88 protein-coding genes and 3 tRNA genes (1 of these 91 cut by a window edge) are annotated in these 104,481 nt (G+C 72.3%); 42 read left to right on the forward strand and 49 right to left on the reverse strand.

Annotated features, from left to right (window positions below; translation table 11 throughout):
• Positions 1–191, forward strand: partial view of a GTP cyclohydrolase II gene (locus tag RAN62_RS12305; protein WP_305784703.1) — the final stretch only. It extends 451 nt beyond the left edge of the window; 191 of the gene's 642 nt are visible here — the last part of the coding sequence; its start codon lies beyond the left edge, outside the window; it ends in the stop codon at positions 189–191.
• Positions 192–351: 160 nt separating this feature from the next.
• A complete protein-coding gene (locus RAN62_RS12310) occupies positions 352–2,280 on the forward strand; it encodes a SpoIIE family protein phosphatase (protein WP_305784704.1) in 1,929 nt (642 codons plus the stop codon).
• Between the two features lie 176 nt (positions 2,281–2,456).
• On the opposite strand, the gene RAN62_RS12315 is transcribed toward RAN62_RS12310, so the two are convergent.
• Positions 2,457–3,827: an alpha/beta hydrolase gene (locus RAN62_RS12315; RefSeq protein ID WP_305784705.1), complete on the reverse strand. Its 1,371-nt coding sequence runs from the start codon at positions 3,825–3,827 to the stop codon at positions 2,457–2,459.
• Positions 3,828–3,913: 86 nt separating this feature from the next.
• Between RAN62_RS12315 and RAN62_RS12320 the strand changes: the two genes are divergently transcribed.
• Positions 3,914–4,516, forward strand: coding sequence for a mycothiol-dependent nitroreductase Rv2466c family protein (locus RAN62_RS12320; RefSeq protein WP_305784706.1), 603 nt, complete (start codon positions 3,914–3,916; stop codon positions 4,514–4,516).
• A gap of 69 nt (positions 4,517–4,585) precedes the next feature.
• Positions 4,586–5,209 (forward strand): GNAT family N-acetyltransferase, encoded by a 624-nt coding sequence (locus RAN62_RS12325; protein ID WP_305784707.1) that lies wholly within the window; start codon positions 4,586–4,588, stop codon positions 5,207–5,209.
• Here the strand turns inward: RAN62_RS12325 and RAN62_RS12330 are convergent.
• On the reverse strand, positions 5,194–5,904 hold the full coding sequence (locus RAN62_RS12330; RefSeq protein ID WP_305784708.1) for a hypothetical protein: 711 nt from the start codon (positions 5,902–5,904) through the stop codon (positions 5,194–5,196). The two genes, RAN62_RS12325 and RAN62_RS12330, sit on opposite strands and share 16 nt — an antisense overlap.
• 130 nt (positions 5,905–6,034) lie before the next feature.
• Between RAN62_RS12330 and mptB the strand changes: the two genes are divergently transcribed.
• The 4 genes from mptB to recQ are packed head-to-tail and all read left to right on the forward strand — an operon-like array spanning position 6,035 to position 10,737.
• On the forward strand, positions 6,035–7,330 hold the full coding sequence (mptB, locus tag RAN62_RS12335) for a polyprenol phosphomannose-dependent alpha 1,6 mannosyltransferase MptB (protein ID WP_305784709.1): 1,296 nt from the start codon (positions 6,035–6,037) through the stop codon (positions 7,328–7,330).
• Entirely contained in the window at positions 7,327–8,436 is a 1,110-nt protein-coding gene (locus RAN62_RS12340; RefSeq protein WP_305784710.1) for a glycosyltransferase 87 family protein, read from the forward strand. The genes mptB and RAN62_RS12340 overlap by 4 nt, the downstream gene beginning before the upstream one ends.
• Positions 8,420–8,854 (forward strand): hypothetical protein, encoded by a 435-nt coding sequence (locus RAN62_RS12345; RefSeq protein WP_305784711.1) that lies wholly within the window; start codon positions 8,420–8,422, stop codon positions 8,852–8,854. The genes RAN62_RS12340 and RAN62_RS12345 overlap by 17 nt, the downstream gene beginning before the upstream one ends.
• A gap of 38 nt (positions 8,855–8,892) precedes the next feature.
• The gene (gene recQ / locus RAN62_RS12350) at positions 8,893–10,737 is read left to right on the forward strand and encodes a DNA helicase RecQ (protein WP_305784712.1); all 1,845 of its coding nucleotides are present in this window, start codon (positions 8,893–8,895) and stop codon (positions 10,735–10,737) included.
• A gap of 310 nt (positions 10,738–11,047) precedes the next feature.
• Here recQ and RAN62_RS12355 read toward each other — a convergent pair whose 3' ends face one another.
• From RAN62_RS12355 to RAN62_RS12375, 5 genes are all read right to left on the reverse strand, one after another.
• Positions 11,048–12,718, reverse strand: a complete 1,671-nt coding sequence (locus RAN62_RS12355) for an esterase/lipase family protein (RefSeq protein ID WP_305784713.1) — start codon at positions 12,716–12,718, stop codon at positions 11,048–11,050.
• A gap of 339 nt (positions 12,719–13,057) precedes the next feature.
• Positions 13,058–13,130 (reverse strand) — tRNA-Leu (locus tag RAN62_RS12360).
• A 51-nt stretch (positions 13,131–13,181) separates the two neighbouring features.
• Positions 13,182–13,254, reverse strand: a tRNA-Leu gene (locus RAN62_RS12365).
• A gap of 56 nt (positions 13,255–13,310) precedes the next feature.
• A tRNA-Trp gene (locus RAN62_RS12370) sits at positions 13,311–13,383 on the reverse strand.
• A gap of 439 nt (positions 13,384–13,822) precedes the next feature.
• Entirely contained in the window at positions 13,823–13,999 is a 177-nt protein-coding gene (locus tag RAN62_RS12375; protein WP_305784714.1) for a hypothetical protein, read from the reverse strand.
• A gap of 188 nt (positions 14,000–14,187) precedes the next feature.
• On the opposite strand from RAN62_RS12375, the gene RAN62_RS12380 reads away from it, so the two are divergent.
• The 3 genes from RAN62_RS12380 to RAN62_RS12390 all read left to right on the forward strand — a co-directional run bounded on the left by RAN62_RS12380 (position 14,188) and on the right by RAN62_RS12390 (position 17,192).
• Complete coding sequence (locus RAN62_RS12380; protein ID WP_305784715.1) at positions 14,188–15,780, forward strand: OmpA family protein; 1,593 nt, start codon at positions 14,188–14,190, stop codon at positions 15,778–15,780.
• Between the two features lie 160 nt (positions 15,781–15,940).
• Entirely contained in the window at positions 15,941–16,720 is a 780-nt protein-coding gene (locus RAN62_RS12385; RefSeq protein WP_305784716.1) for a hypothetical protein, read from the forward strand.
• 88 nt (positions 16,721–16,808) lie between these two features.
• Positions 16,809–17,192 carry a hypothetical protein gene (locus RAN62_RS12390; RefSeq protein WP_305784717.1) on the forward strand — a complete coding sequence of 128 codons (384 nt, stop codon included), beginning with the start codon at positions 16,809–16,811 and terminating at the stop codon, positions 17,190–17,192.
• 14 nt (positions 17,193–17,206) lie between these two features.
• Here the strand turns inward: RAN62_RS12390 and RAN62_RS12395 are convergent, their stop codons facing one another.
• Genes RAN62_RS12395 through RAN62_RS12425 form a run of 7 tightly spaced genes read right to left on the reverse strand, consistent with a single transcriptional unit; the run spans position 17,207 to position 24,664 of the window.
• The gene (locus tag RAN62_RS12395; protein ID WP_305784718.1) at positions 17,207–18,205 is read right to left on the reverse strand and encodes a Gfo/Idh/MocA family oxidoreductase; all 999 of its coding nucleotides are present in this window, start codon (positions 18,203–18,205) and stop codon (positions 17,207–17,209) included.
• Between the two features lie 10 nt (positions 18,206–18,215).
• Positions 18,216–18,992 carry an ATP-binding cassette domain-containing protein gene (locus RAN62_RS12400; protein WP_305784719.1) on the reverse strand — a complete coding sequence of 259 codons (777 nt, stop codon included), beginning with the start codon at positions 18,990–18,992 and terminating at the stop codon, positions 18,216–18,218.
• Positions 18,982–20,001 (reverse strand): ABC transporter permease, encoded by a 1,020-nt coding sequence (locus RAN62_RS12405; protein ID WP_305784720.1) that lies wholly within the window; start codon positions 19,999–20,001, stop codon positions 18,982–18,984. Before RAN62_RS12405 ends, RAN62_RS12400 begins: the two co-directional genes overlap by 11 nt.
• Complete coding sequence (locus RAN62_RS12410; RefSeq protein ID WP_305784721.1) at positions 19,998–20,993, reverse strand: substrate-binding domain-containing protein; 996 nt, start codon at positions 20,991–20,993, stop codon at positions 19,998–20,000. The genes RAN62_RS12405 and RAN62_RS12410 overlap by 4 nt, the downstream gene beginning before the upstream one ends.
• 58 nt (positions 20,994–21,051) lie before the next feature.
• A complete protein-coding gene (iolD, locus tag RAN62_RS12415; protein ID WP_305784722.1) occupies positions 21,052–22,890 on the reverse strand; it encodes a 3D-(3,5/4)-trihydroxycyclohexane-1,2-dione acylhydrolase (decyclizing) in 1,839 nt (612 codons plus the stop codon).
• The gene (gene iolB / locus RAN62_RS12420) at positions 22,887–23,777 is read right to left on the reverse strand and encodes a 5-deoxy-glucuronate isomerase (RefSeq protein ID WP_305784723.1); all 891 of its coding nucleotides are present in this window, start codon (positions 23,775–23,777) and stop codon (positions 22,887–22,889) included. Before iolB ends, iolD begins: the two co-directional genes overlap by 4 nt.
• Positions 23,778–23,794: 17 nt before the next feature.
• A complete protein-coding gene (locus tag RAN62_RS12425; RefSeq protein WP_305784724.1) occupies positions 23,795–24,664 on the reverse strand; it encodes a Cgl0159 family (beta/alpha)8-fold protein in 870 nt (289 codons plus the stop codon).
• A 265-nt stretch (positions 24,665–24,929) separates the two neighbouring features.
• On the opposite strand from RAN62_RS12425, the gene RAN62_RS12430 reads away from it, so the two are divergent.
• Positions 24,930–25,820, forward strand: a complete 891-nt coding sequence (locus tag RAN62_RS12430; RefSeq protein WP_305784725.1) for a helix-turn-helix domain-containing protein — start codon at positions 24,930–24,932, stop codon at positions 25,818–25,820.
• A gap of 78 nt (positions 25,821–25,898) precedes the next feature.
• Here RAN62_RS12430 and RAN62_RS12435 read toward each other — a convergent pair whose 3' ends face one another.
• The 3 genes from RAN62_RS12435 to RAN62_RS12445 all read right to left on the reverse strand — a co-directional run bounded on the left by RAN62_RS12435 (position 25,899) and on the right by RAN62_RS12445 (position 29,427).
• On the reverse strand, positions 25,899–26,105 hold the full coding sequence (locus tag RAN62_RS12435) for a DUF397 domain-containing protein (protein WP_305784726.1): 207 nt from the start codon (positions 26,103–26,105) through the stop codon (positions 25,899–25,901).
• A gap of 1,103 nt (positions 26,106–27,208) precedes the next feature.
• Entirely contained in the window at positions 27,209–27,970 is a 762-nt protein-coding gene (locus RAN62_RS12440; RefSeq protein WP_305784800.1) for a dioxygenase family protein, read from the reverse strand.
• A 62-nt stretch (positions 27,971–28,032) separates the two neighbouring features.
• Entirely contained in the window at positions 28,033–29,427 is a 1,395-nt protein-coding gene (locus RAN62_RS12445) for a M20/M25/M40 family metallo-hydrolase (protein ID WP_305784727.1), read from the reverse strand.
• Positions 29,428–29,571: 144 nt separating this feature from the next.
• On the opposite strand from RAN62_RS12445, the gene RAN62_RS12450 reads away from it, so the two are divergent.
• The 4 genes from RAN62_RS12450 to RAN62_RS12465 are packed head-to-tail and all read left to right on the forward strand — an operon-like array spanning position 29,572 to position 32,957.
• On the forward strand, positions 29,572–30,204 hold the full coding sequence (locus tag RAN62_RS12450) for a GOLPH3/VPS74 family protein (protein ID WP_305784728.1): 633 nt from the start codon (positions 29,572–29,574) through the stop codon (positions 30,202–30,204).
• Positions 30,205–30,228: 24 nt separating this feature from the next.
• Positions 30,229–31,818: an APC family permease gene (locus tag RAN62_RS12455; RefSeq protein ID WP_305784729.1), complete on the forward strand. Its 1,590-nt coding sequence runs from the start codon at positions 30,229–30,231 to the stop codon at positions 31,816–31,818.
• Entirely contained in the window at positions 31,815–32,450 is a 636-nt protein-coding gene (locus tag RAN62_RS12460) for a GNAT family N-acetyltransferase (protein WP_305784730.1), read from the forward strand. The genes RAN62_RS12455 and RAN62_RS12460 overlap by 4 nt, the downstream gene beginning before the upstream one ends.
• Before the next feature lie 45 nt (positions 32,451–32,495).
• A complete protein-coding gene (locus tag RAN62_RS12465; RefSeq protein ID WP_305784731.1) occupies positions 32,496–32,957 on the forward strand; it encodes a hypothetical protein in 462 nt (153 codons plus the stop codon).
• Positions 32,958–32,967: 10 nt separating this feature from the next.
• Here the strand turns inward: RAN62_RS12465 and RAN62_RS12470 are convergent, their stop codons facing one another.
• Entirely contained in the window at positions 32,968–34,167 is a 1,200-nt protein-coding gene (locus RAN62_RS12470; protein ID WP_305784732.1) for an MFS transporter, read from the reverse strand.
• Between the two features lie 567 nt (positions 34,168–34,734).
• Entirely contained in the window at positions 34,735–35,325 is a 591-nt protein-coding gene (locus tag RAN62_RS12475) for a hypothetical protein (RefSeq protein ID WP_305784733.1), read from the reverse strand.
• Positions 35,326–36,037: 712 nt separating this feature from the next.
• On the opposite strand from RAN62_RS12475, the gene RAN62_RS12480 reads away from it, so the two are divergent.
• Entirely contained in the window at positions 36,038–36,283 is a 246-nt protein-coding gene (locus tag RAN62_RS12480) for an SDR family oxidoreductase (protein WP_305784734.1), read from the forward strand.
• Positions 36,284–36,349: 66 nt separating this feature from the next.
• On the opposite strand, the gene RAN62_RS12485 is transcribed toward RAN62_RS12480, so the two are convergent.
• From RAN62_RS12485 to RAN62_RS12500, 4 genes are all read right to left on the reverse strand, one after another.
• Positions 36,350–37,357, reverse strand: coding sequence for a TerC family protein (locus RAN62_RS12485; protein ID WP_305784735.1), 1,008 nt, complete (start codon positions 37,355–37,357; stop codon positions 36,350–36,352).
• Between the two features lie 214 nt (positions 37,358–37,571).
• Positions 37,572–37,805 carry a hypothetical protein gene (locus RAN62_RS12490; RefSeq protein WP_305784736.1) on the reverse strand — a complete coding sequence of 78 codons (234 nt, stop codon included), beginning with the start codon at positions 37,803–37,805 and terminating at the stop codon, positions 37,572–37,574.
• A gap of 202 nt (positions 37,806–38,007) precedes the next feature.
• Positions 38,008–40,716, reverse strand: a complete 2,709-nt coding sequence (locus RAN62_RS12495; RefSeq protein WP_305784737.1) for a helix-turn-helix transcriptional regulator — start codon at positions 40,714–40,716, stop codon at positions 38,008–38,010.
• A 270-nt stretch (positions 40,717–40,986) separates the two neighbouring features.
• Positions 40,987–41,784: a hypothetical protein gene (locus RAN62_RS12500; protein WP_305784738.1), complete on the reverse strand. Its 798-nt coding sequence runs from the start codon at positions 41,782–41,784 to the stop codon at positions 40,987–40,989.
• Between the two features lie 342 nt (positions 41,785–42,126).
• Here RAN62_RS12500 and RAN62_RS12505 point away from each other — a divergent pair, with 342 nt between their 5' ends.
• The 3 genes from RAN62_RS12505 (at position 42,127) to RAN62_RS12515 (ending at position 45,167) form a co-directional block, all read left to right on the forward strand.
• A complete protein-coding gene (locus RAN62_RS12505; RefSeq protein WP_305784739.1) occupies positions 42,127–43,527 on the forward strand; it encodes a carbon-nitrogen hydrolase family protein in 1,401 nt (466 codons plus the stop codon).
• 5 nt (positions 43,528–43,532) lie between these two features.
• Positions 43,533–44,276, forward strand: a complete 744-nt coding sequence (locus RAN62_RS12510) for a hypothetical protein (RefSeq protein WP_305784740.1) — start codon at positions 43,533–43,535, stop codon at positions 44,274–44,276.
• 84 nt (positions 44,277–44,360) lie between these two features.
• Positions 44,361–45,167, forward strand: a complete 807-nt coding sequence (locus tag RAN62_RS12515) for a thioesterase family protein (RefSeq protein ID WP_305784741.1) — start codon at positions 44,361–44,363, stop codon at positions 45,165–45,167.
• Here RAN62_RS12515 and RAN62_RS12520 read toward each other — a convergent pair.
• From RAN62_RS12520 to RAN62_RS12550, 7 genes are all read right to left on the reverse strand, one after another.
• Positions 45,164–45,724 carry a DUF5666 domain-containing protein gene (locus RAN62_RS12520; RefSeq protein WP_305784742.1) on the reverse strand — a complete coding sequence of 187 codons (561 nt, stop codon included), beginning with the start codon at positions 45,722–45,724 and terminating at the stop codon, positions 45,164–45,166. The two genes, RAN62_RS12515 and RAN62_RS12520, sit on opposite strands and share 4 nt — an antisense overlap.
• A gap of 8 nt (positions 45,725–45,732) precedes the next feature.
• Positions 45,733–46,920 (reverse strand): ABC transporter permease, encoded by a 1,188-nt coding sequence (locus RAN62_RS12525; RefSeq protein ID WP_305784743.1) that lies wholly within the window; start codon positions 46,918–46,920, stop codon positions 45,733–45,735.
• On the reverse strand, positions 46,917–47,633 hold the full coding sequence (locus tag RAN62_RS12530) for an ABC transporter ATP-binding protein (RefSeq protein ID WP_305784744.1): 717 nt from the start codon (positions 47,631–47,633) through the stop codon (positions 46,917–46,919). The genes RAN62_RS12525 and RAN62_RS12530 overlap by 4 nt, the downstream gene beginning before the upstream one ends.
• A complete protein-coding gene (locus tag RAN62_RS12535) occupies positions 47,630–48,838 on the reverse strand; it encodes an efflux RND transporter periplasmic adaptor subunit (RefSeq protein ID WP_305784745.1) in 1,209 nt (402 codons plus the stop codon). The genes RAN62_RS12530 and RAN62_RS12535 overlap by 4 nt, the downstream gene beginning before the upstream one ends.
• 68 nt (positions 48,839–48,906) lie before the next feature.
• A complete protein-coding gene (locus RAN62_RS12540) occupies positions 48,907–50,364 on the reverse strand; it encodes a sensor histidine kinase (protein WP_438874493.1) in 1,458 nt (485 codons plus the stop codon).
• Positions 50,365–50,458: 94 nt separating this feature from the next.
• Positions 50,459–51,142: a response regulator transcription factor gene (locus RAN62_RS12545; protein ID WP_305784802.1), complete on the reverse strand. Its 684-nt coding sequence runs from the start codon at positions 51,140–51,142 to the stop codon at positions 50,459–50,461.
• Positions 51,143–51,389: 247 nt separating this feature from the next.
• The gene (locus RAN62_RS12550) at positions 51,390–52,871 is read right to left on the reverse strand and encodes an efflux RND transporter periplasmic adaptor subunit (RefSeq protein ID WP_305784746.1); all 1,482 of its coding nucleotides are present in this window, start codon (positions 52,869–52,871) and stop codon (positions 51,390–51,392) included.
• 208 nt (positions 52,872–53,079) lie between these two features.
• Between RAN62_RS12550 and RAN62_RS12555 the strand changes: the two genes are divergently transcribed.
• Positions 53,080–53,736 carry a hypothetical protein gene (locus RAN62_RS12555; RefSeq protein ID WP_305784747.1) on the forward strand — a complete coding sequence of 219 codons (657 nt, stop codon included), beginning with the start codon at positions 53,080–53,082 and terminating at the stop codon, positions 53,734–53,736.
• 130 nt (positions 53,737–53,866) lie between these two features.
• Here the strand turns inward: RAN62_RS12555 and RAN62_RS12560 are convergent, their stop codons facing one another.
• Entirely contained in the window at positions 53,867–54,331 is a 465-nt protein-coding gene (locus tag RAN62_RS12560) for a hypothetical protein (RefSeq protein ID WP_305784748.1), read from the reverse strand.
• A gap of 345 nt (positions 54,332–54,676) precedes the next feature.
• On the opposite strand from RAN62_RS12560, the gene RAN62_RS12565 reads away from it, so the two are divergent.
• The 3 genes from RAN62_RS12565 to RAN62_RS12575 all read left to right on the forward strand — a co-directional run bounded on the left by RAN62_RS12565 (position 54,677) and on the right by RAN62_RS12575 (position 57,686).
• Positions 54,677–55,642, forward strand: a complete 966-nt coding sequence (locus RAN62_RS12565) for a methyltransferase (protein WP_305784749.1) — start codon at positions 54,677–54,679, stop codon at positions 55,640–55,642.
• Positions 55,639–56,808, forward strand: coding sequence for a carboxylate-amine ligase (locus tag RAN62_RS12570; protein ID WP_305784750.1), 1,170 nt, complete (start codon positions 55,639–55,641; stop codon positions 56,806–56,808). Before RAN62_RS12565 ends, RAN62_RS12570 begins: the two co-directional genes overlap by 4 nt.
• 62 nt (positions 56,809–56,870) lie before the next feature.
• Complete coding sequence (locus RAN62_RS12575) at positions 56,871–57,686, forward strand: DUF998 domain-containing protein (RefSeq protein ID WP_305784751.1); 816 nt, start codon at positions 56,871–56,873, stop codon at positions 57,684–57,686.
• A 162-nt stretch (positions 57,687–57,848) separates the two neighbouring features.
• Here the strand turns inward: RAN62_RS12575 and RAN62_RS12580 are convergent, their stop codons facing one another.
• Positions 57,849–59,090: an MFS transporter gene (locus RAN62_RS12580; RefSeq protein WP_305784752.1), complete on the reverse strand. Its 1,242-nt coding sequence runs from the start codon at positions 59,088–59,090 to the stop codon at positions 57,849–57,851.
• A gap of 46 nt (positions 59,091–59,136) precedes the next feature.
• On the opposite strand from RAN62_RS12580, the gene RAN62_RS12585 reads away from it, so the two are divergent.
• Positions 59,137–60,231, forward strand: coding sequence for an ROK family transcriptional regulator (locus RAN62_RS12585; protein WP_305784753.1), 1,095 nt, complete (start codon positions 59,137–59,139; stop codon positions 60,229–60,231).
• Between the two features lie 315 nt (positions 60,232–60,546).
• On the opposite strand, the gene RAN62_RS12590 is transcribed toward RAN62_RS12585, so the two are convergent.
• Positions 60,547–61,113 carry a histidine phosphatase family protein gene (locus RAN62_RS12590; protein ID WP_305784754.1) on the reverse strand — a complete coding sequence of 189 codons (567 nt, stop codon included), beginning with the start codon at positions 61,111–61,113 and terminating at the stop codon, positions 60,547–60,549.
• 75 nt (positions 61,114–61,188) lie between these two features.
• On the reverse strand, positions 61,189–61,800 hold the full coding sequence (locus tag RAN62_RS12595; protein WP_305784755.1) for an FMN reductase: 612 nt from the start codon (positions 61,798–61,800) through the stop codon (positions 61,189–61,191).
• A gap of 89 nt (positions 61,801–61,889) precedes the next feature.
• Between RAN62_RS12595 and RAN62_RS12600 the strand changes: the two genes are divergently transcribed.
• The 5 genes from RAN62_RS12600 (at position 61,890) to RAN62_RS12620 (ending at position 67,439) form a co-directional block, all read left to right on the forward strand.
• Entirely contained in the window at positions 61,890–62,315 is a 426-nt protein-coding gene (locus RAN62_RS12600; RefSeq protein WP_305784756.1) for a DUF6879 family protein, read from the forward strand.
• A 572-nt stretch (positions 62,316–62,887) separates the two neighbouring features.
• The gene (locus tag RAN62_RS12605) at positions 62,888–63,688 is read left to right on the forward strand and encodes an SCO2525 family SAM-dependent methyltransferase (protein ID WP_305784757.1); all 801 of its coding nucleotides are present in this window, start codon (positions 62,888–62,890) and stop codon (positions 63,686–63,688) included.
• Positions 63,689–63,731: 43 nt separating this feature from the next.
• The gene (locus RAN62_RS12610) at positions 63,732–65,576 is read left to right on the forward strand and encodes an SCO2524 family protein (RefSeq protein ID WP_305784758.1); all 1,845 of its coding nucleotides are present in this window, start codon (positions 63,732–63,734) and stop codon (positions 65,574–65,576) included.
• Between the two features lies 1 nt (position 65,577).
• Positions 65,578–66,495, forward strand: a complete 918-nt coding sequence (locus tag RAN62_RS12615; RefSeq protein ID WP_305784759.1) for an SCO2523 family variant P-loop protein — start codon at positions 65,578–65,580, stop codon at positions 66,493–66,495.
• Positions 66,480–67,439, forward strand: a complete 960-nt coding sequence (locus RAN62_RS12620; RefSeq protein WP_305784760.1) for an SCO2522 family protein — start codon at positions 66,480–66,482, stop codon at positions 67,437–67,439. The genes RAN62_RS12615 and RAN62_RS12620 overlap by 16 nt, the downstream gene beginning before the upstream one ends.
• Here the strand turns inward: RAN62_RS12620 and RAN62_RS12625 are convergent.
• Positions 67,424–68,386 (reverse strand): hypothetical protein, encoded by a 963-nt coding sequence (locus RAN62_RS12625; RefSeq protein WP_305784761.1) that lies wholly within the window; start codon positions 68,384–68,386, stop codon positions 67,424–67,426. The genes RAN62_RS12620 and RAN62_RS12625 overlap by 16 nt on opposite strands.
• On the reverse strand, positions 68,383–69,324 hold the full coding sequence (locus RAN62_RS12630) for an SCO2521 family protein (protein WP_305784762.1): 942 nt from the start codon (positions 69,322–69,324) through the stop codon (positions 68,383–68,385). The genes RAN62_RS12625 and RAN62_RS12630 overlap by 4 nt, the downstream gene beginning before the upstream one ends.
• A 291-nt stretch (positions 69,325–69,615) precedes the next feature.
• Here RAN62_RS12630 and RAN62_RS12635 point away from each other — a divergent pair, with 291 nt between their 5' ends.
• Complete coding sequence (locus RAN62_RS12635; RefSeq protein ID WP_305784763.1) at positions 69,616–70,587, forward strand: FAD-dependent oxidoreductase; 972 nt, start codon at positions 69,616–69,618, stop codon at positions 70,585–70,587.
• Here the strand turns inward: RAN62_RS12635 and RAN62_RS12640 are convergent.
• Positions 70,561–71,640 (reverse strand): winged helix DNA-binding domain-containing protein, encoded by a 1,080-nt coding sequence (locus RAN62_RS12640; RefSeq protein ID WP_369077161.1) that lies wholly within the window; start codon positions 71,638–71,640, stop codon positions 70,561–70,563. The genes RAN62_RS12635 and RAN62_RS12640 overlap by 27 nt on opposite strands.
• 33 nt (positions 71,641–71,673) lie before the next feature.
• Entirely contained in the window at positions 71,674–73,308 is a 1,635-nt protein-coding gene (gene pgi, locus RAN62_RS12645) for a glucose-6-phosphate isomerase (protein ID WP_305784764.1), read from the reverse strand.
• 159 nt (positions 73,309–73,467) lie between these two features.
• Here pgi and RAN62_RS12650 point away from each other — a divergent pair, with 159 nt between their 5' ends.
• Positions 73,468–75,537, forward strand: a complete 2,070-nt coding sequence (locus RAN62_RS12650) for a glycosyltransferase family 39 protein (RefSeq protein WP_305784765.1) — start codon at positions 73,468–73,470, stop codon at positions 75,535–75,537.
• A gap of 216 nt (positions 75,538–75,753) precedes the next feature.
• Here the strand turns inward: RAN62_RS12650 and RAN62_RS12655 are convergent, their stop codons facing one another.
• Entirely contained in the window at positions 75,754–76,854 is a 1,101-nt protein-coding gene (locus tag RAN62_RS12655) for a PucR family transcriptional regulator (RefSeq protein ID WP_305784766.1), read from the reverse strand.
• An 82-nt stretch (positions 76,855–76,936) separates the two neighbouring features.
• Between RAN62_RS12655 and RAN62_RS12660 the strand changes: the two genes are divergently transcribed.
• Positions 76,937–78,595: an FAD-binding dehydrogenase gene (locus RAN62_RS12660; protein WP_305784767.1), complete on the forward strand. Its 1,659-nt coding sequence runs from the start codon at positions 76,937–76,939 to the stop codon at positions 78,593–78,595.
• On the opposite strand, the gene RAN62_RS12665 is transcribed toward RAN62_RS12660, so the two are convergent.
• The gene (locus RAN62_RS12665) at positions 78,547–81,315 is read right to left on the reverse strand and encodes a putative bifunctional diguanylate cyclase/phosphodiesterase (RefSeq protein ID WP_305784768.1); all 2,769 of its coding nucleotides are present in this window, start codon (positions 81,313–81,315) and stop codon (positions 78,547–78,549) included. The genes RAN62_RS12660 and RAN62_RS12665 overlap by 49 nt on opposite strands.
• A gap of 78 nt (positions 81,316–81,393) precedes the next feature.
• Complete coding sequence (locus RAN62_RS12670; RefSeq protein WP_305784769.1) at positions 81,394–82,614, reverse strand: dipeptidase; 1,221 nt, start codon at positions 82,612–82,614, stop codon at positions 81,394–81,396.
• A gap of 362 nt (positions 82,615–82,976) precedes the next feature.
• Here RAN62_RS12670 and RAN62_RS12675 point away from each other — a divergent pair, with 362 nt between their 5' ends.
• Together RAN62_RS12675 and RAN62_RS12680 are read left to right on the forward strand one after the other, a co-directional pair.
• Complete coding sequence (locus RAN62_RS12675) at positions 82,977–84,659, forward strand: CBM96 family carbohydrate-binding protein (protein ID WP_305784770.1); 1,683 nt, start codon at positions 82,977–82,979, stop codon at positions 84,657–84,659.
• Between the two features lie 244 nt (positions 84,660–84,903).
• Positions 84,904–85,377 carry an anthrone oxygenase family protein gene (locus RAN62_RS12680; protein WP_305784771.1) on the forward strand — a complete coding sequence of 158 codons (474 nt, stop codon included), beginning with the start codon at positions 84,904–84,906 and terminating at the stop codon, positions 85,375–85,377.
• 206 nt (positions 85,378–85,583) lie between these two features.
• Here the strand turns inward: RAN62_RS12680 and RAN62_RS12685 are convergent, their stop codons facing one another.
• Both RAN62_RS12685 and RAN62_RS12690 read right to left on the reverse strand, forming a co-directional pair.
• Positions 85,584–86,330, reverse strand: coding sequence for a response regulator (locus RAN62_RS12685; RefSeq protein WP_305784772.1), 747 nt, complete (start codon positions 86,328–86,330; stop codon positions 85,584–85,586).
• A 31-nt stretch (positions 86,331–86,361) separates the two neighbouring features.
• On the reverse strand, positions 86,362–87,588 hold the full coding sequence (locus RAN62_RS12690; protein WP_305784773.1) for a histidine kinase: 1,227 nt from the start codon (positions 87,586–87,588) through the stop codon (positions 86,362–86,364).
• 249 nt (positions 87,589–87,837) lie between these two features.
• Between RAN62_RS12690 and RAN62_RS12695 the strand changes: the two genes are divergently transcribed.
• The 4 genes from RAN62_RS12695 (at position 87,838) to RAN62_RS12710 (ending at position 92,030) form a co-directional block, all read left to right on the forward strand.
• Positions 87,838–88,737: an ABC transporter ATP-binding protein gene (locus RAN62_RS12695; RefSeq protein WP_305784774.1), complete on the forward strand. Its 900-nt coding sequence runs from the start codon at positions 87,838–87,840 to the stop codon at positions 88,735–88,737.
• Positions 88,734–89,537 (forward strand): ABC transporter permease, encoded by an 804-nt coding sequence (locus RAN62_RS12700; protein ID WP_305784775.1) that lies wholly within the window; start codon positions 88,734–88,736, stop codon positions 89,535–89,537. The genes RAN62_RS12695 and RAN62_RS12700 overlap by 4 nt, the downstream gene beginning before the upstream one ends.
• An 85-nt stretch (positions 89,538–89,622) precedes the next feature.
• Complete coding sequence (locus RAN62_RS12705; RefSeq protein ID WP_305784776.1) at positions 89,623–89,889, forward strand: hypothetical protein; 267 nt, start codon at positions 89,623–89,625, stop codon at positions 89,887–89,889.
• A 62-nt stretch (positions 89,890–89,951) separates the two neighbouring features.
• On the forward strand, positions 89,952–92,030 hold the full coding sequence (locus tag RAN62_RS12710) for a M6 family metallopeptidase (RefSeq protein WP_305784777.1): 2,079 nt from the start codon (positions 89,952–89,954) through the stop codon (positions 92,028–92,030).
• 309 nt (positions 92,031–92,339) lie between these two features.
• On the opposite strand, the gene RAN62_RS12715 is transcribed toward RAN62_RS12710, so the two are convergent.
• Positions 92,340–93,038: a cyclase family protein gene (locus tag RAN62_RS12715; RefSeq protein WP_305784778.1), complete on the reverse strand. Its 699-nt coding sequence runs from the start codon at positions 93,036–93,038 to the stop codon at positions 92,340–92,342.
• Between the two features lie 2 nt (positions 93,039–93,040).
• Positions 93,041–93,802 carry a dienelactone hydrolase family protein gene (locus RAN62_RS12720; protein ID WP_305784779.1) on the reverse strand — a complete coding sequence of 254 codons (762 nt, stop codon included), beginning with the start codon at positions 93,800–93,802 and terminating at the stop codon, positions 93,041–93,043.
• Positions 93,803–93,878: 76 nt separating this feature from the next.
• Between RAN62_RS12720 and RAN62_RS12725 the strand changes: the two genes are divergently transcribed.
• Positions 93,879–94,505: a MerR family transcriptional regulator gene (locus tag RAN62_RS12725; protein WP_305784780.1), complete on the forward strand. Its 627-nt coding sequence runs from the start codon at positions 93,879–93,881 to the stop codon at positions 94,503–94,505.
• Entirely contained in the window at positions 94,502–97,315 is a 2,814-nt protein-coding gene (locus RAN62_RS12730) for a VIT domain-containing protein (RefSeq protein ID WP_305784781.1), read from the forward strand. The genes RAN62_RS12725 and RAN62_RS12730 overlap by 4 nt, the downstream gene beginning before the upstream one ends.
• Positions 97,316–97,486: 171 nt before the next feature.
• On the opposite strand, the gene RAN62_RS12735 is transcribed toward RAN62_RS12730, so the two are convergent.
• Positions 97,487–98,482 (reverse strand): hypothetical protein, encoded by a 996-nt coding sequence (locus RAN62_RS12735; protein ID WP_305784782.1) that lies wholly within the window; start codon positions 98,480–98,482, stop codon positions 97,487–97,489.
• A gap of 169 nt (positions 98,483–98,651) precedes the next feature.
• On the opposite strand from RAN62_RS12735, the gene RAN62_RS12740 reads away from it, so the two are divergent.
• Positions 98,652–99,596 carry a ricin-type beta-trefoil lectin domain protein gene (locus RAN62_RS12740; RefSeq protein ID WP_305784783.1) on the forward strand — a complete coding sequence of 315 codons (945 nt, stop codon included), beginning with the start codon at positions 98,652–98,654 and terminating at the stop codon, positions 99,594–99,596.
• A gap of 331 nt (positions 99,597–99,927) precedes the next feature.
• On the opposite strand, the gene RAN62_RS12745 is transcribed toward RAN62_RS12740, so the two are convergent.
• From RAN62_RS12745 to RAN62_RS12755, 3 genes are all read right to left on the reverse strand, one after another.
• Positions 99,928–100,683 (reverse strand): SWIM zinc finger family protein, encoded by a 756-nt coding sequence (locus RAN62_RS12745; protein ID WP_305784784.1) that lies wholly within the window; start codon positions 100,681–100,683, stop codon positions 99,928–99,930.
• A 141-nt stretch (positions 100,684–100,824) separates the two neighbouring features.
• Entirely contained in the window at positions 100,825–103,824 is a 3,000-nt protein-coding gene (locus RAN62_RS12750) for a DEAD/DEAH box helicase (protein WP_305784785.1), read from the reverse strand.
• Between the two features lie 402 nt (positions 103,825–104,226).
• Positions 104,227–104,481, reverse strand: a 255-nt coding sequence (locus RAN62_RS12755; protein ID WP_305784786.1) for a DUF5990 family protein, incomplete at its 5' end; no start/stop codon positions are given.

Here is a 104,481-nt window from a genome sequence, read left to right on the forward strand (position 1 = left end):
TGCTGGCGCTCGGCGCGGAGCGGATCCGGCTGCTGAGCAACAACCCGGACAAGGCGGCCCAGCTCCAGGCGTACGGCGTCGAGGTCAAGGAACGCATCCCGACCGGCGTCCACGTGTCGCCGGCCAACCTGCGCTACCTCGCGACGAAGGCGACACACACGTCGCACACGCTCGACATCCCCGGCCTCTGAGCGGGCCCACCCCGCCATCCACGCGCCGGTCGCCGGGGTTTCTTTCCCGGGCCGGCCGCCCCGCTCGCCGGCCTCGCGCGGGTGGACCCGCCCGGTGACAGGTGCGGCGCCCGGCGTCGGGCACGATGATGGCCGGAGACGTCGACGGAAGCCGGGTGTCATGGACGAGGATCAGCCGACCGCCGCGGAGCTGGTGGCCTCGGCCACCGAGCAGGTGCCGTTCATCGTCATCCTGTGCGAGGGTCCGGACCTGCGCCTGGCCTATGTGAACGCCGCCACCCGGGCCATGGTCCCCGGCCGCGAGACTGTGGGCCGGACCCTGGCCGAGGCGTTCGCCGACGTCGCGGGGCAGCAGTGGATCGACATGTACTCGGGCGTCTACCGCACCGGCACACCCGTCACCGGCGCCGAGTGGCGGGCCACGCTGACCGTGCCCGGGGGCATCCACGAGCTCTACGCCAACTTCTCCATCACCCCGTGGCGCGACGGCGACGGGACGATCCGCGGGGTGATCGGCGCCGGTTTCGACGTGACCGCCATCGTCCAGGCGCGGAAGGCGGCCGAGAGCCAGGCCGACCGGATGCGGGAACGCTACGAGCAGACCCGCGACGTGGTGGTCGCCCTGCAGCGGGAGTTGCTGCCGTCGGGCGTACCCGTGCTGCCCGGCGTGCAGGTCGCGGCCAGTTACCTGCTCGCCAACAGCGCCCAGGCCGCCGGCGGGGACTGGTTCGACGTGGTGGCCCGCGCGGACGGGACCGTGGCCCTGGTCGTCGGCGACGTCGTGGGCCACGGGGTCACCGCCGCCGGCGTCATGGGCCAGCTGCGGGCCGTCCTGTGCGACCGGCTCGACAGCGGCGCCGATCCCGCCGAGGCGTTGCGCGCCGCCGACCGCCTGGCCCGCCGGATCGGCCCGGCCCACGCCGCCACGGTGTGCGTCGCCGTGCTGGAGCCGGGCGGCGACGTACGCTACTGCACCGCGGGCCATCCCCCGCCGCTGCTGCTGGCGGCCGGTGGCAGGGCCGATTATCTGGAGCCCACCGGCGCGGGGCCGCTGGGCACCGGCCCGGCGACTGGGGAGTTCGCGCTGCGCCCGGCGCGGCTCGAACCGGGTGACATGCTGCTGCTCTACACGGACGGGATCCTGGAGCGCCCGGGCGTCGGCCTCGACGACAGCCGCGCCGAGCTGGCCCGGGTGGCGGCGACCGCGGCGGCGGGCAAGGCGCTGCACACCCCCGGGGACACTCCCGCCGAGCGGGTGTGCGGCCAGAGCGTCGAGCTTCTCGTACGCGCCACAGGCCACCGTGACGACATCACGCTCCTCGCCGCGCAGCGCTCCGAGCCGATCGCCGACCTGGCCCTGACCCTGCCCGCGGAGCTGACGTCCCTGCGCGCCGCCCGGCTGGCCCTCGCCGACTGGCTGGCCCGGGCCGGCGCCACGGACGACGACGCGTTCACCCTCCAGCACGCCCTGGGCGAGCTGCTCACGAACGCCGTCGAGCACGCCTTCGACGGCGAGCTGGGCCGGGCCGACGTGCACCTGCGGGCCCGGCTCACCCCGGCGGGCGAGATCGACGCCGAGATCACCGATCACGGTACGTGGCGCGAGCCCGCCCGCCGGTCGATCCGCGGGCGGGGCCTGGCCCTCACCTCGCAGCTCGTCGACGACCTCACCATGACACCGGGCCCCGCCGGCACCGTCGCGACCGTCCGCCACGCGCTGTGCCGCCCGGTGCACACGCCGGCGACGGCCGCACCCGCCCCGCCCGCCGTACCCGCGGAGTCCTTGACCGTGACCGAGACGGGCCCGGACAGCCTTGCCGTGGCCGGCGCGATCGACGCCGCCGACGCCGCGCACCTGCGCCAGGAGCTGCTGCGCCGGGGCCGCGGCGGCAACCTGCCCCTGACCGTCGACCTCTCCGCCGTCACCCACCTGGCCAGCGCGGGCGTCTCGGCCCTGCACCACGTGGCCGAGCAGCACCGCAAGCAGGGCACGACCCTCGACCTGGTCGCCGCCGACGGCAGCCCGGCGCAGCAGGTGCTCGCCCTGGTCGCGCTGCCGCACCGCGCCGCCGCGCCTCTCCCCCGCTGAAAGCCGCCTTGCCCCACCGCGCCGCCGCGTCTCTCCCCGTTGATCGTCGCTCTGCCACGCCGCGCCGCCGCGTCTCTCTCCGCTGATCGTCGCTTTGCCACGCCGCGCCGCCGCGTCTCTCCCCCTCCGGGACGCGACGGCACGGCTGGTCTACTCGGCGGGCAGACGGTTCCGCCCTATTCGGCGGGACAGACGGTTCCGCGCGGCGGGAGGGTCAGGTCGAGCAGGTACGCGTCCACGGCGGCCGCGACGCACGCGCGCTTGTACGTGCCGTGACCCGCCCCCGCGTACGCGAGCAGCACGCCGGACCGGCCGAGCTGGCGCGCCACCGACCGGGTCCAGTTCCAGCCGACAGCCGGGTCGTGACGCGCGCCGAGCTGCAGGATCGGGGTGCGCGTGTGCACGTCCAGGCGGTGCTGCGGATTCGCCACGGGCAGGTCCCAGCCCAGGCACGAGCTGATGGCGAACACCCCGCCGGAGTAGCGGAAGTCACGGGTACGGGAGGCGCGCAGCATCCGGTCGTACTCGGCGAAGTCGCGCACCGGCAGCGCCCAGTCCGCGCACATCACCGGCGTCACCATCGGCGGGGCGCCGCGCTTGTCCGCCGCCAGGCCCCGGTCCAGGTTGTCGATGGTGGTGGCCAGGTCCTCGTACGTGGGGCCGTAGAGCCGCACGTGCGCGTTGATCGTCAGGTCCCACACCGACCAGCCCTGCAGCTCACCCCGGTCGGCGCGCGCGTTGAGCCCGGCCCAGACCGCGTGCACGTCCCGTCCGTGCAATGCGCAGACCTCCGCCCCGGCGCACCACGTGGCGAACGCGTCGAACGAGTCCTGCAGCGCCCAGGTCTGCGTACTCAGGAAGCCCTGCGCGTCGTGGATGTGGTCGACCGCGCTCTCCAGCACCATCGCGCGGACCCGGCCCGGGTAGCGCTCGGCGTACTGCTCACCGAGCAGCGTGCCGTACGAGCTCCCGTGGAAGGTCAGCCGCGACTCGCCGAGGGCGGCGCGCAGGGCGTCGAGGTCCCGTACGGTGCCGGCGGTGTCGGCGTGGTCCCACAGCTCGCCGTACGTGTCGCGGCAGTCCGCCCACGCGGCGCGGTTGGCGTCGCGCAGCGCGGTGAACTCGGCCTGGCTGGTCACGACCGGGGAGACGCCGGTGGGGCACGGCATGACCTGGCTGCCGCCGACGCCGCGCGGGTCGAAGCTGACGATGTCGAAACGGCGCAGCAGCTCGGGGCTGAACCGGTCGATGTTCTTCGCGGTCGTCAGCCGGGAGACGCCCGAGTCGCCGGGGCCGCCCGGCCCGAAGACCAGCGTGCCTTCCCGCGCCGCCGGGTCGGCCCGGTGGCGCGCGATCGCGAAGCCGAACGTGGGCCCGTCCGGGTGGTCCCAGTCGACGGGCAGGGTGAGGGTGGCGCACTCGGTGCCGATGTCGGTGCCGGCACAGGGTTTCCACTGCGGTGTGGCCGGGGCGGCCTGCGCCGGGAGCGGCGCCACAACCACGGCAGCCGTCACCGCCGCCGCGAGGGCGGATCGAAGAATAACCATGCCGTGATGCTTCCCTCACACCGCGCGCAAAGAAATCGGGAACACTACGGAGCGCATCCCCTAGGGGTCGGCATAGTGTCGACGGCATGACGACTGTCGACTTCTACTTCGATCCGGCGTGCCCGTACGCCTGGATCACGTCCCGCTGGATCCTCGAGGTCAAGAGCCAGCGCGAGCTGGACCTCCGCTGGCACGTCATGAGCCTCTACGTGCTCAACGAGGGCCGCGACCTCGACGAGCACTACCGCACGTCCATCGACCGCTCGCTCGGCACGGTCCGCATGGTCACCGCCGCCTGGCAGCAGCACGGCGACCAGGTGCTCGAGCCGCTCTACACCGCCCTGGGCACCCGCTACCACAACCAGGGCCGCCGCGACGACCTCGAGGCCGTCCGGGCCGAGGCGCTCGCCGAGGTCGGCCTGCCCGCGTCGCTCGCCGCCGCCGCCGGCTCCGACGAGTACGACGCCGCCCTCCGCAAGAGCCACCACGAGGGCATGGACCCGGTCGGCCCGGACGTCGGCACCCCCACCATCCACATCGACGGCGTCGCCTTCTTCGGCCCGGTCCTGAGCAGCATCCCCCGCGGCGAGCAGGCCCTCCGCGTCTTCGACGGCGCCGTGGCCCTGTCCAGCTATCCGGACTTCTTCGAGCTCAAGCGCACCCGTACGGGCGGCCTGAACTTCGACTGATTTCCCGGCCGGCGGCCGCGGCGCGGAAACTCCGGTGCGCCGGCCGGCCGCCGGTTCTACGGTGACGCGATGGACATCCGTGAGGTGACGCCGTCCGACGAGCCGGCCGTGGAGCAGCTCGTGGCAGCGGCCTTCGGCGAGCCGCTGGACGGGCCCGTCGTCCGGATGATGCGGGCCCTGAAGGCCGGCGGAGCAGCTCGGGCGAGCCTCGTCGCCGTCGCCGGCGACGAGCTGATCGGGCACGTCGGTCTCTCCCGGGGCTGGGTGGACGCCCGGCGGTCGCTGGTCGAGGTGCTGGTGCTCTCCCCGCTGTCCGTACGCCCCGACCGCCAGGGCCACGGCGCCGGCACCGCGTTGCTCGCGGCAGCGCTCGAGACCGCCGACGATCGTCACGCGCCGGCCGTCTTCCTCGAGGGCAGCCCCGGCTACTACGGGCGCCGCGGCTTCGGCGCCGGCTCCGCGCTCGGCTTCGACCGGCCCTCGACGCGCATCCCGGACCCGGCCTTCCAGGTGGCGCTGCTCTCGTCCCACGAGCCGTGGATGACCGGCCGGCTGATCTATCCCGAGGCGTTCTGGGCCACCGACACGGTCGGCCTGCGCGACCCTCTGCTGGAGCAGCTGGAAGCCCATTTCACGGCCGGGCCGGCGGACGGGCGAGCAGCGGAAGGCCAGGACTGTCAGCCGGGGCAGTAGCCCAACCACCACCACCCGCGACCAAGCCCGTGAGCGAACGCGACACCTACGCCGAGGAGGACGCCCTCGGACGCCGGCGCTGACAGAACCGTCGCCCGCGGTGTCCGTGTCACTCTCGCTTCATCAATCTGGCTATGCCGGCGACTACGGCGGAGGTGAGAATCCAGCCGGCGACATGGAACAGCCATGACCAATAGGTCGTCGCTCCTCCGTCCTCCCCAGCAGCAGATGAACCCGTCGATGCGGGCGCCTACCAGCCTGATGCCGCCGTATGCGGAGAAGCCGGAAGGGTCGCCGTAGGAACTGCCGAGAAACAGGGCGAAGCCGATCGAGGCGCTTTGTGCGTCGAGGGCGAAACCGCCCGGACGGCGCAACGTGGCTCCGGTGAAGATCAGAGCGTTGCCGATCGTTGCGCCGATGAGATCGATGGCGCCGTTCGAGGCGAATCCGTTCGAGCAACTGAGGAACTGGCCGACGTTCAGGCCACGCCCGGACAGGGCGACCGCTTCGCCGTTGCCCAGTGCGGCGCCGTCGAAGATCGCTGACCCCGTGATGCTGGCTTGATCAAGTCGGATCCGGTCGGAGGAGAAGCCTCCGGAGGCATCTAGATGATCCGCCCGCATCCGACGAGCGTCGATATTGATCAATGTCTCGCCGCCTTTCCGTCTCGCCGGCCGTACCAGCGATGGCAACACGCCGAGCCCGTGCTGTGTCAGACAGGAACACACTCCCGCGACGCGGGGCGCGCCGAGGAGTCATCGGGCGGGTGGGCGGTGGTCATGCCCGGGACGGGCGGCGGACATGTGGGGCTGAGAGCGTGCGGCCGTGCGGAGCGATCATGCCCTGGCGGCGGCGACCGGGGGTGCGGGGGCGCTGCTTGTCGCGGCCGGCGGACCGCTCGGGCGGCCGGGGCTGGTGTGTGCGTACGCGGGGCTGACCTTGCTCGTGCTCGGCTGGTGGTGGTACGGGCGGTGCGGGCCGGCGCCGGCCCGGCATCGGTGGGCGACGCTCGGGTTGTGGTCGGCGCCGCTCGTGCTGGCGCCGCCGCTGTTCAGCCGGGACGTCTACAGCTACCTCGCGCAGGGGCTGATGGCGGACAGCGGGATCGACGTGTACCGATTCGGGCCGGAGCGGCTCGGCGGGCCGGTGGCGGCGCAGGTGCCGGCGTTGTGGCAGGACACGCCCAGCCCGTACGGGCCGGTGTGGCTCCTGATCTCCCGCACGGTGACCGCGGTCACGGGCACGCACCTGGGCGCCGGGGTCACGGGCATGCGGCTCGTGGCGGCCGGGGGTGTGGCGCTGATCGCACTGGCCGTGCCGGTGCTGGCTCGCGCGGGCGGGGTCGACGGGGCGCGGGCGTGGTGGCTCGTCGTGCTCAATCCGCTCGTGCTGATCCACCTGGTGTCCGGCGCGCACAACGATGCGCTGATGGCCGGGCTGCTCGCCGTCGGGCTGGCCGCGGCCGTCCGGCGCCGGCCGATCCTGGGTGCGGTGGTGGTCTCGCTGGCCGCCCTGGTCAAAGCGCCCGCGGCGGCCGGCCTGGCGGCGGTCGCTCTGATCTGGACGACGAACGCCGCGACGAAAGAGGTGACGGACGGCAAGCCGGTCAGCCGGACGGCGGCGATGGCCGCGGCCGGCGCGGTGGGTGCGGCGGTCACGGTCGTTGTGGGCGAGCTCACCGGCTTCGGGTACGCCTGGATCACCGCCCTCGGCACACCGGTGTCGCCCGGCAACTGGTCCCTCACGGGCGTCCTGGAACGGATGACGGGACAGCACGGCTGGCGCTGGGCCGGAGTGCTGATCGTGGTCGTCGTGGCGATCGCCGCGTACCGGATGAAGCCTGTCGCCGCCCTCGGCGTCCTCCTGCTCGCTGTGGTCGTTTTCGGTCCCGCGCTGCGGCCGTGGTACCTGCTCTGGGCGCTCCTGCCGCTCGCCGTGTCCCGGCCCGGGGCCCACCGGTGGCTCGTCCCGGCGAGCGCGGCGCTGACGCTGGTCGTGCTGCCCGACGGTTACGCGGCCGACCAGGACGAGTTGCGCCTGGCCACCCTGGGCGTGGTGCTGGGGATCGCCACCCTCGCCCTGGCCGTGACCCGCGCCCCCGAGCGCCGGCCGGCCCTGTGAGGAAGATCCTGCTCGTCGCCGCGGCGGCCGCGGCGACCGGGACGTTCCTCGTGACCGTCCCGCTGTTCCGGCACTTCTTCGACCTGGACGTCTATCGGGGCGCGATCCGCTGGTGGCTGCTCGACGGCGGCCGGCTCTACGACTTCCGGTTCGACGGCACGGTGTACGGGTTCACCTACCCGCCGTTCGCCGCGCTGGTTCTGAGCCCGCTCGCCCTCCCGCCCCGCCCGGTGGCCGTGACCCTGTCCCTGCTCGCCAACGCCGCCGCCGTGGTGGTGCTGCTGCGCTGGTGGCTCGGGGCCCGGCCGTGGTGGATCACCGCGCTGATCGGCTGCGCGGTGCTGCTCCTCGAGCCGGTGCGCGACACGTTCAGTTTCGGTCAAGTGAACTTGCTCCTCGTCCTCCTGGTGGGCCTGGACACGCGGGCGATGAAAAGAGGACGGCGCTGGGCGGGAGCCGGCATCGGGCTGGCGGCCGCGATCAAGCTCACGCCCGCCGTCTTCGTCCTGTGGCTGCTGGTGACCCGCCGATTCCGGGCGGTGGCCGTCGCGGCGGGGACGGCGGCCGGGGCCACGATCCTGACGGCGGTCGCCGCGCCCGAGGCGTCCCGGGTGTTCTGGACCTCGGCGCTGTGGGACACGAGCCGGGTGGGCCGGACCGCGTACGTGTCGAACCAGTCCCTGCGCGGCGTGGTCGCCCGCCTCGATCTCGATCCGCGCTGGTGGGTGCTGCTGGTCGTGGCGGCGCTGGTCTGCTGGTACGTGCGGGTGCGCGGCACCGACGCGGTCACCGGCTGCGCGCTGACCGGGGTGCTGGCGTGCCTGATCAGCCCGGTGACGTGGGTGCATCACCTCGTGTGGCTGCTGCCGGCACTGTTCCTGGTACGCCGGTTCGCCGTGCTCGCGACACTGTGGTTCGTACTCTGCAGCAGCGTGGTCTGGATCTGGTGGGCCGGTGGGTCGGGGCCGCTCGCGGCGGTGGGCGCGAACGCGTACGTCGTGGTGGCTGTGATCCTGCTGATGTTGATTTCGCCCGGCGTTCGTGCGGTGGACAAATGGCGGTCGCCCGTCGCCCCTGGCGTCGCGCGGCATGGGCGTGATTCCTGAGTGGGCCGATCCGGCCGTACCCGTGTCGGCATCGGACCCGCAGGGGGTGAACCGGCGCACCTTGCTGCGCCGCGCGGGGTTGTTCGGCGCGGGGTTCGCCGCCGCCGGGCCGGGGGAGACGCCGGCCGTGATCCGCGGCACGGTGCGCGGGCCGGCGCGGGACCGCGACTCGTGGCGCGCGCCGGACACCCGGGTCGTCAAGACCTTCGAGGCTCCTTCTCGCACGCTGCGATGGTGGTTCTCCGTCACGGAGCCGAGCTGTCTCCGGCTGCGGGGCTCGGACGGGAAGCGGCACGGCGCCGGGCTGTTCGGCGCCAAGATCGACCCGCACGGTCCGATCGCGCACACGCCGGGTGACGGGGATCCGTGGCTCGACACCTGGCTCTCCACGAACCCGATGTTCGTGGACGTCCGCTGAGTGCGCTTCTTGTCGGGGGGAGTCTCTAAACTCGCGGGGTGACTTCCGCCCTGACCGTCGCCGACCGTGCTCAGACCGTGCTGCAGCGCGTCTTCGGCTACGCCGCGTTCCGTGGCGAGCAGCAGCAGATCATCGAGCACGTCGCCGGCGGTGGCGACGCGCTCGTGCTCATGCCCACCGGCGGCGGCAAGTCGCTGTGCTACCAGATCCCGGCGCTGGTGCGGCCGGGCACCGGCGTCGTGATCTCGCCGCTCATCGCGCTGATGCAGGACCAGGTCGACGCGCTGCGCACGCTCGGCGTCCGGGCCGGCTTCCTCAACTCGACGCAGGAGCCGGCCGAGCGGCGGCGCACCGAGCAGATGTTCACGGCGGGCGAGCTCGACCTGCTCTATGTGGCGCCCGAGGGGCTCGGCACCTATGGCGTGCAGCAGCTGCTGCACCGGGGCAAGGTCGCCCTCTTCGCCATCGACGAGGCGCACTGCGTGTCGCAGTGGGGCCACGACTTCCGCCCCGACTATCTCAACCTGTCGATCCTGCATGAGCAGTGGCCCGACGTGCCCCGCATCGCGCTCACCGCGACGGCCACCAGCGCCACCCGCGAGGAGATCGCGACCCGGCTCGAGCTGACCGGCGCCCGGCACTTCACGGCCAGCTTCGACCGCCCCAACATCCAATACCGGATCGTGGGCAAGCAGGAGCCGCGCCGCCAGCTGCTCGACTTCCTGAAGAGCGAGCACGCCGGCGACGCGGGCATCGTCTACTGCCTGTCCCGCGCCTCGGTCGAGAAGATCGCCGACTTCCTGGTGCAAAATGGCATTCCCGCCCTGCCCTATCACGCGGGGCTCGACGCCGGCACGCGCGCCACCAACCAGAGCCGCTTCCTGCGCGAGGACGGGCTGGTCATGGTGGCCACGATCGCCTTCGGGATGGGGATCGACAAGCCGGACGTACGCTTCGTCGCGCACCTCGACCTGCCCAAGTCGGTCGAGGGCTACTACCAGGAGACCGGCCGCGCCGGCCGCGACGGGCAGCCCTCGACGGCGTGGCTGGCCTACGGGCTCCAGGACGTCGTCCAGCAGCGCAAGATGATCGAGAGCTCGGAGGGTGACTTCGCCCACCGCCGCAACCTCGCCGCCCACCTCGACGCGATGCTGGCCCTCTGCGAGACCGTCCAGTGCCGGCGGGCGCAGCTGCTCGCCTATTTCGGGCAGCCCTCCGAGGGCGCGTGCGGCAACTGCGACACGTGCCTCACCCCGCCGGAGTCCTGGGACGGCACGGTCGCCGCCCAGAAGCTGCTGTCGACCGTGCTGCGGTTGCAACGCGAGCGCGGCCAGAAGTTCGGCGCCGGGCAGTCCATCGACATCCTGCTCGGCAAGACCACCGAGAAGGTCACCCAGTTCCGCCACGACGAGCTGTCCGTCTTCGGCATCGGCGCCGACCTGCGCGAGCAGGAGTGGCGCGGCGTCGTCCGGCAGCTGCTGGCCCAGGGCCTCCTCGCCGTCGAGGGCGAGTACGGCGTCCTGACCCTCACCGACGCCAGCGCCTCGGTCCTGCGCCGCGAACGCGAGGTCATGATGCGCCGCGAGCCCGAGAAGGCCGCCCGCGCCCCGCGCTCCCGCCGCTCCTCCTCGTCGTCCGCCGCGCCCGCCGCCGAGCTGGAGCCGGAGGCCGCCAAGATCTTCGAGCGCCTGCGCGAGTGGCGGGCCGCCGTGGCCAAGGAAGCGGGCCTCCCGGCCTACGTCATCTTCCACGACGCGACCCTGCGCCAGATCGCGGTCGCCCGGCCGGGATCCCTCGCCGAGCTGTCGACCGTCAACGGCGTCGGGGAGAACAAGCTCGCCAAGTACGGCCAGCAGGTCCTCGACACGCTCGCCGCGGCCTGACCCCGGCGGCGCTGGTCAGCCCGTCGACGAGCGCCGCCGGGGTCAGGCCTTCCGAACCGGCGCGCGGCCGGCTCATCAACCGCCGCCGTTCCGGGGCTTCGGTAGTCGAAGGCAACGCCTGCGAAGGGCCCGATGATTCACGCACCTGCGGCCTCGGCGACCCGCCCCGCAGACAGCCTCGGCCGGCAGATACGGCGCCACGGTGTATCAGGCTCCCGCATCTCGCCCGATCGGCCGGCCGCCGAATCGGATGAACACAGGCGGCATCCGAAGGGCCCTGCCGAGCCGGCGCAGTGCCCGGATGGGGTTGTCAACGAAAGGATGCGGGGTGGGCGGCCTCCTCGGCGTAGATGTCGCTTTCGCTGTCGGGGTCGAAGGCGACGCGCAGAGTGGCGGTGAAGTTGGTGCCGCCGACGTCGAATTCCCAGCCTCCGTCGGTGGCCGGGCGCATGCGCTGGACGCGGGCCAGGGCGCCGTGGCTAGACTCGGAGCGGGCGAGGTCGTCGAGTTCGTCGACGGTGCGATGGTTGCGCTCGCCGAGGTACTCGTCGCCCGTATGGACGTACAGGCGCATGTCGTCGCCCGGGAAGGCCTGGACGTAGTACTGCTTCTCGAAGATGACGTTGTCGGAGAAGCTGACGCCGAAGCTGTCGCGCTCGCCCACATAGATGTTGAGGCGGAAGACGAGGTCGGGCAAAGTCTGGTCGCGCTTGGCGCGGGCGTCGATCCAGCCCTCCCAGACCAGCCGGTCGGGGCCGGCCCAGCCCAGCGTGTCGTCGCCGGTGTCGGCCAGCGGCTTGGCGAGCTCGTCGGCCAGCTCGGGCACCGGGTCGTCGAGGCCACGCCGGGCGAACGGGCCGTAGCAGTTCTCGGCCTGACGGCTCTGATGGAACAGGTCGAAGTCGACGTAGCGCGCCTTCACGGCCACCCCGAAGAAGAACTCACTGCGTCCGAGCCAGTCACCGCCCCGGCGTACGTCCGCCTGGCTGAGCCAGAGTCGCACGTGATGCGAGGCATGGAAGAACCGCATGGCTATTTCGTACGCCTCCCGCGACGTGACCAGTGAGTCCGGTCCGCCGTGGCACTTGTGGACATAGGTGCGCGGAGCCCCCGGCAACTGGGCGGACGCCTGCTTCACCAGTCCGTCACTGCGATTGGTCGCGAACGAGCCGTCGTCCACGATGCTCGAGAGCCTGTTCATGAGCGAGGCGGCCCCGTTGCCGTACGACTGGTAATCGGTGCCCACCACCGTGAGCAGCCGGCGGATCGGGAACCAGGCGGCCACCTCCCGGAAATCGGTCCTCGTCGGGTCGAACGCGCGCAGCTCGTCCCGCGCGTCGCGCACCGGGTGCACAAGATTGAGCAGCCAGCCGGGGACCCGCTGGAAGGCGATCCCGCGGTGCGGCGTGCCGAGCGTCACGATGCGGTGGATGAGGCGGCCCGCCGAGTGCTTCTCGGTCTGGTGCAGCTGCTCCAGCGCCTCGCGGACGACGAGGCCGCCCATGCTGTGCGCGACGATGTCGACGCCGGCGACCTCTTCGTCGCGGCGCTTCGCGGCCCGGTTGATCAGCTCGATGAGGCGTACGAGGCCCTCGCCGTAGGTGTGCAGCGCCCGCGGCGTGAGCTCGTAGTAGCGGTAGACCCAGATCGTGCCGGCCACCCCGCGGTCGAGCGCCCGGCGGGCCACCGAGGGCGCGATGACCACGGACCCGGACACCGAGTCGTCCTCCCACCCGTCCGAGTCCGGCGGCGCCTTCACCGCCCGGGAGTAGTAGCCGATGACATTCGTCGCATCGGTGTACGGGTACCGCTCCGACTTGAGCGCCCGCAGCAGGAAGCCCTCGTAGATGTAGTCCTCGCCACGCTTGCCGGGATAGGCCGTGCCGTCGTTGAACCCCTGGTACGGGCTGCGCTGCTCGTCGGTCACATCCGGGCCGCCGAAGCCCCGGACCAGAATGAGGGGGCGAATGGGTTCCGTCATCCGGGCAGCCTCACAGGACCGGGCCCGCCCGGCTGTAGGACAACCGACCCGCGCGGTGTCGGATAACGCTCACTTGCGGGTCGCGGTGACGACGAGGCCGCCCGCCTGGCCACAGTGGTGAACACCGCCTTGACCTGACGGGCCTGGTGCGCGTCCCTGGTGCCGACCCAGGTCTGCCCGAAGGCGGCGGCTTTACAGGCCGCTGGACGTGCCGCCGTCCACGACGCGCTTGCTGTGTGCGCTCCTCGCTCGGGGCGCTCTGTGCGCTCCTCGCTCGGGGCGCTCTGTGCGCTCCTCGCTGGGGGCGCTCTGTCGCGCATCACCGTGGGAGATGCGCCGTACCCGGAGCGCGATTCGAACGCGCACTGGCGCCGTCCTGAGCGGCGTGCCTCTGCCGTTGGGCTACCCGGGCGGGATGCTGGATCAGGTTCCGACCGGCCACGGGGGCCGGGACGGTGGTGCGTGCCCTCGGCGCGATTCGAACGCGCACTGGCGACGTCCTCAACGTCGGGCCTCTGCCGTTGGGCTACGAGGGCGGGTATTTCATCCACTATGGATTTGTGTGCGTTCGCCGTTGCGGGGCGAACGGTCGCACGGGCAGCAGGAGTTGAACCCGCGTCTTCCGGATTTGGAGTCCGGTGCTCTGCCGGTTGAGCTACACCCGTAGGAGTGAGGGACGCCGGAGCGCGTTGGGTAAGCGGCTGTCCCAAGACGCCGCGAGGATGGCTGGCTCCCCGGCAAGCGAGGGCTGACCGTTGCGAGGGCTGACCGTTCCCACCCCCGCGAGCGAAGGCTGGCCGTTTACGCCACCGCGAGGCAGGACTGGCCGTTGCGAGGGCTGACCGTTCCCACCCCCCGCGAGCGAAGACTGGGCGTTCCCGCCACCGTGAGCAAATACTGGCCGTTCCCACTACCGCGAGCGACGGTCGGCCCGTTCACCACGCGAGCGAAGGCCGGCTGTTTCCGCACGGCGGGGGCCTCTTCCTGCCGTCTGGAGTGACCTTCGCGTCGGCGACTCGGGGCCAGAAGCTCGTGCGGCTGCCCTCGGGACAAGAGCGCCGCCCGGTCCCGGAGCGGGAGGGCGGCGGATGCGCTGGCCGAAGCCTAGCCGCGCCACCGCTGCCGACAGCCGTTGCCCCATCGCCGGCCCGGGAGAAGGTCGCCGTCGAGCGGACAGCCGTTGCCCCGTCGCAGGGCCGGCAGGAGATCGCCCCCGAGCAGATAGCCGCCGCCTGAGGGCAGGAGCTGCTGCGCTGCGGTGCTGCGGAACTGGCGCGACATCTGACTCTCCTCACGGGCTCGGGCCGGTGCCTCCCCCGGCTGCGGGCTCGGCTGCTGAGATCCAAGGTAGAGATCCGCCCACCCCACGACAACGCATTTATCCGACAGTCGCGACACGCGATACCCGGGCGGAAAGGCACACGGCCACGCGGCGGTTCGGGGGTTAGGGGCGAGTACCGTTCGGGAGCGTGACAGCACGCCGTGGACTCCGCTCGACGATCGCCTGCCTGGTGGCGACCGTGCTGCTGGCTGCGTGCTCAGGGGGCGGCGGCAGCGACGGGGGCGGCGGCAGCGACGGGGGCGGCGGCAGCGACGGGGGCAACGGATCGGCCCGGGAGCAGGTGCAGAGCCGGCCGCCGTCCGGGCCGAGCAGCGCGGGCGCGCCGAGCGGGGCGGCGCCCGTCGTCGTGCAGGAGCGGGTGGTCGACGCCGCGGGCGACCGGTTGTGGCTGGGCGTGGAGCCGCTGGTGCGGCAGGGCGAGACCGTGGTGCTGACCGTGCGGATGCGCGCGGAGTCGGGCTCCTCCGACGCCGTCCGGCACTTTTCGAGCGGCACGGTCAATGTCTTCGACGGCGGGCGCCTGGTCGACACCGCGGGCCGGCGCGTGTGGCCGGTGGCGGAGACCGCGGGCGGCGACTGCGTGTGCACCGGGTCGATGCGCCTGGACCAGGGCGAGACGCAGCCTGTGCAGGCGGCGTTCGCCGGGGTGCCGGCCGGGGTGGGGACAGCGTCGGTCATGTTGCCTTATGCCGGGGTGTTCGCCGACGTGCCCGTCGTGGCGGGAGAGGTGCCGGCCCCGCCGTCCGGCTCGGACTTCCTGGGGCGCGACCACGAGCCGCTCGACGTGGCGGGTGCGGTGGCCCGATCGGCGGCGCTGGACGCGTACACGGAGAGGTTGGATGTGGGTCTGCGCACCCGGCGCACGCCCGCCCGGACCGACCTCGATCTCTCCTCCGACGTGCTCTTCCGCCTCGACAGCGCGCAGCTCACCGGGCAGGCCCGCCGCACGCTGGACGCCGCGGTGACCGACCTGCGCGCCGCCGGCGCCGGGCCGCTGACGATCACCGGGCACACCGACGACTCCGGCACGGCCGCGCACAACATGACGCTCTCCCGCGAGCGTGCCGACGCGGTCGCCAGAGCCTTGCGCGCGGCGCTGCCCGACGACAAGTGGCCCAAGACCGTCGCGGCCAAGGGCGAGACGGCGCCGGCCGTCCCCAACGACTCGGCCGATCACCGCGCCCGCAACCGGCGGGTGACGATCAGCGCCCCGAAGAGTACGGCCGCGGCGCCCCCACCGGTCCCGGACGTGCCCCTCCCCAAGACCACCGGCAGGGTCGCCGCCGCGGCCGAGGGCGCCGACATCCAGCTGCCGCTGAGCCGGGGCACGGTCAGCTTCACCGCGCGCGAGGCCCGGCTGCTCGGTCCCTTCGCCCAGGTCGACCTCGTCGCCACCAACATCGGCGACGACGACGCCACCGTCCTCGACCTCCTCGGCCAGGGCGTCTTCACGGTCCGCGACGAGTTCGACCCGTTCGCCCCCTACGGCGCGGCGGGCGTCCGGATGATCGCGGGCGGCACCGTCGCCTACGGCCTCGACTACGAGCTCGACCCGGGCCGCCACCGCTGCCTCTGCGACCGTCTCCTCAACCGAGCCATCCCGCCGGACAGCAGTCAGACCATCGCCCTGTGGTTCCCCGCCCCGCCCGCCGGCACCACTACCGTCACCCTCGACGTCCCCGACACCCTCCGCCTGACCGGCATCCCCGTCCGCAGCTGAGAGCCGCACCGAGGCACAACACCGGAACCCGAACGGCACGACAGCAGCGCTTCACCGACAGCGTCAATGGATGTGCCGCTCAAGCACGGCGCTGTACACCCTCCCGGCGCGCCGTTCGCCATCGCTTCTCCGCTCCCCCTTTCTGAGACACCATCAAGTGATGCTTGAAGCGATCTGGAATCTCGCGCATCTTCTCGAGCCGAGCCTCTCGCGGACGATTGCGCTCGAGGATTTGGCCGCCGTGGCCGCTCCACCCCGTGAATGGCCTCCTCACGGCTGGGATCTCGGCTCGGAGAGGGCGGTCAGGACTGCTCTGCGACGGCTCACTCGAAATCCCCCGAGAGATCTGGAGACGGACCTTTCACGGCTCCGCGACGGGCGACGGCTGCGCTCGGATCCGGAGTCGCTGGCTCCCTGGCTGGAGCGATTCCCGGAGGGACCTTGGATCGAGCTGTTTCAAGTGAATGAGCTGCTCACCGAGGTACGCGTTACAGAGTTCGTGACCGTTCAGTTGTGGAACAGCAGAGTCCTGACTACCGGCCCGTATACGTCAGACCTCCTCTATGCGTTCACGGCTGTCGCCGAGACGCACATCCGTAACGCGTCCGGCGGCGGATGGCATCTGCACCCTGTGGAGAAGGGCCGGCATCTCGGCTATCGATTGTTCTTCGACGCAAGACGAACCCAACAAGATCTGAGCTGGGAACGACACGGCGCCCAGGGCGGTCTCAACAAGTGCCCGTGGGGCGACCCGGCCTCGGACGCGCTCGGCAGTAAGCGCTCAGGTGACCTGCACACAGCCTGCCTGGCCGCGGTCCGCCGCACTCACATCACCGGACGGGGAATCACGTTCCGCACATGGGCCGGAAGATTTGGCACGCCCTCACAAGGGAAGGCTTTTGTCGCTCACCCGCCCGTCACGGCGCCAACCGCGTGGTAGCACGCTGGAACATCGATCCGGCGTGTCGTGCCACCGACACGCGGACGCCGGTTCATGGTGGCGGCGGTGTATGGGGCACGATACGCGGGTGCATGGTTCTCAGGGCCTCGGCCGGGTTGCCGGGCTGGCGGAGGTTCCGGACGCTCCTGACGGCATGCGCTGTTGGACCGGCCACGTCACTGACAATCCTGCCATCCGCGTCACCGTGCTGCTCGAGGCTCGTGAGGAGCTCCTTGCGGAGTTCGTCGATCACGTCTGCGGCGAGCGGGACCGGCTGCTCGCGAAGGCGGCGGAGGCGGCCGGGCTCGACGGCGCCTGGGAGCGGTGGGATCCGGAGTTGACGTTCCGGGGTGGGCGGGCCTGGGAGGTGCGGTTCACCGAGGCGCCCGGGCCGACGGGGCTCGGGCTGCTCGTGGTTCTCGACGGGGAGCGGGTCGTGGAGGTCGACGACCTGAGCGAGTGGGACTACTGAGCGGGCGGACGTCCTCAGGCGTAAAGGGCGGGCCGCGGCATCAGGTTGATCTCGACGCGGGAGCCGGTGCGGAGGGCCTGGACGCTGGCGTCGGAGACCACGGCGGCGGCGTAGCCGTCCCAGGCGGTGGGCCCGGTGGGGACTCCGCGGGCGACGGCGTCGGCCCAGTCCTGGAGTTCGAGGTCGTAGGCGCGGGCGAAGCGCTCCCGCCAGTCGGCGCCGATCGGGGTGGACGCGGCGCCGTCGTGGCGGATGACGACGGGGGTCGGGGAGGCGAGGGACGCGGTGCCGTTCTCGCCGACGACCTCGCCGCGGATGTCGTAGCCGTAGCGGATGTTGACCGAGACCTCGACGTCGACCAGGGCGCCGCCGGCGAGTTCGAGGATGAGGAAGATCGGGTCGGCGAGGTCGCCGCCGTTGCGGTTGCCGCGGGGCAGGAGGACGCGGGTGGCGACGATCTCCTCGGCGAAGAGCCAGCGGGCCATGTCGATCTCGTGGACCGCGCTGTCGGTGATGGTGTTCTCCTTCTCGTAGAAGGCGGGCACCCCGGCGTTGCGGTGGGCGCAGTGCATCATGAGCGGCGCGCCGATGCGGCCGCTGTCGACGACGGCCTTGAGATCCCGGTACGCCGGGTCGTAGCGGCGCATGTAGCCGACCTGCACGAGACGGCGCCCCGCCGCCACTTCCGCCTCGATGATGCGCTCGCAGGCGGCGGCCGTCGTGGCGAGGGGCTTCTCGCAGAAGACGGGCTTGCCCGCGGCGACGGCGGCGAGGACGTACTCCTCGTGGGTCGGGCCCCAGGAGCAGACCAGCACGGCGTCCACCGCGGGGTCGGCGATGACGTCGAGCCCGGTGGGCAGGGCGCGGGCGCCGACGGACGCGGCGACCCGGGCGGCCACCGCGGCGTCGACGTCGGTCACGGCCGTCACCGCGACGCCGGCCAGGAGCGTGGACATCCGGCGGATGTGGTCCTGCCCGATCATGCCCGTACCGATGACGCCCACGTTGATCATGGCGAGGAGCTTACCGGCCCAGCTCGTGCGACAGCTCGGCCAGCTCGTCGCCCCCGGCCATCCGCGTGGTCAGCTCCTCCAGCGTGACGTCGGAGCGGCCCTTGTCGAGCACCGCCTCGCCGCGCTGGAGGATGACGAAGTGGTCGCCGACCAGGTACGCGTGGTGCGGGTTGTGCGTGATGAAGACGACGCCCAGCCCGGCGTCGCGGGCCCGCGCGATGTACTTGAGGACGACACCGGACTGCTTGACGCCGAGCGCGGCCGTGGGCTCGTCGAGGATCAGGACCCGGGCGCCGAAGTACACGGCCCGGGCGATCGCCACGCACTGCCGCTGGCCGCCGGAGAGCGTACCGATGGGCTGGTTGATGTCGGCGACGACGATGCCCATCTTGCGCAGCTCCTCGTCGGCGATCCGCTTCATGTCCTTGATCTTCAAGGGAGCGAGCGGGAACGACGACGACGCGAGCTCGGAGCCGAGGAAGAAGTTGCGCCAGACCTCCATGAGCGGCACCACGGCCAGGTCCTGGTAGACCGTGGCGATGCCCAGGTCGAGCGCCGCGCGCGGGGAGCCGAGCGCCACGGGCTTGCCGTCGACGCGCACCTCGCCCTCGGTGTGCGGGTGCAGCCCCGACATGATCTTGATCAGGGTCGACTTGCCGGCGCCGTTGTCGCCCAGGACACACGTCACCTCGCCTGCCGGCACGGACAGCGAAATGTCGCGGAGGGCCCGGATCGCGCCGTACGTCTTGCCGACCCCGGCCAGGGAGATCAGAGGGTCAGAGGTCATCGGAGCTCCTCCGGGAAGTCGCCACCCGCTTGACGTACAGGTTGACCAGGACGGCGAGCAGCAGCATCACGCCCAGGAACGCCTTGAACCAGTTCGGGTCCCAGCCCGCGTACACGATGCCCAGGCTGGTCATGCCGAAGATGAACGCGCCGATCGCCACGCCCGCCGCGTTGCCGAAGCCGCCGGTCAGCAGCGTCCCGCCGACCACCGCGGCGATGATGTAGAGGAACTCGTTGCCGACGCCGTTGCCGGCCTGCAGCGTGTTGAAGCGGAACAGCGTGTGCATGCCCGCGAACCACGCCAGGAACGACACGGCCATGAACAGACCGATCTTGGTACGCACCACGGGCACACCGACCGCCCGGGCGCTGTCGGGCGCGCCGCCGACGGCGTAGACCCAGTTGCCCGTACGCGTGCGGGTCAGGATCCACGCGGCCAGCGCGACGAACAGCACCCACCAGAACACCGTGATCCAGATCGTGCTGTCCCCGGCCCGGAAGCTGGACGAGAACACCGCGCCCAGCGAGTCCCACCCGGCGATCTGGCTGATGTCGGGGCTGGTGACCGAGCCGGTGACCAGCTTGGTGACGCCCAGGTTGGCCCCCTGGAGCACGAAGAAGGTGCCCAGCGTGATCAGGAAGCTGGGGATGCCGGTCCGCATCACCAGCCACCCGTTGAGGAAGCCGACGCCGAGGCAGAAGGCCAGCGACAGCAGCGCCCCGATCCACAGGTTGACGCCGAACCACCAGCAGAACTGCGAGGCGACCAGGCCGGCCGTGGTGACCATCACGCCGGCGGAGAGGTCGAACTCCCCGCCGATCATGAGCAGGCCGACGCCGACCGCGACGATGCCGATCGTCGACGCCTGGTAGAGCACCGTGAACAGCGACTGCGGCGTCCGGAAGGCCGGCGCCACGATCAGGAAGAAGAGGAAGATGACGACGGCCGCCACCAGCGCGCCCACCTCGGGGCGCGCCAGGAAGCGGGTGCTGAGAGCCCGGGAGCTCACCGGGTGTTGTTCTTCACGAACGGCAGGATCGTGGCGATGTTCGCCTTGTCGACGAACGACGGCCCGGTCAGCACGGCCCGGCCGCCGCCGATGTCGTTGCCGTTCTTCAGGTAGAGGTAGAGCGAGCTGACGGCCAGGTAGCCCTGGGCGTACGGCTGCTGGTCGATGCTGAACTCGATCTTGCCGTCCTGGACCTGCTGCGCGACCTGCGCGTCGAGGTCGAAGGTCGCCACCTTGGCGGTGCTGGACGCCTGCTCCTGGGCCTTGATCGTGTCGAGCGCCACCTGCGAGTTGAGCGTGATGACGTAGTCGATGGTCTTGTCCTGGGCCAGCTTGGCCTGGATCGTCGACGTGACGGCCGCGTCGTCGGCCCCGTTGACCTGGATGTTCTCCGTGCCGGGGACCTTGCCCTTGACGCCGGCGCAGCGGGCCTCGAGGGAGACCGAGCCCTGCTGGTGGATCACGCAGAGCGGGTGCTTCGCCCCGGCCGCGGCGATCCGCTCGCCGGCGCTCTCGCCCGCGACGGTGTCGTCGGAGCCGAAGTACATGAGCGCGCCGAGCTGCTTGTACTGCTCGATGCCGGCGTTGAGGCCCACCACCGGAATCTTGGCCGCGGTGGCCGCCTTGACCGAGCCCGCGAGGGCGTCCGGGGTCACCAGCGTGGTGGCGATGCCGCTGACCTTCGAGTCCACCGCGCTCTGGATGAGCTGCGCCTGCTTGCCGGCGTCCGGGTCGTTGGAGTACTTGAGGATGACGCCCTCGTCCTTGGCCGCCTGCTCGGCGCCGGCCTTGACCTTGTCCCAGAAGGCGTCGCCGGGCGTCTCGTGGGTGACGAAGGCGATCGTGTAGCCCGAGGCGCCCGGGGCGTTGCCGCCCCCGGAGTCGCTCTCGTCGGTTTTCTCTCTGCCGCCTCCGCTGCACGCGGTGACCCCGAGGGCCACGACCGTGGCCAGGGCAAGCAGCCGGACACCGCGGGTGCGGGTCGCGTTCATGGGGACCTCCGGGGAAGTTCAGGACGGGATGACCTTGGGGAGTGTAGATGCCCGGCGGTCAGAGGTATGCGCGCTGGTCACGCTTGGCCCGCTCGTACGCCTCCCGCGCCGCTGTGGTGCTCTCCAGCGCCGCCACGGCGGCCACCGGCACGTCCCACCACGACTCGGAGGACGGCACCGGCGACCGCGGGTCGGTCTCGATGTGCACGACCGTGAGCCGGTCGTTGGCGCGGGCCCGTTTCAGGCCCTCGACCAGGTCGGCGATCGTCCGGCAGCGGATGACCGCGGCGCCGAGGCTCTCCGCGTTGGCCGCCAGGTCCACGGGCAGGTAGCCGCCGTCGTAGTCCTCCTCGAGCCCCCGGTAGCGGTAGCTCGTCCCGAACCGCTGCGACCCCACCGACTCGCTCAGCGCCCCGATCGACGCGAAGCCGTGGTTCTGCACGAGCACGATGACGAGCTTCACACCCTCGGCGACGGCGGTGACGATCTCCTGCGCCATCATCAGGTACGACCCGTCGCCCACCAGCGCGAACACCTCGCGGCCGGGGTCGGCGAGCTTGATCCCGAGCGCCCCGGCGACCTCGAAGCCCATGCACGAGTAGCCGTACTCGACGTGATATTGCTTCGGGTCCCGCGCGCGCCACAGGAGTTGCAGATCACCGGGCATGCTGCCGGCCGCCTGCACGACGACGTTCCGCTCACCGCACGCCTCGTTGACCGCGCCGAGCACCTCGCTCTGCGCGGGCAGGGGTCCGTGCCCGAGACGAAAAGCCTTGTCGACGGTACGCGTCCAGCCCGCGACCGCCTCCGCCCACGTGTTCTCGACCGTGAAGCCGCCGAGCGCTGACAGCCCCTCGCGGGCGTCCGCGATCAGGGCCGTCGCGCCGAGCTTGTGCGCGTCGAAGGAGGCCACGTTGAGATTGACAAACCGGGCGTCCGCCGCGAAAGCGGTCGACGACGCGGTCGTGAAGTCGCTGTACCGGGTTCCGACGCCCAGGATCACGTCGGCCTCCCGGGCCAGCCGGTTGGCGACCGGGGTGCCCGTGGCGCCCACTCCCCCGACGGCACTCGGGTGGTCCCACGGGATCGCGCCCTTGCCGGCCTGCGTGTCGGCGACCGGGATGCCGGTGCGGCCGGCGAAGTCGATCAACGCCTCGGAGGCGCCCGAGTAGATCACTCCGCCGCCGGCGATGAGCAGCGGGCGGCGAGCGGTTGCGAGCACCGCCGAGGCGCGCGCCAGGGCCGCCGGCTCGGGCACCGGGCGGGCCACATGCCACACGCGCTTGGCGAACAACGCGGGCGGGAAGTCGTACGCCTCGGTCTGCACGTCCTGGGGCAGGCAGAGGGTGACCGCCCCCGTCTCGGCCGGGTCGAACAGGACCCGCACAGCGCGCAGCAGGGCGGACGGGAGCTGTTCGGGGCGCCAGACGCGGTCGAAGAACTTCGACAGCGGGCGGAACGCGTCGTTGACCGACGTGTCGCCCGAGCCCGGCTGCTCCAGCTCCTGCAGCACCGGCGGCGCCACGCGCGTCGCGAAGACGTCGCTGGGCAGCAGCAGGACCGGCAACCGGTTGACAGTCGCCAGCGCGGCCCCGGTCAGCATGTTGGTCGAGCCGGGCCCGATCGAGGCCGTGCACGCGTACGCGGAAAGCCGGTCCCGCATCTTGGCGAAACCGGCCGCGATGTGGACCATGGCCTGCTCGTTGCGGGCCAGGTGATAGGGCAGATCCGCCTCGCCCGTGCGCTGGGCCTGGAGCAGCGCCTGGCCGATCCCGGCGACGTTGCCGTGCCCGAAGATGCCCCACACACCGGGGATCGCCCGCTGCTCGATGCCGTCGCGCTCGGTCCACTGGTTCGCCAGGAACCGCACCACGGCCTGCGCGACGGTCAGCCTCACGGTCGTCTCCTCTCCCGGGCCGACGTCAGCGGCAGCCGCTCGTCGACCTCCTGCCGGCTCCACGAGCTCCGCACCCACGCGTGCGCCGGGTCGTCGGAGAACAGCCAGCGGCGCTCGCCGGCCCCCGCCATCACGTTCAGGTAGTACAGGTCGTAGCCGGGCGCGGCCATCGACGGGCCGTGCCAGCCGTGCGGGATCAGCACCGTGTCGCCGCTGCGGACCTCGGCGCAGACGTCGATCGGGCGGCCCGGGTGGCCGTACACCCGCTGGAAGCCGGACCCGGCCGTGCCCGCCGGCGAGCCGCCCACCTCGAAGTAGTAGATCTCCTCGAGCGCGTTCTCGCCCTCGCCCTCCTCGTCGTGCTTGTGCGGCGGCCACGACGACCAGTTGCCGCCGGGCGTCAGCACCTCGACCGCGATGAGCCGGTCCGCCTCGAACGACTCCGGCGTGCAGAAGTTGTTGACCTGCCGGCTGGCCTGCCCGGCGCCGCGCAGCTCGACCGGGACCTGCTCGGCGGGCCCGTAGCGGAACGGCAGGCCCGGCCGCGCCCGCGCACTGGGCAGCGCGAACCGCCCGCCGTTGCCGGCCCGCACGGTCACCGAGGTGCCCGGCGGCACATAGGCGAAATCGGTCACCCGGGTGAACACCGAGCGCCGGCCGGTCAGCGTGAGCCGCTCGTCGTCGCAGGTCACGTCGCAGCCGCCGGAGAGCGGCAGCACGATCATCTCGTCGTCGCCGGTCGGGAAGCTGACCCGCTGGCCGATGCCGAGCTCGAGCACGCGCAGCCCGCTGTAGCCCCAGCCGGCGCTCTCCGGGGTCACCGCCGGATCGAACGGCCCGGCCACCCCGTCGCCGCGGCGCAGGACATTGCTCCGGCTCTTGTTCACCGCTGGCTCACTTTGGTTCACAGCAGACTCACCGCCCGGTCGACCGCCGCCGCGACGTCGCCGCCGGGCGGGAACAGCAGGCTGCGCCCGACCACGAGCCCCTGAACGCCCCTGTTCGCGAGCCCCTTGGCCCACCCCGCGTAGACGGCGTCGGCGTCCGCACCGACCTCCCCACCCAGGAGCAGGACCGGCAGGGTGGTCGCGGCCAGCACGCGGTCCAGGTCCGGGACAACGGGCAGCTTCAGCCAGGTGTACGCCGACGTGGTCCCGAGCCCGGCGGCCACCGACACGGCCCGGACCATCGCGTCCGCCGTCAGCTCCGTGCGCAGCCGGCCCTCGTCCCGGTACGCGAGGAAGGGCTCGACCATCGCCATCAGCCGCTGCTCCGCCAGGGCGCTCACGGCCGCCGCGCAGCTCTGCAACGTGTCCGCGGTCGCCGCGTCCGAGTAGTCCAGCCGCAGCAGCATCTTCCCGCCCTCGAACCCGGCCGCGGCGAGACTGCGGGCGTCGTACCCGGTGAAGCGGTCGTCCACCTCGAAGGCCGCCCCGGCGAGCCCGCCCCGGTTCATCGAACCGAGCACGACCTTGTCGTCGAGCGCCCCGAGCAGCAGCAGGTCCTCGAGAATGTCAGGACTGCCCAGCACGCCGTTGACCCCGGGCCGGCCCAGCGCGATCCGCAGCCGATGGAGTAGGTCCGCCCGATTCCCCATGGCGAACCGATCCGGACCGGCCGCCAGCGCCCCCCGAGCCGGATGATCCGCCGCAATGATCATCAACCGCCCGTGCCCGCCCCGCCAGGACACCGGCCGCCGCCGCTCCCGCGCCGCGGCGGCAACCGCATCCGGCCGATCAGCCCGCACCGCGGCGATCTCATGCACCTCGAGCATCGTTCCCCCTGGTTGGTGAGCCATGGGAATTCGCCTCGATGTAATAACGGCAATGCGACGAGGTCAATACACCGGGCGATCGGCAGCCGCTGCGGATGATCCTTCCAGCATCCTCGGACGGCGACCGGACAGCACGAAGGCAGACCGCGGATATGTGCCGAACGGGCGCGGTCGTCCGAACTTCCCTGTCCACTATGCTGCACTTACCGACGGACCAGGAATCGGTCCCGCAGCACGGGCGCCCGCACGCAGGACAGAGGTACCTATGGCAAGCAGTCTCGACCCGATGGTGCAGCGTCGGCGCCTGCGCGTGGAGCTGCGGAAGGCCCGCGAGGCCGCCAGGTTGTCCCAGAAGGACGTAGCCCCTGAGATGGACTGGTCGCTGTCCAAGCTGATCAGGATCGAAACGGGTGCGGTAGCTATTTCGATCAACGACCTTCGAGTGTTGCTGCAGCTGTACGGAATCACCGATCAAGCCAGGATCGACACCTTGGTCGGCATGGCTCGGGCAGCGCGGGAACCCGCTTGGTGGTTCCCCTATCGCGACAGACTCTCCACGGAGTTCGCCACCATGCTGAGTTACGAGTCGGCAGCGTCGATCATCCGAAACTTCCAACCTCTCCTGATGCCAGGCCTGCTCCAGACGGAAGAGTATGCCCGGGCCACCCTGGCGGAGATGGTGCCGCCGCTGGCGCCCGATCCCACGCTCCTCGGCCAGCTGGACAACCTTGTCGAACTCCGGCTCGAGCGCCAGGAGCGGCTCAGCTCGCGGACCGACCCGCCGAAATTGTTCTTCGCCTTGGACGAGGCAGTGCTCTACCGCTGGGTCGGCGGGCCCGACGTGATGCGGCGGCAGCTGGAGCGCCTCAAGGACGCCCTCACTGAGACCAGGACAACGCTGTGGATCGTTCCCTTCAGCGAGGGTCTCTATCAGCGGATGCGCGGGGCCTACATGCTGTTGGAGCTTCCCACGACCGAGGAGAACGAGGACGTCCTCTACATCGAGGACTTCCGCGGTGAGTTCCTGATCAAGGATGACCTTCAGGAGACCGCCGTCTACCTGGAGGCGTTCTGGAGGATTGAGCAGATCGCCTGGAAAAACGAGAAGGCCGTGACCTTGGTCGACCGAGCTCTCGCCACTCTTGATCAAGCCTGATGCCTCTTCCACCGAAGATCACCGACGGCACCCAGCAACCTCCCGGGTGCCGTCGGGACACATCGGTGCCGGACGCCGTTACGCCGGCAGGTTGAACTCCCCGTCGTGCACGCCGCCCACGAAAGCAGCCCATTCGTTGCGGGTAAAGGTGAGCACCGGGCCCTCGCCGGCGGCTTTCGTGTCACGGACCAGAACGGCCGCCTGCTCGGCCTGATACGAGACCTCGACACAATCGCCCTGTGCGCTGCGCATACTCTTGCGCCACTCGGCGCCGAGTGGATTCATTGCTGATCACCCATACATTAGTAGTGTGAAAAATACCGTGTAGACGACAATACGCGCAACGGGCGAGCCCTGTAACGCAATTGACCGGAGAAACGTAGCAGCACGGGCTACCGAAGTCCATTAACTACAGTCGCAAGTCGAAAATTAACCACAGCCGTCGGCTGCGGAGACGGAACAGTACGACTGCCAGATACCAGGATGACATGTAGCAGGTTGCCCTCGGCAGATCGCGCATGCCAGTCCGATCACCGCACTTCGCGCACCTACAAGTCGCTGACCTCATCTTGCCCGCAGCAGCAGGCCACCTACCTGCCCACCATCCGCGCCGCGACGGCTCGCGGTCGGTTCGGAAGCAAGCCGACGGAGTCACCCTGCCGCACGTCAAATGGTTCCTCCCGGGCGGCCGGAAGTCAGACCGCTACACAGCAGGCAGATACTTGGCAATTAAGCATGGCATCTCGCATACTGGTTCCGGATCCACTGTCTGATGCGATCACGACAGTGCCTCAAGGGCCGGGGCGGCTACCCCGGACCGGGCCGGATTGTCTGTTTCAACGACGGACAATCCGGCTTTTTGTCTCACTGCGGCGGTCGGCGCTAGGCAACCATCCAGCTCATGGGGCAGACTAATCGCAAGAACGCAATTCAATCCGGATCACGAACAAATGATCCTGCCGAGTGAAGGGAGGTGAAAAAGATGAAAGCGGATATGGCCGACGTCGTGCGCGAGGCAATTCGATCATGGCCGGCGACATTCAGGCTGTGCTTGATCATCGTGGTAGCCGCCACGGTCGCGCTGTACTTCTATCTGATGGGCGTGCCAGTCCTGCCTGGTCTCATGAGGTAGTGGATCCAGGACGCCCTCGAGCCGCTCAGCTCGGGGGCGCTCCCCGTCTTCACCCTGATTCCACCGGCTTGGAGCCGGGTAACCCCCCTGCCGGAGCCGCACCTCCACACGGACGGGGGCGATGCCGGCCGGATCACCGCCGGAGGGCTTCCCGGCGCTGCTGACCGCGGTTTCGGTCTTGCCGTTGTCCCCAACACTGATGTGGCGGCCGGGCGGGCAATACCCCGAAGCGGAAATGAATCGACATCGGCGGCGGTCAGGCGACGACGAAGGAGCGCTTGGAGAGGCCCATCCAGAAGCCGTCGATCGGCTGGTCGGCGGGCTGCTCAGGGTTGCTCGACGCGCCCAGGGTCAGGAACATCGGGGCGAAGTGCTCGATCGTCGGGTGGGCGTAGGGCATGCCCGGGGCCCGGCGGCGGAAGTCGGCCAGTTCGTCGACCGCGCCGCGGGACAGGGTGTCGGCGGCCCAGGCGTCGAAGTCGCGCGACCAGCCCGGGGCGGCGGCGTCCGGGCGCCAGTCGCGCAGGAAGGGCAGCCCGTGCGTCGTGAAGCCGGAGCCGACGATCAGGACGCCCTCCTCGCGCAGCGGCGCCAGCCGGCGGCCCAGGTCGAGCAAGCGGTCCGGTTCCAAGGTGGGCAGGGACATCTGGAGGACGGGGATGTCGGCGTCCGGGTACATGACCGTCAGCGGCACGTAGGCGCCGTGGTCGAGCCCGCGGTTCGTCCGGGCCACGTGCTCGTTGTCGGGCATGAGCTTCTGGATCCGGTCGGCGAGCGCCGGTGCGCCGGGCGCCCGGTATTCCACCTCGTAGTACTTGCGCGCGAAGCCGCCGAAGTCGTACACCAGCGGCACCGGCTCCGTCGCGCCGAGCATCAGGGGTGCGGACTCCCAGTGGGCCGAGGCCATGAGGATCGCCCGGGGCCGCGGCAGGCCGGCCGTCAGCTCCCGCAGCTGGGCGACCCAGGCCGGGCTGTCGACGAGCGGCGGGGCGCCGTGGCTGAGGAAGAGCGCGGGCATGGTGCTCAAGACGGCCTCCGGGCGAGGGTTGAAACTTCAACCAAACAACCCCACCGTACGCCTCATTTAGTTGATTCGTCAAGCAAAGCGAGGCGCGGCCACAGCTCGGCCAAGGTCGCGGCGCCGGCCAGCAGCACGTCGATCGACACGCTCTCGTCGCCGTCGTGCCAGTTGTCCTCGGGCAGTCCCGTGCCGAAGAAGATCACCGGCGCGCCCGTCTTGCGGGCCAGCAGCTCGGCCGGCCCGCCTCCGGCGTTGCCCATGCGCCCCACGGGACGGCCGAAGCCGGCCTCCATCGCCTCGGCCAGGGCGGCCACGGCGGGATGGTCGCGCGGCGTCCGGTACGGCTCCTGGTCGGTCGGGCTGCCCACGGTCAACTGGTGGTCCACCCGGTCGTCGAGCGCGTCGGCGACCCAGCGGCGCACCTGCTCGGCCACCTTCTCCGCGCGCTGCCCGGCGGCCGTACGGATGCTGATCGTGGCCGTGGCGACGGCCGGGATCGCGCCGCGCGACGGGCCGGTGTCGGTGCCCGACTCCAGCGAGATGACCTCGGCGGCCGGCCGGGCCCAGAGCCGTTCGAGCACGGTGAAGCCCTCCTCGCCGCCGATGCTGCGGGTGTGCGAGCGCTCGAGCCAGTCCTCGTCGCTGTAGGGCAGGGCCGCCAGCTCCGCCCGGGTCTGCTCGGTGGGCTCCGTCACGTCGTCGTAGAAGCCGGGCAGCGTGATGCGCCCCTTGTCGTCGTGCAGCCGGGCCAGCAGTCCGGCCAGCGCGACGGCCGAGTTGGGCGCCGGGCCGGAGACGGCACCGCTGTGGATGTCGGTCCGGGGTCCGTACACCTCGATCTGGGCCAGGACCAGGCCGCGCAGGCCGAGGCAGACCGCGGGGTGCTCGGCGTGCCACAGCAGCGTGTCGGAGAAGACGACGAGATCGGCGGTCACACCGTGCTCGTCCAGCAGATCCGACAGCGACGCCGATCCGGTCTCCTCCTCGCCCTCCACGAGCACCTTGACGGTGACGGCGGGGGCGGCGCGGCCGGTGACGGCCAGGTGGGTGCGCAGGCCCCAGAGGTGGGCGAGCACCTGCCCCTTGGCGTCCGAGGCGCCCCGGCCGTACAGGCGGCCCTCGCGCAGGACCGGCTCGAAGGCCGCGGTCTGCTCCCAGGTCCCGTCCTTGGCCGCGCGGACGTCGTGGTGGCTGTAGACGAGCACCGTCGGGGCGCCGGGCGCGGCGCACCACTCGGCGTGGACGGCGTTCGCGGACCACATCTCGACTGTCGGAAATCCGATCTCGGAAAGGGTGCCACGCAACCAGTTCACAGATCGAAGAACATCTATTTCATGCTCCGGCGCGCCGGCCACGGACGGCACGCGCAGCCACTCGGCCAGCTCGCGTACCAGCTCAGCGCGGTTCGCGGACAGATGACGGGCGGCGGCGGACGGTGCGGATCTCGGGCTCACCCGGCGGCGCATACCCCGGCCGGAAGGGGCCACACCATAGTCGACAGACCACTGAGCGGTAAGTATCTTGTCTCCTGATTGCCTAGCTGAGCGCGCCACCGATCAGCTCCGCGGAACCGTCCCGCCAGCTCGAAAGGGAAAACCGTGCAGCCCCTCGCCGACGACCTGTTCCTGACCGCCCACGACTCCGTGCACGGCCGCTGTCTGCTCAGTCCCGCCATCCTCGGCCTCGGCCTGGGCGGCGCGGTGCTCGCCGAACTGGTGCTCGGGCGCCGGCTCGACATCCGCGGCGACCACCTCGCCCTGCTCGACGACCGGGCCACCGGCGACATCGCGAGCGCCGCGGTGCTCGGCCACATCGCCCGGGACCACAACCGGGGCGTGCGCGACTGGATCGCGTACCTGGGCAGCGGCATCGCGCCCGACCTGGTCGGGCGCCGCCTGGCCACGACCGGGCAGGTCCGCCGCCGCGCCCGCCGCTCGTTCTTCGGCACCCGGCTGGTGACCGAGCCGGTCGACTCGGTCGCGTCCGGGCGGCCGGGCACCCGGGTCCGCGTCGCCGCCGAGCGGCGCGAACGGCTGCCGCAGGAAGACCTCACGCTGGCCGGGCTGATCTTCGCCACCGGCCTCGACCAGTACACCCTCGCCACGCTCGGCCGGGCCGACCGGGCGCACCTCCTCGACCAGCTGCGCCGGCGCCTGCCGGAGCCGCTGCAGCGCCTCCTCGGCCACGCCGAGGCCGCCGTCGGCGAAGCCGTCCTGGCCCGCCGGGCCTGAAATTCCCCCTCGAAGGAGAACCCCTTGCCCTCCAGCCATGCCCTCACCGCACCCGTACGGGTGTCGGCCGCGCTCGCCCGGGACCGCCTGGGCGTCGCCGCCGTCGTGTTCTTCGTGATGTCGGCCGCCGCGCCGCTCACCGTCGTCGCCGGCGTCGTCCCGACCGGTCTCGCCGTCACCGGGCTCACCGCCATGCCGATCGCGTTCCTCGTCGTCGCGCTCGTGCTCGCGGTGTTCTCGGTCGGCTACGTCGCCATGGCGCGGCACATCGCCAACGCGGGCGCCTTCTACGCGTACATAGCCCGCGGCCTGGGCCGTCCCCTCGGCGTGGGTGCCGCGTGGGTCGCGCTGGCTGCCTACAACAGCTTCCAGGTCGCCGCGTACGGAGGATTCGGGGCGATCGCCGCGCCCCTGGTCGGCGACTGGACGGGCGCCGACCTCCCGTGGTGGCTCATCGCGCTCGCGGCCTGGGCGCTGACGGCCGTCCTCGGTGTCCGCGACGTCGCCGTGAACGGCCGCGTCCTGGCCACCCTGCTCGTCGCGGAGGTCGTGCTCGTCGTGGTGTTCAGCGTCACCGACCTGACCACCGCCGGCTTCCGCCCCGACCTCGCCGCGCTCGACCCCGCCGGGCTCACCGGGGCCGGGGCGGGCGCCCTGCTGGTCATGGCCGTCACCGGCTTCGTCGGCTTCGAGCAGTCCGTCGTCTTCAGCGAGGAGTCGCGCGACCCGCGCCGGACGGTGCCCCGGGCCACGTACGTCGCCATCGCCCTCATCGCCGCCCTCTACGCCTTCGCCTCCTGGGCCATGATCTCGGCCGCGGGCGCCGGTGCCGTCAACCGGGCCGCCGCCGAGGGCCCCGAGCTGTTCTTCGTGCTCGCCGCCGACCGGCTCGGGACGGCGGCGGTCCACCTCGGGCACGCCCTGTTCCTCACGTCCCTGGTCGCGGCCATGATCTCCTTCCACAACATCATTTCCCGGTACGCGTTCGCGCTCGGCCGCGAGGGTGTGCTGCCCCGGGCGTTCGGCCGCACCGTGCCCGCCACGGGCGCCCCGAAGAACGGCTCGCTCGTGCAGTCGGCGTTCGGGCTGGCGGTGATCGTCGCGTACGGGGTGCTCGGGGGTGATCCGCTCGTGCAACTGTTCTTCTGGGGCGGGACGGCCGGCGGGCTGGGGGTGCTGCTGCTGATCACCGTGACGTCGGCGGCGGTGGTCGCGTACTTCGGCCGGCGCGCGCAGCTCGAGAACGTCTGGCGCCGGCTGCTCGCTCCCGGCGCCGCGACGCTGCTGCTGGCGGGCATCACGACGCTGACGATCGTGCACCTGGCGACCGTGCTCGGGGTGCCGCCGGGGTCGGCGCTGACGCGGGTGCTGCCGTGGGGTTTCCTGGTGCTCAGCGGGCTGGGTGTGTGCTGGGCGCTGACGCTGCGGCGGTTGCGGCCGGCCGTGTACGAGGGGATCGGGCGGGGGGCTCGTGCCTTCTCGTTCTCCTCCTTCGGCCCCGTGCGCTCCTTCGGCCCTGACCGTTCTTCCGGCCCTGACCTTTCCTCCGGCCCTGACCTTTCCTCCGGCCCTGACCTTTCCTCCGGCCGCGGCGGTGCGGGGGACGGCCGGTGAGCGGGGATGGGATCCGGCCGGCGCGGGAGGACGAGGCCGGGGCGGTGGGGGCGCTGATCGGGCGCGCCTTCGACCACCTGCCGCAGAACCGGGCGCTGGTGCCCGACCCGGCGGCGCGGCTCCGGGTCATGACCGGCTTCTTCACGCTCATGACCGAACTGGCCGCCCCGCCGGCCGGGCGCGTCGAGGTCATCGGCGGACCGGACGGCACGCCCGTCGCGGCGGCGGTCTGGTTCGACCGTACGCTGCCGGGCGTACCGCCGGACGCGTACGGTGACCGCCTCGCCGCCGTCGCCGGCCGCTGGGTGCCGCACTTCGCGGCCCTGGAGACCCTGCTCGAGGAGCATCACCCCGACGTGCCGCACTGGCACCTGGCGTTTCTGGCCGTGCACCCGCACCACCAGCGCGCCGGGCTGGGCTCGGCGCTCCTGCAGCACCGGCACGCCCGGATCAGCGCCCCGGCGTACCTGGAGGCGACCAACGCGTTCAACGCCCAGCTCTACCGGCGGCACCACTACCGGCGGCTGGCGCCCTACGAGATCCAGCTCCCGGACGGCACCCCGTTCTACCGGCTGTGGCGCCCCCACCTCACCCCTTCGGCGGTAGCGCGCCGCCCGTCCCCTGCTCCATGATCATCTGAAGTTTCGTACCCGCAGGCGGGAGGCTCCGGCGTGTCCATGACCATCTGTGTCCTGGGAACCGTCCTGGCCATGGCCGGCCACTTCCCCCACCGTCCCCGCCTGTGGGTGCCGCACCTCATCGGCCTGGTCGCCATGGTCGCCGTGGCTCTCGGCCGCGGCGGCGACCTCACCCGCTGGACCGGCGCGGCAGCCCTGGCCCTCGCCGCCGCGGTCGCCGTCGCCGGCCTCCCCGTCCTGCGCGACCGCCTCGAAGCCACCCTCGACGCCGCTGCCATGGCCCTCTTCGTGCTCATGATGCCGCCCATGACCGCCGGTCATCACCACGCCGCCCCGGGCGGACCAACCCTGATCGCCGCCGTGGCGGTCCTCGCCGTCTGGACCGCCGGGCGAGTCGGGACAGCCCGCTTCCTGCCCGCCTCGGGCGCCGGCTCGCTGCGCCGCGTCAACACGGCGGGCTCGGCCGCCATGTTCGCCGGCATGACTCTGATGCTCGCCTGAGTCCGCGACATCACGCCGCGGGAAGCTCCCGCCCCAGGCGGCCCAGCGGCGACAGCCCGATCAGAATCGGCGACAGCAGCGTCCCGGCGGCCGCGAGCAGCAGCGCCGGACGCAAGCCGATCCGCCCGGCGAGAAGCCCACCGGCCAGCGAGCCCAACGGCGTCGCGCCCATCCCGGCGAACGTGATCGTCGCAGCGATCCAGCCCTGGATCGCCGGGGCCGCGACCGCTTGCCGCACAGCCATCATCGTCACGTTGACCAGTTGCCCCAGCGCCCCGAAGACAAAGTTGATCACGAAAAGCAGGGCCACCCCGGCCCACGGGATGCCCAGCAGGACGCCGTCCCCGACCGCGGCCGCGGCGACGAGCACCGGACCGTAGCCGTAGCGGCCCGGCAGGCGCGCCGCCAGCAGCGAGCCCACGAGAGCGCCCGGTCCCGTGGCAGCGAGGACGAGCCCGATCTCCGCCCCCGACAGCCCCTGCTCGCGAGGCAGGAATACCAGATAGGCGGTCATCAGGGCGGCGAACGAGAACTGGAACGCGGCCGACGCCAGCGCCATCGTGCGCAGGAGCGGATGCCGGGCCACGAGACGCAGGTGCCGCCAGAGCCCGCCCGGCTGCGGCGCCACCTGCTCCCGGTGCCGGATGCGCGCGATCGACCCGAACGACACCACGAAGAAGAAGGCGCCGGCCGCACACGCGATCGGCGCCGACAGCAGTGAGACGAGGGCGCCCCCGAGCGCCGGGCCGCCGAGCTGGGCGGCGGACCGGCTGCCCTCGATCGCGCTGTTGCCCTGCAGGAGCTGGTCACGGCGAACCAGCCGAGTCAGGGACGTCTGATAGGCGACGTCGAAGAGCACCGACAACGACCCGACAACGAAGGCGCCGGCGAGCAGCGCGGGCAGGCCGAGCCCGGTCAGGGGGACGAGCACGGCGATCGCCCCGAGCGCCAGGGCGCGGCCGGCATCGCTGAGGACCATGACCGTACGGGTGCTCCGGCGGTCCACCCAGCCGCCCGCCAGCAGGGTCAGCAGCAGCAACGGCGCCTGCCCGACGGCCCGCAGCACGCCCAGCTGATCCGGGGCGGCGTGCAGCGAGAGCACGGCGACAAGCGGAATGATCACCAGGCCGGTGTGCTCGCCCAGCTGGGAAGCGGTCTGCCCGGCCCACAGCCGGCGAAAGTCAGAATGGCGCCACAAAGACGGCAGCACGAAGGAGTCCCTTACGACAGAGGGAACGTGCCGCGCAACGGGGCAGCACGCGATGACCGATAAGCGTCAGCGCGTGCGGGAGGGACCGGGCATGCCCCCGAACCTAGCCCGGGGCGGTCGATCCGCGTAAGCCATTTTTCGCCCGCCCCGGGAATCGGCTAGTGCTCCGCCGCGTCGGGCGGGCCACGATCTCCCCGCGCACGGCCGCTCCCGCGCCGGCGGCTCACCGCCCGTTGTATACGCCATCCAGTTGCATTCTCAGCCCATTTCGGGGTCATGTGGTGACGATGATTACTTCCTGGCAATTGGCACGCCGGATCGTCATTTCGATGCGACATCCGGGGCGGGCGGGAGGACAATTTTCGGCATGGGACAGCTGGAATTTTTCAGCCGGGCGCAGGTGGCCGGGATGCGGGATCGCACCCGGTCGCGGCGCTGGTGCCCGGAGCGTGAGCAGTTCCGGCGCGAGCAGCGGGAGCGGCGCGACTGGGGCAAGTTCCGGCTGCACACCCGGCGACTGGCTGAGCTGCGGGCTCGGCGCGCGGGTCGCGGTGCACCAAGCGCAGGTTACCCCGGGAGAGTGCTGCCTTCCGGCCCGGTGCGCCCCCGGCCCCGGCCCGTCCCCGCCGCACCACAGCCCACCGCACCACAGCCCGCCGCACCACAGCCCGCCGCCCCGCCCATGCCGCCGCCCGCGTCGCCGCCCGTCAATCCGCTCACCGCGGCCGGGTTGCCGCCCACCTCAACCGCATCGCAGCCCACCGCGCCGGCCGCGTTGCACACCCCGCCTCCGCCGTCGTCCGCACCGCCGCCTGTCAATTCGCTCACCGCGGCTGGATTGCCGCCCACCTTGGCCACATCGCGGCTCACCGTGCCGCGCATCCCGCCCGCGCCGCCGCCCGACAGACCGCTCACCGTGGCTGGGTTGCCGCCCACTTCAGCCGCATGGCGGCCCGCCGTGCCAGCCGTGTTGCCGCTGGCTGCGCCGCTCGCCCCCGGTTGCACTACAGCCGAGGCGTTCTGGGCTGTGCTTGTTGCGATCCATTCCCGCACGGCCGCCATCTGCACCGCGGCCATCTGCACCGCGGCCATCTCCACCGCGGCCATCTGCACCGCGGCCGTCTCCACCGCGGCCGTCTCCACCGCGGCCGTCTCCACCGCTGGTTGCTGCTCGTGTCGCCGCGCCGTCGGCTGCTCATCGCGCGCGGGCCCGTCGGTCTACGCAACCCTCACGGCCGACCCCTGGCCGTCTCCGCCGCGCTGGCCCGTCCGGTCTGCTGCTGATCGTTGCCGGCTTGCCGCTGGTCGGTTCTGCGCGAGGGGCCGCCTACCCCCAGGCGCCATGCACCGCCGTCTGCCCCACGCGCCATGCACCGCCGCCTGGCGCAGCGTGCCGCTCTCCTGGGCCCGCGAACGCCACGGGCGCCGACCCACGGGCGCCGACCACGAGCATTGCCGGCGCCGGCATGCGTCCGGCGCGGCTGAGCACCGTGCGCGGCGGCACGAAACGAGCGGGGGTGCGACGGAACCAGCTCCACGGCCAGGGCGCGATCGCCCGGATCCCGGCCAGGGTGCTCGCCCGGCCAGGGTGCTCGCCCGGCCAGGGTGCTCGCCCGGCCAGGGTGCTCGCCCGGCCGGGGCACCTCGGTGACGGTCGATCACACGAGCCGGTTCTCGTGGACCAGCGCTTCCCTGAACAATCGCCGGTCACCGTGGAGACGACGATCCAGACCGGCCGCGGACCCGTCGACCTCAGCGAGACCAGAGCCGTCACCTTCCCGGCCCCCAGCGAAACCGCTCCGCGCGGGGGTGAGGACACCGCCGGCCACCGATGAAACCCGCCGGGTGCCGGCCGCTGCTGTCTCGGCCGATGGTGAGGATCGGGCCGCCGCCGGCCGTGGGCATGCCGGGGATGTGCCGCGAGGCCGGAATCCGGGTCAACGCGGTTGCTCCCGACGCCACTCGTGCCACCATGGTCGGCGACCCGAAGGCCGTTCGCCTCACCGCGGGGGCGGGCCGCCGGCGCACCATGGGCGGCATGGCCGGAGCCGACACGGTCGCCGCCGCCATCACCGGCGTCGTCCTCCCCGTCGACGGCGACTCAAGCGCGGTCTGAGCAGGGCAAGCCCGGGCCAGGCAAAGAAGCCCCCGGCGCCGTTGCCGGGGGCTTCTCTGGCTCGGGTCACCGCTTGGCGTCCTCCTCCTGCGGTGAGGTCACCCGGAGGCTGCCGGCGTGGGCCTTGGCCTTCGGGTCGTTGCGGGTCTTGAGCAGGCTCGCCACCGTGGTGATGGTCAGGATGGCGAGGATGACGATCAGGGAGACCGGGGTGCTGATCTCGGGGGCGCCGTGCCACAGGTCCTGGTGGAGCCAGTGCAGGACCAGCTTGGCGCCGATGAACATCAGGATGATCGAGAGGCCCACCGACAGGTAGACCAGCCGGTCGAGCAGACCCTTGACCAGGAAGAACAGGGCGCGCAGGCCGAGCAGGGCGAAGGCGTTGGCGACGAAGACGATGTACGCCTCCTCGGTCACGCCGAACACGGCCGGGATCGAGTCGAGGGCGAAGAGCAGGTCGGTGCTGCCGATGGCGATCAGCGTGATGAACAGCGGGGTGGCCGTCCGCTTGCCGTCGACCCGGGCGAAGAGCTTGCCCCCGTGGAACTTCTCGGTGACGGGGAACATCTTCTTGGCCGCCTTGACCATGGCGTTGTCGCCGACGTCGGGGTCCTCGTCGCGGTGCCGGAAGAGCTGGACGGCGGTCCAGATGAGGATCAGCCCGAAGATCAGGAACATGAACGAGAACGCGTTGAGCAGCGTCGCCCCGAGCGCGATGAAGATGACCCGCAGCACCAGCGCGATGATGATGCCGAAGGTCAGGACCTCCTGCTGATATTTCTGGGGCACCGCGAACGTGCTCATGATGATCACGAAGACGAAGAGGTTGTCGACCGACAGACTCTTCTCGACGATGTATCCGGCGAAGTACTCCGTGCCGTGGTCCCAGCCCACGATCTGGGCGAAGACCACGCCGAACAGCAGCGCAACGGCGATGTAGAAGACCGACCAACCGGCGGCCTCACGGAACCCGACGGCGTGCGGGCGCAGCACACCGAGGGTCAGGTCGAGGGCGAGCAGGGCGACGATGACACCGATGGTGATCGTCCAGCCGAGCGCGGTGACCTCCAGCATCAGGGAGTTACCTCCGGGGCGTCGTTGCGAGGGATGAGCGGGGTATCCACGTCCAGAATCCCTGGTCGGACTGGGAGAATCCTGAAAAGTTGGTCTGACCTTTAGGATCTTTCCCGGCCCCGCGGCCCGGCCCGCCCGCGACGAACCCATGCGCAAGCCCCCTGCGCGCCCGGAAAACGTTCAGCGGACACACAGGGGGCGGGCGTAGAGGACGTCAGGAACTCAGCGGCCAGGCGCGCTGGCGCCCGGCGTCCTGCTGCACGAGAATGTCGCGCACGACGTGGGTCTCGGTCTCGGGGTGGCGGCTCAGGATCAGGTCGAGCTCCGCGCGCTCGGCGGGGGTCTGGAAGGCGGCGAGCTCCGCGCAGAGCTGCCGGTGCGCCCGGGAGGCGGCGCGGCGGTCGGCGAGCTGGGTGCGGGCCTCGGCGAGGATCGTCTTGAACGGCATGAGGACTCCTGGATGATCGTGACGGTCAGTGAGGCGTCTTTGCCAACCACCAGCGTTCCCGAGCCGCGTGCCGGATCCAAATCACGCAGGTAAAACCCTCGATGCGAAAGTGACCCGGGCCACGGAAAAGCGGTAACCGCCGTCACTCTCCGTCGCGTTTGCGCTGGTCACGATCGCCTGGTGTTTTGCACCACAACGGAGCTTAATGAGGGGTCAGGCGCTGCAGCAGCTGGGTCCGAGACCGCACCCCGAGCTTGCGGTAGAGCCGGGTCAGCGTGGCCTCCACAGTCTTCACACTGAGGAACAGCCGGCCGGCGATCTCCCGGTTGCTCGCCCCCGACCGGACCAGCTCGACGACGCGCTCCTCGATCCCGGTCAGACCCGGGTCCGCCGGCAGGGTCGTGCTGCGCTCGGCCCGGAGCAGCGCCAACTCGGTCTGCTCGGTCCACGGCTTCGCGTCCGCCGCCAGGAAGAGCGCGAGGGCGGCGCCCAGTGCGGCCCGGGCGGCGGCGTACCGGCGGCGGCGCCGTTCGGCTCCACCCTGGACCAGCAGCGCGTGGGCCTGTTCGAGCGGTCGGTGCAGCGCGGCGAAGCGCTCGGCCGCGGCCGCCGACAGCTTGACGGCGGTGTCGGCCTGCCCGCTCTCGGAGAGCACCGCGGCGGCGGCCCGGTCCAGGTATCCGGTCAGCGCGGCGTTCTGCCCGAGCCGCCCCGCCGCCACGCGCGCCTCCGCCATCATCGCCGCGGCCGCCGCGTGCTCCCCCAGTGCGGCGAGACCGGCGGCGAGATCGGCCTGCCACCGTACGATCATCGGGTCGGCGCCGCCGTCCAGCTCGCGCAGCCGGGAGAGCGTCGCCACGCCCGCCCGGGTGTCCCCCGAGCGCAGCTGGGCCAGGCCGAGCACGTGCAGGTGGCGGCGCAGGTAGAGGCCGTCGCCCTCCTGGTCGGACGCGCGGGCGCCACGCCGGGCGTACCCCGCGGCGCGAGCGAGGCTGCCGCCCGCGAGCTCGGCGGCGGCAGCGGTGTACCACGTGGGTCCCGGGCTCAGGCCCGCGCGTCCGGCCGCGGCGACGGCGCGGTGGGCGTACTCGAGGGCTTCCCGGCACCGCCCGGCGCGCGTCGCGACCTCGGCCAGGCTGCGCAGGACGCCGGCGAGGGCCTCGCCCGTGCGATCGCGCTCCGCGACCGCCAGCAGCACCAGCAGCTCGGCGCGGGCCTCGTCGAGCCGGTCCTCCATGAGGGCGAAACGGGCGGCGACATAGCGCGGGCTCTGGTGCACCCAGCCCGGCTGCAGCGGGGCGTTCACGGCAAGAGCAGCAGCCAGCGTACGCACCCACGCCGCATCGCCCCGGACCCGCTGCGCCTGCGTCAGGGCGCCCAGGGCCATCGCCTCGGTCGTCGCGTCCCCGGCGGCCCGGGCGGCCGTGGCGGCGGCCGCGGCCAGCTCCCCGCCCGTCGCGGCGTCCCCGGCCAGCAGGGCGGCCCACGCCTGGCGCAGCCGCACCGGGGCGAGCAGCGCCGGATCGTCGCCGGCCTCGTGCAGCGCCGCCGCGAACGTCTCCCCCATGCCGCCGAGCGCCTGCCCGGCCAGGTCGATGAGGACCAGCCGGGCCCGCACCCGGGAGGCAGCCGGGGCGTCCGGCGCGGCGACCACGGCCTCGGCGGCACGCCCGGCGACGACGGGCGCGCCGGTGCGGGCCCCGCCCTCGGCCGCGGCCAGCAACCAGGCGAAGCGCTCGCCGGCCAGGCTGCGCGGGCACCGGTCGGCGGCGAGCAGGTGCAGTTCCGCGGCGGTACGCCCGGCGCCCCGCTCCCCCGCCCGCCCGGCGGCCGCCACGAGATCCCGCGCCACGTCGGCGTCGGGCCGGCCGCTGCGCAGGGCCCGGTGCCGGACGGCGACCGTCTCGTCGAGCGCCGTGTCCGCGAGCGCGTCGTGGATGCCCGCGCGCCGGGCGGCCCCGGCGTCCTCGGCCAGGACGTCGGCCAGGGCGGGCGGCGTGAACCGGACGCGCTCCCCGTCGAAGGCGACCACGCCGGCGGCCGCTGCCGCGTACAGGTGGGGGGAAGCGTCCTCGCACCCCGCCCGGACCAGCACGCCGCGCGACGGCCGGGTGGCCAGCGCCGCGACGAGCAGCGTGGCCCCCACCCCGGCGGGCAGGGCGGCGAGCCGGCGGCGGAGCAGGGCGCGCACCTGCTCCGGCAGCGGCTCGGGCCGCCAGGACCACCCCGCGGCCGTACGCCCCAGCTCGAGCGCCAGCGCCGGATTGCCCCCGCTCGCCTCGTGCAGCCGCACCGCCGCCCGGCACGGCAGGCCCCGCGCCTCGAGCAGGTCGGTCAGGTCGTCCACGGACAGCGGCGGCACCTCGACATCGGACACCGGCGCCGGGCACAGCCGCGCGGCCCGCAGCCGATGCCCCGGCCCGTCGTGCCGCTGCGCCGCGACCACGCGCACCCGGGGCCCCGGCCGCCGCCGCACCGCGAACCCGATCAGCGCCGCCGACTCGGCGTCCAGCCACTGCACGTCGTCGAGCAAGATCAGAACGGGCGCCGTCCGCGCGCACGCCACGAGCAGATCGGGCAGGACCAGCCGCCGGACCAGGGCCGGGGCGCCCGCCCGCGGCGCACTCCCGCGCCGCAGACCGGCCAGAGCCGCGCGATGAGCGGGTGGGAGACCGGCGACGGCGGCCCGCGGGAGCTGCGCGACAAGATCGGCGATTCCCGCGTACGCCAGAAGCCGCTCGTCCTCGACGCACCGCACCCGCACCACCAGCTCGCCCCGCGCCCCCGCCGTCGCAGCCAGCGCGTCGAGCAGCACGCTGCGCCCGATGCCCTCGGGCCCGCGCAGCACGACGCCGCCCCCGGTCGCCAGCCGCGCCTCCACGGACGCGAGCAGGTCAGCCCGCCCGAACACCCGGCACCTCCCCATCGATGCCCGTCAGCCTAGATTCTGCCCGGCACTTATCAACAGTGATGCATGTGACACCCGCGCGTCCCCGCTCGCGGCTCACGGCAGGCGGCGTGACGGCTGAGCCCGGTGGCATGCGGGGCGACGAGCGGCAGGGGCGGCGCGGGGCGAGCCCGCGGGGGCCGGACGGTGGGCTGGGGTCCCCACGCGACAGCACCGATGCGACAACAGCCGGCATCGGTGCTGGACGCGTGGGACAAGGTCCGCCTCAACGCTTCACAGGTGCTCCTCGGGCGGCGAGGCCACCCGCTCGTAATGGCAACTGCCGCTGCGGAAGTAGCGCGGCGGCTCCGCGGCGTAGTCGTCGAACAAGTCACTGGCCACGTGCTCGACCGGATCGATCTTGCCGTCGGCGGGCCCCTCGCTGCCTCCCATCCGCCGATAGACGACGGAGTCGCGGCGCCTCATGACCGTCAGCAACCTCGGCGGATCGCGTTCGACGAGCCGGAGAAGCTCGGCCCGGTCCACGCCCGCCGTCGTCACGACCAGGCCCGTGCGCGGAGACGCCGCCGTGCGCTGCAAGTGTCCGAGCACCTCTTCACCGAGCGGCGTCAGCTCCCAGGCGAGCCCGTGATGCACCCGTTCGGCCAGCACGAGGCCCTGCGCCCGCAGTCCGTTGCCCAGCCGGCTGAGCTGCCCCTCGTCCATGGGCTTCGCGGCGCCCGGTCCGGCCCGGTTGATGCTCTCCCCGATGGTCCGGCTGTTGATCCCCGGCCGGGCATCGACGATCTCGAGGAACCTCGCGGCCGCTCCGCCCCGGATCCGGGCCGCTGTCACCGACGGAGCGATCCGGTCGAGGGCCGAGCGCACATAGTTGGCGGTCAGCTGCGTCCACCGTTCGCAGGCCCGCAACGATTCCCGGTCGCCGTCCGGCGCCAGTTCGCCGAGGGCGACGAGCACCGCCCGATGCACCCGCCGGACGAGGTCGTCCAGGGCGTCGAGGGCATCCTTGTCCCGGGCCACCACCGCATCGATCACGACGGCCGAGGTGTCCGCGAACCAGGCGTGCGTCAAAGTGCCGATCCTCGGACAGGGCTCACGCTGCTGCAAGGCGATGTCAGCCAGAGCAGCGATCTCATGCTGCAAGGGCGATGAACGGGAGTCGGGCGGCGGCACCTTGGTCAGGCCGTGAAGCATCCGGCCGGCCGCGGCGGGCCCCCAGGCGTCGGACCCTTTTCCCGAGTTCGTCGGAAGATCGGCATTCATGTCGCACCTCCTGCGATCCACTTTCGGAGCTTATCAAGTAGGTGTCAAGACGACGATTTTCGTGTGTTCAAGATTTGACCGAGCGGTTGCTTTTCCGGAAGCAGCACAGGCCCCAGACTCAGGGAAGACTTCTGGAAGTGGGTGCTTCCCGTGACTGATTATCTGGATCCGGCGCAAGTTTTCGCGTATCTATTCCGTCACCTGTATGCACATCGGCGGGACTTCGATCGTGTCGACATGACGGACTGGATCGCCGCCGAGGGCGGCACCGGGGACAGCCGGCGGATCGCCCGGGAGATCCGTGACACCGGTCGGGTGACCGTGGAACGGTTCATCGAGGCGATGAGCGATCCGCGCGCGGCCTTCCTTCTGCTGAGGGCCGTGGACACGGCCTTCGGCGCACTGTCTCCCCTGGCCAGAGCCCATGATCGGGGACTGCTCGGCAGCTACCAGCAGCGCCTGCTGGATACCGGCGCCTACTACAGCGACCACGCGGGTTCAGTCCTGCCGAAGCGTTGTCCCGCGGGCCGTCCGCAGCCCGTGGAGGACAGCTTCGGTGATCATCTTCGCTGGCTCATGCTGGTGCCGAGAACGGCCGACGACGGGATGTGTTTCCAGGTCCTGCGCGACCCTTTGCTGGATTTTGATGAGCGGATCCGTCGATCCACGAACGCTCCGCGGATCGTCGTGGGATGCGTGCCGTTCATCGCCGACCTGGCGGAGCTCGAGATCAATCCGATCGACCGATCCGGCGCGAGGTTCTATTCGATCAGCCTGCAACATGGCCTTAACGGGCGAGATTGGTCCGGCCATTGGCGGACGCGCGCCGCCGCGGCCCTCGACAATCTGGACCGGTCCGGCGCCCACATCGGCATTCTGCCCGAACTCGCCCTGACCGACGACCTGCTCACCTGGTGGCAGAACGAGCTTCTCACGAGGTCCCGGCCGCCGGGCAGCCGGCTGCAATGGATCCTGGTCGGCACAGGTCCACTGAGCGCGGGCCCGGCCGCGGAGCGCCGGCCCAATCGAGCGGTGCTCCTCCACCGGGACAACGGGCGCCTCGTGCTGGAGCAGGACAAGTGCGACGGCTTCAGCATGACCGACGAGCAGATGGCGAATTGGCGGCTGTTCGGCCTGCAACCAGGACCACGGGCCGAGTGGATGCGCGAAGGCCACGACCGCGTCGTGCTCGAGGCATGGGCGGGCCGGTTCGCCGTGCTGATCTGCGAGGACTTCGACCGGCTGTTCGCCCTGGGCGCCCCGCTGGCGACCTGGGGACCCACCCACCTGCTCATCCCCGTCTTCGCTCCGCGCGTCACGCGCTACCGCTGGCAGCAGAAGTCCGCGCAACAATTCGTCAACGAGGTCGGTGCGATCAGCGTGATCGCCAACAGCAACGCCATCCCGTTCGTGGACGGCGGCGCCGGGCCGGACGATCATGGCTACGCGATGATGGTGTGCCCGGCCGACGCGGACTGGTCCCCGAGGATCGAGATCCGTGTTCAGCACGAGCCGACCGGGGTGACAACATTCGAACTGCCGGGCAGGTGAGCCCGGTGGCTGGAAGCGCCGACCCGAACATCCGGTTCCGGGCGATCCTCGCCTTCTTCATCATCATGATCGGGATCGGCGGGATCGTGGTGGTGTCGGTCTATGCGATCCTGTCACCGCCCACGGCCGACCGGACCGAGATGACCCGGCTGGTCTTCACCGCCGTCCTGCCTCTGCTGGGCACGTGGGTCGGCACGGTGCTGGCGTTCTACTTCGCGCGCGAGAGCCTGCAGGCAGCAACCGACAGCACCAATCAACTGGTGAGCCCCCGCCGCGATCCCCTCACTCCCGTCACGAGCCTGATGATTCCGCGCGGCAAGGCCGTCACCCACGCCCTGAGTCCCGGGCAACGCCCCGAGACGGTGTTGCTGTCCGAGCTCATGGCGGAGATGAGCGCGGCGGGCCGGCACCGCATCCCCGTCGTCGACGCGCTCGGCGTCGTCGTGTACGTGGTGCACGAGGCAACGGTCACCAAGTTCATCTCCATACCACCCGTACCGGGCGCGGCATCGGCTCCACCGGCCGACCCACTCGCCGGCCGCACCATCGCCGACCTGCTCGGAGTGGCGGAACTGGCCGAACTGATCAGGGCCCTCGGCTATGTTCCGGTGTCCGCCACGATCAAGGAGGCCCGCGGTGAGATGCACCGCATACCGAACTGCAACGACGTGTTCGTGACGGCGGTCGGCCGTAACGACGAACCCTACGAGGGGTGGATAACCAACACTGATCTCGCCTCGATGACGTGAGCGGACGACGCACCGCCCTCGCACGGCACAGCGCCGCGACAGGCGTCCGGCCCGGTCGGCCTCCCAGACCCTAGGCTCAGCCATGTGACGAGCTATTTCGAGCGGACCGGGGAGCACACGTTCCGGCCCTCCGAGCTGACCGGCGGGGCGTGGGCCGTCGACGAGCAGCACATCGCGCCGATGACCGGGCTGATCGTGCACGAGATCGACCGCATGGTGGCCGCGCGCGGCGGGCAGGTGGCCGGCGGGGCGGCGGGCGGCGGGGACGGGCTGGTGGTGGGGCGGATCAGCATGGACATTCTGGGCGTGCTGAAGCTGGCCGAGTTCGAGGTGCGGACCGAGGTGGTCCGGCCCGGGCGGACGATCGAGCTGGTCGAGGCGGTCGTGACCGCGGGCGGGCGGGCGGCCGTACGCGCGCGGGTGTGGCGGTTGAGCGGCCAGGACACGACCGCCGTGGCCGGGGGCGCACCCGATCCGCTGCCCGACCCGGAGTCGCTGGCCCGGGCCCCGCTGGAGGATGTGTGGCCGGGTGGGTTCATCACCTCGGTCGATGTGCGGTATGCGGCCGGGCCGGAGCCGGGACGGGCGGTCGCCTGGGTCGGCAGCGGCACCGAGCTGGTCGCGGGCGAGGCGGTGAGCCCGGTGGCCGACTTCGTGAAGGTGGTCGACACGGCGAACGGGATCGCGGTCCGGGAGTCGCCCAAGGAGTGGATGTTCCCGAACCTCGACCTCACGATCCACCTGCACCGCCAGCCCACCGGCCCGTGGACGGGACTCGACACGACTGTCGTCTTCGGCGCCGGCGGGCAGGGGCTGACCAGCGCCGTGCTGCACGACGTGCACGGGCCGGTGGGGCGGGCCGAGCAGATCCTGACCGTACGGCAGCTCTAGTTCTTGGTGACCGACGTGGCGGTGACCGTGCCGTCGGCGTCCGCGGAGCCCTGGACGCTGACGGTGTCGCCGGCCTTGACGTCCTTGAGCTTGCCGGTCGTGGCCTTCTTGACGGCCGTGTCGCCGCTCGTGCGCACGGTCACCACGTCGCCGCCGGTCGTCTCGACGTAGATCGTCGTGCCGTCCACCAGTTTGACCTTGCCCGTGGTGGGACCTGCGGCGGCAGCGGACGCCCCGGGGGCCGCCGCTCCGGGTGCCGCGCCGCCGCCGGAGTTCTGACCGCCGTAACCACCGCCGGGGAAGCCCCCGGTGCCGCCGCCGCGGTTCGCGCCGCCGCCGCCGGGGAACGCGCTGGTCGTACTCGAGGTGCCGTAGTGCTTCTGCACCTGCAGGCCGCCCACGAAGCCGCCGAGCAGCAGCACGCCGGCGCCGAGGCCGATGGTCGCGCGGTTCCACCAGCGGCGCGGGGCCGCCTTGGCGATCTCAGCGGCCAGGCCGTCCGGGGCTTCCACCGGGACCGGGGACAGCACGGCGGTGTCATCGTTCTTGGTGCTCACAACGGTCCTCACTCGTAGCGCAGCGCCTCGATGGGGCGCAGCCGGGCGGCGCGGCTCGCGGGGAGACCGCCGAAGAACAGTCCGATGGCGATGGACACGCCCAGGGCGAGCCCGACCGAGCTGGGCACGATGACCGGCTTGACGCCGACGATCGTGAAGTGGCTGCCGATCAGCGCGGCGGCCACCCCGAGCAGGCCGCCGATGACGCTGAGCAGGGTGGCCTCGATGAGGAACTGGGTGAGGATCACCCGGCGGGGCGCGCCGAGGGCCTTGCGGATGCCGATCTCGCGGGTCCGCTCGGTGACGGTGACCAGCATGATGTTGGTGATGCCGATGCCGCCGACGAGCAGGCTGATGGCGGCGACCGCCCCGAGCAGCGTGGTGAAGGTGTCCGCGGTCTCCGTCTGCGTCTCCAGCAGCTGCGAGGCGTTCTGGATCCGGTACGGGGTGCTGGTGCTGCCCGCGGCCACCTTCAGCCGCTGGTTCAGGATCGTGGTGATCTCGGACTGCACGGCGTCGACCCGGCCCGGGTCGGCCGCCTCGACCAGGATCGAGTTGATCGAGCCGTAGCCGGTGAGCACCTGCCGCACCGCGGACAGTGGGGCGACCGCCGTGTCGTTGCTGTCGGTGAAGCCGGTCGAGCTCTTCTCGGCCAGCACGCCGATCACGGTGAAGAGGGCGCCGCCCACGGTCACCTGCTGGTCGACCGGGTCGGTGCCGGGGAAGAGCTCCTCGGCCACGGTCTGCCCGATGACCACGACCCGCCGGGCCTGGGCCTCGTCGTCGGAGGTGAACGCGGCGCCCGTACCCACCGGGGTGTTGGACGAGGTGAACCAGCTCGGCGTGGTCCCGACGAAGCTGCTCACGTCGTGGTCGGTGCCCTCGAAGCCGATCGTCGCCGAGGCGCTGACCACCGGCGACACCGAGGCGACGTCGGGGGCGAGCACCGGGTCGGCCAGGGCGTCCGCGATCGCGGGGGTGAGCGACGACGACTGGCCGCTGCTCATGACCGTGACGGTGTTGGTGCCCAGGGCCTCGATGCGGTCGCTGATCGCCTGGGCCGAGCCGTTGCCGACCGCGACGAGCAGGATGACCGCGGCGACCCCGATGAGGATGCCGAGCATGGTGAGCGCCGAGCGCAGCTTGTTGGCCGACAGGCCGCGCAGCGCGAAGCGGATGACCTCGAAGAAGCTCACGACGCGTGCCGTCCCGTCAGCACCTGCTGCTGCCGCTGGTCGAGCACGATTCTCCCGTCGACCAGGCGGATCAGCCGCTTCGCGCGGGCGCCCACCTCGTCCTCGTGCGTGATGATCACGATCGTGCGGCCGGCCGCGCTGAGCTGGTCGAACACTTCCAGCACGTCCTCGGTCGACTTGGAGTCCAGGTTGCCCGTCGGCTCGTCGGCCAGCAGCAGTGCCGGCTCGGTCACCAGCGCGCGGGCCACGGCGACGCGCTGCTGCTGCCCGCCGGAGAGCTGGTTCGGCTCATGCCTGGCCCGCTCGGCGAGTCCCACGACTTCCAGGGCGGCCATCGCGCGGCGGCGGCGCTCGCGGGGTTTGACCCCGGCGTAGGCGAGCGGCAGCTCCACGTTCGCCACGGCCGACGTACGCGGAATGAGGTTGAAGGCCTGGAAGATGAACCCGATCAACCGGTTGCGGGCCAGCGCCAGCTGCCGGTCGGCCAGCTGGCTGACGTCGACACCGTCGAGGAGGTACGTGCCGGAGGTCGGGATGTCGAGCGCGCCCAGGATGTTCATCAGCGTCGACTTGCCGGATCCGGAGGAGCCCATGATCGCCACGTAGTCGCCGCGGTCCACGGTCAGGGACACGCCGGCGAGGGCGTGCACGGTCGCTTCCCCCGTGCCGTACGTCTTCCGCAGCTCACGCACGTCGAGCACCGGCCGGGTCATCGCCCGCCCCGCCCGCCGCCTTGGAAACCACCGGTGCCTCCGCCGGGGAAGCCGCCGCCGCCCTGCAGCCCGCCGCCACCGCCGGGGAAGCCGCCCTGCTGGTTGGAGGTGGAGGTCGTCGTGGTCTTGATCTGGACCTGCTCCCCCGCCGTCACGCCCGACTTGATCTCGACGGCGGTGTCGCCCTCGAGGCCGATCTCCACCGAGCGGGTCTCGGCGACGCCGTTCGTCACGACGGTCACGGTGTGCCGGTTGCCGGCCGTGGTGAGGGCGGCGGAGTTGACGTACACGGCGTTGTCGACCGTGCCCGTCGTCACCGCGACCGACACCGTCTGGCCCGGTTTCGCGCCGGCCGGCACCTTGTCGAGGCTGAGCGTCACGCCGTAGGTCACCGTGCTGCCGGAGGTCGTCGCGTTCGGGTCGACGGCGACCACCTGGCCCGTCTCCCGCGTGCCGTCGAGGGCGTTCCAAGTGATCGTGGCGGCCTGCTTGTCCTTGATCTTCGTCGCGTCGGCCTCGGCGAAGGCGGCCGTCACCTGCAGCTTGCTCAGGTCGGCGATGTCGACGAAGCCGCTGCTCTCGCTGGTGGTGGTGGCCGCTTGGCCTCCGCCCTGTGAGCCCTGTCCCTGCGTGCTTGCGCTCCCACTCCCGCTCCCGCTCCCGGAGGATGAGCTGCCGATCGTGCCGTTCACCGCGACGACCGTCCCGGCCATCGGCGCCTTGAGCGTCGTCCCGGCGACCCCGGCTTCCGCCTCGTCGACGGCGAGCTGCGCCTGGGTGACCGCGTTCTCGGCGGTGCTCGTGTCCGACCCGGCGTCCTCGGCGCGGGCCAGGGAGTCCTGCGCGGCGTCCAAATCGGCCTCGGCGGCGTTCAGCGTGCGCTGCGCCGCGGCCGGGTCGACCTTCGCCAGCACCTGCCCCTTCTTCACCTTGTCGCCCACCTGCACCGAGATGCTCGTGACGGTGCCGCCGGTGACGAAGCCGGCGCTGGCCGAGCTGGCGCTCTCCAGCGAGCCGTCGGCGGTGACGGAGGCGGTGACGGTGCCCTGCTGGACGGCCACGGTCCGGGTGGACGCCACGGCGGCGGTCCCGGTGTCCGGTCCGGACAGGGTCTCGTACGCCCAGAAGGCGCCGCCGGCGAGCAGGAGCCCGAGGGCGGCGTTGACCGCGACGGCGGGCCGTCGCAGGGCACGGAGGGCTGGCATGACGGACACTGTGGCGAAGCGTCCTGGGAGGAATTACGGCGTAACCTCGGAGCGGGCTCGGAACCCTCTCACGGCTCGGTGTCGATCGCCGGGATCGACACCCGGAAGGTCGCGCCGCGCCCGGCCGCCTGGTCCAGCTCGACCCATCCGCCGTGCCCGTCCACGATCGCCGCGACGATCGACAGGCCCAGCCCCGAGCCGCCACCCTTGCCGCGCGTCCGGCTCGAGTCCGCGCGATAGAGCCGTTCGAAGACCCGCGGCGCGTGCTCGGCGGGCACGCCCGGGCCGTCGTCCGAGACCTCCAGCACGGCCAGGGGTACGCCCTCCCGCACCGCCCCCGCCCGGACGGCCCCGGCGGCGGGGACATGCTTCTCTCTTCTCCCGACGCGCACGGTCACGCGGGCCGGGGAGGTCGTGTGCTGCAGCGCGTTGGCGACCAGGTTCGTGGCGACCTGGCGCAGACCGTGCTCGTCCCCGAGGACCGTCGGCGGCACGAACGTGTCACTGTCGTCGTCGAGGGTGGCGAGGCGTACCGGCCGGTCGGGCACCCGGGCGTGCGCGTCGCGGACACTGTCGGCGGCGATCTCCAGCAGGTCCACGGGCCGGTTGACGCGCTGCCGTTCCTTGTCGAGCCGGGCCAGGAGCAGCATGTCCTCCACGAGCACGCCCATCCGGCCCGCCTCGCCCTCGATCCGGCTCATCGTCTCGTCGAGCTGCGGGCCGGGCGGGGCGCCGCCGCGACGGTAGAGCTCCGCGAAGCCGCGGATCGACGTGAGCGGGGTGCGCAATTCGTGCGAGGCGTCCGCGACGAACTGGCGGAGACGCTGCTCGGAGGCCGTACGGGCGGAGATCTCGGCCTCGATCCGGGCGAGCATGAGGTTGAGCGCGCCGCCGAGCCGGCCGGGCTCGGTGTGCGGATCGGTGTCGGCGACCCGGCCGGAGAGGTTGCCGGCCGAGATGTCCGCGGCGAGCCGTTCCATCTCGGTCAGCGGGCGCAGCCCGACCCGGACGACGACCGCGGCCCCGGCGGCGAGCAGGGCGAGGACCAGCACCGTCACGCCGACGTCGATCAGCAGCAGCCGGTCGCCGGTCTCCTCGACCTCCGACAGCGACGTCCCGATGACCACCGCACCGCCCGACTCGGTCGCCCGGGCCAGCAGTCGCCAGTTCGCGCTGCCGTCCTGCGCGGCGACGGTGTAGGGCTCGCCGGTGCGGGCGGGGCGCTGCGCCGGCGGGCGATTCGCGTCGGCGGTCGAGCTCTCGGTGGTGTCGAGGGTGCCGTCGGCGGAGTAGACGTACATGACCTGGTCGGCGCCGAGCCGCAGCGCGCGCCGGCCGCCGAAGACCCCCGGCGGCTTGTCGAAGGGGCGGGCCATCGCGGTCAGCTGCTCGTCGACGCGGTCGTTGAGATAGCTGCGGAGCAGAAGGATGCCCGCGGCGTTGGCCCCGAGCAGGGCGACGGCGCTCAGCACCGCGACCATGAGGACCAGCCGCGAGCGCAGGGTCCAGTGGCGCGGCTTCCTCACTCGTCGTTGCTCATTCGTCGCTGCTCATTCGTCGCTGCTCATTCGTCGTTGCACATTCGTCGTTGCACATTCGTCGTTGCACATTCGTCGTTGCTCATTCGTCGTTGCGGGGCAGGCGCAGGGCATAGCCGACGCCGCGGACGGTGTGGATCAGGGGCTGGCCGGTCTTGTCGATCTTCCGGCGCAGGTAGTAGACGTAGGACTCGACGATCCGGCCGTCGCCGCCGAAGTCGTACTTCCAGACCCGGTCCAGGATCTGCGCCTTGCTGACCACCCGGCCCGCGTTGATCAGCAGATACTTGAGCAGGTTGAACTCGGTAGGCGACAGGTCGATGAGCCGGCCCGCGCGGCGCACCTCGTGGGCGTCCTCGTCCAGCTCCAGGTCGGCGTAGCGCAGCACGCCCGTCTCCGGCGGCGCCTCCAGCTCGGGCCGGCTGCGGCGCAGGATCGCCCGGATGCGCAGGACGACCTCCTCCAGGCTGAACGGCTTGGTCACGTAGTCGTCCGCGCCCGCGGTCAGGCCGGCCACCCGGTCCTCGACGGCGTCGCGCGCGGTGAGGAAGAGCACCGGCGTCCCGCGGCCGGCGGCGCGCAGGCGGCGGGCCACGTCGAAGCCGTCCAGGTCCGGCAGCATCACGTCGAGGACGACCAGGTCCGGGTCGAACTCCTCGACCGCGACCAGCGCGCCGTGGCCCGAGTCGGCGACCCGGACGTCAAAGGTGACCAGCCGCAGCGTGGCGGAGAGGAGGGCGGAGATGTTGGGCTCGTCGTCGACCACGAGGACGCGGGTCGGCCGGTTGGCCGCCGCCGGCTGCGTCGAGCGGGCGCCTGCGGCCGGCTGCGTAGGCCCGGCGACCGTGGGCGGCTGCGTCGGCCGGGCGGCTGCGGGCGGCTCGGTGACGGCGACTCCCCCGGTCTTTCCTTGCAGTGCGGCGAAGCCGCTTGTCGGCGAATGCTGCGTTTCGAGAGGCACCTGGAAGGGATATCAACGCTTCCTTTGAATTCCCCATGAATGCGGTGTGTGTTCACCAGGACCGGGTGACCAGCTCGCCCTGAGCGAGACCCGAGGTGATTTCCGTGTACGTGTCCCCGCGCAGCCCGACACCCACAGTGACCTTCGCCCCGCCCTTGAGGACCGTGCCACTGGTGCCGGCGACGTCATGGACGGCCGTGCTCGGCACCCGCAGCACGCCGTCGGCGGAACCGGTCGTGACCCGGACAGCCGCGGTCTGCCCCACGAGCAGGTCCTGCGGCGCCTCGGCGAAGGACAGCACGACGCCGTACGTGACCATGGTGCCGTCGCTCGTGCCGACCGGGTCCACCTGGACCACCGTGGCCTCGAAGTCCTGCCCCGCCCGGTCCGCGAGCGTGACGACCGCCTTCTGCCGCACCGCGAGCCGGCCGGCGTCGGCCTCGGGGAAGTCGGCGCTGATCTGCATGTCGTAGACGTCCGCGAGCGTGATGAAGGTCGAGCCGCCGCCGACCTGGCTGCCGACCTTGCCCGCGACGGTGAGGACCTTGCCGCGGATCGGGGCGGTGATCGTGGTGCCCTCGAGGTTGTCCTCGGCGTTCTCGAGGGCGACTTCGGCCTGGTTGACGCGTTGCTGGGCGCTCAGGACGGCGTCGCCTGACTGGCCCTGGTTGCCGCCTTGGCCGCCGTTCTGGGTGCCGCCTTGAGTGCCGCCTTGGGTGGTGCCTCCGCAGCTCTGAGTGCCGCTGCCTTGGTTGCCGCCTTGATTGCCGCCGGTCCCGCTGCCCTGATCACCGCCGGTTCCGCCGCGGGGTGCTCCGGCGGGTGCCGTGGTCGTGGCCGGTCTCGTCGTTGTCGTGGCGGCCGGCTTGGTGGTCTTCGTCTTCGTGGGCGTCGGGCTCGCCGTCCGGGAGGGGCTCGGGGCGGCACTCGGCGTTTTGGTCGAGGTCGGGCTCGGGCTCGCACTCGTCGCCGTCGGGGCCGGGTCGGCGTACGCGGCCGGGGCGACGCGCGCGGCCGGGTCGGTGTAGGCGGCCGGGTCGGTGTAGGCGGCCGGGTCGGTGTAGGCGGCCGGGTCGGTGTAGGCGGCCGGAGCGGCACATCCCGTCGGCGTCGTGCTCGTGGACTCGTCGGTGGCGGCGTCCTGCGCCTCGGCTAGCGAGTCCTGTGCATCCGCCAGAGTCTGCTCTGCTGAATCAACCGCACTCTGAGCATCGGAGTCGTCCACACTCGCCAGAGCCTGGCCTGCTTGCACGGCGGTACCCGGACGGACCTTGACCGACTCGACCGTCCCGGCGACGGTGAACGACAGTGTCCGCGTCTGCGCCGGCTCGACGGTCCCGGTCGTCGCCACCTCGGCGGTCACCGCGCCCGTGTCCGCGGCGACCGTGGCGGCGACGGCCTTCGGTGCCTCGTCGGCCCCCGCGGTCATGGCGACGGCGACACCCGCGGCCACGAGCAGCACCACGAGAACGCCGGCCGCCACGAGCACCCAGCGCCGATTTCCGCCGCGCCAGGCGGTCAGGCCGATTCCCATGGCCGGAGAGTCTGCGGGCCAGTCCTCGTCGCGGGCTCGGTCCCGCCTCGGAGTTGCCTCGGAATGCGCCGCGCGGCCCTGATCGCCCCGGCCGGCGGGTGTCTCATAGGCAATTCCGAGCTTTGTCCCACCGTGCCGGGAGGTGGAGGCGATGGGGTGGGCGGTCGTGTCCGCCTGGCGTGGCGGCGCTCACGTGAAGGAGAGAGACGTGCCGCTCAACAGAATGTCGTCCCCCCGCCGGCTCGCCGGGCTGCTCGTGACCTCCGCGGCGCTCGTGCTCTCCGTCGCGGCGTGCGGCGGCGGCTCCGACGATGCCACCGGCGGCGGCGACAACGGGAACGGGCCGGGCGGCACCAGCGCCTTCGCCGCGTACACCAGTTGCCTGCAGGAGAACGGCGTCACGATCACCATGCCGTCGGGCGGGGCGCGGGTGCGGCCCTCCGGCGCGCCGTCGGGCGGTCCGCAGGGCGGCTTCCCGTCGGGTGGGCCGCAAGGTGGCTTCCCGTCCGGCCAGCCGCGTCCGTCCGGCAGCGCGGGTCCCGGCGGCGGGGGCCCGGGTGGCGGCAACCGCGGCGGGGGCTTCCCGGGCGGCGGCATGATGCAGAAGCCGGACAACGTCGACCAGGACACATGGGACAAGGCCCAGGCGGCCTGCGCGTCCGTCCGCCCGAGCTTCGGCGCCGGCCGCAACGGCAACGGCGGCGGGCGCAACGGAGCCAACGCCGCCTACACCAACTGCCTGAAGGACCACGGCGTCACGCTGACCGACGGCCGGCAGCCCGACACGAGCGACGCCAAGGTCAAGGCAGCCGTCGACACCTGCAAGGCGCTCGCCCCGGCCCCCTCGGCGAGCGCGACCTCCTGAGGCTCCCCGCGGTGATGACCGGGCCGGCGTCCCCGTGACGCCGGCGCGGTCGCTCGTGCTGCGCCCGGCCTTCACCCGTCCCGAACGGGCCCTCACCCCGGCGCGGGCAGCCTCACTGCGGCGCGGGCGGTCAGAGGTTCGGGAAGGTGCGCTCGAGGTTCATCCAGCGGTCGGCGAGCTGGCGGCGCCGGCAGGCGACGAGGTGACCGGCGAGGATGGCGGGCTGACCACCGCGTACGCAGGCGTCGGCCCCGGCCGTCAGCACGGCGGCCACCAGCTCGGCCGGGGCGTCGTCGTCGACGAGGGCCACGACGGCCGTGCGCTTCGGGAGCACCGCGCGGGCCGAGACGAGATCCCACTCGCGGGCGCCGCTGATGAGAACGATCTCGTCCGGGCGTACCTCGTCGAAGCTTGTCGCGGCCCGGACGGACCACCCGCCCGGCAGATGGGCCGCGAGCCCGGCGGCCCGCCCGGCGTAGCCGAGGACGACGACCACGGGCGCGGGCCGCGGCTCGTTGAGGTCCGGCGCCGCGGCGGGCGTGGTGTTCGGCGCGAACGCCCGGTTCTGGTCGGTGCGGTTCAGCTGCACAAGCATCGGACTCCCCCAAGCCGTACGATCGTTCCCTGCGCACCCCCACCTTTCGCCGCCAGCCTTGGGCCTGCGTGTGGGAAACCTGTGTGTCCGATGACAATGATCGACTCGCCTGTCCGGGCGGTGAACAGGACGCCTCCCGCCGGGTGAACGAGTCCCCCAGGGTCGCCCGGACGAGTCCCCGCCACGTGCCCCGGACGAGTTCCGCCGCGCGCCCCGGACGATCTCTCCGCGTCCCCCGGACGAGTTCCCGCCGTCCCCCGATCGGGGCGCGCCCGGCTTGGTGATCAGCTCAGGACGGGACAAAACCGTGCGCATAGTCGGCGCCGATCCGGGGATGCGGGCTCCGTGATCACGACGACCGACACCACGACCGGCACCGCCGCCCTCCTCGAACTCGGCGCGGTGCTCAAGCGGCAGGGCTACACGTTCACGACGGTCACGCCAGCCACCCACGCACGCGTCAACAGCCGCCCCGAGCACGCCGTGGCGCGTGACCTGCGCGACGTGCTGGGCTGGAGCCGCCCGTACGCGCCGGGCACGCTGCCCCCCGACATCGCCGGCCTGCTCGAGGCGGCCGGGGTCGTCGAGCCCGCGGGCGAGGGCCTGTCGCGGAGCACGGTGCGCTTCTCGACGTACGACGACGAGCTGTTCGTGCACTCCGCCTTCCCGACCGACGCGGCCGGGTCCGTGTTCTTCGGCCCGGACACCTACCGGATGGCGGACGCCGCCGCGGCCCTGCTCGCCCGGCGCGAGGCCCCGGTGCGCCGCGCGGCCGACATCGGTTGCGGCACCGGCGCGGGCGCGATCACGGTGGCGAAGCGGGCCCGCGACGCCGAGGTGCTCGCCGTCGACATCAACCCGGACGCGCTGCGGTGCACCCGCGTCAACGCCGGGCTGGCCGGCACCCCGAACGTCCGTCCGCGGCACAGTGACCTGCTCAGCGACGTACCGGGCCGGTTCGACCTGCTCGTGTCGAACCCGCCTTTCATGATCGACCCGGCCGGCCGCGCCTACCGTGACGGCGGCGGCCCCGAGGGCCACGGGCTCACCCTCGCCGTCGTGGACACGGCGGTGCAGCGGCTCCAGCCGGGCGGTTCCCTGGTGCTCCTCAGCGGTACGGGTGTCGTCGCCGGCCGTGACCCGCTGCGCGCCGCGATCGCCGAGCACCTCGACGGCACGGACCTGAGCTGGGACTACCGCGAGCTCGACCCCGACGTGTACGGCGAGGATCTCGACTCCGCCTACGCCCACGCCGAGCGGCTCGCCGTGGTCCTTCTCACCGCGACGCGCGCCCCGGCGGGACGTTCGTGACCCGCTCGTCCGCCCCGGTCCCGTTCGCGGCGCCGACGCTCGGTGGCTCCGCCGCGCCGACGGCCGGGGACTCCGTCGCGCCGACGCTCGGTGACTTCGTCGCGCCGACGCTCGGCGTCGAGGAGGAGTACCTGCTGCTCGACCCGGACACCGGCCGCAACACCGCACTGGCGGACAAGGTCGTCGCGGGGCTGCCGGACGCCGTACGCGCCCAGAGCCGCCAGGAGTTCCGCGGCAGCATGCTGGAGATGGTCACGCCGGTCTGCCCCGGGCTGGACGAGCTCCGCCGGGAAATCACCCTGATCCGCTCGGCGGCCGCGGAGTCGGCAGCCGCCGCCGGCGCCCTCCTCACGCCGATCGGGGCGACCCCGGTCGCCGACCCGGACCGCGACCCGCCCGACAACGCCCGCTTCCGCACGATCACGCGCCACTACGGCCCGATCGGAGCGGACGCGGCGGTGTGCGGCTGCCACGTGCACGTGGGCGTCCCGGACCGGGAGGCGGCGATCCGGGCGTGCCGCGGCCTGCGCCCCTGGCTGCCGGTGATCCAGGCGATCGCCGCGAACTCGCCGTTCTACCAGGGCACGGACACGAACCACGCCAGCTGGCGGTCGATGCAACTCCGGCGCTGGCCTCTGCTCGGCCCGACCCCGCCCTTCCGGTCCGGCGCCGACTTCGACCGGGCGGTCGCCGAGTACGCCGCCGGCGGCGCCATCCTCGACGAAACCATGATCCTCTGGTACGCCCGCCCGTCCGCCACCTGGCCGACGGTCGAGATCCGCGTGGCCGACGTGTGCCTCACCGCCGCGGACACGGTGCTCGTGGCGGGACTCGTCCGGGCCCTCGTCGTCACGATCCTCGCCTCGGACGCCGACGCGGGGGACGTACCGGATCACGCCCTGGAAGCGGCCCACGCGAGCGCCGCGCGCAACGGCCTGGACGGCATGCTTCTGGACGCGCGCACAGGCACGGCCCGGCCGGCGTGGGACGTGGTGGACGACCTGACCGCGTACGCATCGAAGGCCCTGCACCAACTCGGCGACGACAGCACCGTCCGGGAGGAGCTGGCCCGAGTGCGCTCGGAAGGCACCGGCGCGGCCCGCCAGCGACGCATCTTCACCGCCAAGGCCGACCTCCTGACAACCCTGCGCGAGGTCTCCGCCTGACCGATCCGCCCGGGGCCAGCCGGTGACGTCGCCGGTTGGAGCCCCGTGGTACTGCTCAGGAGGTGCGCATTGCCCGCCTCGCACGGCACCCCCACCCCCGCCGCAACGTCACCCTGACCCTCGGCGCCGTCGCCGCCGTCCAGATGATCGCCGTCGTGACCCTGGACAGCGCCACCCGCCCCGGCTACGACCCCTGGCGCAACTGGGTCAGCCAGCTGGCCCTGGGCCCCCAAGCCTGGCACGGCACCCTCAACGTCGCCCTGTGCAGCCTGTGGCTGGCCCTCTACGCCCTGGCACTGCGCCGCCACACCCAGCCCTCAGCCCCCACCGCCGGCACCCCTGCAGCCGGCGCGAAGCCCCCCGCTACCCACTCACCCCACAGCCCCGCCGACCAACCTGATCGCCGGCTGGGGCTGGACCGACGGCCTGCAACCCGCCCCGGCCGCTCGCCCAGCCGGGCCGCCCCCTGGGTCCTGGCCTGCGCCGCCGGTCTCGCCCTGACCGCAGCCCTCCCGACCGACCCCGGCCTCGGCTTCCCACCCGGCACCCCGCCGGCGACCACCCTCGTCGGCCAACTCCACCAGGCCGCCGGCATCCTGGTCTTCCTCACCGGCTTGCAAGCCACCCTCAAGCTCGGCCCACGCCGCTACGCCCGCATCGTCGCCACCGTGATGACCCTCGCCTTCGCCGCCGCAACGATCCTCGTCCTGCTCGACGCCTATGGCATCTGGCCGGACACCCCCAGCGGACTCCTGGAACGCATCGCCCTCTTCACCGGCCTGACCTGGACCGGAGCCGCCGGCCTCACAGTCAGGCGCCGCCGAACCACCGCCCTCCCGCCAAGCCGGCCCACCGCCCCCGACCTCCCAGCAAGCTGACGCAGGACCGCCAGCCCGCGACAAGCCGAAGCCCGGCCGCCACCTCCCGGCAAGACGGCGCAACGCCACCGGCCTCACGGCGACGCGGGGCATCAGCGCCGGATCACAGCAACCCGGGGCATCAGCGCCGGCTCACAGCGGCCCGGCGCAGCACCGCCGATCTCATGGCAGAGCGGGAACCATCGGCGCCTCCTCCGCGGGGATGGTCGTCCCGCGACGGTCGAGGGTGAAGCTGACGACGGCCAGCCCGAAGCCGATCACGCCCAGGACGACGCCGACCCAGGCCGGAGCCCGGTAGCCGAGCCCGTGGGCGATCACCGCGCCGCCGAGGGCCGCGCCGAGGCTGTTGGAGATGTTCATGGCGGACTGGTTGACCGCGGCGCCCATCAGCTGCGCGCCGGGGGCCACGGAGATGAGCCGGCCCTGCAGCGCCGGGGCCAGGAAGAGACACGTGGCGCCGATGAGGAAGGCGGCGACGAACAGACCGGCCGTGTTGCCGGCGACGAGGGCGAAGAGCGCGTTGCTCGCGATCATGGCCGGGAAGCCCACGAGCATGGCGCGGCGCAGGTTGCGGTCGGCCAGCCAGCCGCCGAGCGCGTTGCCCACGGTCATGCCCAGGCCCACGGCGACCAGCACCCAGGGCACGGTGCCCGCGGAGAGGCCCGCCACGTCGGTCGTCACGGGCGCGATGTAGCTGTCGATGGCGAAGAAGCCCGCGAAGCCGATGGCGGCGGTCGAGGCCACCAGCCAGACCTGGGGACGGCGCAGCGCGCGGAGCTCAGCGGCCGGCGACCCGCCCTCGGCGGCCCTCACCTCGGGCACGGTGAGGGCGACGGCGAGCAGGGTGAGCAGGAACACCCCGGCGACGGTCAGATAGGCGACGCGCCAGTCGGTCGCCTGGCCGAGCTTGGTGATCAGCGGCACACCCACGAGGTTGGCCACGGTCAGGCCGCCCAGCACGGCCGCGAAGCCGCGGGCCTCGTTGCCCGGGCCCATGAGGGTGGCCGCGAGCAGGCCGGCCGCGCCGAAATAGGCGCCGTGCGGCAGGGCGGCGACGAACCGGGCGGCGAGCACCAGCTCGAACGTGGGCGCCAGGGCCGAGGCCACGGTGCCCGCCACGAAGAGCACGAGCAGGCCGATGACGAGCTTCTTGCGGGCCACGCGGGCGGTCAGGGCGGCGATCGTCGGCGCGCCGACCACCACGCCCAGCGCGTAGGCCGTGATCATCCAGCCGGCGTGGGCGACCGCGTCGGAGGAGGATCGGGCGTATTCGGCGCCGAGCAGACCCCGGGCGATCTCGGGCAGCAGGCCCATGGCGACGAACTCGGTCAGGCCGACCGCGACGCCGCCGAGGGCGAGTGCGAGCAGAGCCGTCCAGCGACGGCGAGGGGTCAATGGGTCCACGCCGACGACTTTAGCAACGGCGTTGCGCAAGGGGTATTGTGATCCCATGCACCGCACCGCCGCGGACCTCACGTTCCTGAAGGGCTACAACGACGCCCTGGTCATGACCCTTGCCCGCACCCTGCGCACCTTCGAGCGCACGACCGTGTCCGAGGCCACCGGACTCACCCTCCAGGCCGTCTCCAAGATCCTCACCCGGCTCATGGACGAGGGCGTCGTCGCCCCCGCGGGCGTGCGCCGGCCGGCCATCGGGGCCCCGGCGGGCGTCTACGAGCTGGTGGCGGGGAGTCGCTGTGCGCTGGGCGCGCACGTCTCCCGGCGTACGCTGCGGATGGTCCTGACCGACCTGGCCGGCACCGTGCTGTGGTCCACGGTGACGCCGCTGCCGCCCGATTTCACGCCCGGTCAGCTGGTCGACACGATGGCCGGACTGATCGACGAGGCCGGGCGCGCGCATGATCTGTCCGGGCGGCTGACGGGCGTCGGGATCGGCATGATCGGCCCGCTCGACCACGCCGCGGGCACGGTCCGGGGCGCGCACCGGCTGCGCCACTGGCACGACGTGCCGCTGGTGGAGTTCGCGACCGAGGCCCTGGGGCTGCCGGTGCACGTCGACAAGGACGTCACGGCGGGCGTCACCGCGGAGGGCTGGCGGCGCGGCGCGGCGTTCCGTGACGCGGCGCTGATCATGGTCGAGGCGGGCGTGGGGGCCGGCCTCTGGCTCAACGGCGCGGCCCATCGCGGCGCCCACACCAACGCCGGCGAGTTCGGTCACACGGTCGTCGAGCTGAACGGTCCCGCGTGCGTGTGCGGGCGCCGGGGCTGCCTGGAGGCCGTGCACGACCGGGCGGTCGAGCGCGGCGACCTCGAGACAGCCGCCCGGGTGCTGGCCGTCGGCGTGGTCAACCTGCTCCAGACCCTCGACCTGTCCCACGTCGTCCTCGCCGGCGCCGACCTGCTCGCCCACGGTGACGTCTATCGGCAGGCCGTCGAGCAGGCCCTGCGCACCGAGGTCCCCCGCGCCGACTGGCTGACCGTCGACCTGTCCCTCACCAGCCTGGGCGAGGACGTCATCGCCGCCGGCGCCGCGATGCAGGTCCTCGACGACAGATACGGCATCCCCGGCCTGGCGCCGCTCTGACCACCGCACCCACGCAACGCGTCGCCGGCCGACCAGCGTGCCGCCAAGCCCCGCGCACCACGCTCGCGACGCCGCACCAGAGGTCGATACGCCACTTCCTGCAGCCCACGCGCACGCACGAGCCATACGGCACAAGTCACTTCCTGCGCCGCGAGCCCCGTCGTCTGCCTCACACAGCGTCGCCGGCACGCCACGTCCGCCGCACTCACGCAGATGGTGCGCTGTCGTTGCGACGACAGGCTGCCGGGCGTACCGGGAAAGGAGCCGGCGCACGACGGCCGGGCGCCGCGACGACCGGCCGTTGGCCGGCAGGTGTCAGGCGGCGTTCCAGGTGTCGATCGCGGGGTTGCCGTGCTCGAAGCCGAGCGTCGACACCGTCGCCGTGTCGAGGCGCAGGAGGCCGCCTCCACTGGCGGGCAGGCCGATCCAGCGCGCCCCGGCCACCCTCAGCGAGTGCCCGTGCGCGATCAGCGCCACGTCACCCTGCTCGAGGAAGGTGCGCGCGTGCGCGAGCACCCGGTCCAGCCGCGCCGCGACCTCGTCGGGAGTCTCGCCGCCCGGGGCACCGTCGCGCCACAGCGACCAGCCGGGGCGGGTCTCGTGGATGGTCTTGGTGGTGATGCCTTCGTACTCGCCGTAGTTCCACTCGGCGAGGTCCTCGGTCGTCTCGGTGACGGTGAGGCCGGCCAGCTCGGCGGTGCGCAGCGCCCGTTTGCGCGGGCTGGAGATCACCGCGGCGAAGCTGCGCCCCCGCAGCCGCTCCCCCGCCAGCCGGGCCTGCTGCTCACCGGTCTCGGTCAGCTCCAGCTCCGTGTACGACGTGTGCCGCCCGTTGGCGCTCCACTCGGTCTGCCCGTGCCGGATGAGCACGATCTCGCCCATGATGTTCCCCTTCGAAAGCGCGCCTCAGTCAAATGTGTACCCCGCCGGCGGCCTCGCCACCGCCCGAGCCGGAATTCAGGCCCCGCGGGCGAGCATCTCCTCGAACGACGCGGTCAGCGCGAACGGATCGGCCACCGTCACCGGCTCGCGCCGCGACAGCTCCCGGGCCAGCTCCCCGCCGGCCCGCTCGACGCGTCCGTGCAGCGCGTCCTCGTCGCCGCCCCAGTCCTCGGAGGCCGCGAAGACGGACGTGGGCATCGTCACCGCCCTCAGGTACGCGAACATGGGCCGCAGCGCGTGCTCCAGCGCCAGCGAGTGCCGCGCGGTGCCTCCGGTCGCCGCGATCAGCACCGGCTTGTCGACCAGGGCGTCCTTGTCCAGGACATCGAAGAACGACTTGAAGAGCCCACTGTACGAAGCATTGAACACGGGCGTGACAGCGATCAGCCCGTCCGCGGCCTCCACCTCGTCGAGCACCGCCTTGAGCGAAGCGGGCGGGAATCCGGTGAGCATGTGGTTCATGAGATCGTGCGCCACGTCCCGCAGCTCCACGTTCCTGATCGTGACGTTGACGCCCTGATCACCGGCCTGCGCAGCCACCGCCGCGGCCAACCGGTCCGCCAGCAGCCGCGTCGACGAGGGCTGACTCAACCCGGCCGACACAACGACAACAGTGCGTTCCTTCATGATCCCGACCTCCAGGCTCGGCCCGTTCCGTACGGCCCTCACAACATCATTGCCTGAACAAATATTTCACAGTCAAAGACCGACCGGAAGTGCGTCCCGCACCACACCTGAGCGTCCCCTTGCGTCCGGCCGGGCAGCGCCGAGCCATAGCCGAGCGCGGGGTCCGGATCCGCCGGCTGTTCCTGCTGGACGAGGACACCCAGGCGGACGAGTCACTGCTGAGTTCCGTGCTCGCTCCCCATCGGGCGATCGGCGCGGAGATCCGGGTGCTGCAACCGGCCAAGCTGGACTTCCCGCTCCCCACGGACACGGTCGACTTCATCCTCTTCGACGGGAGCCTCAGCCACGAGTTGCGGTCCGCCCCGCTGGTGGAAGCGGAAGCACGTCCGGCCATCGCGAGCGTGACCCTGGTCCCGGACTGGCGAGTGGCGGATCGCCGCAGACGGTTCGATCAGATGTGGCAGGCTGCCGAAGCGCCGGAGCAGCACGATGCGAGAGGCGCCGGCGAGCCGTGACATCCTTCGTTCGGGTCATCACCATTTCGGGGGGACAGCCTTCCAGGTGATCCGCATGAGCCATGCGAACCGTTGATCATCGACCGGCAGGCGCGTTCGCGGCACCGGCGGGCGGGCGTGCCCGCTTGACCACTCGAACCATCCTTGACCCCGGCGATTACTGTGGCCGGAGCGCCGTCACCAGCATCAGGGCGACCGGCGCACGGAAACGCTCATCGACCGTGATGGATCACATCCTTCGCCCGCCGCGGGCCCCTCACCTCGGCCGAACCCCGCGACGCGCTCTGACCAGCAGACTTGACCACCCAAAACCGGCGCCCTATCGTCTGCCCCCAAAGCCCGCCATGGTTGCGTCCCTCAGGGGATTCGCCACAACGGGCTAGTGCCATTTGCTGTAATGGAACTGGACCAGTGAGACGCGTCGACGTTGGGTGGTCGCAACATGTGAAAATGTTGCACTCAGCGTGATGGGTGCCGAGGGCCTACTCTGGGCTGAGGGCGACCTGTCTGCGCCGACGCGCCCGGAGCGCCGGAGGATATCCGTGGCGAAGCCTGCAGAGAGATCGCCGTCCGTGACCGTCACGACGACGTCATGGACGGAGCAGGCGCGCGCCGGCCATGCGGACACCTGGAAGATGATCGGCAATCTCGACGTCGACTGGGACGAGTTCGACTCCGAGGCCTACTTCGATCACAACTACGGCATGCTCCGGCCGGACGATCGCCAGATCATCGGCATCGTCACCTCGTTCTTCGACGACTGCCGGCGGCGCTATCCGGACACCTGGCTGCGCCATGCCATCGACGTCGGCGCCGGTGCGAATCTCTATCCCGCGCTCGCCATGCTGCCCTTCACCTCGGAGATCACGCTCTTCGAACGGGCGTCGTCCAACTGCTCCTGGCTCGACCAGCAGCTGAGGAAGCCGAACGACTCGTGGTGGCAGTTCTGGTCGGAGATGGCGCTCGACCGCGACGCGTACGGAAAGATCAATGATCCGCTCGACCTGCTGTCGCGGCGCGCGCACGTGACCAAGGGAAACCTGTTCCGCCTCGAGCCGGGCCGTTACGACATGGGCACGATGTTCTTCGTCGCGGAGTCGATCACCACCCGGGAGGATGAGTTCCAGCGGGCCGTCGGCAAGTTCGTGGGCTCGCTGCGCAGGCACGCCCCGTTCGCCGCCGCCTTCATGAAGAATTCCTCGGGCTACCGGGTCGGCAACGTCAACTTTCCCGCGTGCTCCGTCGAGGAGGATGACATCGTCCGGGCCCTCGCGGGGGTTGCGCGGGATGTCACAATCACCACTGTCGACAGCAAGGACCTGCGCGACGGTTACGGCGGCATGATCGTCGCGACCGGACGCAAGATGGTGTAGCGAACCGGCGAGGCCCGACCGACGGGTAGGTGACGGCAACCCGATGCAGATCCAACCACGCCAGCAGCTCCTCGACATGTGGCGCTCGACCGCCCGGCTGTCCTTCGTGGACGGTGACTGGCAGTTCGGTGGCCGTGACGGCGCCAACTCCATCAGCGACGCCGAGCAGCTTCTCTGCGTCCTGGCGCCCGCCACCGAGATCCCCCTGTTCCGCCTCGACAATCCCAACGTCGCCGAGCGCGACGTGCTGGACGCGCTCGACGCCATGGGCACGCACGTGCAGGTGCCGCAACGCCTGGTCCGGGCGCTCAAGAAGTACGTCGACCGTTACACCGACGCGGACGGCACGCCGATCTTCTCGGGCGACACCTACTTCGAGCCCGGCGAGCCCGGCGCGGAGATCGAGCCGCAGCAGCGCCGCCTCGACGTGGTGGACTCGTTCTCGGTGAGCATCACGCTGATGCTGGCCACGATCGGCTTCACCCGGATCTTCCGGCAGATCGTGACCCGTCCGGAGCTCCTGGACGAGGTGGCCGAGCTGGAGCGCGCCGCGAGCAAGCGGCTCACCGCGGCCATGGTCGGACTCCTGCGCAGCTTCGCCGTCAACGTGTTCTCGGCCGAGGACGATTTCGGCCAGGAGCTGGTCCGGATGGTCAACCAGGACCGGCGGCCCACCCGGCAAGTGGTCGAGGAGCTGCGCAACGCGCTGCGGGAGATCAACGCCCGGCTGCGCGACGACGTCACCATCGGGTCCGGCACGAAGGAGAGCGGCGAGTTCGACCTGCCCAACCGGCTCTTCGAGTGCGGCTGGAGCTGGGGCATCGTCCAGGAGGCGCCGGAGATCGAGACGTCCGACGTGGGCGTGCAGCGTCCGGGCCGGGCCCAGAACGCCCCGTACCTGTATTTCACCACCGTGGCCCTGGACGCCATCCAGGCGCTGTCGTCGGAACGGACCCGGCTGCTCGGCCTGCTCGACGAGGCCCAGCTCAAGCTCGCGCAGTCGTTGCAGCTGCGCTTCGAGCTGACCCGGTCGTACTGGGCGGCGATCGCCGGCTTCGGCCAGGCCCGCTGGCCGCTCGAGGATCTGCCCTGGCGCACGACGGACGGCGTGGAGGCCGACTACTTCACGCTGCTGGTGAGCGGCATGATGGTGCAGAACCAGATCGCCGTACGGGCCCCCGACGCCGACCTGAGCCGGGTCGCCGACGTGCTCGAAGAGGTCGCCAACCGCAGCCGGATCACGCGGCGGTCCACCGAACGCGAACCCGCGCTCGACGTGCACCACCCCGGCCTCAGGTTCGTACTGGAGGGCAGCGAAACGGCCGGGGGGCCCAAGCTGGCCTGGACGGTCGCCGACATCTCCCCGCTCCTGCTGCGCCGCACCCTCAACCTGGCCGGGCTGCTCGCCGACGGCACGGCGCGGAGCCGGCTGCTCGACCTCGCCGACGAGCTGTGGCGTCACCTGGACAACCGTTCGCTGACCGGCGGGCTCACGGACGGGCTGTGGGACCAGCCCGCGGGCGCCTTCCCGCAGCTGGACGTCAAGTTCACGGAAGTCTCCTGGTACTACACCAAGCGCGTGGTCGACTGCCTGGTGACGGCCTCGCACATCATCAACGAACCGCCGCTGCGCAGCGAGTTGCTGGCCGACATCGCCGCGGAGCTGCTGATCGAGGCGGAGCACCTCTACGACCGGGAGCGGCTCAACAACTCCACCTACAGCGGCGACTCCCTGGCCGCCGAGCTCAAGCAGATAGGCATCGACCTGGAACGAGCGCGGAACCGCCGGCGCGAGCGCCCCGGGGTGGCGGTGGCCGTGGCCCAGGACGTCCTGCGCCGGCTCGACCGGCTCTCGGCGGCCCGGCAGGCGACGCACGGGACGATGTGACGTGCTCATCTTCGCGACCTCGGACAAGGGCGGCACCGGCCGGTCGGTGACCAGCTGCAATCTGGCGTACCGCACGGCGCTCGACGGCAAGGACTGCGTCTATCTCGACTTCGACTTCGGCAGCCCGACCTCCGGGGCCATCTTCGAGCTGCCCGAGGTCCTGGCCGGGGTGGCGGGCGGCGGGCTGCACGACTTCTTCCTGGGGCGCGCGGAGGAGCCGCTGCGCATCGACGTCTGGGCCGAGTCGGAGCGGGACGTGCTGCTGACCCGGCCGGCGGGGGCCGGGATGCTGACGCTGGTCCCCGGTGACCGTGGCGGCAGCGAGTTCCGGGCGACCGCGGAGATGGTCGAGCGGTGCGTACGCCTCTTCCGCCGCGCCGAGGACGAGTTCGACCTGGCCGTCGTCGATCTGAGCGCCGGCCGCTCGTACGCGACGGAGATCGCCCTCGCCGCGACCGCCCACCCGGACATGGCCGGCGTGGACGCCCGGTGGCTGGTGTTCCATCGCTGGACGCGCCAGCACATCATCGCCGCGGCGGGGCTGGTGCAGGGTCCGCACGGGTTGCTCGAGGCCGGCCGCGCCCGGGGCCACGACCCCGCCGCCCTGCGCCGCGCCGTCCGGTTCGTCCGCACCGCTGTCCTCGATCCGGCCGCCCCCAGCCAGACGGGTCTGCGGCCCGAGCAGCTCGCCTGGCTCGACCGCACCGACCGCGGGCTGCACGAGCTGGCGGGGGCCCAGGGCGTCGGGCGCTCGGTGGTGCTCGGCGAGATCCCCCTCGACCCGGTGCTGCAGTGGCGGGAGCAGCTGCTGTCCAACCAGGACGTCATGCTGCACGGGACGGCGAACCAGGAGTCGGTCACCGCCTTCGAGCAGCTGGCCAAGCGGCTCTTCGACGACGAGGCGTGGCTGGGCCTGTGATCCCCGAGGGCACGTTCGTCGAGGAGACCGCCGCCCAGCGGATCCGCTCGACTCCGCTGTCGCACCTTTCCCTCGAGCTGGGCCACCTCTACATGGAGGACTTCGCGGCCGGGCCCGCCCACCTCGCCGAGCAGTTCCGCCGCGTCGCGCCCTGGGCCGCTGCCGCCCGCGCGTCCGTCACGGCGAAGTCCGCGCCGCGGGTGAGCACCTGCTTCCTGATCGACGACTACTTCACGCGGTTCGGCACACCCCGCGGCGTGGTCGGCCAGGTCGTGGAAGCGGCGGCCGAAGCGGGTCTGGAGATCGACTACATCGCCCGGGAGTCCGGGTGCGCGACGGCCGACGGCGTCGAGCTCGCCCGGCTCGTCGAGAGTCATCTGGTCGGCGAGCCGGCCGAGGGCTTCGACGGCTCGCGTCCCCCGCTGTCGGTGACCGGCTGGCTGACCAACGGCGAGCGCTCCCCCAGCGCCGAGGCGACGGCCGCGATGACGGCACCGCAGTCGTGGCAGCCGCCCCGGCAGAGCGCCGCCCGGAACCACTCGATCTTTGTGGACATCGAGTTGTGGAGCGAGGCGAAGGGCGACCGGTTGTGGTCCTGCCCGTTCCTGGCCGCGGTGTGGCAGGTGCAACGGCTGGGTCTCGTCCGGTTCCGGGGCGAGGCGGTGGCGGAGCCGAGATTCTTCGCGCCCGGCTCGTTGCCCGACGAGTGGGCGGCGATGCCCGCCGTGGTCCAGCTCCATCCGCGGTCGGCGCCCTTCCGCGCGTACCGCACGGTTTCCGTCATGGATTCCCGGTTCCTGCCGATCGAGGTGGCGGTCCGGACGATCCTCGGTCAGTTCGCGGTGCCGGCGCCCCTGGCGGAGCTGGTCGCCGGGCGGGCGGCCGGGGAGGCGGTGAGACTGCCCCGGCAGGTCGTCGACCGGGTCGGCTACGTCTTCCTCTGATCGTCGGGCGGGTCCGGATCGCGCGCCACCTCCCACAGCTCGCGGAACAGCTTCACGCGCCGCTGGACCCGCTGACCGGTGAGCACCAGGCGGGTCTCGGCGATCTGGGCGTGCCGCGGGTCCGACACGGTGGGAGTGGTCTCGTACGCGAGGGTGTCGTCGAAGACGATCAGGTCACGCACCTGGACGCGCAGCTGTTGCGGCACGTCGGCGCGGACCAGCAGGCGCACCTCGATGCCGAGCCGCGTCTGCTCCGTACAGGCCAGGGCCAGGTCCTTGTCACCCATGTCGTCGGCGGTGTCCAGCACGAAGATCCGGCGCACCTTCTTCCCCGTCGCGGCGGCGTCACGCTGGGCGTCGAGATAGCGCTGGCCGATCTCGCTCTGCCACAGCCCGTGGTCGACCGCGGCCATGCTGATCGCGTCGATGCTGGCCGTGGCGTTGCAGGTCAGCCCGAGCAGCCACTCCCGGTCCTCGCCGTCGTAGGTGGCCGTGCCCCCGTCGGCGATCTGCTTGAGCAGGTCCGACGTCTGGACGATCTTGGCCTGCACGAAGTGGTGGATGATCGCGGGCTGCGCGGCGGAGATCCGGGCGGCGTTGCGCACCAGGTCGCGGATCGCCTCCTCCTCCAGCACCGACACGCCGATCATGCTGTGCAGGTCGGTCGCCTCGCTGATGTCGGCGAACGTGTCGGTGACCAGCTGCTTGGTCTCGGCCAGGCCGTCCTGCTCCAGGCGTTCCACTCTGCTGAGCCGGCGGTCGAAGTCGACGAGGAAGCGGACGAGCAGCGCGATGCCGCCGATCAGGATGGACAGGGTCAGGCTCGTGTCCGGCGGCACATTGGCCGCGTTGGTGATGAGGAAGGTCAGGCCGCCGGTGGCGGCCGTGGTCAGGATCTTCCGGGTGACGCTGGACGGAGGCGCCACCGGAGGCGCCGACGTGGTCACCGGGGGCTCGCCGGCGCGGGCTTCGCCGCCACCAGCCCGGCCAGCGAGGCCACGGCCCCGGCGGAGAGCTGGTCACGGATGCGGGCGACGACGGTGTCCCACTGCCGGCTGAAGCCCGGGCGGGTCTCCAGCGCTGCCCACACCGCTCCGGAGAGGTCGTCGCCGCGGGCGTCCGGCATCCACAGGTGCAGCAGATAGTCGATGACCGGGGTCAGCCGGCGCAGTGCCTCGCCGCGCTCCAGGACACCGGGGGCGGCCTTGCGGACGGCGGCCAGCACGCTGGTGAGCAGCCAGTCGTGCAGGGCGACGTCCTCCGCGACCGCGCACGCACTGGCCGCGGCGCCGTCCGGCACCGTCACGTGGAGCATTCTCTGGTCGTCGCGGCGCAAGGTGAACCGCACCGAGACTTGCGGAGCGCCCGTCTCCACCAGCCAGCGCAGGCGCGTACGCCCGGACTTGAGCGCGGAGCGGCCGGGACGGGAGTCCTGCACCCGGCCGAGACCCCGGGCCGCGATCGCCCCGAGATCCACTGTGCCCGGCACCGGCGCCGCCAGCGCGGCGGCGAGAACGTCCGGTCCCGCCTTGCCGACCGTCTCCACGACACCGGGCCGGGCGAGATAGTACGACCACGGTTCGCGCGCGGTGCCCGGCGCCGGCTCGATCGTCGCGTGCGCGGAGCCCTGAATCACGTGACCACCGGTGACGGCGGTCCGCTGCAGGACCGTGCCGATGCCGCGTACCTGCCGGTTGGTGCCCGCGGGGATCAGGGGGCAGTCGATGCCGACCGGCACGGCCGGGGAGCGGACGTACGCGATCGGCCGCTCCGAGACGAGCACCGGCTCGCCCACGACCAGATCGACCAGCGTACGTGCGTCCTCCGCCGTGACCGGCGCGGGCCCGCGCAACAGTCCTGTGTGCACCTCGCCCACGATGAGCATCAATCCCCCACGTTCGGTGCCACCCGCCGCGAGAGGCCGCATGAGGCCGCGAGGTCGACGGTGACCCGTGAACTCCACGACGCAACTCGAGCCGCACGTGCCGCCAGCCGTTCGATTGGACCGCATTGCTTCCCGGATTGCAACGCCCGGTATGCAGTCACGCGCACAGCGTAGGGCCTTTAGCATCTTCCCCGCGGCACCGACAAGCGGCGGACGCCTTTGTCGACAGCCGCCGCATATTCATGTCGATGATGTTCCCGGGGTCGGGACGAGCGCGGTTAGCGTCGGCTGATGACCTCTGCCCGACCCGATGTCCTCGTGATCGGCGCCGGCGTATCAGGCATGACGACCGCGGTGCGGCTCGCCGAGGATCCGGCCCGGCCGCGGGTACGGGTCGTGGCCGCGCACCGGCGCGACGCGTGCACGTCCGCGGCCGCCGGGGCGATCTGGGACCCGATCTACGCCAGTCATCCTGACGTGCCGCGGTGGAGCATGCGGACGTACGAGACGCTGTGTCATCTGCACGGCCGCGGCCGGCCCGAGGTGCGGCTGGTGGACGGGGTCGAGGCGTCGCGCCACGTGATTCCCGCGCCGGGGTGGGCGCGGGAGTTGCCGCACTTCCGGGTGGCTGCGCCCGAGGATCTGCCGCCCGGCTTCCGCAGCGGGTGGTGGTACCGGGCGCCGATCGTCGACATGCCGCCGTACCTGCGCTATCTGGAACGGCGGTTGCGGTCCTCGGGCGGCCGGGTGTCCGCGCACCGGTTCGAGACCGTGGACGAGGCGCTGCGGCGGGCCGACATCGTCGTCAACTGCAGCGGGATCGGGGCGCGGGAGCTCGTACCGGATCCGGACATGGAGCCCGTGCGCGGGCAGCTCGTGGCCGTGCGCAACCCGGGGATCACGCGGTTCTTCGCCGAGCACACCGACGAGCTGGAGGAGATGACCTACCTGCTCCCGCAGGGCGACGTGCTGCTGCTGGGCGGCAGCGCGGACAAGGACGTCGACGATCCCGTGGCCGACCCGCAGGTCGCGCGGGGCATCGTCGAGCGGTGCGCCACCGTGGACCCGCGGATCGGCCGGGCGGAGGTGCTCGGCCACCGGGTCGGCATCCGGCCGCAGCGGCCCGTCATCCGGGTCGAGCGCGAGGAGGCGGGCGGCAAGGTGATCGCGCACAACTACGGGCACAGCGGCGCCGGGGTCAGCCTGTCGTGGGGCTGCGCGGACGCGGTGGCCGGGTTACTCGAAGGTGACCTGCAGCGGTAGGCCGTGGAACGCCGCATAGGGCGCCAGGGCCGCCTCGGTGCGCTCGCGGTCCAGCCGGCCGAAGGGCTTGACCGTGATCGTCCTCTTGCCGGCGGGACGGCTCCACGTGGCGACCACGCGGCCGTTCTCCACCAGCGTGGGGCGGAAGACGCCGTTGGCGCCCGGGACCACGGCCGCGAACTGCTCCGGGGTGAGCAGGAGGTCGCGGTCCTTGTAGCCCAGCATGTATTCGTCGAAGCCGGGCAGCGCGGCCCAGTCCTCGAGGTGGGCCGGGTCCTCCTCGAGCAGAGCCGGGTCGGCGATCATCTCCACGCCGTCGACGGCGACGGTGGTCAGGCGGTCACCGGCCAGGGCGATGCCCCGCTTGACGTCGGTGAGGGTCAGGCCGGTCCAGCGGGCCAGGTCGTGCCGGGTGGCCGGGCCGTGACCGCGGAAATAGCGGTGCGCGATCGTGGCCAGGGCCTCGTCGCGATCCGGGGTGGCGGCGCCGGGGACCCACTCGTCGAGCAGCACGAAGGTCTGCTCCTTGCCGACGTGCGGGGCGATGCACGTCACGCCGCGCTGGCTCGCGTACCAGAGCAGGTGGTAGCCCAGCTGACCACTCGCCTCGACGCCGCCCTCGCGCAGCGCGGCCAGGCACTCGGCCCGCGTGAAGCGGCCCCCGCCCTGCAGCGCCTCGCCCAGGATCTCCACGCCGCGGTCGGCGTCGGCGGCCGCGAGGCCGATGGTCTCACGGCGCTTCGCGGCACCGGCGAGGGCGCGGACGCCCATCACATCGAGCATCCAGCGGGCGTCGCGCGGCGGCACAAGATGGACCGTGCCGCGCATCGGCCACGTGCGAACGGCCTCGCGGCGCTCCAGAGCCTCGCTCACAGAACCGGACGTGGAACCGGGCAGGCGAGCGCCCAGCGACCACAGGCCGCTCGCCATGTCCTGCGCCTGCATCGCGCCGAACCACTCGACGACCCCGGCGACATCGGGCCGGCGGACGAGCGGGGTCAGCAGCAGGCTGCGCATCCGGACGGCACGGGCCTGATCAGCGGTGAGCTCCACGGATCAGACCCTATGCCCGGGGTGTGACAGAACTCAGCGGCCGCGCTGGGCGCGGTACCGCGCGATCAGCGTGTCGGTCGACGAGTCGTTCGTGGCCTCCGGCGTGGACGCCGCGGTGAGCAGCGGCGCCAGCTGGTTGGCCATGACCTTGCCGAGCTCCACGCCCCACTGGTCGAACGAGTTGATCTGCCAGATCGTGCCCTGGGTGAACGTGATGTGCTCGTACAGGGCGATGAGCTGGCCCAGCACCGAGGGCGTGAGCTTCTCGGCGAGGATGGTCGTGGTCGGGTGGTTGCCCGGCATGACCTTGTGCGGCACGATGTCGGCCGCGACGCCCTCGGCCTCGACCTCGGCGGCGGTGCGGCCGAAGGCCAGGGCGCCGGTCTGGGCGAAGAAGTTCGACATGAACAGGTCGTGCATCTCGCCGGTGTCGTGGTTGGGCACGCTGAAGCCGATGAAGTCGGCCGGGATCAGCTTGGTGCCCTGGTGGATCAGCTGGTAGAACGCGTGCTGGCCGTTGGTGCCGGGCTCGCCCCAGAAGACCTCGCCGGTCTGGTACTCGACCGCGGCGCCGTCCAGGCGCACGTGCTTGCCGTTGCTCTCCATCGTGAGCTGCTGGAGATAGGCGGCGAAGCGGTGCAGGTACTGCGAATAGGGCAGCACGGCGTGCGACTGGGCGCCCAGGAACGTGTCGTACCAGACGTTGAGCAGGCCCAGCAGCGCCGGGACGTTGCGCTCCAGCGGCTCGTTGAGGAAGTGCTCGTCGACCCGGCGGTAACCGGCCAGCAGCTCCGCGAACTGCTCCTTGCCGATCGCGATCATGACAGACAGGCCCACGGCCGACGGCAGCGAGTAGCGGCCCCCCACCCAGTCCCAGAAGCCGAACATGTTCTCGGTGTCGATGCCGAAGTCGGCGACCTTCTTCGCGTTGGTGCTGACGGCGACGAAGTGCTTCGCCACGGCCGACGCGTCGCCGCCCAGACCCGCGAGCAGCCAGTTGCGGGCCTCGGTCGCGTTGGTCAGCGTCTCCTGCGTGCCGAACGTCTTGGACACCACGATGAACAGCGTCGTCGCCGGGTCCAGGTCGTGCGTCTTCGCGTACAGGTCGGTGGGGTCGATGTTGGAGATGAAGCGGGCCTCGATGCCCGGGTCCGCATAGGCCTTCAGCGCCTCGTAGGCCATGACCGGCCCGAGGTCGGACCCGCCGATGCCGATGTTGACGATGGTCTTGATGCGCTGCCCCGTCGCGCCGACCCACTCGCCCGAGCGGACCTTGTCGCTGAACGCGCCCATCCGGTCGAGGACCTCGTGCACGTCGGCCGTCACGTCCTGGCCGTCGACGGTCAGCGCCGCGTCGCGCGGCAGCCGCAGCGCGGTGTGCAGCACGGCCCGGTCCTCGGTCACGTTGATGTGCTCGCCGGCGAACATCGCGGCCGTGCGCTCGCGCAGCTTCGCCTTCTCCGCCAGCGCGATCAGCGCCGAGATCACCTCGTCCGTCACGAGGTTCTTGCTGTAGTCCACGTAGAGATCAGCGACCTGGGCGGTGAGCCTCTCACCCCGCCGCGGGTCGCTGTCGAACAGCTCCCGCAGGTGCACGCTCGCGAATTTCTCGGCGTGGCCCTGCACTGCCTGCCATTCGGCGCTGTCGGAAACGTGTTCGCTGCTCATTTTTGGATTGACTCCCGCCTGAACCGACTATCGGTCACATCGTGGCACGGATCGACCGCCACCGCCCTAGATCTTGGCGGGCGACGCCGATCACAGCACATAGAGGGCCCACAGGGGCACCACAGAGCACACGTAGCCCGTGTGAGCACTGTGATCGACATGACGACGTTGATGGACCGCCCGGTCGCCGCGCCCCACGACGCGGCGCCACACCTCCGGCGGCGCGGATTCGGCCCCGAGCGGATCGCCCTGACAGTGCTGCTCGCCGGCACCGCGGTGCTCTACCTGTGGAACCTGTCCGCCTCGGGCTGGGGCAACAGCTTCTACGCCGCCGCCGCGCAGGCCGGCGCCCAGAGCTGGAAGGCCTGGCTCTTCGGATCCCTCGACGCCGGCAACGCCATCACCGTCGACAAGCCGCCCGCCGCGATGTGGGTCATGGGCCTGTCGGCCCGGATCTTCGGCGTCGACAGCTGGGCGATCCTGGCCCCGCAGGCCCTCATGGGCGTCGCGTCGGTCTTCCTGGTGTACGCGACCGTCCGCCGCTGGTTCGGCCCCGTCGCGGGACTGCTGGGCGGGCTCGCTCTCGCTCTGACTCCGGTCGCTGTCCTCATGTTCCGGTACGACAACCCCGACGCACTCCTCGTCCTGCTCATGACCGCCGGGGCGTACACCACCGTGCGCGCCGTGGAGAGAGCATCGTGGAAGTGGCTCGCGCTGACCGGCGTACTCCTCGGGTTCGGGTTCCTCACCAAGATGATGCAGGCGTTCCTGGTGCTGCCCGCGTTCGCCCTGGTGTACCTGGTCGCCGCGCCCACCGGCCTCGGCAGGCGCATCCGTGACCTCCTGGTCGCCGGGCTCGCCCTGCTCGTGTCGGCCGGCTGGTACGTGGCGCTCGTCTCGCTGTGGCCCGCCTCGTCGCGGCCCTTCATCGCCGGCTCGACCAACAACACGCTGTGGGAGCTGGCGATCGGATACAACGGGCTCGGCCGCATCCTCGGCGGGTCCGGCAACGGTGGCGGCGGCGGAGGCATGGGCGGCGGCGGGAACACGAGCTTCGGCGGCGCCACCGGCATCGGGCGGCTCTTCGGATCCGCGATGGGCCTGGAGATCTCGTGGCTGCTCCCGGCCGCGCTGATCGGCTTCGTGGCGGTGCTGGCGGCCACCTGGAAGGCGCCGCGCACCGACCGCGCCCGCGCCGCCGCCCTGCTGTGGGGCGGGTGGATCCTCGTCACCGGCGTCACGTTCTCGTACATGAGCGGCACCATCCACCCGTACTACACGGTCGCCCTCGCCCCGGCGATCGCCGCGATGGTCGCCGTGGGCGGGCGGGTGCTGTGGCTCTACCGGACGTCGTTCGCCGCGCGGCTGGTGCTCGGGACAATGATCCTCGGCACGGCGGTGTGGGGGTTCGTGCTGCTCGGGCGCGCCGACTGGCTGCCGGCTCTGCGGTGGGCCACATTGATCGCCGGTACGCTCGCCGCGGTGACCGTGGTCGTCGCGGCCCGCCCCGGCGACGCGGGGCGGCACGGCGGGTCGGCGAGCCTGCGGCTGCGGCGGCTGGCGGTCGTGGCGGTGCTCGCCGGGGTCCTGTCGGCGGGGGCGGGCGGCGCGGCGTGGGCGACGGCGACGGCCGGGGAGGCGCACACCGGCAGCATTCCGAGCAGCGGGCCGGCGTCGGCGGCGGGCGCGGGCATGGGCGGTGGTCCCGATGGGGGCGGCGGCTTCGGCGGGGCGGGCGGTCCGGGCGGCTTCCCGGGTACGTCCGGCAGCGGCACCACCGGATCCGGCTCCCCGGATTCGGGGGCCGTTCCGGGCGGGGACCAGGCGGACGGCGGACGGAGCGGGGGGCGTACCGGTGGCGGCATGGGCGGGAGCAGCAGCAACAGTGAGCTGACCGCCGCTCTGAAGGCCACCACCACCACGTGGGCCGCGGCCGTGAGCGGGGCGACGTCGGCGGCCGGCTACGAGCTGGCCAGCGGCACCGCGGTCATCGCCCTCGGCGGCTGGAACGGCAGCGACCCCTCCCCCACGCTCGTGGAGTTCCAGGCGTACGTGGCCGCCGGCGACATCACCTACTACATCTCCGGTGGCGGCATGGGCGGCGGCGGGATGGGTGGCCGGGACGGCGAGGCCACCGAGTCGTCGCAGATCGCCACCTGGGTATCCGAGAACTTCACGGCCACGACCATCGGCGGCACCACGGTGTACAACCTCACCGCCACCGACTGACCGCTCCGGCGACGCCCGACGCGATGCCCCGGCCCTCCCTAGGCGCCGGGGCATCGCCGCGTGCCCCGTGGCACTCGCTCTATGGCGTCCTAGGATCCTAGAACCATACGAATGGGCCAGTGAAAGGCCGGCGCCCGCCGGAACAGTGAGCGGGCGATCGACCCGCCGCCGCGAACGGACACAAGACCCGCGGGCGAGACCTTCGAAGCGCGACACTCAGCCCGCGCCGAACCGGTGGCGCAGGGCGAGTTGCAATGACAGCCGCGCGTCCGGATCGTCCAGCAGCTCCCCCGCCACCCGCCGGATCTTGCGCAGCCGATACCGGACCGTCTGCGGATGCGCGTGCAGCGCCGACGCCGTCGCCATCACCTGACCCTGCTCGCGCAGCCACGCGTACAAGGTCTCCAGCTCCGGATCCCGCAAGGCGGACAGCGCGTCCAGGACGGTCCGGGCGTACCGGTCCATCAGGCCCGGCTCCCACCCGGTCAGCAGCTCGAACAGCCGGTCCTCGCAGCGCACCAGCCCCCCGCCCGGCGGGAACGGCAGCACCCGCAACGCGCGCCCGGACAGCCGGTACGACTCCCGCGCCGCCGCCGTCGGCACCGTGGGCCCGAGCGCCGCCCGCCGGCCCTTCAGCACCGCCGCCACATGCGCGATGCGACCGGGTGTGCCGGGTGCGGGCACGACCATCCGCGTGGCGTCATTGATCACGGCGGCGATCGTGCCGTGGCCGGCGGCGCGGGCGAGGTTGCCGCCGTCGGTGCTGTCCACGCTCAGCACGGCGAGGGTGGCGGGGAGGGGCCAGCGGGCGGCGTCCGCGGCGGCCTGGAGCACGGTCGCGGACGGCGGATCCACCTGGACAAGCAACGTGATCAGCCGGCGGCGGGTGGTGTCCCAGTCGCGGGCGTGCTGCTCCTGCTCCTGCAGATAGCCCTCGGCGGCCGCCCCGGCGAGCGTGTCGACCAGGCCGAAGAGCGTCGACGCCAGCGCGTACAGGGTGGGTGGGGGCAGGTCCCGGCCGGACAGGAACGTCCACATCTCGCGGCCGCCGAGCGACAGCACGCCGCGCAGGACGTCGATGCGGTGGCCCTCGTGGAACTCGGTGGCGCCGAGTTGGCGGAAGACGGATCGCACCTCGCCCAGATCGTGTCCCGGATCGGCGGCGAGGAAGACCAGTGCGGTCACCGCGGTATCCACGCCGAGCGTCAGGCCGCGGCCCTGGCCCCCGGTGAGCGACCGGCCCGCCGCGCGCATCTCGGCCCGGATCAAGCGCAGCAGGCGCTCCCGGAGCTGCGGGGCGAGCGGTTGAAGATCCACTTGTCATCCTGGTGATAAACGGCCGCGCGTTTTCGTGGCCCGGGACGCATCATCCTGGCATCCGGATGCATAGTTTGGGGAGATGGATGCGGACGTCATCGTCGTGGGTGCGGGACTGGCCGGGCTCGTCGCCACCGCCGAGCTGGTGGACGCGGGCCAGCGCGTGCTGCTGCTCGACCAGGAGCCGGCGCAGAGCCTCGGCGGGCAGGCGTTCTGGTCGTTCGGCGGGCTGTTCCTGGTGGACTCGCCGGAGCAGCGCCGGATGGGCATCCGCGACTCGTTCGACCTGGCCTGGCAGGACTGGCAGGGCACGGCCGCGTTCGATCGCGAGGAGGACCACTGGCCGCGGCGCTGGGCCCGGGCCTACGTCGAGTTCGCCGCCGGCGAGAAGCGCTCGTGGCTGCACCAGCGGGGCGTGCGGTTCTTCCCGGTTCCGAGCTGGATCGAGCGTGGCGGCGGCCACGGCGACGGCCACGGCAACTCGGTGCCGCGCTTCCACATCACGTGGGGCACCGGCCCGGGCATCCTGGAGCCCTTCGTCCGTCAGGTGCGGGCGGCGGCCGAGCGCGGGCGGGTCACCCTCGCCTTCCGGCACCGCGTGGACGAGCTGGTCGTCACCGCGGGCGCGGTCACCGGCGTGCGGGGGCGGGTGCTCGAGCCGAGCGACGTCGAGCGCGGCCGGTCCAGCTCCCGGGTGGAGACGGCCGATTTCGAGTACGCGGCCCCCGCCGTGATCGTCACGTCCGGCGGCATCGGCGCCGACCACGACCTCGTCCGCGCGGCCTGGCCCGCCCGGCTCGGATCCCCGCCGCGCCGCATGATCGCCGGCGTCCCGGCCCACGTCGACGGGCGGATGATCGCCGTCACCGAGCGGGCCGGCGGCCAGGTCATCAACCCCGACCGCATGTGGCACTACGTCGAGGGGCTGCGCAACTGGGATCCGATCTGGCCCGGCCACGGCATCCGCGTCGTGCCCGGCCCGTCGTCGCTGTGGCTGGACGCGACCGGCCGGCGCCTGCCCGCCCCGTTGTATCCGGGCTTCGACACCTTGGCCACCCTCAAGTACCTACGGGACACCGGCTACGACTACTCGTGGTTCGTCCTCACCCAGAAGATCCTCGAGAAGGAGTTCGCCCTCTCCGGCTCGGAACAGAACCCGGACCTCACCGGCAAGAGCGTCCGCCAGGTTCTCCAGCGGGTGCGCCCCGGCGCCACCCCGCCCGTCGAGGCGTTCAAGCGGCACGGCGCCGACTTCGTGGTCGCGGGATCCCTGGACGAGCTGGTCGACGGCATGAACAAGCTCGCCGCCGAGTACGAGGGCCCGGTGCTGGACGCCGCCGCCGTCCGGCTCACGATCGAGGCCCGCGACCGGCAGCTCACCAACCCGTTCGGCAAGGACTCGCAGGTCACGGCCATGCTCGGGGCGCGCCGCTATCGGGGCGACAAGCTGATCCGGGTGGCCACCCCGCACCGGCTGCTCGACCCCGCGGCGGGACCGCTGATCGCCGTACGCCTCAACATCCTCACCCGCAAGACGCTGGGCGGCCTGCACACCGACCTCGACGCCCGGGTCCTGCGATCGGACGGCACGCCCGTGCCGGGTCTCTACGCGGCGGGCGAGGTGGCCGGCTTCGGCGGCGGGGGCATGCACGGCTACAGCTCGCTGGAGGGCACCTTCCTCGGCGGCTGCATCTACTCCGGCCGCATCGCCGGCCGCGCGACAGCCGCCACCGTCAGCTGAGTCTCGCCAGAAGGCACCGCGGCGAGCCGTGGCAAGGCCGCCGCGGGGATCCCCTCGTCCCACACGCGGCCGGCCTCGGCCGCCGGAAGCGGCCGCGACAAGTGGTAGCCCTGCGCCAGATCGCAGTCCAGCTCCCGCAAGGTCGCCAGCTGAGCGGCGTTCTCGATGCCCTCGGCCACGGTCGTCATGCCGAGCGTGCGGGCCAGCCGGACGATCGTGCGGACCAGCGCCTCGTCCTCCCGCTCACCGGCCCCCAGCCGGTCCACGAACGAACGGTCGATCTTCAGGATGTCCATCGGGTAGCGGCGGAGGTAGGCGAGCGAGGAGTAACCCGTACCGAAATCGTCCATGGCGAGGGTCACGCCCAGGGCCTTGAGGCGGTGCAGCTCGGCCAGGTTCTCGTCGGTGTCGGTCAGCAGGACGCTCTCGGTCATCTCCAGGCACAGCGACGCGGCGGGCAGGCCGGTCTCGGCGAGCACGGCGGCGACGACGGCGGCCAGGTCGCCCTGCTCGAACTGGCGGACCGACACGTTGACCGCCATCTTGAGCGGCCGGGTGCCGCCGGCGCCCCAGCGGACGGCCTGCCGGCAGGCCTCGGTGAGGACCCAGCGGCCCAGCGGGACGATGAGCCCGGACGCCTCGGCGATGCCGATGAAGTCGAGCGGCGGCACCATGCCCCGCGCCGGATGGTGCCAGCGGACCAGGGCCTCGAAGCCGGCGATGCCACCCGTACGCAGATCGACCGTCGGCTGGTAGTGCAGCGTGAGCTCGTCGCGGGCCAGGGCCGCGCGCAGGTCCGCCTCGAGCGCCAGCCGGTCGACGAGCCCCGCGAGCATGGCCGGGTCGTACGCCGCGACCGTGTCGCCGCCCGACGCCTTGGCCCGGGAGAGCGCGAGGTCGGCGTGGCGGATGAGGTCGTCCGCGGAGACGACCGACTCCATGATCGCCAGGCCGATGCTGACGGTGGTGTGCAGCGTCCGGGCGCCGGCGGTGAACGGCTCGCGCAGCGCGGCCACGAGACGCCCGGCGACCGCCTCGGCCTCCGCGCGGGTGCCCGACGGGACGATCACGCCGAACTCGTCGCCGCCGATCCGGGCCACCAGGTCGCCGTCGCGCACCTCGGCCTTGATCCGGGCGGCCGCGTGGATCAGGAGCTCGTCGCCCACGGCATGGCCGAGGCTGTCGTTGACCTGCTGAAACCCGTCAAGATCGACGATCAACACCGTGACTGCCGGGGTACGCCCACCGTACGCGGCCACCGCGGCGATGCGCTCGGCGAACAACGCCCGCCCCGACAGCCCCGTCAACCGGTCGTGATACGCCTCGTGCACCAGCCGGTCCTGCAGTTCCCGGGCGTCGTGCACGTCCCGGGTGTTGAGCACGAGGCCGCGTACGACGGGATCGGTGAGCATCTCGGTGATGGTCATCTCCGCCAGGCGTACCCGGCCGTCGGCGTGCCGGACCGGCAGCTGCAGCGTGGTGACCCGCCCGGGCCCGGCCACGACGGAGGCGATGGCGGCCGCGACGCGCGCGCCGGAGTCCTCCACGTCGAGGATGTCGGCGAGCCGGCGGCCGAGCAGCTGCGCGGCCCGCCAGCCGAAGATGCGCTCGATGGAGTCGCTCTGCTGCCGGATGATCCCGTCGGCGTCGATCACGGCCACCGAGTCGCTGCTGTGGCGCAGCAACGCGCGGAAGCGCTGTTCGCGCTCGCGCAACTCGACGGTACGGGCGCCGACGCGCGCCTCCAGCGCGGTGGTCAGATGCTTGTTCTCGACGAGGGTGAGCAGCTGCCGGATCACGATGAGCAGGATCAGCACCGATCGCGCCCACACGACGACAGTGTCCGCGCCGCCCGACATCGCGTAGGAGACGGCAGTGCAGACGACGGCGGCGAGCACCGCGGCGTACGGGAGCAGAAGCGCGACAGGCTCCGCCGGCGTCTCCCCCGCGGGTCCGCCCACGTCGGGCCGGGCCGGGCGGCACGCGGCGAGCAGGATGAGCCCCCACGCGGCGAACCAGCCTGTGTCGAGCACCCCGCCGGAGGTGTACGCGGCGTGCAGCGTCAGGTAGGCGTACACGCTGTCGGTGAGCCCGATCAGGGCGAGCCCGGCGCCGATCAGCTTCAGCGCGGCCGAGTCCTCGCCGGACCGGCGGCGCAGCGCGAGCGTGTAGAGGGCCACCGTGATCAGCACGATGTCCCCGGCCGGATAGGCCATCACGACGGCCAGCGCGCCCCGGCTCGTGGCGCCGGCGCCGGTGACCGGGCCGAGCACGAGGATCCAGCTGATGAGCAGCAGCGCGCAGGCCACCATGAACCCGTCGACCACGCCGCGGACCCGGTGCGCGCGGGTGGTCCGGACGGCGGGCACCAGCACGAGTCCCGCCGTGGTCAGCGGCACCATGCCGAGGAAGCCCAGGTCGGGCCAGCCCGGTGTGGTGACGTCACCGCCGTGCAGCGTCTCGATCCACGCCCAGGCGCCGGACCCGTACGCGTAGGACAGGCACCCGAGCCCGATCATCGCCCACGACCACCGCGCCCGCCCGGGCCGCAGCGCGGCGCGGACGAGGCAGGCCACTGCGGCCGCGACCGTCATGGCCAGTGAGGCGAGATTGGTGACCGCCTGGGTGACCGGACGGCCGCCCGGCGCGAGCAGCATGCACGCGGCGAACACGGCGACGGCGAGCCCGACGGCGAGCGTACGGCGGCGACTGCCGGCCATCGGTCCTCCCCCTTCGCCGACTCGGGACCGCAACGCCGTTCGAATCGGGCGCGCCCGGGGGCATCTGAGTACTTCCCGTCAGCGGCCCTCTCCCCCCGGCCACTGCGGGTCACTCGCGAACTCCTCCGCCTCGCGCAGCACACGCAGCACGTTGCCGCCGGTGACCCGGGCCAGGTCGTCCGCCGACCAGCCGCGGTGGGCCAGTTCGGTCAGCAGGCGCGGATAGCCCGACACGTCCTCCAGCCCAGTGGGCAGCCGGTAACAGCCGTCGTAGTCGCCGCCGAGCCCGACGCTCTCGACCCCCGCGACCTCCCGGATGTGCTCGATGTGCTCGGCGACCTGCGCGATCGTGGCCTCCGGGCGGGGATGGGCGGCGAGCCAGGGCTGGAACGGCTCGGGGAGCTGGTCGCCGTACAGGCCGGGGTTGTTGCCGGTGTCAGGAAGCACCTCGCCGGGGCGCGGCGCGCGCGGCCAGCCGTCGAGCGGGGGCAGCCCGAGCCGGGACCACTCCTCGTCCGCGGCCGCCTCCCACGCCGCCACCTCCGCCGACACGAAGGAAGGCACGAACGTCGCCATGCACACGCCCCGGTTGTCCCGCAACTTGCGCAGCACATCGTCCGGGGCGTTGCGGCGGTGGTCGCTCACCGCGCGCGCCGACGAGTGACTGAAGATCACCGGCGCCCGCGCGACGTCGAGCGCCGCGTGCATGGTGGTGGTCGCCACGTGCGACAGGTCGACCAGCACGCCGATGCGCTGCATCTCCGCCACGACCGCGCGGCCCTCGTCGTTGAGGCCGCCGACCGCGCCCTCCTCGGCCGCCGAGTCGGCCCACGGGGTGTTGTTGTTGTGCGTGAGCGTCACGTAACGCACGCCCAGCCGCGCGAACATCCGCAGCACCCCGAGCGACGACGCGAGGCTGTGCCCGCCCTCGATTCCGATCAGCGACGCGATCTTTCCGGCCCGTTGCGCTTCTCGCACACCGCTTGACGTGTACGCGACCACGAAGTCGTCCGGGTAGGCGGCGGCCATGCGGTGCACGGCGTCCACCTGTTCGAGCGTGGCGACGACGGCTTCCGGCTCGGGCAGGTCGGACGGGACGTACACCGACCAGAACTGGCCCCCCACCCCGCCGGCGCGCAGCCGCGCGATGTCCGTGTGGAAGTCGGCGCTGCGGTCGGTGTCGAGGTTGTCGACCCGGTAGCCCTGGTGGGCGCGCAGCATCATGGGCAGGTCGTTGTGCCCGTCGATCACGGGCGCTGTGCTGAGCGCCGCAGTGACGACATCCGGTACTACGTTCATCGGGCCTCCTCCGGCCGGTCTCTCCCGGTGTCTCTTCCCGGGTGTCTCTCCCCGGGCCTCTCCCCGGGGCCTCTCCCCGGGTGTCTCTCCCCGGGCCTCTCCCCGGGGCCTCTCCCCGAGGTCTCACCCCGGGTGCCTCTCCCCGGTGTCGATCATTATCTGCCTGGCTCGTCGCTGCGGCCTTCCGGTGGTGCGCGGCGTCCGTTTCGCGGGGGAATCGGGCGGCGGAATCCTCAAGTGCCGCCGAAAGTGCCGTCCGCAACCGGTACGCAACCGTCCGGGCACGGAACCCGCACCGGAAAGCCCGGATGGTTTCTCTCATGCCCGGCCGAGACGCGGCCGGACAGCGGGGGGAGAACACATTGCGTCGCTCGAAGCTTGCCAAGTCCGTCACCGCCCTGGCCGCCCTGGCCGCCGGCGCGGGCACCGTGGTCGGCAGCGCGCCGGCCGCCTCGGCGGACACCGGGCCCGAGCTGAAGCTGGCCGCGACCGACGACACGTACGTGTCCAGCGGCCGCAAGGACGGCGTCTTCGGCGCCGAGGGCAAGCTGGCCGTCGGCCGGCTCGACAAGGACACGAAGGTCGGCTTCCTCAAGTTCGCCGTCCCGGCGGGCACGTCCGTCGCCGGCGCGCAGCTGCGCCTGACGACGATCGGCGAGGTCGTCGGCAAGTTCACGCTGAGCCGCGTCGCCGACACGGGCTGGTCCGAGAAGACGCTGACCTCGTCGAACGCGCCGCAGGCCGGGGCCGTCGTCGGCACGCTCACGCCGCGGGTGGACGCCAAGGAGCTGGTCTTCGACCTGGGCGCGACCGTGAACGGGCCGGGCACGTACTCCTTCGCCCTGCAGTCGTCCGCGACCAGTGCCGTGACGCGCTTCCGCTCGGCCGAGAACACGGGCGCGCCGGCGCTGCTGATCTCCACCGCTGCTGCTCCGGCGCCGGTTGTGTCCTCGCCCGCCGCCCCCGCTCCGGTTGAGTCGCCTACCGTTCTGCCCTCGCTGCCCTCCGCCCCGCCCTCTTCCCCGGCCGCCGAGCCGGTGCTGCCCGGGGACGAGACCGTGCCGCCGGCCGTCGACGACGAGGACATGCCGCCGCCCGTGAACTCGGAGTGCGTCACGGGCAAGCTGCTCGTACCCTCCTGCGGGGTGCTCTGGGGGGCCGCCGCCGGCGGCTTCACCGACGCGCCGCGCGACCAGGCCCTGAAGGACTGGGAGAAGCTGTCCGGCCGGACCGCGTCGATCTTCCACACGTACCACAAGGGCGACGAGCCGTTCCCGCTCAAGAGCGAGATCGCCATGGCCCGCGACCCCAAGTCGCCGCGCGTGCTGCTCATGAACTGGAAGATCGCGTACGGCTCCACCTGGGCCAAGGTCGCGAAGGGTGAGCAGGACAAGCGCATCGACGCCTTCGCCGCGCGGGTCAAGGCCGGCTTCGGTGAGAAGTTCTTCCTCGTCCTCAACCACGAGCCCGAGAACGACGTGGTCGCCAAGGCCGGCTCGGGCTGGGAGGCCAAGGACTTCGCCGCCATGTACCGCCACACCATCGAGCGCCTGCGCGCCAAGGGTGTCACCAACGCGATCAACGTCCTCGCCTACATGGGCAACGAGAAGTGGATGGCCCAGTCCTGGTGGAAGGACCTCTACCCGGGCGACGACGTCGTCGACTGGATGGGCCTCGACTCCTACGTCTCCGCCGAGAAGGGCTACTACCACTACGGCATGTTCGGCGACCTGCTCGACCGTCAGCCCACCGGCGGCGGCCAGGGCTGGTACGACTGGGCCAGCACCAAGCACGCCGCGAAGCCGATCATGGTCGCCGAGTGGGGCGTCTACCACCGCGTCAACAAGGTCACCGACAAGACCGCCGGCTTCAAGAGCGTCCTGCCCGAGCTGAAGAAGCGCCCCAACATCAAGGCGATCGTCTACTTCGACACCGCCAAGGACGACGAGGGCGACCGCGACATCAGCATCAACAGCACGCCCGCCAACCTGGCCGCCTTCAAGTCCCTCGCGGCCGACAAGCTCTTCGACGTCACCATCCGCTGACCCGCACGCCGCCGCCGTGCCCTGACCCCGCACCGCCCGATCCCACGAGCCGCCCGGCCCCCCGCCGGGCGGCTCGTGCCGTCTCCGCTCCCGCCCTCTTTTCCTGGCCCGGCCGCTCCCGCCCTTCCCTGGCGCCCTTTCCCCCTGGCCCGGCCGCTCCCGCCCTTCCTCGGCGCCTTTTCTCACTGGCGCCCGGCCGTTTCTGCCCTTCCCCGGCTCCGCTTCCCGCCACTACGCTCCGCCCATGGAAGCGTTGCGCCTCGCCGCCCTCCTGGCCGCAACGATCACGACCGGCCTCATGGCGGGCCTCTTCTACGCCTACTCGATCTCGGTGATGCCCGCCCTCCGCCACACCGGCGCCGCCACCCTGGTCGAGGTCATGCAACGCATCAACCGCGCCATCCTCAACCCCTGGTTCGTCCTCGCCTTCGCCGGCGCCCTCGTCACCGGCCTCGCCGCCGCCGTCCTCACCCTCCTCGACGGCAACCCCGCCGTCTGGACGCCCGCTGTGGCAGCCCTCCTCCTCTACGCCGCCCAGCTCGCCATCACCGCCACCGTCAACATCCCCCTCAACAACGCCCTGGACGCAGCCGGCCCCCACACCCCCGACGAGACCCGAGCCGCCTTCGAAACCCGCTGGGTCCGCTGGAACACCGCCCGCACCTGGCTCACCACAGCCTCCTTCGCCGGCTGGGCCTGGTCCCTCCTGGCCGTCTGACCATCCGCGACCTATGTGGAGCCAACGGCGAAGCTCACAGCCCCGCGTCGACGACCGTCGCGCGACATCCCACCGCAACCACACCCAGTCGCCGACAGCACGCAGATGTCGCCGCGCCCCGCCCAAGGCGCCCACCTCGTGCAGAGCGCCCCGGGCCACAGCGCTCACCCAAGACCGACGCCGTGCAGAGCGCCCGGCGACAAGGCTCAGGCGAGACCGGCGTCGTGGACGAGCAGCGCGATCTGTACCCGGTTGTTGAGCCCGAGCTTGTCGAGCAGCCGCGACACGTGCGCCTTCACGGTCGCCACGCTCATGAACAGGTCGGCCGAGATCTCCGCGTTGGACTTGCCCTGCCCGACCGCGAGCGCCACCTCCCTCTCCCGGTCGCTCAGCCCGTCGAGCGCCGCGAGCGCCTGCTTCCGCGCCGGGGCGGGATCCGTCAGGTGAGTGATCAGCCGCCGCGTCACGGTCGGGGACAACATCGCCTCCCCCGCCGCCACCCGCCGCACCGCGTTGACGATGTCGGCCGGCGGCGTGTCCTTGAGCAGGAACCCGCCGGCCCCGGCCCGCAGCGCCCGCAACACGTATTCGTCCACATCGAACGTCGTCAGCACGATCACTTCCGGCGCCCCGGCCCGCGCCCGCAGCGCCTGCGTCGCCACCAGCCCGTCCACCCGGGGCATCCGGATGTCCATCAGCACCACGTCCGGCCGGTGCGCCGCCACCGCGTCCGGCACCTCCGCCCCGTCGGCGGCCTCCCCCACCACCTCGACGTCCACGGCCCCCGACAGAATCATGCTGAGCCCGGCCCGCACCAGCGCATCGTCGTCCGCGATCAGCACCCGGATCGCCCGCCCCGGACCGGCCGCGCCGCCACCAGCCCCAACCCCGCCGGCCCCGCCACCGCTCGCCCCGACCCCGCCGGCCGCACGCCCCCACTGCGCCTCGGTCATCCTCGCCCCCGCCCTCGGATCCGGTCGCGCGTCATGACGGACCCTGCTCCCACGGAAGGTGCGCCTCCAGGAGGAAACCACCGGCCGCGTCGCCGGAGTGGCGCAGGCTCCCGCCCGCGAGCTCGGCGCGCTCCTGCAGCCCGATGAGTCCGGTGCCCGTGCCCGGCATGGCCGGCGCCGCCCGGCCGACCGCCGCCGGATTGCGGAGCCGCACGGTCAACCCGTCGGCGGGCGCCCCGGTCACGGCCACGCTCACCAGCGTGCCCGGCGCATGCTTACGGGCGTTGGTCAGTCCTTCCTGCACGATCCGGTAGGCCGTCCGGCCCACCCCCGCGGGAATGTCGCCCGCCTCCCGCACCTCGAGCGTCAGGTCGACCTTGGCCCCCGCGCGGCGTGACTCGTCGACGAGGGCGGGCAGGTCACCGAGCGTGGGCTGGGGCCGCTCCCCGCCGCTGCCGTCGCCGGGCTCGCGGAGCACGCCGATGACGAACCGCAGATCGTTCATGATCTCGTGCGCGGTGCTCCGGATGACTCGGGCGGCGGCCGTGACCTCCGGCCTCACGTCGCCGCCCTGGGCGACCTCGAGGCCACCCGCGTGCAGGCTGAGCAACGTGATGCGGTGGGCGAGGACGTCGTGCATCTCGCGGGCGATGCGATTGCGCTCCAAGGCCCGGGCGCGCTCCACCCGGGCCTGCTGCTCCGCCTCGGCCCGCTCCGCCCGGTCGCGCAGCGAGACGACCAGCTCGCGGCGGGCGCGGATGAACATGCCGCAGAGCACCAGCACGCTGGACGCCCCGATGCCCCACGCCAGGGACTGGACATAGGGCGTGTCGCGCTCGGGGCGCAGTGCGTAGAAGATCGCATTGGACGTGACGCTGCCCGCCAGGAACAGGATCGTCGTGACGAAGCGCCGATGGATCACCACGGTGAGCATGGCGACCAGACCGGCGAAGGCGAGAGTCACCGAGAAGGTGCCGAGCACGAGCATCGACACGCCGATGACGACCGGCCAGCGGCGCCGCCACCACAAGGCACCGGCACACGCCACCCCGACGGCCAGGTCGGCCCACACCAGCCAGGACGGCGTGCCGGCCCACTGCTGGACGAACTCCGGCCTGGCGCGCAGCAGATCGATCGCGGCGATGACGGCCCAGCCGAGGGCCAGCACGAAGCAGAGCGTGTCGACCAGCCAGTCACGCATGGTGCGCGTCGGCGATCCTGCCGCCGGGTTGTCCCGCAGGGCCGGCGGCAGCAGCACACTGTATTCATCAGTGTGCCCGGCACCGCCGATGCCGCCCCGCTGTGCGCCAAGCACACCGCGCGAACGATCGACAGCCCCGCTCCGGAGCGGCCCGGCCGCTGTTGCTTCCCCCATGGCCGCCATCGTAGGTCGGGTCCACGGCCGCGAACACCGACCAAAGTAGGTGCCACCACCTACCAAGGAGGGGGTGCGGCACCTACCTTAGGCCGCTGTGGAGGACCCCGTCCCGGGTGCAGGCTCGGGGACATGATTTCGGCAGAGCACCTGAGCAAGCGGTACGGGTCCCACCCGGCCGTGGACGACGTGTCGTTCACGTGCGAGCCCGGCACGGTCACGGGCTTCCTGGGTCCCAACGGGGCGGGCAAGTCCACCACCATGCGCATGATCTGCGGCCTCACGCCGCCCACGGCCGGCCGGGCGACCGTCGACGACCGGGCCTACCGGCGCCTCGGCAACCCCGGGCGGCGGATCGGTGTGCTGCTCGACGCCTCCGCGCAACATCCCGGGCGTACGGGCAGAGAGGTGTTGACCTTGGCCGCCCTCACCATGGGCGTGCCGCGGCAGCAGGTCGACGCCGGCCTGGAGCGCGTGGGTCTCAACAAGACAGCCGCGAAGCGCCGCGTGAAGGCCTATTCGCTCGGCATGCGGCAGCGGCTGGGCCTGGCATACGCGCTGCTCGGCGACCCGGGCATCCTCATCCTCGACGAGCCGGCCAACGGGCTCGACCCCGAGGGCATCTTCTGGATGCGCGGCCTGCTGCGCGACTTCGCCGACCGGGGCGGCACCGTGCTGCTCTCCTCCCACCTGCTGCGCGAGGTCGAGGCCGTCGCGGACAAGCTGGTCGTGATCGGCGGCGGCCGGATCGTCGCCCAGGGTGACAAGGCGGAGCTGCTGGCCGCCTCGGGCACGGTGGTGAAGGCGCTCGACATGCCCGCCCTGCGCGCCGCGCTGGAGCGCGCCGGCCTGACCGGCACGGAGACGGCCGACGGGGGCGTCGTCGTGCAGGCCGACGCGGAGGTCATCGGACGGGCGGCGGCGGAGGCCCGCCTCGTCCTGCTGGAGCTGCGGCCCGCGGACAGCGGCGGGCTGGAGCAGATGTTCCTGACGCTGACCGCAGGCGAGACGGTGAAGGAGGTCGTGCGATGACCGCGGTGCAGACCCGGCAGCAGGCGGCGGAGGAGTCCGGGCGACCGGCCACGACGCACCATGTGACGAAGATTCCCTTGACCCGGCTGACGCTCGTCGAGCTGCGCAAGCTGGCCGACACGCGTTCCGGCTTCTGGCTGCTCGTGGTCATCGGGGTGGCGTCCGCCGGCACCGCGGCGATCCTGCTGAGCGCGGCACCGGCCGAGGAGCAGCGCTTCTTCGACCTGCTCAGCTTCGGGCTGGCGCCGGCGACGGTGCTGCTGCCGGTGCTGGGCGTGCTGTCGATGACCAGCGAGTGGTCCCAGCGGACGGCGCTGGCCACCTTCACGCTGGTGCCCGAGCGCGGCCGGGTGATCGCGGCGAAGCTCCTGGCCGGCGTCCTGATCGCCGTCGCGGCGGTGGTGGCGGCGGTCGCGCTGTCCGCGGTGGCCAACCTGATCGCGATCGGCATCGGCGGCGACGGCAGCTGGCACGTCACCGCCGACCAGCTCGGCCGGCTCCTGCTCAACCAGGTCATCTTCCTGCTCATGGGCGCGGGCTTCGGGGCGTTGCTGATGAACTCGCCGCTGGCGATCGTCCTCTACTTCGCGTTGCCGACGGTCTGGTCGATCCTCGGCGAGATGATCAAACCGCTGTCGACGGCGGCCGGCTGGGCGGACCTCAACATCACCGCCACCCCGCTGAGCGAGCCGACGATGACCAGCGGCCAGTGGGCCCGGTTCGGCGTCAGTGTCGCCATCTGGGTGGTGCTGCCACTGATCCTCGGCACGCTGCGGACCCTGCGCCGGGAAGTGTCCTGACCGATGCCCCACCACACCGGGCACGACCGGTCCGGCTCGCGAGGCCGGACCGGTCGGCCCCGCCACCCGCGGCTAGGCTGGATGCATGCCTATCGGAGCGCAGCCACGAGGACGGCGCGGCACCGTCGAGGAGCCGTACAGTCCGCTGAACCTGCGGTTGATCTTCGCCGCGTTCGGGTTCGTGGTGTGCTCGGTGCTGGCCGTGCTGCTGCTGCGCGGTGGCTGGACCGTGCCCGGCTGGCTGCTGGCGGCCTGGGCGGTGGTGGCAGCCGGCGACATCGTGGTGATCCAGCTGCGGCGCCGGGCCCGAGCCCGGAGCGCGGCGGGGCAGGATCATTCGCTGTTCGAGTAGGCTCCGACCAATGCCCGCGTAACGGTCTTTCCGGGCAGCCGCTGCGAGTAGCGTCGAAGGTCGTGCGCTCCTGCCTCGCTGCTCTTCTCGTGCTCGGTGTCATCGCGCCGCCCGCCGCCGCGGCGCCACCCTCACCTGCGCATCCTCCGCAGGCGAAGCTCGCCGACACCCGGGAGCCGCGGCACAAGGTCTTCGGGACGGACCGGCTCGGTCTCCGACCGAAATCACGGATCCAGGCGCGGACAAGCGCGATCGCTGCGGAGACGCCCGCCCTCGGGACGGTCCGGCAGTGGCTCGGGCTCAACGACGTCGAGGGCGACCTCTACCGCAAGGACTACACGTTGCGGGCGGTCGGCCGGCACATCGAGGTCTGGGTGGCGAACGACACCTCCTTCCCCGCGGGCGACTGCCGGCCGCGAGCGTCGACCGAGATCACGGACACCCAGGTCGCCGATCTGGTGCGCGAGTTCGACGGGACGATCTACCCGAAGGAGACGGTGGCGTTCAGCACGCCACGGGACCGCGACGGGACGGATCCGCTGCTCGGCGGCGATTTCACGGGCGCCGGCGACCGTACGGTGACCTTGGTCGACAACGTGCGGGACGACAACTACTTCCACTTCCCGGCCGCCCCGACGTACGTGGCGGGGTTCTTCTCGGCGCAGATCAACGAGCTGGTCGACCGGAACGTGATGACGATCGACGCGTACGACTGGCGGCACCGCAGCGGGGCCACGCCGCCCGACGAGCCGACCGACGACCTGTGCACGAGCCGGCCGGCGCGACCGCGGATGTACGAGGGGACGTTCGCGCACGAGTGGCAGCACCTGCTGCAGAGCTACACGGACCCCGGCGAGGTGCCGTGGGTCAACGAGGGGCTGTCCGACTACGCGCAGACGCTGGTCGGATACGTCGACCCGAGCGCCACGGTCCACCATCCGGGTGCGGACGCTCACCTGGTGTGCTTCCAGGGGTTCGCCGTGGTGCGGACCACCTTCAACGCGAACCCGCGCGACTGCGGCGGCCCCCAGGGCTCGCTGAACCTGTGGGAGGAGGGCGAGCCGTCCGAGGTGCTCGCCGACTACGGGCACGTGTACCAGTTCATGCTCTATCTGCGCGATCGCTTCGGCGCCGAGGCGCTGTCACGGCTGCACCGGGACGGCGAGCACCAGGGACTGGCCGGCGTGCGCGCCGCGCTCGGCGACACCGATGTGTATGACGTTCTGCACGATTTCCGCACGATGAGCCTCGTGGACAAGGTCGCCGGGGAGGCGCGAGGCGCCACGGTGGGCGTACCCCGGGAAAAAGTCGTCGCGGAAAGCCTGCGCGCGACGGTCAACCTGGACAACCCGGCTGCCTACGACCGGCCGGGCGCGGCGCCGAACGGCGCCGACTATGTGCGCCTGCGGGACGCTCGCGGCCGTGGGTGGCAGGGCTCCGAGCTGCGATCGGTACGTTTCACCGGCGCGCCGACGCTGCCCCCGCAGCCATTGGGCTGGACCGTGCGCGACGGCGCCCTGTGGTCCGGCGACGGCAACAAGGCCGACACCGCCGCGATCGTGCCCGTGGACGTGCCGGCGAGCAACCCCACACTGCGACTGCGTTCCCGGTACGGGGCGGAGCTCGGCTACGACTACGGGTACGTGACCGTGTCGGTGGACGGCGGCCGCACTTACACGCCCGTGGCCGGTGACCGGACGGAGACGGGGCCGCTCGGGCCGGGCGTGACCGGGGACAGCGGCGGCTTGGTCGAGCTCGAGTACGACCTCTCCGCGTACGCGGGTCGCAGCATCCTGCTCGGCTTCCGATACGTGAGCGACGCGGCGGTCGACGAGGGCGGATGGTACATCGACGACGTGCGGCTGGGCGACCGGCTCATCAGCGACGGCTCGACACTGCGCGGTCTCCGGTCGCCGACGCAGATCGTGCCGATCGAGGTGCACGCGTGGGACGTGCGCCTGGTCGGCATCGACGCGGCGGCGGGCCGGGTCCGGCAGGTGCCGGTCGCGCGCTTCGGTGAGCTGCGCGACTATCCGAAGGTCGTCGCGATCGTGGGCTACGACGAGCCGACGGAGCAGGTCCGCCAGTACGCCCCGTACACCCTGACCGTGAACGGCGTCCTCCAGCCGGGCGGTTCCTGAGCCCCCCGGATCCTCGACTCTCCGCTGTCCCGGCGCCCGCGCCGCTTGACGTCCAGCACTCCACGATGCCGGGCGGTCCGCAGCCGCCCCGGGATATCGACTCTCCGCTGTCCCGGCGCCCGTGGCGCCTGGCGTCCAGCGCTTCACGACCCCGGGCGGATCATGAAACACCCCGGAACCTCGACTCTCCACAGTCCCGGCGCCCGCGCCGCTTGACGTCCGGCGCTGCTCGGCCCTGGGCGGTCTCCACGCACTCGGTGAAGCGGATGGCGCGAGCGGTTCTCTACGCGCGGTGGCGCGGCGGACCGTTCAGGCCGGGGGCAGCAGGGCGTAGATCAGCGCCGGTGAACCCGTGCCGCCGCGGACGATCTGGCCGCCGCACAGGACGTACGCGCCGGTTGTGGGCAGTGCCTCCAGGTTGGCCAGGCATTCCAGGCTGATGCGATGCTCCTGGTGGACGAGCCGCGACACCTCGAAGCTGTCATCGGTCCCCAGGTCCGGGCCGAACGTGTCCGTGCCCGTGCCGCCGCGCCGGCCCAGCCGGCCCGTCTCGATCAGCCACCGCACCGCGTCCGGCGCGAAGCCGGGCTGGTGCATGACGCCGGCGGCATCGCGCGCGTAGTAGTCCTCCGTGCCCCAGCGCCGGTCCCATCCTGTCCAGAGCACGACCACCGACTCGTCCGGGATGCGGCCGTGGTCGCTCTCCCAGGCTTGCAGGTCGGCGGCGGTGACCGCGTGATCGGGGTCGGCGGCGCACCGGTCCCGGACGTCGATCTTCACGGCGGGCCGGCACAGGTCGGTCACGTCGAGGTCGTCGGCCAGGGCGGCGCCCGGTGTGAAGTGGCCGGGCGCGCCCCAGTGCGTGCCCGTGTGCTCGCCCATGCGGATCGTGCGCAGCAGGAAGCCGTCGTCCGCCACGGTCGTGACCTCGACGGGCGGGTCGCCCGGGTAGAGGCTGACCGTGGCGGGGTCGAGCACGTGCGACAGGCTGGCCAGGCGAGGCGTCACCGTTACGCGAAGACCTCGGTGAGGAAGCCGGTGAGCCGCTGCCAGCTGCGCGCGTCGGCCTTCGGGCGGTAGGGCGGGATGCCGGGCAGCGTGAACGCGTGCGGCGCCCCCGAGTAGGTGACGACCTCGAAGTCGACGTCCGCCGCGCGCAGCTCGTTCTCGAAGGCGATGACGTTGTCGTCCGGCACGACGGGGTCGGCGGCGCCGGTGAGGATCAGCAGGGGCGCCTTGATCTGCTTGGCGTCGCTGGGGTCGTGCACGACGAGACCGCCGTGGAACGAGGCCACACCGCGCAGGTCCGCCCCGGTCCGGGAGAACTCGAGCGCTGCGGAGCCGCCGAAGCAGTAGCCGATGACGACCACGCGCGAGGCGTCGACCCGGGGGTCGGCGATCGCCTTGTCATAGCCGGCCTGGACACGGGCGCGCAGCAGCGGCAGGTTGCCGTAGTACTTCCCGGCCTCGGCGGCGGGCGCCTCCTCACCCTCGGGGCGGATGCCCTTGCCGTAGACGTCCACGGCGAACGCCGCATAGCCCAGGCGGGCCAGCATCTGGGCGCGGGCCTTCGGGTACTCCCGGAGGCCGGTCCAGTCGTGCACCACGAGGACGAGCGGCTTGGGATCGGTGATGGCGGCGTCGTGGGTGAAATAGCCCTCGAGCGCGGTGCCCTCGTGGTCGTAGTCGACGGTCTCTTCCTCGATGCGTGCCCCTGCACCGGCGGGGACGGAGTCGAGGAGGGTCTGGTGCTCAGCGGAGAAAGTCGTCACCCCCGCAGGCTAGCGCGTCGAAGATCGCGCCGGCCCGTCCTCCACACGTTGACAGTGTCACATTGACAGTGTCACCATGGTCGGCGTGTGGACGATGGACGACCTTCTGACCCGGGTGCACCGGGCGCTCGCGGCGGAATATCCCGGGGCGCCCAACGGCCGGGTTCGCGAGCTGCCCGACCGCCGGGCCGTCCGGTGGTACACGACGACCGGCCTGGTCGACCGCCCCTCCGGGATGCGCGGGCGCAACGCTGTCTACGGGCGGCGGCACCTGCTGCAGATCGTCGCGGTGAAACGCCGTCAGGCCGAGGGCCGCTCGCTCGCGGAGATCCAGGCGGAGCTGGCCGGGGCCACCGACGACGAGTTGTCCGCTGTGGCGCGCGTGCCGGAGTCCCTGCTCAACGGCACACCCTCAGCGGTGGACGCCGCGCCGGCCCGCCCGCGTTTCTGGGCCGCCACGCCGGCCGCCCTCCCGCCGCCCGCGCCTCCCGCTCCGCTCGTGTCCGCGCAGCCTGCGCCCGCGGCGCCGGAGTTATCCACAGGCTTGCGGGAGCTCGGTGGCATCGCGCTGGGCGGCGGGGCCATTCTGGTCCTCCCCACCCGCCCCGGCGAATCCGATCTGGAGGCAATAGCCGACGCTGCCCAGCCCCTGCTGACTCTGCTCGCCGCACGTGGACTGCTCATCGATGGGAGCCCCGCATGACCCTCACCGTCACCCCGATGGCGCCGGCCGAGGCCGACCGCCTTCACCGCCTGCCCGACGGCGGCCTGGGCGCCCTGCGCACCGACCGCGGCAACCTCCCCCTGGACCGGCTCGACGTCCGAGCCACGATCACGGGACTGGTCGCCCGCACCGTCATCACCACCGAGTTCGTCAACGCCCACGACACCGCGCTGGAGGCGACCTATGTCTTCCCGCTGCCCGACAGGGCTGCCGTCACGCGGATGACCCTCTCCGCCGACGGGCGCACCGTCGAGGCCGAGCTGCGCGAGCGCGGCGAGGCCCGGGAGACTTACGATCAGGCGCTCCGGGAGGGCAAGCGCGCCGCCATCGCGGAGGAGGATCGGCCGGACGTCTTCACGATGCGCGCGGGCAACATCCCGCCGGGCGAGCGCGTCGCCGTCGAGCTGACCTTGGTCACCCCGCTGGCCTGGGAGGACGACGCGGCGACCTTCCGATTCCCGCTCGTGGTGGCGCCCCGCTACATCCCCGGCACGCCGCTCCCGGGCGAGCAGAGCGGTGACGGCCAGGTGCTCGACACCGACGTGGTGCCCGATGCCTCACGCATCACGCCACCGGTGCTGCTGCCCGGCTTCCCCAACCCGCTGCGGCTCTCGATCGGCGTCGACATCGACGCGGCGGGCCTGCCGCTCGGCGAGGTGCGGTCCAGCCTGCACACCGTCGTCACCGAGGGCAACCACATCGAGATCACCCCCGGCGACCGCGCCGACCGCGACTTCGTGCTGCGCCTGCCGTTCGCGGGGGACGGCAGCGGGGCCGTGTTCGCACCGGCGGGCGACGCCTCGGCGTACCAGCTGGTGGTTCTGCCTCCCGCCGCCGGCACCGCGCCGCACCGGCCCAAGGACGTGGTCCTGCTCCTCGACCGCTCGGGCAGCATGGCCGGCTGGAAGATGGTCGCCGCCCGCCGCGCCGCGGCCCGGGTCGTGGACACGCTCACGGCGGCGGACAGGTTCGCGGTGCTGACGTTCGACCACAGTGTCGATCATCCGGACGATCTGGGCCCCGGCCTGTCCGACGCCACCGACCGGCATCGGTTCCGGGCGGTCGAGCACCTGGCCGGTGTGAATGCTCGCGGCGGCACGGAGCTGCTGGCGCCGCTGCGCTCGGGGCTGCAGCTTCTCACCGCCGCCGAGGGCCGTGACCGGGTGCTGGTCCTCGTCACCGACGGCCAGGTCGGCAACGAGGATCACATTCTCGGCGAGGTGACAGCGCTCGCCGCCGGCATCCGCATCCACGCCGTCGGCATCGACCGGGCCGTCAACGCCGGCTTCCTCGGCCGTCTCGCCGCGATCGGCGCGGGGCGCTGCGAGCTGGTCGAGAGCGAGGACCGCCTGGACGAGGCGATGGACCAGATCCACCAGCGCATCAGCTCGCCCCTCGTCACCGGGATCACCGTCGACGGGGTCGCGCCGGGCCGGCCGCAGGCGCTCTATCCGGGCGTGCCGCTGGTGTTGTTCGGCCATCACACGGGCGCGGTGCCCGCGTCGCTGACCGTGCGCGGGCTGACCGCGAACGAGGAGGAGTTCCGGGTCGAGGTGCCGGTCCGGGCCGCCGACGAGCCCGCCATCGCCGCCCAGTGGGCGCGGGGACGCATCCGCGAGCTGGAGGACGCGTACGCGGCGGGCGACCACAGTGTCGAGCCGGAGATCCTCCGGGTGTCGCTGACACACGGGGTCCTGTCCCGTTTCACCGCGTTCGTCGCGGTGGACAGCCGCGTCGTCAACGAGGGCGGCAAGGTGAAGAAGGTGACACAGCCGGTGGAGGCGCCGTCGGGGTGGGCGATGTTCGACCCGCCGGCTCCGGTGATGGGCCGGGCGGCAGGCTTCGCGGGGGCCACCTTCCTGAGCGCGGTGCCGCCCGCGCCGGCGGGAGCGCCGATGCTCCGCGCCATGGGCCCGCAGCTGGCCCGGGGACGCACCGGCGGCGCCGGCCGACCCGGTCCGGCCCGCTCGCCGCGCGTGCCGGGAGCGGCGGACACACCGATGGCGGGCAGCCCGCCGCCGCCCGCTCCGCCGGTCGCCGGCACCCCCGCCGCTGGGTCCGGGCACATCGCGGATGACGACACGGCCGCCATGAGCCCCTCAGCAGCCGTGGGGAGCCCCGAGTCAGCAGGCGCGACGGGTGCCCCCGCTTCGGCAGGCTTGACGGGTGCTCCGGAGGCGGCGGGTCCGCCCGATGTGAGCGGCGCGGCTGCTCCGGTGCCCTACGACGGCCTCACCAACCGGCCGTGGCAGCCGGCCGGTCCGCCACGGCCCGCACCGGCGGCGGACCCGCTGCACGACCTCGCGGCCATCGTCCGCACTGAGGCGGAGCGGCTGCGCGCGGCCGACGGGCGGCCCGTTGCGGAACGGCGCATTATGCTCGCCGACCTCGGCACCCGCCTGAGTGCCCTGGTGAGCGGGCGGACTGATCCGAGGCTGACACCCGTGCGGGCCGCCCTCGAAACGATCGCCACCATGCGCGACGTGGCCGCGGCTTGGCGGAGCGTGCTGGCGAGGCTGGACGAGTTCGTGGCGACCGCCGAGGGCTCGGCTTCCGGAGCACCGCAGCCGCCTACCCCGGGGACACCGCGGCCACCCGTGGTGCCGCCGATCCCGGGGACGGCTCAGCCGGTCGGGCCGTCCGCTCCGGGGACGCCTCCGCCACCCGGTGAGGCACCTCCGGTCGGGACGCCGCAGCCTCCTGCCGGGCCGCCGGCGCCGGGGGTGCCGCAACCGCCGGTCGCGCCCGAGACGCCGGAGAAGCCGCGGCGGAAGCCCTTCTGGAAGTAATGGGACCTCATGGGGCCGGCCTCGGAGCCACAACGCGGCGGTGGCTCGTCGTCAGAGCGACGGCGAGCCACCGGAGACACTGGCCGGGAGGTCAGCGCTGCATGCGCACGGTGAGCGGGACGGTCACGAGGCGTGAAGCGTGGTTGTTCACGAGCCGAGGAGCGTGGTTGCTCACGGGGCGGTGAGCGGCGCGGTCAAGCCGTCCGGCGAGGTGCGGGGCGTGAGCCGGGACGCAGCCGGGACCGGGGCAGGGAAGCCGAGCACGGCGAGTTCGCCGCGGACCTGGTTGCCGGCTTCGCAATCCTCGGTGCAGTTGGTCGGCGGGTTGGCGACCTCCGTGGCGTCCTCCCCCGTGACCATGCCGAGGCGGCCGCCGGAGGCCACGTCCCAGATGCTCGTGGCGCCGCAGTGGTCGCGGGTTTCGGAGAGGCCGAGAGTGTTGGTGAAGTCCGGGCCGCAGGAGGCCTGCGGGATGCGCGTGGCCACCTGGGCGCTGTCGCGCAGGATCAGCTTCGGGGCGGTGTCGCTGCCGATGTTGACCCGGGGGCTGACCCGGACGCAGGCGTCGCCGGCCGGGCCGGTCGCGGGGCTGGTGCAACCGGAGCCGAGGAACTGGCCGAGGTTGGCGCGGAAGTTCGGGTTGTCGTAGTAGAAGGTGGAGTCGGCGAGCGTGTGCACGATGCGGGTCCGGGTGCCGTCGCCGCGCTCGACCTCCATCTGGAAGATGCCGCCCTGGGCGCAGTCCTTGGCCTGGATCTTCATGCTGAGCCCGGACGGGCCGGTGCGGGAGATGGTCATGTCCTCGTCCCGCAGTTCGAGGCTGATCGAGCCGGCGAGCGCCAGGCCGCGGTGGTCGGGCACCTTGCTCACATAGACCGGGGTGAGCCGGCCACCGGTCATGTCGCCCCGGTTGGCGGCGCCGGTGAAGGCGTAGTCGTAGATGGCGAAGGAGGCCGGATCGATCGTGAACTTGGTGTACTTGCCCTGGACGGCGAACCGGGCGGCGGGCGCGGCGACCGTGCCCCGGAAGCGGTCCTTGGTCCCCGTCTTGCCGAGCACCGTGTAACTGCCGCCGTCACAGAACTTGGAGCTGGCCGCGGAGGCGGCGGTGGGTGCGGTGATCGCGACCAGCGGGACGGCGGCGAACAGGGCGGCTGCGACGCTCAAGGAGCGGAGTTTCGACATGCCGGTGACTTTCCGGTGTGGACGCCTAAACCGGAGTTAGTTGATGGTTAAAGCAGTCCTAAGATCATGAACGTTCGGAGGGCTTCGGGCCGGGCGCGGAACCGGTACCGTCCGCAAGGACGCGGGGTGAGACGCGGGGTGAAAGGCAGGAATGACGCAGCAGGACGACGACGGGCGCGGGCTCGGGGACGGCGACGGGGATCCGTTGCTGGTCCGGCCGTACGTGCTGGACGAGGCGCCTCGGCCGTCCGGTGCGACGTGGCCGTCGCCGCCGCCCGCTACGGTCGCCGATCCGTCTGTGCCGCTGCCGGCCGTCGGAGTGAAGCCGGCCCGGACGCGTCACCGGCGCCGGGTGCTCGTGCTCGGGGCGCTGGCGGCCGCCGTCGTCGGGGCGGCCGGGCTGGTCGGGCTCGGCGCGGTGCTGCGGGGCGACGAGCCGGGCGCGCCCCGGGCGTACACGGATGTGAGCCTGCCGCCGTGGTCCCGCGCCACGTCCGGGAAGCCGCCCGCGTCCGACGGGCCGACCGCCACCCGGGCGGGCGGCGACCCCGGCGCCACGGTCACTGGTGGTGGGCAAGACGCTCCGACGGGTACGGCGACACGTCGACCGGATCCGTCCGCGTCGGCCCCGGCGGGGAACGTCCCGTCCAGCGCGGCGACGAGCGCGCCCGCCACGCCGGGGGCATCGAGTGCGCCGGCGGTGGCTCCGAGTGTGGCGCCGGTCGACCGTACGGGGACGATCATCGGCCCGGGTGGGCTGTGCCTCGACCTCAACGGTGGCGTGTCGGTGGACGGCAATCATGTGCAGGTCTTCGGTTGCAACGGCACGGCCGCGCAAGTGTGGACCGTCAGCACCGACGGCACACTGCGCGTCACGGGCAAGTGCGCGCAGGCGGCCCGCGACGACGAGGTACGCATCGACGACTGCGGCCAGCGGCGTTCGGGAGCCCGGTGGCAGGCGGGCGCGGGCGGCACACTGGTGAACGCGGTCTCGGGCGAGTGCCTGACCGACCGGTCGAACGGCGCGCGGCAAGGCGCGGGCGTCCGGCTCGACCGCTGCACGGGCGGGGCGAACCAACAGTGGCGCCTGCCCTGAGGCAACCGCCGCGCAGCCGCACCAGAACGGCAGCCGGCCTCTCCTGAGGACCACCGCCACACAGCCGCACCAGAGCAGCAGCCGGCCTCTCCTGACGACGACCGCCGCACGGGCGCAGCTGAACAGCAGCCGGCTCCGCTGACAACCGCCGCCACGGGGGCGCAGCGGAACAGCAGCGGCGCCCATCGACTGTCAGGCGCGGTGACGGCACCGCTAGGCAAGGTGATGGCGACGCGAGGCGAGGTGGTGGCGCTATCAGGAGCCCAATGGGGGCGGGTCCGGTGCGCCTCAGGCTGTCTTGGCTACTGGCGGTCCGGCGACTTTCCGACCATCACGGCGCGGGATCTTCGTGCTGCGCGGGCTCGGGTGGCAGCACCAGATACGCCGGCCGCAGGATCTCGGGCAGCGTACGCCCGGCGTACCTCAACGGCGGAGCGTCGAGCTGATCGAGCAGCAGGTCGGGCCGGGCTGCGCCGAGCGGCGGGGCCGGGTCACCGCCCGGGGCACCCCAGAAGTCGGCGAAGTCACCGAGAGTCGCGTCGGCCGGCGGCGGTGCCGACGGGGTTTCGGCGGCGGGGACGCGGAGTTCGGTGAGTTGGGTGAGGAGTTCCTCGCGGCTGCGGCCCCGCCAGGCGAAGACGCCGAACGGGTCCGTCTCGAACGACTCGGCCAGGGCGTAGCACGTGGCGGCGAGGTGGACGCAGGGCATCGGCCAGCGTTCGCAGGTGCAGTCCAGGGCGACTTCGTCGAGGGAGAGCGGCAGCAACGTGAGCCCCTCGGCCTGGAAGACGGTTTCGATGCCCGGGGGCATGCGGCCGGCCAGGAGGTCGGCGGTGTAGCGGGCCTGGGTGGCGAGCGCCGCCTCGACCCGGGCCCACTCGGCGGCTCCGAAGGCGCGGACGGCGATGCGGGCGCGGAAGGGGCGAGCGTCGTCGGGGCCTCGTACCTGGGCAATGACGAGGCTGCTGGAGATCGAGAGGTTGCGGACGTGCCCGGCGCGCGCGTCCCGGCGGCCCCGGGCGAAGGTCGGCGCCATGCGCAACGCCTCGAACATGGCCACGAACGGCCCCGAGAAACGCTCGGTCACGACCGCCTCCCCCGCGACGCGACCCCAACCGGCAAAGAGAACGACACGAGTGGCCGGAACCAGCGGAACGAAGACTGCATGCTGCGAGACGAAGACCCCGAGCAGCGGAACGGCCGGCCGAGGCGGGACACGGGCGACGGGTCAGTCACTGACGGCCTCCGGGGCGAGACGCGCGAGATCGTACAGCTCATCGGTCGACAGGGTCGTCAGCCAGCCCTCACCGTTGCCGACGACGCGCTCGGCGAGGGCACCCTTGCCCGTGATCAGCTGATCGATGCGTTCCTCGAGGGTGCCCAGGCAGACGAGGGTGTGGACCTGGACGTCGCGGCGCTGGCCGATGCGGAAGGCGCGATCGGTGGCCTGGGCCTCGGTGGCCGGGTTCCACCAGCGGTCGACGTGGACGACGTGGTTGGCGGCCGTCAGGTTGAGACCGGTGCCGCCGGCCTTGAGCGACAGGACGAAGATGCCCGGCCGGTCGTCGCCCTGGAACGCGGCCACCGTCTCGTCGCGGGCGCGCCGGCTGGTGCCACCGTGCAGGTAGCGCACCGGCACTCCGAACCGGGCGGCCAGGTGCGGCACCAGCATCGAGCCGAAGCGCGTGAACTGCGTGAAGCACAACACGCTCTCCCCCGCCCCGAGCGCGGCGTCGAGGATCTCCTCGAGACGTTCGAGCTTGCCGGAGCGGCCGGGCAGCGGCGAGCCGTCGCCCAGCACCTGGGCCGGATGGTTGCAGACCTGTTTGAGTTTGGTCATGGCGGAGAGAACGATGCCTTTGCGACGGGTCTCGTTCGTGTGCTTCAGCCGGCCGCGCATGTCATCCAGCACCGCCTGATAGAGCGTCGCCTGCTCAGCGGTCAGTCCGCACAGGTGCCGCGTCTGGCGTTTGACGGGCAGGTCGTCGAGCACGGCCGGGTCCGACTTGACGCGGCGCAGCAGGAAGGGCCGGGTCGCTTGACGCAGGCGGGAGGCGGCGTCCTCGTCGGCGTACCTCTCGATGGGCACCGCGAAGCGGTTGCGGAAGGTGTGCGGGCCGCCGAAGAGACCCGGGTTGACGAAGTCCAGGATGGACCAGAGCTCGGCCAGCCTGTTCTCGACCGGGGTGCCCGTGAGGGCGATCCGGGTCCGGGCGTCGAAGCGCCGCACCGCCCGCGCCGCCTCCGACGCGCTGTTCTTGACGTGTTGCGCCTCGTCCAGCACGACGCGGTCCCACGTGATCGTGGCGAGCTCGTCGGCGTCGCGCGTCGCCGTCGCGTACGTGGTCAGCACCAGGTCGGCGCCCTCCGCCAGCCCGCCGGGCTCCGGCCGATCGGCGCCGTGCAGCACGCGCACGCGCAGGCCGGGGGCGAAACGCTCAGCCTCGCGCTGCCAGTTGCCCAGCACCGACAGCGGGCAGATCAGCAGCGTGGGCCCCGTGCGCCGATGCAGCAGCAACGCGAGCAGCTGCACCGTCTTGCCGAGCCCCATGTCGTCGGCGAGACACGCGCCCAGCCCCAGACCGTCGAGAAAGGCCAACCACGAAAAGCCCCTCCGCTGGTACGCCCGGAGCACGCCGGTCAGCCCGTCCGGCGCGTCGAGCAGCTCGAGCCGCTCCCCCAGCCGCCCCGACAGAAGGTCAGCCACCCAGCCACTGCCGTGCACCTCGGCCACGGGCAACGGCAGCTCCTCGGGCGGCAGCAGCCGCACCAGCCGCAACGCCTCCCCGGCCGTCATCGTGCCGCCGCCCCGCCGCAGGAAATCGAGTCCCGCCCGCAGCCGCTCCCCGTCCAGGAACACCCACCGCCCCCGCAACCGCACCAGCGGCACCTTGGCGTGGGCGAGCTCGGTCAACTCCCGCTCGCTGAGCACCTGCCCGCCGAGCGCGAGCCCCCACTGATAACGCACGATGGTGGCCAGGTCCGCGGCTTCGTCGCGCAGGACGGGCGCGGCGAATTCCGGCGTACGCACGTCGAGCGCGAGCCCCAGCCGCAGCGGCTCCCGCCACCAGGCAGGCAGCAGCACCCCGTAGCCGGCTTGCTCGAGAAGCTCGGCGTGCTGGAGAAAACCGTACGCCCCGGCGGTGTCGAGCACCAACTCCGTCGGCCGCGCGTGACTCAACGCCACGTCAAGCCCCGCGTACAGCCGAGCCGCCCGCCCCAGCCCCGCCAGCAACCGCTCCTGAGGCCGATACGTCCACCGCCGCAACGGCGCCGCCGAGTCCCGCCACACCGCCTCGGCCGGCACGAGCAGGCTCGGCTCGTCGACCGGCTGCAGCAGGAACTCGAGCAGCCAGGCGTCCGCCCGCTCGCCCGCCCCCGGCTCCGGCTCCGGCTCCGGCTCCGGCTCCGGCTCCGGCAACGACGAAGGACCGGGCGCAGTAGTGACGGGGGCGGCGGGCGCAGTAGCGGGAGCGGCGACGGCGGCGGGGCGGTGCATGCTCGTGGCGTCGGGCTCGTCGAGGTCGTCGTCCGGCTCGTCGATGCGGCTGAGCCGGAACACGACTCGCACCGAGGCGCCGCTGCTCGCCTCGCTGTGCCACTCGTCGAGCGCGGCGGCGACAGTGTCGAGGTCGACCGGGGCGGTGTCGAGGGAACCATCGTCGCTGGTGAGGGCGGCGAGCCAGGGGGTGCCGGCGAGGGTGGTTCCGGCTTCGGCGAGGCGGGTGCGCACGAGGCCGTCGACCAGCAGTTCGAGGGCGGCGTGCAGGGCATCGGGGGCGGGGAGGCCGGCGACGTCGCCGGGGCGGGTGCGTTCGGCGCGGACGGCGGCGGGCATGCGGTCGAGGAGGTCGGCGTGGCGGGCGGCGTCGGCGCCGGTGAGGACGGGCCGCCAGAAGGCGCGCGTGCCATCGGGACGCAGGGCGGGCAGCACCCGGCCGCGGGCGACCAGGCCGGCCGCGAATTCGCACAGTCGGGCGAGATAAACGAACGACGGCGCGGGGCGCATCCCCAGCTCGTCGGCCAGCTCCCCGGTGACGAACGGCACCCGCACCGCCGGCACCGTCCACGCCCGCCAGCGCGGCGTCCCCCGGCGCGGCGGAAGCCCCAGCACAGGCGACGGCAACGGCCCCGCGGTGGTCGACGGCAGCACCAGCGTCGCGGCTCGCGCGCCTCCGTCCACGGCGAAGGCGGACGGATGCGCACCCCGGGGAGTTCGCCCCCGCACGGCGGCCGAGCCTGAGACCGACGAGCCTGAGCCCGACGAGCTTGAGCCTGACGAGCTTGAGCCCGGCGCGACCGGCAGATCTGGAACCGGCGAGACCGAGCTGAGGGTGACCGGTGAGCCTGGGAACGAGGCGTCCGGGACCGGCGAGACCGAGCTGGGACTGACCGGCGAGCCTGGGAACGAGGCGTCCGGGACCGGCGAGACCGCGTCCGGCGAGGCCGCATCCGGCGACGACGTCGGGAGGGATGCGGTCGGCGCGGCTTCGCCCCACAGGGCGAGGGTGCCGTCGCGGGAGATGAAGCCGTGGAGCACGGTGACTTCGGCTTCTGGGCGGTCGGGCGTGCCGGGGAAGGGTGTCACTCGGCCCTCCAGAGGGGTTTCACTCGGCGCTCCAGAGGGGTGTCACTCGATGCTCCAGACGATCGCCGGCGGGCGGATGCGGGCGGCCACCGGCAGGTTTTCCGCGTCGGTCAGGCCCAGACGTCCGATCAGCACGGCGTTGCCCTCGTGGGCTGCCCGGAGGAGGTCGCCCGGTACGTCGCCGAACATCAGCTTGGCTCGCCGGAAGCCGGCGAAGTCGGCCGCACCGATCGAAGCCGCGCCCGAGGAAGCCGCGCCGCCGCCACGCGCGCCACCGCCAAGCACGCCGCCGCCACC

The sequence above is a fragment of the Symbioplanes lichenis genome, from assembly GCF_030709675.1.
In the GTDB taxonomy this organism is placed as follows: Bacteria; Actinomycetota; Actinomycetes; order Mycobacteriales; family Micromonosporaceae; genus Actinoplanes; species Actinoplanes lichenis.

Coding starts and splice junctions, on each gene's coding strand:
- RAN62_RS12310 (WP_305784704.1), top strand. CDS start 352: ATGGACGAGGATCAGCCGACCGCCGCGGAGCTGGTGGCCTCGGCCACC.
- RAN62_RS12315 (WP_305784705.1), bottom strand. CDS start 3,827: ATGGTTATTCTTCGATCCGCCCTCGCGGCGGCGGTGACGGCTGCCGTG.
- RAN62_RS12320 (WP_305784706.1), top strand. CDS start 3,914: ATGACGACTGTCGACTTCTACTTCGATCCGGCGTGCCCGTACGCCTGG.
- RAN62_RS12325 (WP_305784707.1), top strand. CDS start 4,586: ATGGACATCCGTGAGGTGACGCCGTCCGACGAGCCGGCCGTGGAGCAG.
- RAN62_RS12345 (WP_305784711.1), top strand. CDS start 8,420: ATGGGCGTGATTCCTGAGTGGGCCGATCCGGCCGTACCCGTGTCGGCA.
- RAN62_RS12355 (WP_305784713.1), bottom strand. CDS start 12,718: ATGACGGAACCCATTCGCCCCCTCATTCTGGTCCGGGGCTTCGGCGGC.
- RAN62_RS12375 (WP_305784714.1), bottom strand. CDS start 13,999: ATGTCGCGCCAGTTCCGCAGCACCGCAGCGCAGCAGCTCCTGCCCTCA.
- RAN62_RS12385 (WP_305784716.1), top strand. CDS start 15,941: ATGCTTGAAGCGATCTGGAATCTCGCGCATCTTCTCGAGCCGAGCCTC.
- RAN62_RS12395 (WP_305784718.1), bottom strand. CDS start 18,205: ATGATCAACGTGGGCGTCATCGGTACGGGCATGATCGGGCAGGACCAC.
- RAN62_RS12400 (WP_305784719.1), bottom strand. CDS start 18,992: ATGACCTCTGACCCTCTGATCTCCCTGGCCGGGGTCGGCAAGACGTAC.
- RAN62_RS12410 (WP_305784721.1), bottom strand. CDS start 20,993: ATGAACGCGACCCGCACCCGCGGTGTCCGGCTGCTTGCCCTGGCCACG.
- RAN62_RS12425 (WP_305784724.1), bottom strand. CDS start 24,664: ATGCTCGAGGTGCATGAGATCGCCGCGGTGCGGGCTGATCGGCCGGAT.
- RAN62_RS12430 (WP_305784725.1), top strand. CDS start 24,930: ATGGCAAGCAGTCTCGACCCGATGGTGCAGCGTCGGCGCCTGCGCGTG.
- RAN62_RS12435 (WP_305784726.1), bottom strand. CDS start 26,105: ATGAATCCACTCGGCGCCGAGTGGCGCAAGAGTATGCGCAGCGCACAG.
- RAN62_RS12440 (WP_305784800.1), bottom strand. CDS start 27,970: ATGCCCGCGCTCTTCCTCAGCCACGGCGCCCCGCCGCTCGTCGACAGC.
- RAN62_RS12465 (WP_305784731.1), top strand. CDS start 32,496: ATGACCATCTGTGTCCTGGGAACCGTCCTGGCCATGGCCGGCCACTTC.
- RAN62_RS12480 (WP_305784734.1), top strand. CDS start 36,038: ATGGTGAGGATCGGGCCGCCGCCGGCCGTGGGCATGCCGGGGATGTGC.
- RAN62_RS12485 (WP_305784735.1), bottom strand. CDS start 37,357: ATGCTGGAGGTCACCGCGCTCGGCTGGACGATCACCATCGGTGTCATC.
- RAN62_RS12490 (WP_305784736.1), bottom strand. CDS start 37,805: ATGCCGTTCAAGACGATCCTCGCCGAGGCCCGCACCCAGCTCGCCGAC.
- RAN62_RS12530 (WP_305784744.1), bottom strand. CDS start 47,633: ATGACCCGGCCGGTGCTCGACGTGCGTGAGCTGCGGAAGACGTACGGC.
- RAN62_RS12535 (WP_305784745.1), bottom strand. CDS start 48,838: ATGCCAGCCCTCCGTGCCCTGCGACGGCCCGCCGTCGCGGTCAACGCC.
- RAN62_RS12550 (WP_305784746.1), bottom strand. CDS start 52,871: ATGGGAATCGGCCTGACCGCCTGGCGCGGCGGAAATCGGCGCTGGGTG.
- RAN62_RS12560 (WP_305784748.1), bottom strand. CDS start 54,331: ATGCTTGTGCAGCTGAACCGCACCGACCAGAACCGGGCGTTCGCGCCG.
- RAN62_RS12585 (WP_305784753.1), top strand. CDS start 59,137: ATGCACCGCACCGCCGCGGACCTCACGTTCCTGAAGGGCTACAACGAC.
- RAN62_RS12590 (WP_305784754.1), bottom strand. CDS start 61,113: ATGGGCGAGATCGTGCTCATCCGGCACGGGCAGACCGAGTGGAGCGCC.
- RAN62_RS12595 (WP_305784755.1), bottom strand. CDS start 61,800: ATGAAGGAACGCACTGTTGTCGTTGTGTCGGCCGGGTTGAGTCAGCCC.
- RAN62_RS12610 (WP_305784758.1), top strand. CDS start 63,732: ATGCAGATCCAACCACGCCAGCAGCTCCTCGACATGTGGCGCTCGACC.
- RAN62_RS12630 (WP_305784762.1), bottom strand. CDS start 69,324: ATGCTCATCGTGGGCGAGGTGCACACAGGACTGTTGCGCGGGCCCGCG.
- RAN62_RS12635 (WP_305784763.1), top strand. CDS start 69,616: ATGACCTCTGCCCGACCCGATGTCCTCGTGATCGGCGCCGGCGTATCA.
- pgi (WP_305784764.1), bottom strand. CDS start 73,308: ATGAGCAGCGAACACGTTTCCGACAGCGCCGAATGGCAGGCAGTGCAG.
- RAN62_RS12650 (WP_305784765.1), top strand. CDS start 73,468: ATGACGACGTTGATGGACCGCCCGGTCGCCGCGCCCCACGACGCGGCG.
- RAN62_RS12660 (WP_305784767.1), top strand. CDS start 76,937: ATGGATGCGGACGTCATCGTCGTGGGTGCGGGACTGGCCGGGCTCGTC.
- RAN62_RS12665 (WP_305784768.1), bottom strand. CDS start 81,315: ATGGCCGGCAGTCGCCGCCGTACGCTCGCCGTCGGGCTCGCCGTCGCC.
- RAN62_RS12670 (WP_305784769.1), bottom strand. CDS start 82,614: ATGAACGTAGTACCGGATGTCGTCACTGCGGCGCTCAGCACAGCGCCC.
- RAN62_RS12680 (WP_305784771.1), top strand. CDS start 84,904: ATGGAAGCGTTGCGCCTCGCCGCCCTCCTGGCCGCAACGATCACGACC.
- RAN62_RS12685 (WP_305784772.1), bottom strand. CDS start 86,330: ATGACCGAGGCGCAGTGGGGGCGTGCGGCCGGCGGGGTCGGGGCGAGC.
- RAN62_RS12695 (WP_305784774.1), top strand. CDS start 87,838: ATGATTTCGGCAGAGCACCTGAGCAAGCGGTACGGGTCCCACCCGGCC.
- RAN62_RS12700 (WP_305784775.1), top strand. CDS start 88,734: ATGACCGCGGTGCAGACCCGGCAGCAGGCGGCGGAGGAGTCCGGGCGA.
- RAN62_RS12705 (WP_305784776.1), top strand. CDS start 89,623: ATGCCTATCGGAGCGCAGCCACGAGGACGGCGCGGCACCGTCGAGGAG.
- RAN62_RS12725 (WP_305784780.1), top strand. CDS start 93,879: ATGGTCGGCGTGTGGACGATGGACGACCTTCTGACCCGGGTGCACCGG.
- RAN62_RS12730 (WP_305784781.1), top strand. CDS start 94,502: ATGACCCTCACCGTCACCCCGATGGCGCCGGCCGAGGCCGACCGCCTT.
- RAN62_RS12740 (WP_305784783.1), top strand. CDS start 98,652: ATGACGCAGCAGGACGACGACGGGCGCGGGCTCGGGGACGGCGACGGG.